Raw genomic sequence first — 114,870 nt, forward strand, 5'->3', positions numbered from 1 at the left:
GTCGACGCCGATGTCGTCGACGACGCTGCGGTACTGGGCGCGGACCGCGTCGGGGGGCAGTTCCCAGGCACCCTGGACGCCGAGGGAGTTCTGCGCGGTGACGGCGGTGAGCACGCTCATCCCGTGCGTGCCGAGCGCGAGCATCGTCTTGAGGTCGGCCTGGATACCCGCACCGCCGCCGGAGTCGGATCCGGCGACGGTGAGCACGCGGGGCGGTACGGAGGTGATTATCGGCATGGGCCGCAATCTACTGGGCGTCCTCGATGTCGCCGAAGTGGTCCCAGCCGTTCTTGCTGGTCCAGGGGGCTCCGTCGACCGTCACCTGGGGCAGCGCCGAGGGGTTGAGGACCTCGCCGATCACCTTCCAGCGGGCCGGCAGCTTCACGTCGGGCGGGAAGGTCGCGACGATCGCGTGGTCCTCGCCGCCGGTCAGCACCCACTGGAGGGGGTCGACGCCGACGGCCTGCCCGATGTCCGACATCTGGGACGGTACGTCGATGAGCCCGGAGCGCAGGTCGATGCGGACCTTGCTGGCCTCGGCGATGTGCCCGAGGTCCGCGACGAGCCCGTCGCTGACGTCGGTCATGGCGGTGGCGCCGAGCCCGGCGGCGGCGGGGCCCGCGTGGTACGGCGGTTCGGGGCGGCGGTGGGCCTCGACGAAGGCCCGGGGAGAGCGGAACCCCCGGGAGAGCACGGCGTACCCGGCGGCGGACCAGCCGAGCCAGCCGGTGACGGCGACGACGTCACCGGGCTGGGCGCCCGCCCTGGTGACGGGCTCGTGGTTGCGCAGGTCGCCGAGCGCGGTGATCGCCACGGTGATGGTGTCACCGCGGACCACGTCACCGCCGACCACGGCCGCCCCCGCGACCTGGCACTCGTCGCGCAGGCCGTCCATCAGCTCCGCGGCCCAGGTGACCGGGAGTTCGGCGGGGACGACGAGGCCGAGGAGCAGTGCGGTGGGCACGGCGCCCATGGCGGCGATGTCGGCGAGGTTCTGCGCGGCGGCCTTGCGGCCCACGTCGTACGCCGTCGACCAGTCGCGCCGGAAGTGCCGTCCCTCCAGCAGGATGTCCGTGCTGGCCACGACCCTGCGGTCGGGGGCGGTCACGACCGCGGCGTCGTCGCCCGGGCCTAGCCGGACCGCCGGAGTGGTGGTGAGCCGGGACGTGAGCTCTCTGATGAGCCCGAACTCCCCCAACTCGCCCACGGTTGCCTTCACCGAGTGTCACCTCTCATCTGTCGGGCCGGACGCTCCGGCCTGTCCCCCGTGCGCGCCGCCCCACTCGCGGTCGCGTGCCGTCACTGCTGTCGGTACTGTCAAGAGATACGTCAACTTGTGCGTTCTGTACGCCACGCTGAGGACGTCATCCGCCCCGTGGGTCTCCCCGCCGCGCGTGGCGACGCGATAACGTGGCGTCCCTTTCCCCCACATGATCCTCGTGGCCGCTCTGGAGGTTCCGTGGTACAGGCGTACATCCTCATTCAGACCGAGGTGGGCAAGGCGTCGATCGTCGCCGAGACCATCGCAAAGCTCCCGGGAGTCATCCAGGCAGAAGACGTCACCGGCCCCTACGACGTGATCGTGCGCGCCCGGGCCGACACGGTCGACGAACTCGGACGCATGGTGGTGGCACGGGTCCAGCAAGTGGACGGCATCACCCGAACCCTGACCTGCCCGGTCGTTCACCTCTAGCCCCCGTCTACGCTGGGCCGGTGACGTCCTCCAGCCGCCGGCTCCCCCGCTCCGTGCTCCTCGGTCCATCCGCCGCCCTGCTGTTGCTGGCCGCGGTGGGCTGCTCCGCGGGCGACGGGACGGCGTCGGTCACGGTGCCTTCTCCGTCCCCGGAAGCCGCAGCCTACTGCCGCGCGCTGGACGGGGAACTGCCGGATACCGTGGCCGGTCTGGAGCGGAGTGATCCCGAACCCGGTTCGGCACTGACCGCCGGGTGGGGGGACGGGGCGATCGTACTGCGCTGCGGGGTCGAGCGCCCCGCGGAGATGGACGACGACCAGTCGAAGGGGATCACCGCGAACGGCGTCAACTGGATGCTGGAGCAGCGGGAGGACGATGGCCCCCGGCTGACGACCACCCTGCGCAAGGCGTACGTCGAGGTGTCGTTCTCAAAGGCGTACGCACACGACACGACCCCGCTCGCGGCGCTCGCCCCGGCGGTGAAGAAGACGGTGCCGAACCGGCTCTAGGGCGTGCGTCCCCTGCGGGGAGCGCACGCCCTTCGCCGTGCCCGGGGTGGATCAGCGCAGTCCGGTCGGCCGGGCCAGCGCCGCCTGGATGAGGCGGTCCACCAGCTGCGGGTAGCTGACGCCGCTCTCCTGCCACATGCGCGGGTACATGGAGATCGGGGTGAAGCCCGGCAGGGTGTTGATCTCGTTGATGACGAAGCGGCCGTCCTCGGTGAGGAAGAAGTCGGCGCGCACCAGGCCCTCGCAGGAGCACGCCTCGAAGGCGTCGACGGCGAGCCGCTGGACCTCGGCGGTCTGCTCGGCGGTGAGCGGCGCCGGCACGATCCCGGAGGCGGCGTCGATGTACTTGGCCTCGAAGTCGTAGAAGTCGTGCGCGGTGACCGGCGGGATCTCGGCCGGCACGCTGGCGCGCGGCCCCTCCTCGAACTCCAGGACCCCGCACTCGATCTCGCGTCCGCGCAGCAGCGACTCGACGAGGAACTTGGGGTCGTGGCGGCGGGCCTCCTCGATGGCCGCGTCCAGGCCGGAGGCGTCGTCGACCTTGGTGATGCCGATGGACGAGCCGGCCCGGGCGGGCTTGATGAAGAGCGGCCAGCCGTGCTCGGCGGCGAAGCCGGTGATGCGCTCGCGGGCGCCGGCCGGATCGTTGTCCCACTCGCGGGGCCGGACGACCAGGTACGGGCCGACGGCGAGGCCGAAGGAGGTGAAGACGCGCTTCATGTACTCCTTGTCCTGGCCGACGGCCGAGGCCAGGACGCCGGCGCCCACGTAGGGCACGCCGGACAGTTCCAGGAGGCCCTGAAGGGTGCCGTCCTCGCCGTACGGGCCGTGCAGGACGGGGAAGACGACGTCGACCTCGCCGAGCGCCTTGGGCACCGCGCCGGGCTCGGTGTAGACGACTTCGCGGCTGCCGGGGTCGACGGAGAGCACGACGCCGCCCTCGTCGGACTCGGCGAGCTGGTCCACGTCCGGCATCCGCCGGTCCGCGATGGCCATGCGTTCCGGTTCGTCGGCGGTGAGCGCCCAGCGGCCGTCCGTCGTGATGCCGATCGGCAGGACGTCGTACTTGGTCCGGTCGATGGCGTTCAGGACGGCGCCGGCCGTGACCACCGAAATGCCGTGTTCGGAACTGCGGCCGCCGAACACGACGGCCACACGCGGCTTGCGGAGCTGCTGCTCCGTGCTCTGGGGGAGGTTCTCGCTGCTCATATCGCGATGAGCGTACCTGCTGGTACCGGTCGCGTCAGCGTGGCACGGGCCGCCCGGGGCCGAACGGGGTCAGTGCCGTTCGGCCTTGGCGCTGCGCGACATCAGCTCCTTGACCGCGACCTTCGGCGGCTTGCCCTCGTGGACGATGCCGACGATGGTCTCGGTCAGCGGCATCTCGACGCCGTGCCTGCGGGCCAGGTCGAGCACCGACTGGCAGGACTTGACGCCCTCGGCGGTCTGCTTGGTGGCGGCGATGGTCTCCTGGAGCGTCATGCCCCGGCCTAGGTTGGTGCCGAAGGTGTGGTTGCGCGAGAGCGGCGAGGAGCAGGTGGCCACCAGGTCGCCGAGACCGGCGAGTCCGGAGAAGGTCAGCGGGTCGGCGCCCATGGCCGCGCCCAGACGGATCGTCTCGGCGAGGCCGCGGGTGATGAGCGAGCCCTTGGCGTTGTCGCCGAGCCCCATGCCGTCCGCGATGCCGACGGCGAGGCCGATGACGTTCTTGACGGCGCCGCCGAGTTCGCAGCCGACCACGTCGGTGCTGGTGTACGGGCGGAAGTACGGGGTGTGGCAGGCGGCCTGGAGGCGCTGGGCGACGGACTCGTCCCGGCAGGCGACGACGGCCGCGGCGGGGCGGCGTTCGGCGATCTCCTTGGCGAGGTTGGGCCCGGTGACGACGGCGACGCGGTCCGGGGACACCCCGGTGACGTCCTCGATCACCTCGCTCATCCGCTTGGCGGTGCCGAGTTCGACGCCCTTCATCAGAGAGACGAGCACCGTCTGCGGCTCCAGGTGCGGGGCCCAGTCGGCGAGGTTGGCGCGCAGCGTCTGGGAGGGCACGACGAGGACCGCGAAGTCGGCGCCGCGCAGCGCCTCGGCGGCGTCGGTGGTGGCCCGGACGGAGGCGGGCAGTTCGATGCCCGGCAGGTAGTCGGGGTTGGTACGGGTGGTGTTGACGGCCTCGGCGACCTCGGCCCGGCGGCCCCAGAGCGTCACCTCGCAGCCCGCGTCCGCGAGGACGATGGCGAAGGCCGTACCCCATGAGCCGGTACCGAAGACGGCGGCCTTCGCGGGGTGCGTCACGTGAGTCCCTCTCCTTGGGCCTTGCGCCGCTGTTCGGCGCGGGCCTTGCGGTGATCGTAGGGCTCGGCGGGTGCCTGCTGCCCCCGGACCTCCTCCAGTTGCGCGGTGACCGCCCGCATGATCACCTCGGTGACCTCGCGCAGCAGCTCGGGCGTCGGTTCCTTGTCGTAGAACCGGGCGAGGTCGACGGGCGGCCCCGCCTGGACCCGGAGGGTCTTGCGGGGCAGGAGGCGCACCTTGTTCTCCGTGGCGTACGGCGGCATCACCTCGTTCGCGCCCCACTGCGCGACGGGGATCACGGGGGCGCGGGTCATCAACGCGACGCGGGCGGCGCCGGTCTTGCCGGCCATCGGCCACATGTCGGGGTCACGGGTGAGGGTGCCCTCGGGGTAGAAGCAGACGCACTCGCCGCGCTCGATGGCGTTCACCGCGGCCCGGAAGGCGTCCAGGGCGTTGGTGGTCTCGCGGTAGACGGGGATCTGGCCGGTGCCGCGCAGCATCATGCCGACGAAGGGGGCCTTGAAGAGCCCGGCCTTGGCCAGGAACCGCGGCACGCGGCCGGTGTTGTACTGGAAGTGCCCGTACGAGAGCGGGTCCAGGTACGAGTTGTGGTTGACCGCCGTGATGAATCCGCCGTCGGCCGGAATGTGTTCCGTTCCCCGCCAGTCGCGCTTGAACAGAACGACCAGTGGCGGTTTCGCGATGACCGCCGCCAGGCGGTACCAGAAGCCGATTCTGCGGCGGGACACTCGGACAACCTTTCCTCTGCGAACGGGACCGTGGAGCTGATCGCTGCCTGACTACCGAGGGTCAAGTCTCGCCCCAGGCCCCTGCTCTGTCGAGAACACCGTACGCCTCGCCCCGGGGAGCGCCCCTCCGGGTCGGCGCACCGGCAGGCGAGAATAGGCGGCGATGCGTATCGAGTCAGGCACCGCCACGACCAGCGACCCGGCCGGCCGCTGGTCGCTGGTCGTCCCGTTGAAGCCACTGGCGCGGGCCAAGAGCAGGCTGGCGCCCGCCTCCGGCGCCCTGTTGCGGCCCCGGCTGGCCCTGGCCTTCGCCCGTGACACGGTGGCCGCCGCGCTGTCCTGTCCGGACGTGGCGGATGTGGTGGTCGTCACGGACGACACGGCGGCGGGGGCGGCGCTGGGCGCGCTCGGCGCCCGCGTCGTGCCGGACTCCCCGGCCGCGGGGCTCAACGCGGCCCTCGCGCACGGTGAGGGGGTGGCCCGGGCGGCCAGACCGGGCGCGCCGCTGGCCGCGCTCAACGCGGATCTGCCCGCGCTGCGGCCGGCGGAATTGTCCCGGGTCCTCGAATTCTCTGCCGCTTTTCCCCGCGCATTTGTTCCCGATGCGGCGGGAATCGGGACGACATTTCTGTCGGCGGGCCCGGGGGTGGAATTGCGGCCCGCTTTCGGCGGTCCGTCGCGGGCGCGCCACCTGGCGTCGGGCGCGGTGGAAATCACGCTGCCGGGGATCGATTCGGTGCGCCGGGACGTGGACACCGGGGAGGACCTGCGGGTGGCGCTGGCGCTGGGCGTCGGCCCGTTCACCGCGGGGCGCTGGGGCGCCGGGGCGTTCGCGCCGGACCGATAGTCTGCCCCCATGCAGGCGACCTCGTACACGTACGACCCCGTGACCCGCAGCGGCAGTGTGCTGCTCGACGACGGCACCCCGGTGGACTTCGACGCGGCGGCCTTCGACGCCGGCGGCCTGCGGCTGCTGCGTCCGGGGCAGCGGGTGCGGATCGAGGGCGAGGGCGAGGGGGCCGGGCTTCGGATCAGCCTGGTGACACTTCAGACGTTCTGAGCCGTCGCGGGGTGGGTGCTCCCCCCGGACAGCCCGCGGGCCGGGCTCCCCGAGGGGAGCCCGGCCCGGCGCGTGTGGGGGCCCTGTGGCCCGGTCTCACTTCTTGCGCGCGGTGGCCTTCTTGGCCGTGGTCGTGCGCGCGGTGGTCTTCTTCGCGGGCGCCTTCTTCGCCGTGGTCTTCTTGGCGGGCGCGGTCTTGGCGGCGGTGGTCTTCTTGGCCGCGGCCGACTTCGACGCCGCCGGGGTGGCCTTCTTCGCGGCCGCCGTCGTCTTCTTCGCGGGCGAGGTCTTCTTCGCGGTCGCGGTGGTCTTCTTGGCGGCGGCGGTGGTGGTCTTCTTCGCCGGGGTCGCCTTCTTGGCGGTGGCCTTCTTCGCCACGGCCTTCTTCGCGGTGGCCTTCTTGGCGGCGGCCTTGGCCGTCGTACGGGTGGAAGAACCGCCCGAGAGGCTGCCCTTGGGGGCCTTCTTCACGGCCACGTCGTTCTTGGGGAGCTTCTTGGAGCCGCTCACCAGGTCCTTGAAGCCCTGGCCCGCGCGGAAGCGGGGCACCGAGGTCTTCTTGACCCGTACGCGCTCACCCGTCTGCGGGTTGCGCGCGTAGCGGGCGGGGCGGTCGACCTTCTCGAACGAGCCGAAGCCGGTGACCGAGACCCGGTCCCCCGCTACAACCGCGCGGACGATCGCGTCGAGCACCGCGTCGACGGCGTCCGCGGCCTGCTGCCGGCCGCCGACCTTGTCGGCAATCGCTTCTACGAGCTGCGCCTTGTTCACGTCTTCCCCTTCGGAGACATTGCCGGAACGAATCTGTTCAGGCTTTTTCGCACGTTAGGCAGATATATACCGCAAATCAAACACGAAACGGGCTAATCACCCTAGTGCCGCAACGAAGTCGACCGCCGCGCAGTTCTGCGGAGTCAGTCACCTTCGGGGAATCGGCCCTCGTCGAGGTCCTTCATCAACCGGTCCAGACGCCTTGCCGCGCCCGGGAGATCGTGCTTCGCCGTGGCCGTCACGACCATCAGCTTCCGGTTCAACGCCATCCTTACGCCGTCCGGGACTTGCAGTGCGCGCACCCGTGAGTGCGCTTCCTTCAATTGGTCGGCGACTTGGCCGTAAAGCTTGAGTTGGCTGTCGCGTTCCATGCACCGATTGTGCCATCTGGGGCGAGTTGTCGCCCGACGGGGTCCCAACAAACGACTGCGCCCCCTACCAGAAGGCAGGGGGCGCAGTCCTGAAAACGCGCTGATCAGGCCTGAATTGTGCGGGGCTTGTAGGCCGGCCGGGCCGCCTCGTAAGCCGCGATGTCGGCTTCGTTCTGAAGGGTGAGGCTGATGTCGTCCAGCCCGTTCAGCAGCCGCCAGCGGGCGTTCTCGTCGAGCTCGAAGTCGGCCGTGATGCCCTCGGCACGGACCTGCCGGGCCTCCAGGTCGACGGTCACCTCGGCCGTCGGGTCGGCCTCCGTCAGCTCCCAGAGCGCGTCGACGGTCTTCTGGTCCAGGACCACGGTCAGCAGACCGTTCTTCAGCGAGTTGCCGCGGAAGATGTCGGCGAACCGGGACGAGATGACGGTCTTGAACCCGTAGTTCTGCAGGGCCCAGACGGCGTGTTCGCGGGAGGAGCCGGTGCCGAAGTCGGGGCCGGCCACCAGGACGGAGGCGCCCTGGCGCTCCGGGCGGTTGAGGACGAAGTTCTCGTCCTTGCGCCAGGCCTCGAAGAGCCCGTCCTCGAAGCCGTCCCGGGTGACCTTCTTCAGCCAGTGGGCGGGGATGATCTGGTCGGTGTCGACGTTGCTGCGGCGCAGCGGGACGGCCCGGCCGGTGTGTGCGGTGAAAGCTTCCATGATTCTCAGACTCCGGCGGGCGTACGGGCGTCGGACAGGTCGGCGGGCGAGGCCAGATGGCCCAGCACGGCGGTGGCGGCGGCGACCTGCGGCGAGACCAGGTGCGTGCGGCCGCCCTTGCCCTGCCGGCCCTCGAAGTTGCGGTTCGAGGTGGAGGCGGAGCGCTCGCCGGGGGCCAGCTGGTCGGGGTTCATGCCGAGGCACATCGAGCAGCCCGCGTGCCGCCATTCGGCGCCGGCCGCGGTGAAGACCTTGTCCAGGCCCTCGTCGACGGCCTGGAGGGCGACCCGGACGGAGCCCGGGACGACCAGCATCCGTACGCCGTCGGCGACTTTGCGGCCGTCCAGGATCGCGGCGGCGTTGCGCAGGTCCTCAATGCGGCCGTTGGTGCAGGAGCCTACGAAGACGGTGTCCACGTTGATCTCGCGCAGCGGCTGCCCCGCGGTCAACCCCATGTACTCCAGGGCCTTTTCGGCGGCGTTGCGCTCCGAGGCGTCCTCGTACGAAGCGGGATCGGGGACGTTGGCCGACAGCGGCGCGCCCTGGCCGGGGTTGGTGCCCCAGGTGACGAACGGCGCCAGCTCGGCGGCCTCGATGACCACCTCGGCGTCGAAGACCGCGTCCTCGTCGGTGCGCAGCGTCTTCCAGTACGCGACGGCGGCGTCCCAGTCCTCGCCCTGTGGGGCGTGGTCGCGGCCCTTGAGGTAGTCGAAGGTGGTCTCGTCGGGGGCGATCATGCCCGCCCGCGCGCCGGCCTCGATCGACATGTTGCAGATGGTCATCCGGGCCTCCATCGAGAGCTTCTCGATGGCGGAGCCGCGGTATTCGAGGATGTAGCCCTGGCCGCCGCCGGTGCCGATCCGGGCGATGATCGCGAGGATCAGGTCCTTGGCGGTGACGCCGTCGGGCAGTTCGCCGTCGATGGTGATCGCCATGGTCTTCGGGCGGGCCATCGGCAGCGTCTGGGTGGCCAGCACGTGCTCGACCTGGCTGGTGCCGATGCCGAACGCGAGGGCGCCGAACGCACCGTGCGTGGAGGTGTGGGAGTCGCCGCAGACCACGGTGGTGCCGGGCTGGGTCAGGCCCAGCTGCGGGCCGACCACGTGCACGACGCCCTGCTCGACGTCGCCCAGCGGGTGCAGCCGGACGCCGAACTCCGCGCAGTTCTTTCGCAGCGTCTCCAGCTGGGCGCGGGAGACGGGGTCGGCGATCGGCTTGTCGATGTCGAGGGTCGGGGTGTTGTGGTCCTCGGTGGCGATGGTGAGGTCGAGGCGCCGCACCGGGCGTCCGGCCTGCCGCAGCCCGTCGAAGGCCTGCGGGCTGGTCACCTCGTGCAGCAGGTGCAGATCGATGAAGAGGAGGTCGGGCTCGCCCTCGGCGCGCCGGACGACGTGGTCGTCCCAAACCTTCTCCGCGAGTGTCCTACCCATCGCTTTCCCTCCGGCCGGCGTCATCGCCGGCCCAACTAGAGATTCGGTGCGCCCCCGTCCGGACCCCCGAGCGGGGCGGTGGCTACGGGCCGTTGTGGGGCCGCCGGTACAGGTTCGCAACTTCCGGGGAAAATTGAACTTGCGTTTCACAGAGTGAGACGCGAGTATCGTCGTATGGACAACTCTAGCGGCGTCGGCGTTCTCGACAAGGCGGCTCTGGTATTGAGCGCCCTGGAGTCCGGGCCGGCCACCCTCGCCGGGCTGGTCGCGGCGACCGGGCTCGCACGACCCACGGCCCACAGGCTGGCCGTGGCACTGGAACACCACCGGATGGTGGCGAGGGACATGCAGGGCCGGTTCATTCTCGGCCCCCGGCTCTCCGAGCTGGCCGCGGCGGCCGGCGAGGACCGCCTGCTGGCCACGGCCGGGCCGGTGCTCACGCATCTGCGCGACATCACCGGCGAGAGCGCGCAGCTCTATCGCCGGCAGGGCGACATGCGGATCTGCGTGGCGGCGGCGGAGCGGCTGTCCGGACTGCGGGACACCGTGCCGGTCGGCTCCACGCTGACCATGAAGGCGGGCTCCTCCGCGCAGATCCTGATGGCCTGGGAGGAGCCGGAGCGCCTGCACCGCGGCCTCCAGGGCGCCCGCTTCACGGCGACGGCGCTCTCGGGCGTGCGTCGGCGCGGCTGGGCCCAGTCGATCGGTGAGCGCGAGCCGGGCGTGGCCTCGGTCTCCGCCCCGGTGCGCGGCCCGTCGAACCGGGTGGTCGCCGCCGTCTCGGTCTCCGGACCGATCGAGCGGCTGACCCGGCACCCGGGCCGGATGCACGCCCAGGCCGTCATCGACTCGGCCGCCCGGCTGAGCGAGGCGCTGCGCCGCAACGGCTGAGCCCCGGGCCGCGCCCCCCTCTCCCCCCGTGGCCGCCCCAGCGTCGTGGCGGCCCTCTTCCAGCCCCTCCCCGTGTTACTTCGCGCCGGATCGATGCGCGAGCCGGTCCGCCGCGCGGCGGCCCCGTCCCTCGATCGGCAGCGACCCCGTCGCAGCGGCCAGTCCGTACGCCGGCATGTCGGCGTAGATGGACTCGTAGCCGCCCTCGGGCACGATGTAGGTCTCGTGCCACAGCCCCACGTGCTGCCGGGAGTTCTTCTCCTTGCGGTTGAGCATCGCCCACGCCTTGCGGTGGAACATGTCGGGCGCCGAGGCGTACGCGTACAGCTTCTCCTTCGACTCCCAGTACTGGACGACGTAGTACGTCCGTGGCGAGCCGGACAGCAGGATGTGGCCCAGCAGCCCCCTGGCCCTGTCCGCCTTCAACTCCCGCAGCATGCGCAGCATCGCCAACATGACCGGCAGCCAGTGGTGCACGCCCCTGAAGTGGTTGATGCGCATGCCGATCAGCAGGACGACGACATCGCCCTGCGCCGCGGCAGTCGTCCTTCCCGGCATGATTTTCGTGAACACACGAGCCCCCTGGGCCTGTTGGAGAGTGCCACTATCCAATGGTTGGATAGTGGCACTGCCCAAGGGCGGACGCAAGGGAAGGACGGCATGCGACTCTCGGAACTGAGCGAGCGCAGCGGCATCGCGACCGCGACGATCAAGTACTACCTGCGCGAGGGGCTGTTGCCGCCGGGCGAGCGGCTGAGCGCGACGCAGGCGGAGTACGACGAGAGCCATCTGCGCCGGCTGCGCCTGGTCCGGGCCCTGCTCCAGGTCGGCCGCCTGCCCGTCGCCACGGCCCGCGAGGTGCTGGCCCACGTCGACGACGACTCGCTGGGCCGTACGATCCGCCTGGGCGCCGCCCTCTGGGCGTTGCCGCACGGCCCCGAGCCGGACGAGGAGGCCCCGGAGACGGCGGCGGCGCGCGCGGAAGTCGACGCCCTGCTGGAGCGGTTGGAGTGGACGGGCGCCCGGGAGATCGGCGAGCTCTCCCCCGCCCACCGCTCGCTCGTCGCGGGCCTGGCCACCCTCGCCCGGCTCGGCTACCCGTACGAGAGCGCGCAGTTGGAGGAGCACGCCCGGCTGATGCACGAGGTGGCCGTGCGGGACCTGGACCTGCTGGAGACGTACCCGGACCGCGCCCAGCAGGTGGAGATGGCGGTGGCGTCGGCGGTGCTGTACGAGCCGCTGCTGACGTCGCTGCACCGGCTCGCCCAGGAGGAGGAATCGGCCCGGCGGTACGGGTATTGAGCGGGGCGGGCCGGGGCCGCGTACAAGCGGAAGGCCCCTCACCGGAGTGAGGGGCCTTCCGCTTGTTGCCTGTTGTACCCCCGACCGGATTCGAACCGGCGCTACTGCCGTGAGAGGGCAGCGTGCTAGGCCGCTACACAACGGGGGCTTGTCCTGCGATTTGCTCTGTACTGCGCTGGGCTACCAGGACTCGAACCTAGAATGACGGTACCAGAAACCGTAGTGTTGCCAATTACACCATAGCCCATGGTGTTGCAAGTACCCCCGACCGGATTCGAACCGGCGCTACTGCCGTGAGAGGGCAGCGTGCTAGGCCGCTACACAACGGGGGCCCTAGCGATCCTGCATCGAGACCGTGGGTGCGACCCAGATGATCTCGCGGGAAGGATCTGTACCCCCGACCGGATTCGAACCGGCGCTACTGCCGTGAGAGGGCAGCGTGCTAGGCCGCTACACAACGGGGGCTTGTCCTGCGATTTGCTCTGTACTGCGCTGGGCTACCAGGACTCGAACCTAGAATGACGGTACCAGAAACCGTAGTGTTGCCAATTACACCATAGCCCACTGAAACGCAACCCCTGGGGGTCTTGTTTCTGTCTGCGCTTCCCGGCCGGATCTTTCGGCCCGCTCGGGCGGCGCAGGAAGAACATTACCCGAAGGTGTCCGACGCTCCAAAACGGGTATTGCCCGCGAGCAGCCCGGGCAGCTGGTCCAGCCCCGTGATCCGCGTGAGCTCCGGCCGCCCGCCGAGGCCGCGCCGGTCCAGCCAGACGCCGGTGAGACCGGCGGCCGTCGCACCCGCCGCGTCGATGTCGGGTTCGTCCCCGACGTACAGCACCTCGTGCGTATCGAGCCCCAGCGCCTCGCAGGAGGCCAGGAACGCGCCGGCGGCGGGCTTGGAGACGCCCAGCTCCGCCGCGCAGAGCAGGGACTCGAACCGGTCGCGCACCCCGAGCACCGTGAGCTTCTGGTGCTGGGACTCCAGGGCCGAGTTGGACAGCACGGCGTGCCGGTACGTCCCCGCCAGGGCGTCGAGCGCGGGTACGGCGTCCGGGAAGAGGGCCCATGCGGACTCGTAGTGGGAGACATGGCGATCGAACCAGGCGTCGGCCTCGTCGTCGTCCATCACCCGCCCCAGGAATTCCCTGGCCCGGTCCCGCCGCTGCCCCTGCCAGTCGGTCTCCCCGGCGGAGAACCGCGCCCAGTGCCGCTGCGAGACCCGCTGCCACGCCTCGACGGCCGCTTCGGCCGTGGTGTGCCCCGGGGGCAGCCCCTCCGCCGCGAGATGCCGGGCCATGCCGGTGGCGGCGGCCGTCGTGTGGTCGAAGATCGTGTCGTCGATGTCCCAGAGGACGGCTCTGATGGGCATGCGGCCACGCTATCGCGCTGTTCCCGCGCGGCGGGAGGTCAGAACTGCTGCTGGTCGACGCCGGGCGGCAGCAGGCACGGGGTGTTCACGACGAAGACGAGAAGGTCCTTGCCCACCGACGCCAAGGAGACGGACTGATGATCCTCCGGATGCCGTGCGTCCACGGCGTTCGCCGGCTCCTCGTCCCTGTTGACGGCGAAGCCCTGGATCTCGAAGCCCTTCTTCTTCAGAGCCTCCTTGACGGCGGTCACCGCTGCGGCGTGGCCCGCGCGGGGAAGAGTGCCGTGCACCGAGTAACTCAGGTCGAACCTGCCGTCGTCGGCTGTCTCACCGTTGCGACCGACGCAATCGGTGAAATCCGCGCTCGGGCGGGCCGTTTCGGGGACGAGGCGGGCCCGGGCCGTACCGACCAGGGAATCGGCCCAGTGCTTGGCCCACTTCTCGGCCTTCTCCTTGCTCATGCGGGGAAGCGGATCGTTGGCGCCTTCGTCGGACATGCAGCCTCCCAGAAGCAGAACCAGAGCCAGAGCAGCGGCACTCCGACGACTAGTGGATACGGGCGCGGACAAGCGGCGCGGCATCAGCTCGATCCTCCTCTGAGAGGAGTGAGCCCGCTGATGATGCGGCCCTGGTTCTCCAGGCTCGTGCTGCCGTCGTCCCAGTAGCCGCCGTGGCCGCCCGTGTCCACGTACATGCGCTGTGCCCCGAATCCCGGATCCTTGGGGTCCGCGCCGAGCGTCGTGTCACCGAAGGTGTCGGAGACCCAGTCGTCCTTCGCCGTACCCACGTACAGGTGCTCGGGATCGATGTGGAGCTGGTCGGCACGGTCGGCGGCCATGCCCGGGCTTCCCACGACCACCATGTCGTCGGCGTCGAGCCCGCCTCCGGCGGAATCGGCCGCACCGACGACCGTTGAACCGTAACTGTGGGACAACACCGTGAGGTGGCTGCGCTCCCCCTCGTGCGCGGCTCGCAGACCGTGCGTGAAGTCGCGCAGATCCTCTGCTCCGTCCTGTGCGCGGCCCTGAGTGGCGATGCCGAAGTTCAACTCCAGTTCCTTGACCGAGTCGAAGTTCGCTTCGGGGGCGTTGTAGTCCAGCCAGGAGACGACCGCCACATCCGCCGCCCCGCCGTCGCTCGAGTGTCCGGCGGCCCGCTGGAGCTTCGCGGCACGGTTGATCTGGCCGTTCACGCTGTTCAGTTGGTTGCCCGTGCCCGGTACGTTGACGGCCGTGTGGCGGGCCGTGTCCGGGTTGCCGACGGCGACGATCGCGCGGCCGTCCTTGGACGTGTCGAAGCCCAGCAGATACAGCCGCTTGTGCGCGGGGGCTGTGTCCTCTTGGTCCAGCCGGTCCTTGAGCGCGGCGAGCGAGCGGTAGCTGTCGCGGTCGTGGTACCCGAGATCGCCCTCCCGCAGGGAGTAGTCGTTGAGCGCCATGTCGAGAACCGTCCGGTTCGCCTGGTCCCGGACGGCCGTCGGGAGCCCGTCGATCCTGCCGACCTCGTCGGGGAAGGCGGCCGCGTAGAAGGCCCGCTGCTCGGCGGTGAGACCCGCCCACCAGTCGGCGGCCCGCTGCGGATGCTTCCCGTCCGGGATGTCGTCCCTGCTGAGACCGGCGAATTTCCCGACCCGCTCCGCGTCCTGGGCCGCCTGGGCGCCGCCGTACTGCTTGTCCAGGTCGAACGGGTCGATCTGATGCAGGAGTTCGGCCGCTTCGCTGCTGACTCGCCGGGCTTCCGCCACTGCCGCGTCGATGCGGGCCCTGAAGCCGCCGAGCCCGGCGTTGGCCCGCTGCTGAGCGTCCGCGTAGTCCGGGTCGTTGTGGTACGCCGGATCGACTGCCTGCCTCGGCTCGACCCAGCCGTCCTCGGTGACGGTGTGGCCGGCCGACTCGGCGTCGGACACGGCGTGGCGCAGCTTGCGCTGGGCGGCCTGCATCCGCGTGCTGAGCGTGCTCAGAACGGTACGGATGAGTTGTGCGTTCGTCTGGGCGGTCCGGAACTTGCTCTCGGTGGCTTCGAGGGCGGCGAAGCCGTAGTGGGCCGCGACGCCCGCCCACCCGGCCTTGTGCAGCGGCCCCGAGACGCGCTTGCCGCTGCCGGTCCGGGCGTCGTCCAGGGCCTCGGTCAGCTTCTGCCAGGAGCCGGTGGCGGCCTCCAGGTCCGAGAAGTCCTGGCGCAGGAGTTGCGCGAAGAGCTCCGGCACATCGCTCACCAGCCCTCGAAGCAGTCTCTGACGTCCGTATCGGTGATGCTGTGGCCGTCGGCCAGCAGGCGCAGCCCCTTCGCGTGTTCGGCGAGGTGGTCCTTCAGATCCGTCAGGGCGTCGCCCCAGCCCGTGCCGACGGCAGCGATACGGCCCTGGTCGTCCCAGGCGCGGAACGCGGAAGCCGCTGCGGCGATGTCGTCGATCGCGGTACGCAAAGGACCGTGCAAATCCTACGAGCGTGTCCGCGGCGCCCGCCGAGGCGTACAGCTCGGATGCCGAAATGTTGAGATAGTCGCCCATCTTCTCCCCCCGTCAGCCACACCGGACCCCCTCCGGGTGACACCCGACCGACAGTAGCCGAGGCGTGATTTCCCGCAAGCAAATTCCTGAAAGAGGCCGGATACCGCGCCGAGGCGGCCGGAATCCGGCGGGAGGCCGCGGGAAAAGGGCGGAGGCCGGGCCCCCGTACGGGGTCCGGCCTCCTGCTGTCCGGGGTGGTTACGCCGTCAGCTTGGCCAGCGCCGCGTCGATGCGGGCGATCGTCTTCTCTCTGCCCAGGATCTCCAGGGACTCGAAGAGCGGGAGGCCGATCGTGCGGCCGGTGACGGCCACGCGGACCGGGGCCTGGGCCTTGCCGAGCTTGAGGCCGTGCTGCTCGCCGGCGGAGAGGACGGCGGCCTTGAGGGCCTCGGCGTTCCAGTCGGCGGCGATCAGTTCGGCGCGGGCGGTGACGAGGAGTGCGTCGGAGCCCGCCTTCATCGCCTTGGCCCAGGACGCCTCGTCGTGCACCGGCTCGTCGAGGAACAGGAAGTCCACGTTGGCGGTGATCTCGGAGAGCACCGTGACCCGGGTCTGGGCGTGCGGGGCGATCTCGGCGAAGACCGCCGCGTCGAAGGACTCCGGGGCCCAGGGGGCGAACGGCGCCTGGAGCCACGGGCCGCACGCCTCGGTGAACGTCTTCACGTCGAGGCGGCGGATGTGCTCCGCGTTGACGTGCTCGCACTTCTTGAGGTCGAAGCGGGCCGGGTTGGCGTTGACGTCCTTGATGTCGAAGGCGGCGACCATCTCGTCGATGTCGAAGATGTCGCGGTCCTCGGCGATCGACCAGCCGAGCAGCGAGAGGTAGTTGAGCAGCCCCTCGCGGACGAAGCCGCGCTCGCGGTAGAGGTTGAGCGAGGCCTGCGGGTCGCGCTTGGAGAGCTTCTTGTTGCCCTCGCCCATGACGTACGGAAGGTGCCCGAAGGCGGGGGTGTCCTTGGCGACGCCCAGCTCGATGAGCGCCCGGTACAGGGCGATCTGGCGCGGCGTGGAGGAGAGCAGGTCCTCGCCGCGCAGGACGTGGGTGATCTCCATCAGCGCGTCGTCCACCGGGTTGACCAGCGTGTAGAGCGGGGCGCCGTTGGCGCGGACGATGCCGTAGTCAGGGACGTTCTCCGGCTGCACGGTGATGTCGCCGCGGACCAGGTCGGTGAAGGTGATCGCCTCGTCGGGCATCCGGAAGCGGACGATCGACGTGCGCCCCTCGGCCTCGTAGACGGCCTTCTGCGCGTCGGTCAGCTCGCGGCAGTGGCCGTCGTAGCCGGACGGGCGGCCGGCGGCGCGGGCGGCGTCGCGGCGGGTGTCCAGTTCCTCGGTGGTGCAGTAGCAGTGGTACGCGTAGCCGCCGGCGAGGAGCTTCTCGGCGACGTCCTTGTAGATGTCCATCCGCTGCGACTGGCGGTACGGGGCGTGCGGGCCGCCGGCCTCGGGGCCCTCGTCCCAGTCCAGGCCGAGCCAGCGCATCGCGTCGAGGAGCTGCTCGTACGACTCCTCGGAGTCGCGCGCCGCGTCGGTGTCCTCGATGCGGAAGACCAGGGTGCCCTGGTGGTGCCGGGCGAAGGCCCAGTTGAAGAGGGCCGTCCGGACCAGGCCGACGTGCGGGTTGCCGGTCGGGGAGGGACAGAAACGTACACGTACTGGTGCGTTAGCCACGCTTGATCACCCTGTTGGTGAGAGTGCCGATGCCTTCGATGGTGACGGCGACCTCGTCGCCGACGTGGAGGGGTCCGACCCCCGCGGGAGTGCCGGTGAGGATCACGTCGCCCGGAAGCAGTGTCATGGCTTCCGTGATGTGGACGACCAGGTCCTCGATGGACCGGATCATGTCGCTCGTCCGGCCGAGCTGGCGTTGCTCGCCGTTGACCGTGGCCTGGATGGCGAGGTCGCGGGGGTCGAGGTCGGTCTCCACCCAGGGGCCGAGCGGGCAGGAGGTGTCGAAGCCCTTGGCCCGGGCCCACTGCTTCTCTCGCTTCTGGGCGTCGCGGGCGGTGACGTCGTTGGCGCAGGTGTAGCCGAAGATGACGTCCTTGACCCGATCGCGCGGCACTTCGCGGCACATCCGGCCGATGACCACGGCCAGCTCGGCCTCGTGGTGGACCTCGTCGGAGAAGGAGGGGTACTCGATGGCGTCGCCGGAGCCGATCACCGAGGTGGTGGGCTTGAAGAAGGCGACGGGGACGTCGGGGACCTCGTTGCCGAGTTCGGCGGCGTGCTCCGCGTAGTTGCGGCCGATGGCCACGACCTTGTTGGGGAGCACGGGCGGCAGCAGCCGCACCTTGTTCAGCGGGACCTTGGTCCCGGAGAGTTCGAACTCGGAGTACGGAATGCCCTTGATGATGTCGAGGACGAGACCGTCGGGCCCGTCGCCCTCGACCGCGCCGAAGGCGACATTGCCGTCGATGGAGAACCTGGCGATGCGCACGGGTTGCTGTCGCCCCTCACTGCTTGCTGGGTGCCTGGAAAAGACTGACGCTCCAGGCTAGCGCGCATGAGGGGCGCTCCCGCGCGGGATTACTCCGCGGCGACGGGGGTCGCGGCGGGAGCCTTCATGAGGATCGTGCGGCGCGGGTTGGCGGTCTGCGTGGGCAGCTGGACGGCGTGCTGCCGGAGTTCCGCCGCGCGCAGCGCCTCGGCGTCCTTGAGGTGCGCCAGCGTGGTGCGCCGGGGGTTGGCGATGTTGCGGGACGTCGTCGTGTTCATCTGCCGTACGGGCCCTGTCGTCGGGGCGCCGCCCGTGCGAGGGGGCGCCGGCTGTCGGTTCTGCCATCCCAGTAAAGCGTCAGGCTAAACATGTGATTCCCGTCGGGCGCCCGGAAGAGACGGCGATCTTCATGTGAGTTTGCTCACGACCACCCGGACAATCGACCCAATACGGACGCATGGTCTGGACCTCAGAAACGGACATGTCACCCCTGAACCAGCCATTCCGCTCCTGATCATGGCGACTGGGACACCCACCACCGCGATCGGACTCGCACCGAATCGTCCGTTATGTCACTGAACGCGCCGCACCCCTTGTTACGCAGCCATCACACGGTGTCACGCAGGTCACAGCCCGGTACCTGGCCCTTGTTGGAGATCCGCCACTGTGCTGAAATTCCACGCACCGCCGCGGGTTTCAAGCCGGCGCGCAGGGGGCGCAACGCAGCGCCGAGTGGCGGCGGGAAGGGGAAGAGCGCCGGTCACTCACGACCACCATGGGGCGGGACAACGCCCCGCCACGCCGACACCGTTTCCTCCGTTCACGACGGAGGAGCGCCTGGTCCAGAGGTTGCGACGCTAGTGCAGGGACGTTTCAAGAGGGATGGCAGCGCTGCGGCGGAACAGGAGCCGCGCGGCGGGACCGACCGCGGTGCCTCGCCCCAGCACGCCCAGAACCCCGGGCCGGCCGCGGCCGGTGACCAAGGCGACCGCGAAGGGCGCCCCGGCGCCGCGTCGGCCGGTGGCGAGCCCGAGCAGACCGCCGCGCCCAGGTCGCGCGGCCCCGTCAACACCGGCTCGCGCATGGCGCTCCGCAACTGGCGCATCAGCACGCGCCTGGTGTCCCTGCTCGCCCTCCCCGTGGTCGCGGCGACCACCCTGGGTGGTCTGCGCATCAACGAGTCGATGAACGACATCCAGCAGCTGGAGCACATGCAGCTGCTGACGGAGATGACCAAGCAGGCGACCTCGCTGGCGCAGGCGCTCCAGGAGGAGCGCGACCAGACGGCCGGTCCGCTGTCCAACGGCGTGCCCGCGACCGACTTCAAGGTCACCACGCCCCGCGAGAAGACCGACCGCGCGCAGAAGGCGTTCCTCCGCGGTACCGACGACATCGGCGACACCACCGGCGACGAGACGCTGGAGAGCATCCACGCCAGCGTCCAGCAGATCGCCGCGCAGCTCAGCTCCATCCGCGACATCCGCAAGCAGGCGTACGTCAAGGGCAGCCCCAGTCTCCAGACGGTCGACGCCTACAGCCAGCTGATCACCTCGCTGCTGAGCCTCTCCCAGGACATGGCGCAGGCGACCAGCAGCCCCGAGATGATCAAGCGCACGCGTGCGCTGGCAGCGTTCTCCTCCTCGAAGGAGTACGCCTCGATCCAGCGCGCGATCATCGCCGCCGCGCTCCCGAACAGCGACGACGAGAAGCCGAAGCTGAACCGGAACGACCAGCAGTTCGGCCTGGCCGCGCAGCGCAAGGAGGACGCGGCCCGCAACTCCTTCGAGGCGATCTACACCACCACGGGCAAGAACGTCGGCGAGCTGACCTCGACGCTCGACGACGGGCATCCGGACATCAAGGCCGCGGACACGTACGCGAAGAAGATGCTGGAGAACCCCATCTCCATGAGCACCGAGTCCGCTCGGCGCTCGTACATGAACTGGTACGACCAGGACACCATCAAGATCCAGGCGATGAAGCGGGTCGAGGAGACCCTGCTGAGCGACATGGAGGGCAAGGCGCGCGAGCTGCGCGACCAGTCCCAGCGCGAGGCGATCATCTCCGGTGCGCTGATCCTGCTGGTGCTCGGCGTGTCCCTGGTCGGCGCCTTCGTCGTCGCCCGGTCCATGATCCGCTCGCTGCGCCGGCTCCAGGACACCGCGACGCGCGTCGCCCAGGACCGCCTGCCCGAGCTGGTCAAGCAGCTCTCCGAGTCCGACCCGCAGGACGTCGACACCTCGGTCGAGTCCGTCGGTGTGCACTCCCGCGACGAGATCGGCAAGGTGGCCGCGGCCTTCGACGACGTGCACCGCGAGGCGGTCCGTCTCGCCGCCGAGCAGGCCCTTCTGCGGGGCAACGTCAACGCGATGTTCACCAACCTCTCGCGCCGCTCGCAGGGCCTCATCCAGCGTCAGCTCTCGCTCATTTCCGAGCTGGAGTCGCGCGAGGCCGACCCGGACCAGCTGTCCTCGCTCTTCAAGCTCGACCACCTCGCGACCCGTATGCGCCGGAACGGCGAGAACCTCCTCGTCCTCGCCGGTGAGGAGCCGGGCCGCCGGTGGACCCGCCCCGTCCCGCTCGTCGACGTGCTCCGCGCCGCCGCGTCCGAGGTGGAGCAGTACGAGCGCATCGAACTGGCCGCGGTGCCCGCCACCGAGGTCGCCGGCCGCGTCGTCAACGACCTCGTGCACCTGCTCGCCGAGCTGCTGGAGAACGCCACGTCGTTCTCCTCGCCGCAGACGAAGGTCCGGGTCACCGGTCACGCGCTGCCCGACGGCCGGGTGCTCGTCGAAATCCACGACACCGGCATCGGCCTCTCCCCCGAGGACCTGGCGGCGATCAACGAGCGGCTCGCCTCGCCGCCCACCGTGGACGTCTCGGTCTCCCGCCGCATGGGCCTGTTCGTGGTCGGCCGGCTGTCCCTGCGTCACGGCATCCGCATCCAGCTGCGCCCCTCCGACTCGGGCGGCACGACCGCGCTGGTCATGCTCCCGGTCGACGTCGCGCACGGCGGCAAGCAGCCGGCCCCGAAGCAGGCGCCCGGCCAGCAGTCCCCCGGCGGCCTGCTCTCCGGCAACAGCGGCGCCCCGGCGCAGCGCGGCCAGGTCGGCGCGGGCCCCGGTGCCCCCCAGCGCGGCCAGGTCGGCGCGGGCTCCGGCCCCCGGGCGGCGCTGCCCGCCCGTGACGGCAACCGCCCGCAGAACCCGCAGGGCGGACCCGGCGGGCAGGACTCGGCGTTCCAGAACCCGCAGCGGCCGCAGGACGGCGCCCGTCCGGAGCAGCCGCGTCCCGGCGGCCAGGGCGGCGGCGGTCTCGCCGGTGCCTTCGGCGGTGCCCGGATGGGTGCCCGCGGCGGTCAGGGCGACGGCGGTACGGACGCCGGCCGGCCCAGCCTGTTCGACCAGCGGCGCCCCGAGCAGAACGGCCCCGCCCGGCAGGTCCCGCACCCCCAGCAGGCACGGCTCGACCAAGGCGGCCAGGGCGGTCAGGACGGCCGGGGCGCCTTCGAGGCGCCGCGCGGTCCCGGCCGGGGCGAGCGCCAGTTGCCGCCCGTCGGCGGTCCGCGTGCGGAGCTGCCCGGCGGCACTCCGGCCCCGGGCGCCCCGAACGGCGGTTTCCCCGCCCCGCAGCGTCCGCAGACGACGAGCTGGGGCACCGACGAGCCGTCCGCGCCCCGGCGTACGCCGCTGGACGCGCCGCGCGGTCACGAGGAGTCCGAGACCACCGGCCGCTTCCAGCAGCCCCAGGCCCCGCACTTCCCGGCCGACGACCGTCAGGGTCCGGGTTCCACCGCGGAGTTCGCCCGCCCGGACTTCTCGGCCCCCGCGCCGGGTGCCCAGAACGGACCGCGCAACGCCGGCCCGTACAACAGCGGCCCCCAGAACAACGGACCGCAGAACAACGGCCCCCAGTACAACGGGCCTCAGCACGACGGCTCGTACGGCAACGGCCCGCAGAGCCCGGACGTGACGAGCACCTCGCAGTTCGCCCGGCCCGACTTCGGTGCTCCGCAGCAGCCGGCGCCCCGGCAGCGCGACAACCAGGACTTCGGCGCGCCGCGGCCGCCCATGGCGGGCCAGGCCCCGGAGGCCCCGTACCGCCCGGTCCTGCCGCAGCAGCCGCAGCAGCCCGAGGCGCTGCCGCCGGCCTCCGGGCCCGGCGACGGCCGTACCCCGCTGTACGACACGCTGGAGACCAACTGGTTCCGCGGTCCGCAGCCGGACGCGCCGCAGCAGCAGCCGCCCGCCGCTCCGGCGCCGGACTTCCCGCAGCAGCCCGTGCAGGAGCCGATGGCTCCCGCGCCGCAGCGGAGCCTCGGCGACACCGGTGCGACGAGCGCCTGGCGTGCCTCGCCGAATGACGAGATCGTCCGGCAGGCGGAGCGGGTGAAGAAGCCCGCGGCGGGCGGGATCACCACGTCCGGTCTGCCTCGCCGGGTCCCGCGTGCCAACCTGGTGCCGGGTACCGCCCAGCAGCAGGACAACCAGTCCGGTCCGCAGGTCTCCCGAGCCCCCGACGATGTGCGCGGGCGTCTGACCAACCTCCGCCGCGGCATCCAGCAGGGACGCCAGGCGGGCACCGGTCAGACCGGCAGTTTCCCCCTCGGCCCCACTCACCAGCAGGAGCGTTAGTTGAGCCCGATGAGTCAGGCCGCACAGAATCTGAACTGGCTGATCACCAACTTCGTGGACAACACCCCCGGGGTGTCCCACACGGTGGTGGTTTCGGCGGACGGGCTGCTGCTGGCGATGTCCGAAGGTTTCCCGCGCGACCGCGCCGACCAGCTGGCGGCCGTCGCGTCCGGACTGACGTCGCTGACGGCAGGTGCCTCCCGGATCTTCGAGGGCGGCGCCGTCAGCCAGACCGTGGTGGAGATGGAGCGGGGCTTCCTGTTCCTCATGTCCATCTCGGACGGCTCCTCGCTGGCCGTACTGGCCCACCCGGACGCCGACATCGGTCTGGTCGGCTACGAAATGGCCCTGCTGGTGGACCGGGCGGGCACCGTCCTGACCCCGGACCTCCGTGCCGAGCTGCAGGGCAGCCTGCTTCACTAGGCGGCTCGAACCAGTGACACAGACGATCAACCCAGGAACCGCACCCAACCCTCGCCCGTCCGGCCGCTTACAGCCCCCCACCGGCCCCTTCAGACGGCAAGCCGACACCCTGCTGTCACGCCCGGAGGACTCATGACCCCGCCACCCGCCTCACCCGATCCGTACGGCGCGTCCAGCCACGCGTCGTACGAAGGTGAGGGTGACCAGCCGCTGGTCCGTCCGTATGCCATGACCGGCGGACGCACCCGGCCGCGCTACCAGCTAGCGATAGAAGCACTGGTCAGCACCACGGCCGACCCCGCGCATCTGGGGACCCTGCTCCCCGAGCATCAGCGGATCTGCCACCTGTGCCGCGAGGTCAAGTCGGTGGCCGAGGTCTCGGCCCTGCTGTCGATGCCCCTCGGCGTGGCGCGGATCCTCGTAGCCGACCTGGCGGAAGCCGGCATGGTGGCCATCCACCAGCCGGGCAATGGAGAGGCCGGCGGCGCGCCGGATGTGACACTGCTCGAAAGGGTGCTCAGTGGACTTCGCAAGCTCTAACGGCGGTGCGGCGACCCGGGCCACCACCTCGGCGAAGATCGTCGTGGCCGGTGGGTTCGGCGTGGGTAAGACCACGTTCGTCGGTGCCGTCTCGGAGATCAATCCGCTGCGCACCGAAGCCGTGATGACGTCCGCCTCGGCGGGCATCGACGACCTGACGCACACCGGCGGCAAGACCACCACGACGGTGGCGATGGACTTCGGCCGCATCACGCTCGACCAGGACCTGATCCTGTACCTCTTCGGTACGCCGGGCCAGGACCGCTTCTGGTTCATGTGGGACGACCTGGTGCGCGGCGCGATCGGCGCCGTCGTCCTGGTCGACACCCGCCGTCTCGCGGACTGCTTCCCGGCGGTCGACTACTTCGAGAACAGCGGGCTGCCGTTCGTCATCGCCCTCAACGGCTTCGACGGACACCAGCCGTACACCCCCGACGAGGTGCGCGAAGCGCTCCAGATCGGCCCCGACACCCCGATCATCACCACGGACGCGCGGCACCGCGCGGACGCGAAGAGCGGCCTGATCACGCTGGTCGAGCACGCTCTGATGGCGCGGCTCAAGTAGCCACAAGTCGGAAGTGGCATACGGCAGTTACCGTAGTCACACGGGGGCGGGCTGTGTCCTTTGACACGATCCGCCCCCGTATTCATAACGTTTCGACAGAGAATTGAACCGCGATCGACACCGGATGCGCACGGGCGGTGTCGCTGCGCTCACATGAGCCTCGCCTTTTGGCGGGGCTCGCTCTTTATGCCCGATTTATCTGAGGCGTGAGCCACTCGGAATCACTCATTCCGACTGTTTGGAACGCGGCCTCCTGCCGTGCTGCAATTCGACCAACTCCTGAGTAGGTAGTACGGCCCTGAACTAAACCCGGCACAGCGTAGGTGCCGACGCCGAGAGGTTGTTGGTCGAGTGAGGCGTAACAACGAGGGCTCCACGGCGCAGGCGGAGCGGGGCAACTTCACCCCGCCGTCGCGAGCCGCGGCGCCGTCCGCCGACGTGTCCGAAGGGGTGCCGGCCGGTGGCAGCACCAGCCGGCTGTCCCCGCGCAACTGGCGGGTGCCCACCCGGCTGAACGCGATCCTCCTGATCCCCGTGCTGGTCGGCCTGGTCATGGGCGGCTTCCAGGTGAAGGGGTCGATCGACACCTGGCAGGAGGCCCAGGACGCGGAGAAGACCGCGCTCATCGTGCGCGCGGCCGCCGAGTACGGGCAGGCCCTGCTCAACGAGCGCGACCTCACCGCGCAGCCGCTGCTGTCGAACAAGCGGGACGACGAGGTCGTCACGCAGACCCGGGCCACCACCGACGCGGCCGCCGAGAAGTTCGACCGGGCCGTGCAGGACATGCCGGCCAAGGAGGGCCTCCAGCGCCGCCTCAAGCTGTTCAAGCTGGAGGAGCCCAAGCTTCCGCAGCTGCGCAAGGTGGCCTACACCGCGGCCTTGGACCCGGTGAAGACCGAGGAGGGCTACGTCCAGGTCCAGCACTCCCTGATGGAGTTCTGCAACGAACTGGGCCTCGGCACCGGCAACATCACCAGCTACGGCCGTACCGTCTACGCGATCGAGCTGGCCAAGGCCGCAGAATCGCTTCAGCGCTCGATCGGCATGCACCTCCTGGTCCGTCCCAGCAAGGAGGACGGCAAGTTCAACGACCAGGTCAAGGCCTTCGGCTCGTACAACTACCTGGAGCAGATCGCCCTCGGTGAGTTCACCTCCGGTGGTACGGAGGCCGACGCCGCCCGGCTGAAGAAGGTCATGGGCGCCAAGGCCGCCGAGGGGGCCGCCGAGCTCAAGGCCGCCAAGGAGAAGGCCACCGCGGCCGGTGTGCCCTTCGTGGCGCCGCCCTCCATCGACGGCTCGGTCTACGACGGCATGGCCAAGGAGATCGGTCTCGGCAAGGACCAGGACGAGCTGAAGGCGAAGGGCATCACGCCCGACACCTGGCTGGCCGCCGCGACCGCCAAGTTCGACGGCTACACCACGGTCGAGGACGAGCTCGTCGACAAGGCCGTGACCGAGGCGGCGGAGATCTCCTCCGACGCCCGCACCGACGCCATCGTCAACGCCACGATCGTGATCGTCGCCCTGCTCGCCGCGTTCATCCTGGCCGGGCTCATGGCCCGCCAGATGAGCCGCTCGATGCGCCGGCTGCGTACCGCAGCCTTCGGGATCGCCGAGCAGCGGCTGCCCTCGCTGGTCGACCAGCTCTCGCGCACCGACCCGGGCCGGGTCGACACCCGCGTGCAGCCGATCCCGATCACCTCGCAGGACGAGATCGGCGAGGTCGCCCGCGCCTTCGACCAGGTGCACCAGGAAGCGGTCCGGCTCGCGGCCGAGCAGGCCATGCTCCGGGGCAACGTCAACGCGATCTTCACCAACCTCTCGCGCCGCAACCAGTCGCTCATCGAGGGCCAGCTGACCCTGATCACCGACCTGGAGAACAACGAGGCCGACCCGGACCAGCTGGAGAGCCTGTTCCGGCTCGACCACCTGGCGACCCGTATGCGCCGCAACGGCGAGAACCTCCTCGTCCTCGCCGGCGAGGAGCCCGGCCGCCGCTGGAACCAGCCGGTGCCGCTGGTGGACGTGTTGCGCGCCGCCTCGTCCGAGGTGGAGTCCTACGAGCGCATCGAGCTCTCCGGCGTCCCGGAGACCGAGATCCACGGCCAGTCCGTCACCGACCTCGTGCACCTGCTGGCCGAGCTGCTGGAGAACGCCACGACGTTCTCCTCGCCGCAGACCAAGGTGCGGGTCACCGCGACCCGGCTGCCCGACGGCCGCGTGATGATCGAGATCCACGACAAGGGCATCGGCCTCACCGCCGAGGACTTCGCCGACATCAACCACAAGCTCGCCAACCCGCCGACGGTGGACGCCGCGGTCTCGCAGCGCATGGGCCTGTTCGTGGTCGGCCGGCTCGCCGACCGGCACGACATCCGGGTCCAGCTGCGCCCCTCGGGCGAGCAGGCCGGCACGACCTCGCTGGTCATGCTGCCGGACGCGATCACCCACGGTGGCGGCGGCGAGGCCCCGGACCAGGACGACTTCACCGTCTCCTCGATCATCCCGCAGCAGCAGGCGTTCGACGCGCTGCCGCAGCAGCAGCCGCAGTTGCGTACGGCGGCCGAACTCGGCTTCGACGACTCGCGTTACGAGGAGGCGTCCGCGGACGCCGCCCAGCTCGACCCGGTGGGCCGCTCGCTGATGCGCGAGGAGCGCCGCGCGGCGCTGGAGGCCCAGGCCGTCGGCGGCGAGCGCCAGGCGTTCCCGGAGCAGGCGCAGCAGGGACAGCCGGAACAGGCCTACGCCGAGGGCGCGTACGGGCAGGACGCCTACGCCGGCAACGGCGAGGGCGCCTACCCCGCGAACGGCCAGGACCCGTACGCCGGGAACGGCCAGGCCCCCTACGCCGCGAACCAGTACGAGGGCGGCTACGACCCGTACGCCGGTGCCGCCGGGTATGAGGGTCAGCCCGCCTACGACGGTGCCCAGAACGGCTATGCGGAGTCTGCGTACGCGGCTCCGGAGGCTCCCCAGCAGGGCTATGACGAGCAGTACGGCGTCCAGCCCCAGCAGGCGGAGTGGACAGCTCAGAATGCGTACCAGGGCGGCTTCGAGCCGGTCGCGCAGGCAGAAGCGGAATCTGTGGCGAGCGCTCCCGCCGAGCCGCAGGAGCGCGTAGGCTTCGACCGTTCGGGCCCCGTCCCGAACGCCGGCCACGAACTGACCGAAGCCGGTCTGCCGCGCCGGGGCGGCCAGCAGCACTGGCAGCCCACGGGCCGCGGGAACGGCCGGCCCGACGAAGCGCAGGAGCGTCCGCAGCAGCACGAACTGCCGCAGCGGCCTTCACCGGCGCGACAGGAGCCCGACGGAGACGCCGGGAACGACGGACCCGAGGACTGGCGCTCGTCCAACGACGAGCGCTGGGAGCGGGCCGAGAAGCTCCGGGAGCCGAAGGCGGGCGGGATAACCCCCTCCGGCCTTCCCCGGCGGGTGCCCAAGGCCAACCTGGTCGAGGGCACCGCCGAACAGACCCAGCAGGGCGGCCCCCAGGTCTCCCGCGCCCCGGAGGACGTGCGTGGCAGGCTGAGCAACCTGCGGCGCGGTGTCCTCAGGGGACGCAACGCGGGTTCGGACACAAGTAATACCTACAACCAGGAGCGTTAGTGTGAGCCCGATGAGCCAGGCGGCGCAGAATCTGAACTGGTTGATCACCAACTTCGTGGACAACACCCCCGGGGTGTCCCACACGGTGGTGGTCTCCGCCGACGGACTCCTGCTGGCGATGTCCGAGGGATTCCCCCGGGACCGTGCCGACCAGCTGGCGGCGGTCGCCTCCGGGCTGACCTCGCTGACGGCCGGCGCCTCGCGGATCTTCGAGGGGGGTGCGGTGAATCAGACGGTTGTGGAGATGGAGCGTGGATTCCTCTTCATCATGTCCGTCTCCGATGGATCCTCCTTGGCCGTTCTCGCACACCCGGACGCCGACATCGGCCTGGTCGGGTACGAAATGGCCCTTCTGGTGGACCGCGCGGGCAGCGTGCTGACGCCGGACCTCCGTGCCGAGCTCCAGGGAAGTCTTCTTAACTAGTCTTATCCAGTAACCAGACAGTGCGTTTCGCGTCACCGCGCCATAGGGTGCGGTGGCGCGGTCCCACTGGAACCGGGACCGGCAGGCGGAGGAGGAATCGTGGGTACACCCCCAGGCGGGCACCGGTACGACGGTGACCGGCACGTACCGGGTGAGCACGGGGACGAACGTTTCAACTTCCCCTCCACACCCGGGAGACAGGGCGCGCAGCAGCCCCAGCAGCCCTACCGGCCGTACGCGCAGCCGCAGTACGGCGGGGCGGTTCACGACGACTGGCCGCAGCAGGAGCCCCAGCAGCCCTCGCAGCAGCCGCCCCATCACCCGCGTCGCCCGCACCGCTTCGACGCGCCGCAGCAGCAGCCGCGCATCCAGCCGGTGCAGCCGCGGCGGGCTCCCGAGCCGGCGGCTCCGGCCGCGCACAATCCGCTGGTCCGTCCGTACGCCATGACAGGTGGCCGGACCCGACCGCGCTACCAACTCGCCATTGAGGCGTTGGTCAGTACGACGGCCGATCCGTCCCGGCTGCAAGGGCAGTTGCCCGAGCACCAGCGGATCTGCCGGCTGTGCTTCGAGATCAAGTCGGTGGCCGAGATCTCGGCCCTCCTCTCGATCCCCCTCGGCGTGGCCCGGATCCTCGTAGCCGACCTGGCAGAGGCGGGACTCGTCGCTATCCACCAGCCCGGCGGCGACGAGTCCGCCGGCGGCCAGCCAGATGTGACACTGCTCGAAAGGGTGCTCAGTGGACTTCGCAAGCTCTAGCGGCGGAGCGGCCCGCTCCACTACCTCGGCGAAGATCGTGGTGGCAGGGGGCTTCGGCGTGGGTAAGACCACGTTTGTCGGTGCCGTCTCGGAGATCAATCCGCTGCGCACCGAAGCCGTGATGACGTCCGCCTCGGCGGGCATCGACGACCTGACGCACACGGGGGACAAGACCACCACGACGGTGGCGATGGACTTCGGCCGCATCACGCTCGACCAGGACCTGATCCTGTACCTCTTCGGTACGCCGGGCCAGGACCGCTTCTGGTTCATGTGGGACGACCTGGTGCGCGGCGCGATCGGCGCCGTCGTCCTGGTCGACACCCGCCGTCTCGCGGACTGCTTCCCGGCGGTCGACTACTTCGAGAACAGCGGGCTGCCGTTCGTCATCGCCCTCAACGGCTTCGACGGACACCAGCCGTACACCCCCGACGAGGTGCGCGAAGCGCTCCAGATCGGGCCGGACACGCCGATTCTGACGACGGACGCGCGGCACCGGGCGGATGCGAAGAGTGCGTTGATCACGCTTGTGGAGCATGCGCTCATGGCGCGCCTGCGGTAGGTGTTCCCGGTACGCACGAGGGCCCCGCACTCCTGGGAGTGCGGGGCCCTCGTGCGTGTGCCGCTCGGCCTGGCGGCCTTGCTTGTCCTCAATCGCCGGACGGGCTTGATTTTGCCCGCGCGGCCTTGGATTGCGTGTGCGGGCCCGGGGTGCGCTTGATTGGCGCGCGCGGACGCCAAGAGGCCCGCGCGGGCCCGGGTGGGGCTGCGCGGGCCTCTTTCGGTGTGTGTCAGCCCTGCCAGCTGTGCGGGGCCCGGAAGCCGGGGGTGCGCTCCAGGCGGCGCCAGGCGGCCGTGTTGCGGACCCTGGTGGGGGCGGTGGTGGGCTGGGCGGCGGCGCGGGCGAGGAGGACTGCGGTGATGGCGGCCAGCTCCTCGGGGTCGGCGAGGCCCTTCTCGACGCGCAGCACGGACTCGGCGGTGGCAGTGGTCATGAGTGGTGTCTCCGTCTTCTACTGCGGGGGGTTGCCGTGCTTGCGGGCCGGCAGGTCGGCGTGCTTGGAGCGGAGCATCGCGAGCGAGGCGATCAGGACCTCGCGCGTCTCGGCCGGGTCGATGACGTCGTCGACCAGGCCGCGCTCCGCGGCGTAGTAGGGGTGCATCAGCTCGGTCTTGTACTCCTTGACCATGCGGGTCCGCATGGCCTCGGGGTCCTCGGCCTCCGCGATCTGCCGGCGGAAGATGACGTTGGCGGCACCTTCGGCGCCCATCACGGCGATCTCGTTGGTGGGCCAGGCGTAGGTGAGGTCCGCACCGATGGACTGGCTGTCCATGACGATGTAGGCGCCGCCGTAGGCCTTGCGCAGGATCAGCGAGATCCTCGGCACCGTCGCGTTGCAGTACGCGTAGAGCAGCTTCGCGCCGTGCCGGATGATCCCACCGTGCTCCTGATCCACGCCGGGCAGGAAGCCGGGTACGTCCAGAAGAGTGATGATGGGGATGTTGAAGGCGTCACACATCTGGACGAATCGCGCGGCCTTCTCGGACGCCTCGATGTCCAGCACACCGGCCAGGGCCTGCGGCTGGTTGGCCACGATGCCGACGACCTGGCCGTCCATCCGGGCCAGCGCGCAGATGATGTTGCGGGCCCAGCGCTCGTGGACCTCCAGGTAGTCGCCGTCGTCGACGAGCTCCTCGATGACCTTGTGCATGTCGTACGGGCGGTTGCCGTCGGCGGGCACCAGGTCCAGCAGGGCATCGCCGCGCCGGTCGGCCGGGTCGTCGCTCTCCGCGGTGGGCGGGTTCTCCCGGTTGTTGGAGGGGAGCATCCCGATGAGGTAGCGGACCTCGGCGATGCAGGTCTCCTCGTCGTCGTACGCGAAGTGCGCGACGCCCGAGGTCTCGGCGTGCACGTCGGCGCCGCCGAGGCCGTTCTGCGTGATCTCCTCGCCCGTGACCGCCTTGACGACGTCGGGGCCGGTGATGAACATCTGCGAGGTCTCACGGACCATGAAGACGAAGTCGGTGAGGGCGGGGCTGTAGGCCGCGCCGCCCGCGCACGGGCCGAGCATCACGCTGATCTGCGGGATGACACCGGAGGCACGGGTGTTGCGCTGGAAGATCCCGCCGTAGCCGGCGAGCGCCGAGACGCCCTCCTGGATACGGGCGCCCGCGCCGTCGTTGAGGGAGACCAGCGGGGCACCGGCCGAGATGGCCATGTCCATGATCTTGTGGATCTTCGTGGCGTGGGCCTCGCCCAGCGCCCCGCCGAAGATCCGGAAGTCGTGCGCGTACACGAAGACCGTCCGGCCCTCGACCGTCCCCCAGCCGGTGACGACTCCGTCGGTGTACGGCTTCTTCGCCTCCAGGCCGAAACCCGTCGCCCGGTGGCGGCGCAGCTGCTCGACCTCGTGGAAGGAGCCCGGGTCCAGGAGCAGCTCGATGCGCTCGTGCGCGGTCAGCTTGCCCTTGGCGTGCTGTGCCTCGGTCGCCCGGTCACTGGGGCCACGGCGGGCCTGCTCGCGCAGTGCCAGCAGTTCGGCCACGCGGCCGCGGGTGTCGCTCGGCTCGCCCTGGGTTTCGTCCACAACGGTCATGTATCGACCCTACGAACCCCGCCAAGAAAACCCTGCCGTCGACTCCGTACAGTCTCCTGCCCGGATTACTGGTGGAGCCTGACAGAAGCCCGGGCCCATGCAGGCGAAGTACCAGCCGGTACCGGGTTCCCCTTGTGGGGGTTCCACAAAGGGTTCACTGTGTCCTGCCGCACACCCCGGTGAGCCGGGGGACGCGGGCGAGCTGGGCGTCCTGCACCTTCTGGATGTCCTTCAGGCGCGGGAGCACCGGCTCGTCCGGGTGCGCCACGGTCAGCAGCACCGCCTCGTAGAACGCGTCCCGCACCGCCGCCGGCATGACGTCCGAGGCGTCCAGGCACAACGGCACCCGCTGGTCCGTGAGCCGGCGCCCGACCTCGCGCTCCACCTCGCCCTTCCGGGCCGGGACCGCGGCATTGGCCGAAAACACCCCGCCCTCGCGGCCCCATTCCTCCTGGGCCTTCTCGGAGGTGAGGCGCCGGATCATCGTCCGGGCCTGCTCGCCGTCCCCGAACAGCGCGGCGAAGTCCGCCGACACCTCGTGGGCCTTCACGGTATAGGAGCCGCCGGGCAGCAGCCGCGCCGAGTCCACGAAGGCGGCCCCGGCCCTGCGGTCTCCGTAGAACGAGCGGGCGAAGGAGCCCTGGTGTTCCAGGGAGCAGCCCCCGCCGCCGTCGAAGAGCAGCCCGTGTCCGCCGGCCGGGCCTCGGTGGTCCCTGGTCAGGATCGCCTGGCGCTCGTCGCGCGAGCCCTGGGCGAGCAGGTGCGCCCAGGTGGTCCAGGCGGTGACGACGTGCGGGGCGGTCCAGGGCAGGTCGCCGGTGGCCCAGCGCGCGTACAGCACCGGGCCCGCCTGCTGGAGGAGGAGGTCCTCGATCCAGTCGCTGCCGGGCCAGCCGGAGGAGCCGTCGTCGCCCATGGCGGCGCACCAGGCGGCCGGCGGGGCCGGGGCGGACGGAGGGGTCTCGCCCTTGCGGTACCAGACGATGGACTTGAGGTCGACCTTGAGCGGCACCCACAGGTCCTTCTCTATGCCCTCGGCCTCCGGCAGCCACGGGTTGCCGTACTCCCCGGGCTCGTAGAGGTCCGTGAGGGGCTTGAGCCGGTTGTCGGCGGCGTACTCGACGAGTTCGCCGACGCCGGGCAGGATCGCGATGTCCGGCGGGTTGCCGGCCTGCACCTCGGCGAGCAGGACCTCGCGGGTGGCCGCGGTGCCCTGGTAGGTGTACGGGATGCCGAAGCCGTCCAGGACCTCTTTGAACTGCCGTTCCTGCTCGTCGGTCCAGGGGCCGAGGATCGTCACCCTCGGTTCGACGTCGCTGCCGCCGGGGGCCGCGAGGCCGCATCCCGCGGCGGTCAGGAGCAGGGCGAGGACGAGCAGGAGCGCCCGGGACGGCCGTCTCATCCGGCCCTCCAGTAGTAGTCGGCGTTGAGCCTGCGACTGAGCCCGGCGGCCGGCAGCAGGAGGACCAGCGCGCCCGCGCCGAGCGCGCCGTAGTAGGTCCAGCTCTGCCAGCTCCGGGCGGCCAGTCCGCCGTGCAGCTCGGTGGAGGCGCGGGTGACGTACTGCTGGGCGTCGGCGAGCCGGTCCGGTTCGCGGGCCGTGTCCCCGGCCCGTACGAGGGGGTCGCGCGCGGTGTCCTCGATCCTGACCAGCTGCCGCCGCGCCGCGTCCAGCCGTTCCTGCGTGGCGGCGGTCGCCCACAGCGGTACGACGGCGAGGGCGACGGCCACCAGGAGCGTCGGCAGCAGCCAGGGGTCCAGGCTGCGCCCGCAGCGGCGGCGCAGCAGCCGCAGCGCGCTGAGCGTGGTCAGGGTGAGGACGAGGAGGCCCAGTTCGGCGACGGCCCAGCCGGTGACCTGGAGCGGGCCGAGGGTGCTGGTCCGGGTCATCCGGTCCATCTGGTGCTCCTGGAGGACGTCGAGGCGGGGCACGACCCCGGTGCCCGGGCGGTTCAGCTGGCGCTCGGCCTCGCTCATCTTCTGCCGCTGCATCAGCTCGTCGTCCACGTACTTCACGGTCCCGGGCGTGATGGAGCCGCTGTACGAGGTCAGCACCCCGGTGACGGTCTCCAGGACGCCCCGGCCGCGTTCGCCGTCGGTCTGGACGTCGGAGAGCCGGGACAGGCCCTGGCCGGCGGCGGAGAGCTGGGCCTCGTAGCGGGCGCCGGCCCCGACGACCTCGTCGATGCCGAAGCGCACGGAGACCTCGGCCTCCTGGTGCGCGCGGAGCAGGGCGAGCTGGGTCGCGGAGACGCCCTGGACGGCGGGGGCGGCGTGGGCGCGCATCTCGCCGGCCGCGTTCTGGACCTCGCGGTACGAGACGAGCAGCGCGGTCATCGAGACGAGCGCCGCCAACACGACGACCACCAGGTGGAGTTCGAGCAGCCGTCTGGTGCGGGAGCCGGTCGGGCGGCGGGCGCGGAAGGCGCGCGTCCAGTGGCTGGGCCGGGGCCTCACAGGCGCCTCCCGCAGGCGATGCAGTACCGGGCGCCCGGCCCGGCGGTGTGACGGCAGCCGGGGCACTTGCCGGGCGTCCCCTCGGCGTGCGCGGGCAGATCGAGCAGGGGGCCGGAGGCGACCTGGAGCCGCCCCTCGCGCACGGTCCCCCTGTCGACCGTGGGGCCGACGCGGACCAGGCCCCGCGCCCCGTCCACGATGTCGGCCACGGTGCGGACCTTGGTCAGGACCCAGTCGGCGCCGATCTCGTGGGCCAGCCGGACCGCGAGCCCGAACTGCCGCTCGGCCTCCTCGCGGCTCATCGGGTCCAGCGCCGCGTAGCCCCGTTCGAGCGCGGTCCGCATCCGGGTCGCGGCGTTCATCGCGTCGACCGTGCCTCCCCCGCCGGGGCCCGCGCCCACGGCGACGCCGGGCGGCAGCCAGCGGACCACGAGCGGGGCGGTGGCCTCGCCGACGGACACCGTGGCGAGCTGGAGCAGCACCCCGAGCGGGTCGGCGCCGGCGTCCGCCCGTACGGCGAGCAGGTAGTCCCGGGTGCCCGGCTCCCACTGGTGGGTGGCGAAGTCGTACCGGTGCGGGTGCTCGGGCACGGTCGCCGGCACGAGGGCGTGCTGCCGGGGCTGCCGCTCGCTGAGCGCGACCTCGGTGACCGCGGGGCGGCCGGTGACGGTGACGGTCAGTTCGGGGCTCCGGACCCGGCGCAGCCGCCGCAGCGCCCCGGTGACGGCGGGGGCGAACCGGTCGGGCGCGGTGTCGGCGGTGCCGTGCAGTCCCTCGGTGAGGGCGAGCAGCGGTGCCGGGTCCCAGTCCACGCCGAGCGCGAGCACGTCCGCGCTGAACTCCCCCCGGCATGCGGCGATCCCGGCCCCGAGGTCCGCCTCGCCCGCCGGGTCGTGCCCGGCGCCGTCGGTGACGAGGATCAGGTGCCGTACGGGCAGGGGGCGTTGTCCGAAGAGCGTCCGGGCGGCGGTGAGCCAGGCACCGTACCCGGGCGGCGGCCGGTCGTCCGGGGTCGGCGCGACGCGCCCGACGCTGAACGCGGCGCGCCGCTTCTCGTCGGTGTCCGCGAGCGCCCAGGGCCCGCGCAGCGGGTAGCACCGACGGGGCCCGTCGTCCCCGGCGCCGCCGAGCACCGCGAACGACAGCCCGTCGGGCAGTGCGCGCAGGGCCGCGGCGAGCGCGGCGGCGGCTTCGCGGCGGCGCGCCGGGGCGACGTCCAGCGCGAGGACGACGGCGAGTTCGGTGGCGGGCCGCTGGTCGCGGCGCCCGGTGCCGGTGGCCTCGACGCGCACATGGGCGTCGATCCGGGTGTCGTGGTGCGGCTGCTGGTCGCGCCGGACGTCGACGGACACGGCGAAGCTGAGCCCGGTCGGCGACGGGTCGGAAGCGGCCATGTACGGATCTCCAGGGGGACGGGGTCGGTGGCCGGCGGGCCGGGGGCGCCTCTCAGAACCGGGTCTGCGGGCGCACCGCGTGCGACAGGTCGATGAGCCGTTCGTACTCCGCCGGCCTCCGGCGCTGCCGGGCCAGCCAGCGGTAGCACTGCTCCAGTTCGGCGCGGACCGCCCGTTCGCCGGGGACGGGCGGGGGCGGGAGACCGCTGCGCGGCCATGTCCGTTGCCTGGGAGGGGGATCGGCCGTGGCGCGGACCGCGTCGAGTTTCCACTCGTACAGTTCCGTGCGGAGCAGCCAGGCCGCCTCGTCGCCCGCGACGACCGGGCCGGCCAGCGCGGCCAGCGCCGCGTCGATCTCCCCGGGGCCGGGCAGCGGGCGGTCGCCGGAGGCCAGTCGGGCGGCCCGGACGCGCAGGGCGGCGACGCGGGCCACGGTGTGGTCGCGGGACTCGTCGGGGACCAGGTCCAGGACCCGGACGGCTGCGGTCCGGTCGCCCCGGGCCAGGGCGAGCCGGGCGAGGCCGAGGGCGGCGCCGACGTGGGAGGGGTTGCGGGCGTGGACCGCGCGGAAGAGTTCGTACGCGGACGGGCCCGCGCCGGGCCCCACCTGCTCCGCGCAGTAGGCGAGGGCGAGCTTCGCCGCGTACTCGCCGGGCAGGGCGCGGTGCACGGCCGAGAAGTGGCCGTGGGCGGCCTCCAGCAGCGCCTGCCGCTCCTTTACCCGTACGTCCGCTTCGCGCAGCGCGACCAGACCGCGGTGCCAGCTGAGGCGCCACTGCCGCACCGGGCCCGGTCCGGGGATCGCGGCCGCCGCCTCGACCTGCTCATGGGCCGCCCTCGGCGCCTCGGGGCCCTCCTGGCCGAGCAGCAGCCGGGCGTTGTGCAGGCAGATCTCGACGGACCGCTCCCCCTCGGCGGGCTGGGCGAGCGGCTGGCCCGGGTCGTAGCTGCTGACCCCGAAGCGGGCGGCCTGCGGGTCGCCGGGGTAGGGCCGGGGCACCGGCAGGCGGCGGGCGATCTCGGTCGGGGTCGGGGTCCCCGGGTCGAGCGTGGGCGCCGGGGGCGCTTCGCGGCGGCTGTGCAGCGGGCGGCGCAGCCAGTGCGCGTAGTCCGGGACCGAGCCCAGGCGGGCGCCGAGGAGTTCGGTGGAGGGCGTGAAGTGCGCGGAGGGCTCGGGCTGGTCGCGCTTGCCGCGCAGGGCCCGGATCTCGCGGAGCACCCCGCGCAGCTGTCCGGCCATGTCGTCGGCGGTGCCGAAGCGTTCCTCGGGGTCGTCGGCGGTGGCGCGGGCCAGGACGAGCCGGAAGGAGCTGATGCCGAGGCCGGGGACGTCGTCGCCGACCGCCCAGCGGGCGAGTTCGCCGAGGGTGACGCCGACCGTGTGGATGTCGTGGGCGACGGTGAGGGGCTTGGTGCCGTCCGTCTCCGGGGCGGCGAAGTACGGGGTGATCACGGGGGGCGGGTCGACGCTGCCCGCCTTGCGGACGCCCCCGAGGTCGATGACCTTGATGCCGTCGAGGTGGTGGATCACGTTGGACGGCTTCATGTCCCCGTAGAGGAAGCCCATCCCGTGCAGATGGGACAGGGCCTCCAGGATCTGGCAGCCGTAGGTGGCGACGTGTTCGATGTCGAGGACGAAGGCGCCCCGCCGGACCGACTCGACCAGCGCGGACAGGGTGCGGTCGCCGACGTCCTCCATGACGATGTAGCCGCCGGAGACCGTGCCGTCGGCGTTGGCGGTGGAGACGAAGTCGCGGATCTGCACGATGCGTTCGTGCCGGATGGCGACCAGGCTGCGGCGCTCCTCACCGGCCTGGGCGGCGCCGCGCTCCGCGTAGCGGTTGAGGAGGCCCTTGACGGCGACGAAGTCCTCCAGGTGGGTGTCCTCGGCGAGGTAGACCCAGCCCTGTCCGCCGTGCGCGATGGGGCCCCGGATGACGTACTGGTCCTGGAGCGGCGGCCCGTCCTTGGTGAGTTCGGGGCGGTACGAGTAGCGCGCCCCGCACGCCGGGCAGTACCCCTCGTCCGGGGGCGGCGCGGCGGTGTGCGGCGGGACGAACGCGGTGTCGCAGGACTTGACGGAGCAGGTCATCACGATGCGCACGGGGTGCTCGGCGGCGGCCAGCCGTTCCGCCGGGCTGCCCGGGTCGAGCAGTGGGAGTTCGAGGAGTCCGGCGGGTCCGTGGTCCTCGGGTGCTGCGGGCAGCGGCGGGAGGCCTGGGGCGGACTCGTCGCGGCCGCAGGTGTCGCAGTAGCCGGTGGGCCGGACGGCGCCGGTGCAGGGGCCGCCGGTGAAGCGGCGGTGCGGGCAGGGAATCCTCATGGGCGGCCCACGGGGCCGGTGCGCTGCCCGGGCATGCGGCCCGGCGCCCCCGCGACGTCGGCGCGCAAATCCCGCAACAGCTGCTTCAGGCCCACCAGCCGGGCGTGCGGCTCGGACAGCCCGCGCAGCTCCCCCAGCCGTTGCCGGCGGGCCGCCGGGTCCGTGGCGGGGCGCGGGGGCGCCGAGGCGGAGTCGGTCAGACCGTCCAGGCGGGACCAGGTGCGCTCCATCCGTTCCGCCCGCCTCAGCAGCTCCTCGGCGCGCTCGTCCAGCGCCGGTAGGAGCAGGTCGCGTTCGACCGCGCCGGGCGCCGCGCCCTCCGTGCCGCGTACGACGATCAGCAGCCGGAAGCCGAGGGCGCGCACCCGGGCGAGGACGCGGACGAGCGCCGCCGGGTCCCGCTCCTCGTCCAGGCCGACCACCGCGAGGACCGGGCCCGCCGCCGGGCGTCCGGCGAGGGAGCGTTCGGGTTCGTCGCCGCCTTCGAGGAGCCAGTCGCGGTAGCGGTTGCGCTGGTGGAGCGGTGGGCGCAGCTGGGCGACCAGGGTGTCCACCAGTGCGTCGGGGGTGCCGCGGCCGCCCTGGTGGACGAGGTGGGCACGGTGCAGCTGGTGGCGCAGGGTGCGGTCGCGGCCGCCGCCCGCCGGGATGACGCTGAAGCGCACCGAGGCCTGGTCGGCGCCCGCGAACCAGCGCCGCAGCCGCGCGGCGAAGGCGTGGTCCCAGCCGTCCGGTCCACTCAACTCGGCGACCAGGGGCACGAGTTCCGCGATGCGGTCGACGGGGATCATGTACGAGAAGGCGAGGTCGTTCTCGGTGGGCAGCTCCATCTCCAGGTCGCCGCGCCAGCTGACGACGACGCCGACGACGCTCTCGGGGCGCTCGCCCTCGCGCCCGGTGTGGACGGCGGCGCCGCTGAAGCCGGGCCGCACCACCTCGGCGTTGGTGCGGGCGTCGAGCTGCACCCAGTCGCCGTGGAGGCCGCTGATCCGTGCGGCGAGCCACATGCCGTCGGCGTCGAAGGGTGCCGCGTAGCCGCCGAGCCACACCTCGGCGCCGCGTTCCAGGCGCCGGGACAGGGGCGCGGGTTCGGCCTGGGGGCGGGGGCTGTCCAGGGCGAGGACGGCGATGTCCTCGCGGCCCCGGAGCCAGCCGTCCGGTGCGACCCGGGCGGCGACGGGCGGGATGCCGGGGTTCTCGGCGAACTCGACCCACATCCGGGTGTCCGGTTCCCCGACGACGTGGGCGCAGGTCAGCACCCTGTCCTGGGTGATCAGCACCCCGGCCCCGCACACCGGCTCCTTCGGGTCGTCCCGGCGCAGTCGCAGCCGCCAGTCCGCTCTCAACTCCCCCATGGTCGAAGAGCGTACGCGCGCACGGGCTCCGCTTCCCAGTGTCCGGACACAATGGGAAGCGGAGCCCCGTGGGTGCTCACCCGCAGTGGAAGCGGGCGTTGCCCCAGTCGGCGTGGTCGTTGCCGTTGCCGTCGCCGCCGTCACCGGCGATCAGCTCGACGTACTTGGCGCCCGTGACGTCGGCCGTGAGCGACCAGGCGGCGTCGGGTGCCCGCAGGACCGGCGACTTCACCTTCTCGGTGCCGTCCGCCTTCACGGAGAACTGCACGCTGCCCGCGGTCTTCTGGACGTCGTCCACGCCGACCTCGGCGGTGAAGGAGGTGCACTGTCCGCCGAGGTAGTAGCGGATGGAGGCCGGGGCGTGGCTGCCGAGGCCCTTCTCGTAGACCGTGGAGCCGATGGTGAGGGCGGTGCCGTCGCCGGTACCGGTCTCGCCGTTGGACAGGTCGCGCTCGACCGGTCCCCAGCCGTTGGTGGTGGCCGTCCAGTCGAGGTCGCTGGCCCAGCTGTCCTGGGTGGGCGGCGGCGGCAGGGTGCGCACGGAGGTCTGCGCGCCCAGCTTCCGCTGCCCGTCGCCGGTGGTGTACGTGGCCTCGGAGGTGAGGGCGTACGCGCGGTACTCGGCGTCCACCGGCGGGGTGACCTGCCAGCTCGCGGTGGCCTTGGCGCCGGGTGCGACGGAGTCGAAGGTGACGGCGCCGGCGGGCTCGGCCTTCCAACCCTCGGGGAGGGCCAGGCTCACCGTGACACCGGTGGCGGCGGTGGACTCGTAGTTGGTGAAGCTCGCCTTCACGGTGTTGGCGGTGCCCGGCTCCAGGGTCTCGGCAGCGGCGGCGACCGTGAGCGTGCCGCAGGCCGCCCGCTCGCCGGCGGGAGCCGCGCCGAGGTCGGTCACGGTGAAGCCGTCGAGCACGAAGTCGGCGCCCTCGGGGGCGTCACCGCGCTTGCGCAGCCCGGTCCAGGTGTCGCCGCAGCCCGCCGTGACGGTCTCGGTGAAGTGGCCCGTGGTGTGCTGCGCGCCGATGGCGGTGGTCCGGGTCTCGACGGAGGCGGGCTTGCCGTCGGCGGTGATCCGGTCGTAGCCGTCGACCCACTCGTAGGCCCCGGCGTGGCTGGACTGGTAGTCGTACTCGACCTTGTAGCGGTGGCCGTCCGTCATCGGGACGGTCCAGGGGGCCGTGCGGTAGACGAGGCCGGTGTTCTCCTCGTGGGCCTTGAGGGACTCCTTGCCGCCGATCACGTCGTCGATCAGCTTCCCGTTCCAGCCGGCCTGGGTGTACGGGGCGTGCAGCTGGGAGATGACGGTGCGGGGGTCGGTGGAGCCGCCCGCGTCGCCCTTAAGGAAGGGGCCCCAGCCCTGGTCGACGTCCTCGAAGTCCTCGTGGACGACGGTGTTCCTCCGGGTGGCGGGGGCGTTGGCGACGAGGCGTACGTCGTCGGCGCGGACGGTGGCCGTGCTGCCCTTCGCGGCCTCGATGCGCAGGGTGGTGCGGCCGTTCGCGGGGGCCGTGAAGTTCACCTTGGCGCGCTGGAAGTAGGTGCCGTGCCAGTCGGACGCGGCGACGTAGTCCTCGGCGGTCGAGCGGTCCACGGCGACGGACTTCCCGCCGGCGGAGATCGTGGTGTGCCGGGTCCTTCCGGGCTCGACCTCGATGAGCGCGGATGCGGTGTAGCGGGCGCCGGGCTCCAGGCCGCCGATGCGCTGGGAGAGCGCGGCGGTGCCGGAGCCGGAGAGCTTCGCGCTGTTGCGGCCCTGGTCGTCGGTGTCGCGGACGGCGGTGCCGGTCCTCGACCAGTCGCCGAGGCGGCCGTCGTTGAAGCCGGGGTCGGCGACGAGGGTGTCCTCGCCCCACTTCGGGTCGGCGGCCTTCGGGGCCTGGTGCGGGTAGAGGACGTACGGCTGCCCGGCCTCGGCCTTCAGCGTGATCCGGCCGTCGAAGGGCCGGACCGTGCCCGTCTTCACACGGCCGTTGTCCGTGAGCTTGTAAACGGTGTAGGCGCCCTTCGAGGGCACCGCCCAGCTGCTCGTACCGCCCTTCCGGCTGTAGTGGTAGAGCTTCTTGCCGCCGTCCCACGGGAGCAGGTAGTCGGTGCCGCTGAGGACCTTGCGGCCGTGGTCGTAGAAGGTCCGTGCGCCGTCCTCGACCGTGCCGGTGATTCCGCCGGTGAAGGTGATGTCGTTGCCGTCCCAGCGGGTGATCTTCTGCTGCTGGAGGTACTTGGCGGGCAGGTCGCGCTGCCAGACGTTGTCGTAGAAGCTGTTCCAGTCGGTCTCGCCGGTCCAGCCCTCGAACTCGTCGATGGCGCTCTGGCCGAGGACCGGGTCGTTGTTCCAGACGTCCTTCTCGCTGTTGCGGATGAACCGGACGATCTTCGAGTTGAGGCCCTTGTTGGTGGCGCCGCCGTAGTCGAGGTCATTGGCCCAGTGCGACCAGAGCGAGGCCCGCTCGAACTTGTCGGCCCACTCGCTGGAGACGTTCCAGCCCTGCTTCTGGAGGGCCTGGACGGTCTTGTCGGCGATCCAGCCGTGCGTGTAGTACACGTCGATGTAGAGCATCGACAGGTTGGAGCCGGTCTCCTCGCGCAGCTGCTGGAAGCGCTTCGCGAGGTCACCGCTGTTGATGTCGCGGCGCTGGTCGATGTAGTAGCTCTGGCCCAGCCAGTTCCAGCCCGGCTTGGTCTTGTCGACGAGCTGCTCGTCGAACGCCTTCGCCTCCGGGTACGCCTCCGTGGCGTTGACGTGGACGCCGAAGGTGGCGCCCCACTTCTTGCCGTCCTTCAGCAGGGCGTTCAGGTCCTTCAGCCCGCCGGCGCGCTTGTTGTAGTCGCCGCCGTAGTCGGGGTGGGCGGAGTCGTGGCCCTCGGAGGCGTACCCCTTGAGGAGCGCGAGCTGCCCGAGGCCGTCCGTGGCGAGGGAGATCCGCTTGACGTCGTCCAGGGTGCGCAGGAAGGGGTGCGTGGCCTGGCTGGCGAAGTTGAACGGGATGTGGGTGATCACCCGGTCCGCGGTGTCCTCGCTGCCCGGCGCGACCACGCCGATCGAGCGGAACGCGACGGCGCCGTCCTGCCAGTCGACCGTGCGGTCGCCGTTGGCGTCGGGCGTGACGACGACCTTGGCCCAGGGCAGGGCGTCCCCGCTCTCCGGCTTCGGCGCGCCCTCGCCCCGGTAGGTCCACTGGCCGGACCAGACGGCGACCCGGGTCGAGCCGTCGTCCTCCTTGCGGGCCTGGTGCCAGAAGCGGGCGTCGTCGCCGCCGGTGGCGCCGGAGGGCTTGTCGTACGAGGAGTTGGACTCGACGGCGGCCGCGAGCGAACCGGTGTTGACGATCGCGTAGGTGGCGCCGGCGGGCGCGGACTCGGCGGGGGTGGCGCCGGTGACCGGTCCGAAGACGTCGGCGGTCTTCGTGGAGTCGGTGTCCAGCTTGGTGAAGGCGGTGGCCGCGCCGGCGTCGGTGCTCGCGACGGAGACCAGGTCGTGGCCGGGTATGTCGATCGTGGACACCCGGAACGCGGCGGTGTCGCGGACGGCGGTGACCTTGAAGGTGGTGGCGCGTCCGGACACCGAGAGCGTGGCGTCGATCTCGACCCCGGGCAGGTCGGTGAAGGCCAGCGTGTAGCGGGCGGACGAGCCGGTGACCTTCGGGGCGGCCTTGAGCTCCACCGGGTGCGCGGTGCCGTTCAGGGTGACGGCGGTGACCGGCCGGGTGGAGCCTGTCAGCCGCTTGCCGGAGGCGCGGTCGGTGTACGTGAGCACGCGCGGGAAGTCGGCCGCGACGGCGACCGCGAGCTGCGCGGAGGAGATGACGGGGCTGCCCGCGGGCACGGCCGTACCGGCGGCAGCGGTTGAGGGGGCGGCGGCCACGGCGGGGAGGGCGGTTCCCACCAGGGCCAGGACGGCTGCTGAGGCGGCGGCTGCGACGCCCACCGGAGTACATCGTGGTGACATGTGCACTGCGTAGTCGTCGGCTCCGCGCACCGTCAACGACGTACGGCCGCGACGGCCTCTCCAGTCCAACAACCGCCCTCCGTTAGTCCAAGAGGGGCGGAGCCGGGACATCCCGGACGCCGTGTTCAGTTTCTGATCACGCGGTGCGCGAGGGGCGGACGTCCACCCGGCAAGTGGCGCCCACCAGCGTCGAGTTGTGAAGAGTTCTTCTTTTTGAGAGCGCTCTCAGTCACAAGTCTTGACGCCCGTGCAGCGCGTCGCGAAAGTGGTGCGCACCGCGGACGCCCCCGCTCCACCTCCCCCCGCACGGTCCACCCGTCCGCGCCCCCCACGCACCCCGGAGTCGCCTCATGATTTCGCGCCGGAAGTTCCTGACGGGCACAGCCGCCGCCACCGCCACCGCGCTGAGCTACCCGCTCTGGGGCAGCGCGCTGAGCCCGAGCGCCTCGGCCTCCGCCGCCACCTGCGAACTGGCTCTGGTCAACAAGTCGCTGCCCGGCCGCGTCAACGCCTACGTCACCGGCCACGAGCAGGGCACCGACCGCTGGGTCCTGCTCCGCGCAGACGGCAGCGTCTACCACCCCGACTCCCCCTCGGCCCCGCAGACCCCGCTGCCGGTCGACTGCGCGATCCCGCTGAACGGGGCGGGCGGCGCGCCCGTCGTGCTGACGCTGCCGCAGATGTACGGCGCCCGGGTCTACTTCGTCCGCGACGACACCCTGACCTTCTACCTCAACCCGGGCCCCGCCCTGGTCGAGCCGGCGTTCGCCACGTCCACGGACCCGAACTACGGGCGCACCTGGTCGTTCTGCGAGTTCACGTTCAACCCGCAGCAGCTGTACGCCAACATCAGCTACGTCGACCTGGTGACCGCGCTGCCGATCGGCCTGACCCTGGAGGGCGACTCCACGCACACCGTCGCCCCGCTCCCCGACGGCGCCGTGAACCGGATCGCCGACGGCCTCATCGCCCAGGCGGCCGCCGACGGCCAGCCCTGGGACCAGTTGGTGACCCGCGGCGCGGACGGCAGCGTGCTGCGGGTCATCTCCCCGCAGAACCTGATGGCGCCCTACTTCGACCGCCCGGACCAGATGCCGTTCCGCGACCTGTTCACGGCGCAGATCGACGAGGTCTGGGAGAAGTACCGCTCGACGGACCTGCGCATCGACCTCCAAGGCGGGCGCGGGGTGCGCACCGGGCGGGTCAGCGGGGACACCCTGACCTTCGACGGCGGGCACACCTTCGTCAAGCCGGTCTCGAAGGACATCTTCACCTGCAACCACGGGCCGTTCACCAACAACCCGGCGGACAACGACGACAAGAAGGCCCTGCTGGCGCGGCTGGCGGCGGGCTTCAACCGCTCGATCATGCTCAGCCACCCGGACCAGCCCAACGGCACCTCGGTCGCCGACTACTACCAGGGCGCGGTGACCAACCACTGGTCCCGGATCGTCCACGCCAACAGCCCCATCGGCTACGCCTTCCCGTACGACGACGTTCGTCCGGACGGCGAGCCGGATGTCTCGGGCGCCGCGAACGACGGCAACCCGCGGCGGTTCACGGTGAGCGTCGGTTCCTGAGCCCACCCCCCACACCGGGAGGACCCCCGTCCGGGCGGGACGGGGGTCCTCTCTTCTTCATGCCGGGTGCCGGCGGGCCGCCGCGCGGGGTTCAGGCCGGTGAGCCCACCGCGAGTTCCCGCCGCGCGCGTGCGGCGGCGCCGACCGGTACCGCGTCGGAGCCCAGGCCGGACCTGACCAGCCGTACGGGGTGCCCGCTGACCGGGGGTTCGGCGGCCAGCGCGGCGAGGACGACCGGGCTCAGCAGCGGCCAGGCACGGCTGACCCCGCCGCCGACCACCACGGTCGTGATGTCGACGACGCCCGCCGTCATCACGATCGCCCGTGCGATGCCGTCACCGGCGGCCCGGAACACCGCGAGGGCGTCCTCGTCGCCGCCGCCCGCCGCCTCCGCGACCTCCCGGGCGGTCAGCCGCCGGCCGGTGCGCTCCGCGTAACGGGCGCCGATGGACCGGCCGGAGGCCAGGGTCTCCAGATGGCCCCGCCCGCCGCACGAGCAGAGCAGGTCGCCGAAGCCCGGAATGTGCCCGATCTCGCCGGCCGCGCCGTGCGGGCCGGTGAACAGCGCGCCGTCGCTCCACAGCGCGCCGCCGACGCCGGTGCCCAGGGTGATCCCGAGGACGTCTCGCTCGTCGCGGACCGCGCCGCCCGAGGTCTCCCCGTACAGGAAGGCGTTGACGTCGTTGTCCAGGAAGGCCGGGACTCCGAGCGCCTCCTCCAGTGCGTCCGTCACCCCGAAACCGGCCCAGCCGGTGAAGGAGTCGCTGGCGACCAGGATGCGTCCGGTGACGGAGTCCACGACACCGGCCGCACCGGTCCCGCAGGCGGTGAGCCGGCCGGGGGTGCGCTCCAGGAGCGGGGCCAGGGCGCCCAGGGCCGCGTCGGTCATGGCGCGGCCGCCCCGGTCCGCCGGGGTCGCGGTCTCGGCCCGGTCCAGGACGGTCAGGTCGTCGTCGCAGAGGACCACCTGTGTGGTGGTGCCGCCGATGTCCACGCCCGCGAAGAGCCTGCGGTCGTACGTGTTCACGCCTGGACCTCCGTCCGGCCGGCCGCGAGGGCGGCCAGGCGCTCGGCCCTTCGGCCGCGCTGGACCACCGGGTCCGGCACCGGTACGGCGGCCAGCAGGCCGCGGGTGTAGTCGGTCTCCGGGTGCAGCAGGGTCTCCCCGGTGGGGCCCTGCTCCTGGATGCGTCCGCCCCGCAGCACCACGACACGCTGCGCGAAGTGCTGGACGACGGCCAGGTCGTGGGAGACGAAGAGGCAGGCGAAGCCCAGCTCGTCCTGGAGCTCGGAGATCACTTCGAGCACGGCCTGCTGCACGCTGACGTCCAGCGCGCTGGTGGGTTCGTCGGCGACCAGCAGCCGGGGTTCCAGGACCAGCGCACGGGCCAGGCTGACTCGCTGGCGCTGCCCGCCGGACAGCTCCCGGGGGGCCCGGTCGGCGAGTTCGCGCGGCAGCCGGACGCGGTCGAGGATGGCGGCCACCTTGCTCCGCCGGTCCTTCGCGCTCAGGCCCTTTTGGTGGACCCTGAGCGGTTCGGCCACGCACTCGCCGACCGTCATCCGGGCGTCCAGCGAGGCGACCGGGTCCTGGAGGACCACGCCGATCCCCGCCCGCAGGGCCCGGCGGGCCCGGGACCTGGCGCGTCCCAGGTCGGTGCCGAACAGGGAGACCGTGCCGGAGGTCGGTGCGATCAGGCCGAGCGCGACCCTGGAGGCGGTGGACTTGCCGGAGCCCGACTCGCCCACCAGGCCCAGGGTCTGGCCGGGGTGCACGGCGAGGGAGACGCCGTCCAGGGCCCGTACGGCGTTCTTGCCGCGGCCGAAGACCACGGAGACGTCGCGGAGTTCGGCGACCGGCTCGGTGTCCGGGGCCTCGGCGGCGGCGGCCGGAGCGGCCTTGTCCGCCTCGGCCACCGACAGCCGGGGCACGGCTCCCAGCAGGCGGCGGGTGTAGTCGTGGGACGGGCGCAGGAGCACGTCCTCGACCGGTCCGGTCTCCACGATCTCCCCGTGGTACATCACGGCGACCCGGTCGGCGAAGTCGGCGACGACGCCCATGTTGTGGGTGACCAGCAGGACGCCGGTGCCGGTCTCGGCGGCGAGCCGGCGCAGCAGGTCGAGGATCTCGGCCTGGACCGTGACGTCGAGCGCGGTGGTCGGCTCGTCGGCGATCAGCAGGGCGGGGTCGTTGGCGATCGCCATGGCGATGACGACGCGCTGGCGCTGTCCGCCGGAGAGCTGGAAGGGGTAGGCCGCGGCCCGCTTCTCCGGTTCGGGGATGCCGACCTTGCGCAGGAGCGCGACGGCCTCGGTGGCGGCCTCCTTGGCGGACACGTCCCGGTGGTTGCGGATCACCTCGGCGATCTGCCTGCCGACCCGGGTGAGCGGGTCCAGGGCGGTGGCCGGTTCCTGGAAGACCATGGAGGCGGTCCGGCCGCGCAGCGCGGCGAGGTCGCTCTCGCGGGCGCCGACGACCTGGGTGCCGGCGATGACGGCGCTGCCGGTGGCCCGGGCGTTGCCGGTGAGCAGGCCCATCGCGGCGAGCGCGATGGTGGACTTGCCGGAGCCCGACTCGCCGACGAGGGCGAGCGTCTCGCCGGGTGCGACGTGGAGGGAGACGCCCCGGACGGCCGGTACCTCTCCGCTCTCGGTGGTGAAGACGACGCCGAGGCCGTCGAGTTCGAGGATCGGCCCGGCCTGCGGTGCGGCGGGGCGCTGGGTGGCGGTCATCCGCGTCCCCTCACGTCGAATGCGTCGCGGAGCCCGTCCCCGATCGCGTTGAACGCCCACACCACCAGGATGATGGCCAGGCCGGGCGGGATGATGAGCCACCAGTAGCCGGAGTAGGCGGCGGTGAGGCCGGCCGACAACATGCCGCCCCAGTCGGTGGACGGCGGCTGGACGCCCAGGCCCAGGTAGGAGACGTAGGCGACGAGCAGGATGGCATCGGCGATCTGGAAGGTGGCGGCGACGATGATGGTCGACACCGAGTTCGGCAGGATGTGCCGGATGATCGCCCGGCCGTGCGTACCGCCGATGGCCCGGAGCGTCAGCACGTAGTCGCGGTTCTTCAGGCTCAGCGTCTCGGCCCTGATCAGCCGGGACGGCACGAGCCAGGACACGAAGCCCAGGATCACGATCAGCCCGGTGAGGTCCGGGGTGGTGATGGCCGAGACGACCAGCAGGATGAAGAGGGCGGGGATGGCGATGCCCGCGTCGACGACGCGCATCATGACCGCGTCGATCCAGCCGCCCGCGTAGCCGGCGACGGCGCCCCACAGGGTGCCGATGACGGTGGCGAGGACGCCCGCGGCGAGGCCGACGATCAGCGACACCTTGCCGCCGTACATGAGCCGGCCCAGTACGTCGTGGCCGACGGCGTCGGTGCCCAGCCAGTGCGAGCCGCTGGGGGCGAGGTTGACCTGGTCGAGCAGCGTGTGGGTCTGGTCGGTGGAGTACACCAACGGGCCCACGAAGCAGAACAGGAAGAAGAAGGCGACGACACCGAGCCCGACGACCGCGAGCCGGTTGCGGCGGAAGCGCCGGACGGCGAGCCGGGTGCCGGACGCCGTGACGGGGGCGGTGGCCTTGCCGGGCACCCGGCCCGGCTGGATGACGGCGCTCATGCCCGGCCTGCCTTCACTCGGGGGTCGATGACCCGCTGGACGATGTCGGCGAGGAGGGTGCCGGTCACCGTGGCGATCGCGATGACGAGGACGCAGCCCAGGAGCACCGGGTAGTCGGAGGACTGCGCGGCGGTCCAGAAGAGCAGGCCCATACCCGGGTAGTTGAAGAGCTGCTCGACCACCAGCGCACCGCCGAACAACACGGGCACGTAGTACCCGAGCATGGCGACCACGGGTGTCAGCGAGTTGCGGAACACGTGCCGCCACAGGATGGCGCGGGAGCGGGAACCGCCGGCCCGCGCGGTCCTGACGTAGTCCTCGGAAAGGTTCTCCAGGGTGGCCGCCCGCATGTAGCGGCTGAACACCGCGATCATCGAGGCGGCGCCCGCGACCACCGGCAGCACGAGCGCCTGCGGTTCGGCGAAGACCTGGGCGAGCGTGTCGCCCTGGGGCGCCTGGGAGGGGAACCACGACAGCGTCTGGCTGAACACCAGGACCAGGACAAGACCGAGGAAGTACACGGGCGTGGAGTAGGCGATGAAGCTCAGCGTGGTGATGACGTAGTCCGCCGGCTTGTTGCGCCGCATGGCCTGCCACATGCCGAGCGGGATCGCCAGCACCAGGCCGACGACGGCCGACAGAACGGTGAGGAGCAGGGTCTTCGGCAGCCGTTCGGTGATCAGCTGGGACACCGGCTCGTTGAGGGTGTACGAGGTCCCGAGGTCACCGTGGACCAGCTGGTTCAGGTAGTAGAAGTACTGGACGGGCAGGGGCTTGTCGAGGCCCTGGTCGTGGTTGAAGGCCGTGATCTGCTGCGCGGTGGCCTGCGGGCCGAGGATCCCGCGTGCGGGACCCCCGGGCAGGGCGTGCAGCAGACCGAAGACCACGATCGTCACGATGACGATCACCACGACGGCCTGGAGGACCCGCCTGAGGAGGTACGAGGAAGTGCTCATGTGTTTTCCGGTCGCTTCGGCTCAGTGATGCGCGTGGTCGGCGACCCGGCTCACTTCTTGGTCCACTTCCACATGGCCGGGTGGAAGTTGGCGAGCGAGTCCTGGGCGAAGCCGCCGAGGCCGCTCCTGACGACGGAGACCTGGTAGTCGGGCTCCGGCAGCCAGATCACCGGGAGGTCCTTGGCCAGGGCCTCGCTGTACTTCTGCATGGCGGCGTCGGAGGAGTCGGTGGTGGTCTTCTCGACCAGCTTGTCCACGTCGGGGTTGGAGTAGCTGCCGAAGTTGGAGCCGCCGCCGGTCGCGAAGAGCGAGTCACCGCTCGGGTAGGCGGGGAAGTACCAGCTGCCGGCGCTGCCGAAGAAGGACAGCTGCCACTTGCAGCCGGAGTCCCCGGCCTTGCACTGGCCGGCCTGCGAGAGGACGGAGTTGACCGGTGCGGTCTTGATGCCGAAGCCGATGCCGGACTTGGCGAAGGAGGACTGGAGCGCGCTCATCAGGTTGTCGGTGACGGTCGAGCCCGACTGCGACAGCACCTGCATCTTGAACTTGGTGCCCTTGTCGACCCCGGCGCCGCACTGGTCGTCGCCGCTGCCGGCGTCGGTGCAGACCATCGTGCCGTTCTGCTCGGTCCAGCCGTGGTCGGTGAGGAGCTTGCGCGCCTTGGCGGTGGAGAAGGGGTACGGGTTGTTCTTCTGCGCCTCGGAGACGAAGGAGGAGGTCTGGCCCTGCGGGACGGGGCCGTAGGTGGAGACGGCGGTGCCGTTGAAGATGACCTTGGACAGGGTCGCCTGGTCCACCGACATCTGGATCGCCTGGCGGGCGTAGAGCTGCTTGAAGACGGGGCCCATGGCGGGGTTGTTGAAGTTGTACGGCATGTACGTGATCGCCCAGCCGGCCCACGGCTTGAGGGTGTAGCCCTTGGCGGTGAAGGACGCTTCCTGGCTGAGGTTGGTGGCGTTGATGTAGCCGTAGTCGACCGTGCCGGCCCGCAGCGCGTTCTCCTCGGCGTCCGTGGTGGTGAACGGGAGCAGGTTCACGGTCTTGATGTTGGCCTTGCCGCCGCCGTCGTACTTGGCGTTGGCCAGCAGCTGCACCTTGCCCGCCGTGGAGAAGGACTTGATGGTGTACGGGCCGCTGACCGTCTTCCAGAGCGGGTCGGTGGCGTAACCGGAGATCTTCTTGGCGGCCGTGTTGAGGTACGTCCACACCTTCTTGGCGCCCTCGGGGGTGAGGTCGAGGTCCGAGACCTTGCCGGCGTCGCTGGTCTTGTCCCAGACGTGCTGCGGCATCGGGCGGATCATGCTCAGCTCGTTGGCGAGCATCCACTGGGTGTTGTAGGCCTTGTCGAAGGTGATCGTGAAGTGCGTGTCGTCCACGATCTTCAGCGCGGTCCAGTTGTCCGGCGCCTTGCCCGGGCTGTAGCTGGCCCAGTCCTCCTTGTTGGCCTTGACCAGGTTGAACCAGAACTGCACGTCGCGCGAGGTGATCTGCTCGCCGTCGCTCCAGTGCCGGTCGCCCAGGGTGATCTTGACGCTCTTGCCGTCCTCGGCGAAGTCGGCGGCGGTGGCCAGCGAGTTGTCCTTGTTCCAGCCGACCTTGCCGGTGGAGCCGTCGTACGCGATCAGCGGTTCCCAGAGGGACTGGGATATCGAGGAGTTGTTGGTGTTCAGGTGGGCGGCCGTGCCGACCGGGAGGATCCAGTTCGGCGTGAAGTTGGCCGGCAGCGCGTAGTTGATGCTGTCCGACGAGCCGGAGCCGGACGAGGTCGTGCCCCCGCCGGAACAGCCCGACAGCAGGACGGCCGCGGTGGTGGCGGCGCCCGCGGCGAGGGCCCAACGACGGCTGTTCACCGTGCGGGTAAGGATCATGACACTCCTCGGTTCGGTAGGGCCCGCAGCCGCTCGGGAAGGTCGGCGCTGCGTTCACGACAGCTAACGCCGCCGTCACCGAAGAAACAAACAAGAATTAGTAACAAGTAAGTTACTGCACATTCGACGAAAGTCTCCGCGCCCCATTTCTCCCGACCCCTTGGGATGTTCTGGGGTGATTTAGGAGCTTTTACGGATGAGTCACTTCCTTCGGCTCACTGTTCCCCTGTGCGAAGTGCGGGCGTATCGTCTGCGCCACCTACCCCGTTGCGGAAGTAACTTTGTACATGACTGGAATAAGTGCGTGGGACCGCAAGGCCACCAAAGGGACCCCGTCCCTCGCCGTGCGTGTTCTGGAACTCATCGCTTCGGGCCAGGCCACGTCACGCGCCGAGCTCGCGGAGCGTCTCGGGGCCGCCGCGTCCACCATCTCCCTCGCCGTGGGGCACTTGGTGGACCGCGGTCTGGTCGCCGAGGAGGGCATTCAGGCCTCCACGGGCGGACGCCCCCGCAAGGCACTGAGGGTCGGCAGCCGTGACGATTTCGCCGTCGCCGCCGACCTCGGGGGCCGGCACGCCAGGATCGGCGTGGTCCTTCCCGGCGGCGGCCTGACCGACGTCTCGACGGTCCCGTTCCTGATCGCCGACGGGCCGGAGGCGGCCCTGCCCCGACTGGCCGAGGCCCTCGAGGACCTGGCCGGCCGGCGCGAACCCGGCCGCCTGCGCGGGGTCGGTCTCTCGCTCCCCGGCCCGGTGGACACCGTGTCGGGTTCGGTCGTCCGGCCCTCGCGGATGCCGGGCTGGAACCGCTTCCCCGTCGCCGCCTGGCTCCAGGAGCGCTTCGGCGTCCCGGCGGTCGTGGACAACGACGCCAACTGCATGGCGGTCGGCGAGCACACCGTCCGGTCCGACGGGAACGCCCAGACGATCATGGTCAAGATCGGTTCCGCGATCGGCGCGGGCGTCATCGTCGAGGGGCGCCTGTTCCGGGGCGCCCGGGGCGCCGCCGGGGACATCACCCACATCCGGATCGACGCCGGTGCCGGCATCCCCTGCTCCTGCGGGAACACCGGCTGCCTGGAGACCGTGGCGTCGGGTGCCGCGCTGGTACGCATCCTGCGCGAGCGCGGGGCCGACGTGAACAGCACCGAGGACGTGGCCCGGCTCGCCCTCGACGGCGACCCACTGGCCACCCGCACGGTCCGCCGGGCCGGCGACTACCTGGGCCAGGTGCTCGCCGCCAACGTCAACTTCTTCAACCCGGACGCCGTCTACCTGGGCGGCATCCTCTCCACCCTGGAACAGTTCGTCGCCGCTGTGCGCAGCCGGCTCTACGAGAGCTGCCATCCGCTCGTCACCGAGCACCTCACCATCGAGCGGACCAGGCTCGGCGCCGACGCCGGGCTGGTCGGCGCCGGCCAGTTCGCCCTCCAGCACGCCCTGGCCCACGCGCTGCACGAGGTGGGCGGAACCGACCGCCCCGGCACGCTCGCCCCCCGTCTCCCCTGACGCCCGACCCCCTACGAGGAGCCATGTCGCAATCCCGCACCGCCGCATCCCGCCCGGTCATCGCCGTCGCAGGGCTCGGCATCGAGTCCTCCACCTTCTCCCCCGCCCGGACCGAGGCCGCCGCCTTCCACCCCTCGCGCGGCGCCGAGGTGCTGGACCGCTACCCCTTCCTGGCCCCCGGTGAGGAGCTGCGCGAGGCGGCCGACTGGCACGGCGCCCTGGTCGGCAAGTCGCTGCCGGGCGGCACCGTCACCGCCGCGGCGTGGCAGGAGCTGACCGACGAGCTGATCGAACGGCTCGCCGCGCTGCCCCGCCCGGACGGCCTCTGGTACGACATCCACGGCGCGATGACCGTCGAGGGCGTCGACGACGCGGAGGCCGTCCTGCTGGACCGCATCCGCGCCACCGTCGGCCCGGACGTGATCATCTCCACCTCGATGGACCTGCACGGCAACGTCTCCCGTGAACTCGTCCACGGGAGCGACCTGATCACCTGTTACCGGCTGGCCCCGCACGAGGACCACATGGAGACCAAGGAGCGGGCCGCCCGCAACCTGGTCGACCTGCTGGTCTCCGGCGCGCCCCGCCCGGTCAAGGCATGGGTGCCGGTCCCCGTGCTGCTGGCCGGCGAGCAGACCTCCACCCGGATCGAGCCGGCGAAGAGCGTGTACGCGGCGGTGGCCGAGGTCGAGGCCGTGGACGGCGTGACCGACGCCGCCATCTGGGTCGGGTACGCCTGGGCCGATGAACCCCGCAACCGCGCCGCCGTGGTGGTCACCGGCACCGACCGGGCCGCCGTTTCGGCCGGGGCCGAGCGCCTGGCCGAGGGCTTCTGGAAGGCCCGCGCCGACTTCGAGTTCGTCGCCCCGACCGGCACCTTCGACGGCATCCTGGACGAGGCCCTGGACTCCGACCAGCGCCCCTACTTCATCAGCGACACCGGGGACAACCCGACCGCGGGCGGCTCCGGCGACATGACCTGGGGCCTGACCCGGCTGCTGGCCCGCCCGGAGTTCCGGGAGGACGACGGCCCGACCGTCATCTACGCCTCGGTGCCGGGACCGGCCGCCGTCGCGACGGCCGTCGCCGCCGGAGTGGGCGCCACCGTCACGGTCACCGCCGGGGCCGAGGTGGACGACCGGCACGCCGGTCCGGTCACCCTGACCGGCACGGTGCACTCGGTGCGGCACGGAGACCGCGACGCCCGGACCGAGGTCGTGATCCGGGTGGGCAGCGTGTACGCGATCCTCACGGAGCTGCGCAAGCCGTACCACCACGAGCACGACTTCACCGACCTCGGCCTCGACCCGCGCGGCGCCGACATCGTGATCGTGAAGATCGGCTACCTGGAGCCCGAGCTCTTCGACATGTCGGTCGGCTGGAAGATGGCGCTCACCCCCGGCGGCGTGGACCAGGACCTGGTGCGCCTCGGCCACCACCGCATCCGCCGCCCGATGTTCCCCTTCGACCGCGAGATGGCCGACCCGGACCTGTCGGCCCGCATCATCCCCGCCTCCGACCAGCCGCTGACGGGGGACGACGAATGAGCCCCCGTCCCGCCCTGGAGATCGCCGTCACCTCACCGGCCGGCGCCCGCGCCGCCCGCGAGAACGGCGCCGACCGGGTCGAGCTGTGCACCGCGCTGGAGCTGGGCGGCCTGACCCCGTCGGCCGGCCTGGTCGAGGCCGTCGCCGCCGAGGGACTGCCGGTGCAGGTGCTGGTCCGGTGCCGCCCGGGCGACTTCGTCCACGACGCGGAGGAACTCGCCCTCATGGCCGCGGAGGTGCGGTCGGTCATCGCCTCCGGCGCCGCCGGGGTGGTCATCGGCGCCCTGACCGCCGACGGCGCGCTGGACACCGACGCGGTCGCCCGGCTCGCCGACGCGGCCCGCGCCTCGGGCCGCCCGGTGGAGGTGACCCTGCACCGGGCCGTCGACCAGTCCGCGGACCCGGTGGCCACCGCCGCGCTGCTGCCCTCCCTCGGCCTGACCCGGGTCCTCACGTCGGGCGGCGCCCCCGCTGCGGCCGAGGGGCTGGCGACGATCTCCGCGATGGCCGCGGCCGCCCCGGAGGTGGAGGTGATGGCCGGCGGCGGTGTGCGCCTCGCCGACATCCCGGCGCTGGTCTCGGCCGGTGTCGCCTCCGTCCACCTCTCCGCCAAGGCCCGTGCGCCGCGCCGGCCCGGCAGCGCCTGGGTCCCGCTCGGCGCGAGCGGTACGTCGGCCGAACAGGACACCCACTTCGTCACCGACCCCGGTGTCGTCGCCCGGGCGCGACGGGCCCTGGACCTGGCGGGCTGACCACCGGTCCCATGCGACTGCGCCCCCACCCGGGAACGGTGGGGGCGCAGTCGCATGGGGGCGCGAAAGCGGTCAGCAGCCGCCGCAGTTGTAGTAGGTCACGTCCCAGTGGTTGCCCTCGTCGGCGTAGACGTTGCCGGAGCCGGACTTGTACTGGGGCGCGCCGTCGCCGCGCAGGCCGATGTAACTGAACGCGCTCTTCACGTAGTTGGTGAGACAGGTGGTCTTGCCGAAGTCGAGCTTGTAGCCGTTCCAGTGCGAGTAGGTGCCACTGGCGTGGCCGGTCTCGGTGCCGCCGGTGATGTTCAGGGCGCAGCCGGTGGCGCTCTTGAGGGTCTGGGCGCCCTGCGCGGTCGGCAGGTTGAGCTGGTCGAACGAGGTGCAGGTGGAGACGTTGCGGTTGGAGCAGCCGCCCGAGGACGACCATGTGATGCCGGACGAGCTGAAGCGCGAGGTCGCCTGGCTGTGGGTGAGCTTGGTGACGGCGTACGCGTCGGTCGTGCCGGTCACGAGGCCGAAGCCGGGCGCGAAGAGGACGCCGAGTACGAGGGCGAGGGCGGTCAGGACGGGGCGCAGCGTCATCCGGGAGAGGTGGGGCGCGCGGAACTCCATGGGGGGACTCCTCCTGTGCATGACAAAGGGGCAGGAGTGATGGTGCCCGAGTTCTACGCGCGTCGCCAGAGGGCCTTTCGTAACGACCGCGTGAACAGATCGCAGAGTTCGCGACAGTCCGCGCCCTAGATGTTGAACTTTGAACAAGACGGGTCTACAGTGAATGTCGTTGAAGGTTAAACAAACGGCCGGGTCCGCTCGGCCACGTCCCCGAGGAGGAGCCATGGCTCTGTTCAACCGCAAGAACGACGCCGCCACCGCCGTGACCACGGCCGAGGTCGACCCCGCCCTGGCCGCCCTCACGGGTGACTACACGATCGACCCGGCGCACAGCAGCATCGGCTTCACCGTGCGTCACGCCATGGTCACCAACGTGCGCGGCTCCTTCGCCGAGCACGAGGGATCCCTGAAGCTGGACGGCAGCGACCCGGCCAACTCCACGGCCTCGATCGACGTGAGGATCGCCAGCGTGGACACCGGCATCAAGGACCGCGACGGCCACCTGGTGAGCGGCGACTTCTTCGACGCCGAGAAGTTCCCCCTGATGACGTTCCGCTCGACCTCCGCCGAGCAGCTCGGCGGTGACAAGTACCGCGTCACCGGCGACCTCACCATCAAGGACGTGACCCGCCCGCTCTCCATCGACCTGGAGTTCAACGGCTCCGCCAAGGACGTCTACGGCAACGAGCGCGTCGGCTTCGAGGGCGGCGCCGAGATCCTGCGCTCCGACTGGGGCCTGACCTGGAACGCGGCGCTGGAGACCGGCGGCGTGATGGTCAGCGACAAGGTGAAGCTGAACTTCGACATCTCCGCGATCAAGGCCGCCACCCCGCAGGCCTGATCCACCCCGAACGCCCGCGGCCCGCCCCCGTACAGGGGGCGGGCCGCGGGCGTTCGGCGCTTACCCGCTCAGCCCATGGACTTCGAGCCGTCCAGGGACTCCCGGATGATGTCCGCGTGGCCGGCGTGCTGCGCGGTCTCCGCGATGATGTGCATCAGCGTCCGGCGGGCCGACCACTTCGCGTCCCCGTCGAACCAGGGGGCCTTCGGCAGCGCGTGCGCGGCGCCCAGGTCCGGCAGCGAGGCGACCAGTTCGTCGGTCGCCGCCGCCACCTTCTCGTAGGCGTCGAGCACCCCGGCCAGCGTCTCGCCGGGCAGCATCTTGAAGTCGTCGGCTCGCTTCGCGAAGTCGGCCTCGGTCATCGCGGTGAAGTCCGGCATCGCGGCGGCACCCTCCACGATGAACCCGGCCCAGCCCCGCTCGACCGAGGTGACGTGCTTGATGAGGCCGCCGAGACACAGCTCGCTCTTCGTGGTCCGCTCCCCCGCCTGCTCGTCGGTCAGGTCGCGGGTGGTGAACCGCAGGAAGTGCCGCTGCTTGCCCAGCGCCTCCAGGAGGTCCGCGCGCTCGTCCGCGCCGGTGTTCGCGGTGGTCGTCTCGCTGGCGTTCATGATGTGCTGCCTTCCGTCGTTCCTGTTCCGCCGTCAGAACGACAGTACGAGCTCATTAGGTCAGGTCCGGTCCTGTACGCACGGTCGACGTCGCCTGACCTTCAGGGTGTTGTCCGTACGGGTGGTGGGGTTGCCGTCCGGGTCGTTCTGGACGCGCTCGTGCTCGTCGCTGAGCAGCACCTCCCACTCCCCCTCCGGCAGCTCCAGCGAGGCCAGCACCTCGTCGGGGGTCGGCAGCTCCATGTCCGCGTGGTGGTGGTCCCAGGCCGGGAAGCCCGCGTGTCCCACGATCAGCAGCACCCCGCCCGGGGCGACGGCGCGGGCCGCCCGGTGCAGGATCCGCTCGCGCGGCAGATCGCCCATCGAGTGCAGGAACTGCGCCGAGACGAGGTCGTACTCCCCTTCGGGGAAGGAGGCGCCCAGGTCGTGGAACTGCCAGTCCACCCGGTCGGCGACCCCGGCCTCGTCCGCGTGCTCGGCGGCCCGTTCGAGCGCCACGCGCGAGATGTCGGTCGCGGTGACCCGCCAGCCCCGGCGCGCCAGCCACACCGCGTCCGCGCCCTCCCCGCAGCCCAGGTCCAGCGCGCGACCCGGTTCCAGGTCCTCGACCTCGCGGACGAGCACGGTGTTGGGCCTGCCGCTCCAGATGCGGTCGCTCTCGCGGTACCGGTCGTCCCACATCTCGGCGTCCGAGGGCGCGTTGCGGGCCTCCACGGCGCGCTTGGTGTCCTCGGTGACGAGGTCCCCGTTGATGGCCGCGCCCGCCTTGAGCCCGGCCGCCGCCGCGCCGATCACCTGGTCCATGAGACCGGTGACGTTGCCGGCCACCCACACCCCTTGCGCCGCCGTGAGGCCCGTCGGGTCGGCCTCGATGTACGAACCGACGGTGTGTCCGCCCATCTCCAGCGGTACGGGCCGCAGCCCCAGGCTCTCCAGTACGCCGGAGCGCGCCGTGAACCCCGGCTGCACGACCACGGCCGACCGCTCGACCACCCGGCCGCCCGCGAGCCGTACGCCGGTCAGCCGGTCGCCGCCCACCTCCAGCCCTGCCACTTCACCGTCCACGACCGCGATGCCGCGCGCCGCCAGCTGCTCGTACTCCTCGTCGGAGGGCTCGGGCCCCTGGTGCAGGAAGAGGGTGACGTCGTCGCTCCACTGCCGCCACAGCAGCGCCTGGTGCACTGCCATGGGGCTGAGAGCGATGACGCCGATCGCCGAGTCCTTCACCTCCCAGCCGTGGCAGTACGGGCAGTGCAGCACCTCGTGGCCCCACCGTTCGGCCAGGCCCGGGATCGGCGGCAGCTCGTCGGCCAGCCCCGTCGTGACCAGCAGTCGGCGCGCGGTGACGGCCGTCCCGTCCCCGCGTACGACCCGGAACCCGGCGTCCTCCGGCAGCCGCTCGGCCACCGTCACCTCGCCCGTCACGACCTCCACCCCGTACCCGGCCACCTCCTCCCGGCCGATCGCCAGGAGCTCCGCGGGCGGGGTGCCCTCGCGGCCCAGGTAGTTGTGGACGTGCGACGCGGGCGCGTTGCGCGGGCTGCCCGAGTCGATCACCAGCACCGAGCGCCGGGCCCGGCCCAGTGCCAGCGCCCCGCTCAGCCCGGCGGCCCCGCCGCCGACCACCACTACGTCGTACATCTGCGTCATGTCGCTCATGCGCACACCTCCATCTACGGGAGATGGTGCGCGCCGCCCGGCGCCTCGGCAAACATCCTTGCCGGTGCGGCAAAATCCACCCTCAGGACAGCGTGAGGACCCGGCACACATCCGGGTCCCCGAGCCGGGCGAAGAGCACGGTGCGCCCGTCCTCCTCACCCACCCGCAGTTCGGTGACGGTCGCACCCCGGGCACTCGTGTCGAGTCCGTCGAAGGCCAGCCCGACCTCGCCGTCCTCGCCCGGTGCGTTCAGCAGCTTCCAGACCCCGGCCCCGTCGAACGTAGGTACCTTCTGCGTGAGGATGGCGGGGCCTTCCTCCTTGGGCCAGTTCTTCACGGAGAACGTGACCGAGGTGCCGCCGACGGCGGTGAAATCGAGGCGTGCCCCGTGCGGACCGGAGTAGCTCCGGTACAGATCGGCCCGGCTGACGTCCGCGGACGGCGCCGGTCCGCACCCGGTCGTATCGCTGCCGCTGTCGCAACCGGTCAGCAGTGAGCCGGCGACGGCGGCGAGCGCGAGGGCCACGGCGACCGGCATTGCCCCGAAGCCGCCCTCGTCGGCCAGATCGTCGCTCATGCGGTACTGCTCCTTCGTCGATGAGGTGCCGGCCGGGTCAGCAGGCATCCGGGTCGGAGTTCCCCACCAGGACCACAGGGCGGCCGGACTCGTCGCAGTCGATCACACCACCAGGCTAGAAATCCCGACCGGCCGCGGACTTGGACAGTGCCGCTGTCGGGGGCCCATCGCGATGCGGACGGCACAGCCCGTGGAGCACCACCATCGGTACGAGATCGTCAGAGGAAAGCATTTAGCGTACCAAATCCCGTACACTTGTGGTACCGTTTTAGGTACTCTTGACCGGGTCGGCGACACACAGGAGGAACCCGTGACCATCAACGCGAGCGAAGCACGGAAGGACTTCTTCGGCCTGATCCGCCGCGTCACCGAAGACCACGCGCCCGAGCGTGTCACGTCGAAGGCGGGCACCGTCGTGATCATGTCCGAGGAGGACTACAACGCCTGGGAGGAGACGATGTATCTGATGCGCTCCCCCCGCAACGCCGCCCGCCTCATGCGCTCCATCGAGCAGATGGATGCCGGACACGGCACCGTACGAGACCTGATCGACACGGAGGACGCGTGAAGACGTCGTTCTCGGACGACGGGTGGGAGGACTACACCCACTGGGCCGACACCGACCGCAAGACGCTCCGCAGGGTCAATGACCTCATCAAGGAGATCAAGCGGACCCCTTTCGAAGGCAGGGGTAAGCCCGAGCCGCTGAAAGGGAACCTGTCGGGCTGGTGGTCCCGCCGCATCACGCAGGAACACCGGCTGGTCTACCGGGTTACCGACTCCGCGGGCCTGGAGATCATCCAGGCCCGCGACCACTACTGACTCCTCATGCGGTCTGTCAGAAATACTCCGGTGCATCAAGATTCAGCGCGGTGAGTGAGCCCGCATGAGGAGGCCCTCGCCGCAGTCGAAGCCCACACCCTGAAGACTGGCCGCGCGCCGGACCTCGATGAAGCCGAGCGCCTCATGCAGGCTGCGGGAAGCCCGGTTCTGTGCGGACACGAAGCACCACACCTCGCGAGAACGACCGTGCCGTGGTCGTCCTCGATGGCCCGTGAGATCCGACCGCTCCAATGCGACGCCTCCCCACCCCGGGCATGGGCCTGGAGGCAGGCGAGGTGGGGGACATCCTCCTGCTTCGCCTCTGTGAGTTCGGGCAGGGCCGGAACGGGGTGAGGCGTCACGCGCGGTCGGTATACGGCGAAACGGGGAGTGCGCTCTGGCATGGGGCAAGCGTAGGCGCGGGGTTCCGGGCCTGCGCCCCCTCCGCTCGATCAGCGTCGATGCCGCTTTCGACCGTCAGGCGGGGGCGGTGGACGCGATCAGGAACTCGGCGCCGGACTGCGCGACCTCGACGCGCGGGGCGTCCCCGTCCGCCTCGTCGGCGGCGAACCACTGGATCGTCTCGGCCCGCCCCTCCCCCCACCGAGTTCGCCCCCCGCACCACCGGCTCGACCGCCAGCATGCTCGCCGTCGGCTACGCCCCCCTGCCGGCCGGTGTGTCCAGGACCCTCGAGCGCCAGACCAGGCGCACCCACTCGCCGCTCAGCGCGGGATCTCGGCGGACAGCCTCGCCGGGGCGGCGAACTCGCACCAGACGATCTTGCCGGGGTTGCGTTCGCCGACGCCCCACTTGGCCGCCAGGTAGGCGACCGGCATCAGGACTCGGCCGCGTTCCGCCGCCGAGTCCGGGGACGGGGCCGTTTCCGGGACCTCGCCGTCGCCGCTGACCCGCACCGGCCTCAACTGGTTCAAGTCAAGCTACAGCGGTAGACAGGGCGGCGACTGCGTCGAGGTCGCCGCGCATCCCGCCGCCGTGCACATCCGGGACTCCAAGGTGACCGACGGTCCCGTCCTCACCGTCCCGCCCACCGCCCGGGACGCCTTCCTCCGGGCGAACGCCTGGCGCCTCGTGGCCGTGAGGTAGACGCGGCGGGCCGGGATCTCGTTCTCGTACGCCTCACGGACCGTGCAGTCGTCGACGTGGAAACCCGCGCCCCGGACCGCCTCGCGCAGCTCGTCCGCCGTGAATTCCGCCCAGTACACGCGGAGATCGCCGCCCAGCGGGTCGTCGATGACGCCGTCCCCCATTCCCTCCTTCGCCACGATCAGCAGCTGCCCGCCCGGCCGGATCGCCGCTGCCCAGGCCGCCAGGGTCGCGGGCAGCAGGCGCTTGGGCCGGTCGTGCAGCGAGTAGTACGCGACGAGGCCGTCGAGCGGGCCGCCCGTGATCGCGGTCTGGTCCATGACGGCGAACCGCACACCCGGCTGCTCCCGGCGCGCCAGCTCCACGCAGCGGGGCGAGAGGTCGATGCCGAGCACATCGAGGCCGTGGGACGCGAGCAGGGCCGTCACATGGCCGCAGGGTCCGCAACCGGCGTCGTACACCGTGCCGCCCGCCCGGACCCGGTCGGCGAACGCGTGCAGGACCTCCAGGTCGAACGGCTTGCCGTCCGGCTCGTGGCGGAAGAGCCGGAGGTAGTGGTCCGCGCGCGTCCCACGTACGGACGACGTCGGCGGCGCTGCCGGGGACGGGCGCGGACACGGGCGCCGCTACCAGCGGTCGCGGTGGACCACGTCGGCCACCGGGCGGCGGCGGACCGGGCCGAAGTTGCCCTGCGGCCGGCCCACCGGGATGGCGGCGAAGGTGTGCATGTCCGAAGGAATCCCGAGGGCGTCCTTCCACTCCTGCTCCAGCATCAGGTGCCAGATGGTGATGTTGGCCGCGAGGCCCAGCGCCCGCGCCGCGAGCAGGATGTTCTGGACGCCGGGGTAGACGCAGGAGCCCTCCGCGAGGGCCTGGAAGCGGGTCTGGGTGTTCGTCATGTGTTCCAGGCCGGCCGGGCCGAGCGACGCGGCGTAGACCCCGAGGCCCTCCTCGTCGAACCGCGGCTCGGGGAACTTGTAGCAGGGGATGATCAGCGCCGGGGTGTCCGCGAAGTGGTCGCGCTGGTACTCGATCGCCGCCACCATCCGGCCGTACGCCGCGTCGTCCATGCCCTTCGGGGCGTGCTTGCCGGTCGTCGCGAGGTAGGCGTCCACGCACCGCTTCCAGAGCGGGGCCAGCTCCGCCATCACCGCGCGGTCGGTGACGACCACGTATTCGTAGCACTGCATGTTGCCGCCGCTCGGCCCCCACACGGCGGCCTGTATGAGCTGGTCGATGGTCTCGTCCGGGACGGCGTCCGGCTTCAGGCGGCGCATGGCGCGCATGGTGGACATGGTCGGGAAGAGCGCGGGCCCGTCGGGGGAGGGCGCGTCGGCGTACACCGTTTCGAAAGTCATGATCGCGGAGTCTATGACGCAACTCCGGCCCCCGATAAGACCCCTTGATCGACTCTGCCGCACCGTCCGGCGCTCCCTCTTCCGCCGGACGGCGCGGCATCGTCCCCGGCCCGTCACCCAGCCGGGCCCCGCCCCCTCACAGCCCCGCCCGCAGGGCGTTCACCCGCGCGGCCGCGGCGTCGAAGGCTGCCGGGTCGAGCGTGGAGCCCAGGGCCTCGCTCAGGGCGGTCACCGCCTCGGCCCCCTGGGCGGCGTCGCGCGCCGAACACAGCAGCAGGTCCATGCCCGCGGCCGCGGCCTTGACGGCGCGCTGGGACGTACTGCCGTAGGACGCGAGGGCGCCGGCCTCCAGGGCGTCGGTGACCGTGACGCCCTTGAAGCCGAGCCGGTTGCGCAGCTCGCCGACGACCGTCGGGGAGAGACCGGCGGGGCGGCCGGAGTCCAGGGCGGTGTAGACGGCCCAGGAGAGCATGACCAGCTTGACGCCGGCGGCTATCGCGTCCCGGTACGGGGCCTCGTCCACGCTGCGCAGGGTCGAGGCGGACGTGCTGATCGTGACGGCGCGCAGGTCGGTGTTCTGGCTCGCCGTCGCCGGGCCCAGGCCCGGGAAGTGCTTGGCGGTGGCGGCCACGCCCTCGGCCTGCTGAGCGGTGATGAAGGTGGAGCCGCAACTGGCCACGGCGGCGGCCGACTTGCTGTACGAGCGCTCGTACTGGTCGGTGAAGTCGCCGTCCTTGCGGTAGACGTCCAGGACCGGGGCGAGGTTGACGTTCATGCCGATGCCGGCGAGGTTCATCCCCGCGCCGCTGCCCGTGAAGTCTGCCCAGTAGTGCGGATCGGCCGAGGCGCCGACGTCCTTGGCCGACTTGACGGGCTCGCCGGGCAGCCTGCGGACGACGCCGCCCTCCTGGTCGGTCATCAGGAGCAGCGGGGCCTTGACGGGCGACGAGGCGTGGGCCGCCTTCATCGAGTTGATGACGCTCTCGATCTGGCTCAGGTTCTGGATGTTGTCGCCGAAGAAGATGACGCCGGCCGTGTGGCCCTGCTTGATGGCGTTCATCAGGGACGTGGGCGGTGTCAGCCCGGGGTACGAGTGGATGACGCGCTGTCCGGCGCGTTGCAGCGGGGTCAGGGCGGAGAGGCGGGGGGCCGCGGGCGCGCGGAGGGCCGCCTGCGCACCGGCGGCCGGTGCGATGCCGCCGGCCAGGGCGGCGGCCCCGGCGATCAGGGCGCCGCGCCTGCTGAGGGGTGGTGTCATGGGGTGCTCCTTCCTGTGGCCTCCGTTGTCACGGGGTGTTGTTGGCCAGGGCCAGCAGGCGGGAGCGGTCGCCGCCGAAGCGGTCCCGGTCGACGTTGCCGGAGACACCGCTCACAGCGCCGGTGGAGCTGTACTGCCAGACCGTCCAGAAGGGGAAGCCCGACGGGATGCTGGGGCTGCCGGCGGAGGTCCAGTGCGCGACCCACAGCGGGCTGAGCGCGGACATGCCGTTCCAGCCGCCGGTGCACGTGTTCCACCAGCTCGGGCTGGTGTAGATCACGACGTCACGCCCAGTGCGGGCCTTGTACTTGTTGTAGAAGTCGAGGACCCACTGCCGCATCCCGGCCTGGGAGTAGCCGTAGCAGGTGCCCTCGATGTCCAGCACGCCGGGGAGCGTGAGGTTGTCGCGGGACCAGGCGCCGCCGTTGCTCGCGAAGAAGTCGGCCTGGGCCGCGCCGCCGGAGACGTCCGGCCGGGCGTAGTGGTAGGCGCCGCGGATGACGCCCGCGTTGTAGGCGTTCAGGTAGTTGGCACTGAACGTCGGGTCCTTGTACGTGAGTCCCTCGGTGGCCTTCATCCAGGCGAATTCGATGCCCGCGCCGCGTACCGAGCTCCAGTTGATGCCGCCCTGCCAGCTGGAGACGTCGATGCCGACCGGGTTCGCCTTGAGGTTCGCGTCCGGCTCGGCGTCGAGGGCGAGTTGCCGGGTGTCCGGCTTGAAGTCCTTGCTGTCCTGGACGTAGCCGACGCCCATGTACCCCTTGCCGAGCGGGACGGGGTTGCCGTGCCGGGGGGCCGACGAGGCGGTGCCGGACATCAGGCCGAGCAGCAGTGCCGCGCTCGTGCCGAGGACGCCGGCCGCGGTGAGTCTGGTGCGAGTGGTCATGAGGAGCCTCCTGCTGGTGGGGGAAGCGGCCTGCGGTGGCCGCTCGGGCAGCACGGTTCACGCATGGTCTACGCGCGTCGCTTGTCGCGAACACGACATAGTGAGCCACAGGAGCCCGGCCCTGGTAAATAGTTTCCGGCTCCCGTTAGTTGTCTAGACCTATTCCCGTCGGCTTGAGCTGCGCGAACGGCCGTCGCGCGTCAGAACTTTCCGAAGGGCGCCCCCACTCGTTCGGGTGGACGTTCCCTCGCAAAGGCATGATTCGGGGGCAAATGACGTTGGCGAGCGCGATCATGCGTCGGTGATCATTACCCCTCGGACGGCACGCCGTCCCAAGTCCTCACTCCTGGCCGGGTTCGGCGGGGTGCTCGCCCTTCTGGCCGTACTCCCGGCACTCCCGGCGACCGCCGCAGCCCCCGCGCAGGACGGTGCCGCGCGCGCCGCCGCCCCCGCGTCGCCGCGCGCGGTGACCCCGGCGGAGCGCCGCACCGCCGCGTACATGGACTCGCTGCGGGACCGGCCCGCCCGGCTGCGGGCCTTCTTCGAGGAGCTGCCCAAGGGCGGCGACCTGCACAACCACCTGTCCGGCGCGGTGACCACCGAGTACCTGCTGCGGCTCGCGATCGAGCAGGGGCTGTGCATCGACGCGACGACGACCGCGGTGGCGTGCGCCCCGGGCACCCGGCCGGCCTCCGACGCACGGACCGACGAGGCGTTCCGGCAGCGGATCATCCGGGCCTGGTCGATGCAGGACTTCCCGGCCGACGAGTCCGGGCACGACCACTTCTTCGACACGTTCGGCAAGTTCGGCATGGCGACCTGGTACGCCCGGGGCAAGATGCTCGCCAATGTCGCGAACACCGCGGTGAGGCAGAACCAGTTCTACCTGGAGACCATGGTCAGCCCGGCCTCCGACAGCGCCAAGTCGCTTGCCGACGCGGTGGGTTACGACGCCGACCTGGCCGCGCTGCACCGCAAGCTGCTGGCCGGCGGGAAGCTCGACAAGGTCATCGACGAGGCGGTCAAGGAGGCCGACGACAGCGACGCGCAGTTCCGCGAGGCCGCGCACTGCGACACCCCGCACCCGGCGCCCGGCTGCCGGCTGCCCGTCCGCTGGATCTCCCAGGTGTCCCGCGGCAGTTCCCCGGTCCGCGTCTTCACGCAGATGGCGGTCGGCATGCGGCTGGCCGAGCGCGACCCGCGGTTCGTCGCGGTCAACCTCGTCCAGCCGGAGGACTGGGACAGCTCGCTGGAGAACTACAGCCTCCAGATGCGGATGCTGAAGTACCTGCGCGGGCAGTACCCGGGCGCCCACCTCACCCTGCACGCCGGTGAGCTGGCCCCCGGCCTGGTCAAGCCGGAGGACCTGACCTTCCACATCAACGAGGCGGTGCGGGTCGCCGGTGCCGAGCGGATCGGGCACGGCGTGGACCTGGTCCACGAGGACGACTGGCGCCGGCTGGCCCGGACGATGGCGCGGCGCCACGTCGCCGTCGAGGTGCCGTTCTCCAGCAACAAGCAGATCCTCGGCATCGCGGGCGACGACCACCCGTTCAACGCGTACCGCCGCTACGGCGTGCCGATCGTGCTGTCCACGGACGACCCGGGCGTGTCCCGGATCGACATCAGCCACGAGTACCAGTACGCCGCGAAGACGTACAGCCTCTCGTACACCGAGCTGAAGGACCTGGCCCGCGCCTCGCTGGAGTACGCCTTCCGCGACGGCCGCAGCCTGTGGACGGCCGGCAGCGCACCCTCCGGCTACCGCGTGGTCGCGGCCTGCCGGGCCGACCGCCCCGGTGACGGCCGCCCGGGCGCGCGCTGCGCGGACTACCTGGCGGGCAGCCCGAAGGCGGCGACCGAGTGGCGCCAGGAGGCGGCGTTCGCCTCCTTCGAGCGCGCCCACGGGGGCCGCTGATCCGGTCGGACCATGCCGACAGGGGGTACGGGGCGAACCGTCCCGTACCCCCTCCTCATGCCGTCAGAACCCGCCCCCGAAGTCCCCTCCCCCGCCGAACCCGCCGCCGTCGCCGAAGCCCCCGCCGTCCCCGAAGCCGCCGCCGCCGAAGCCGGACGAGTCGAAATCGGAGCCGGAGAAGTCACCGCCCGAGTAGTCGCCGCCCATGTCGCCGCCGTAGTCGCCGCCCCCGTAGTCCGCCGCGTACGCCGGGGTGGCCAGCATCGAGCCGAGCATGGTGCCGACCAGGAGCCCGGGCAGCAGGCCGCCGCCGAAGTAGCCGCCCGCCCAGGGTCCGTAGGCCGGGCCCGCCTCCCAGTACGGGCGGCGCCTGCCGTCGCCCACGTCGACCGTCCGGCTCATCGGGTCCTCACCCCCGCGCAGCCGGACCCGGTCCGCCGCGCACACCGGGACCTCGCGGGCGCTGCCGCCCGCCGGGGACCAGCGGACGTCGGCGACCGAGGGGCCGTGGCGCGGGTCGAAGAAGCAGGGCGGGCGGCGGACCGGGAGTTCCCGGCCGGTGCGGCGGGCGTCGAGCACCGCGAGCGAGTAGCGCCCGTCCTCCAGGGCCTGGGTCACCCCGCGCACGTCCGAGGGGTGTTCCGCGTGCGCCATACGGGACTTGGCGCTCTCGTAGGAGTCGAGAGCGCGTTCGTAGTCGGCGCGCATCGCGTCGTCGGCGCCGGACTCCGCCGGGTGGAAGTCGAGCCGCTCCAGGGTCTCCCCGTACGCCGTGATGTCCTCGTCCACGACGACCCGCAGCTTGTCGAGCGCGGCCCGCTCCTCGGCCTCCTTGGCCCTGCGGCTGCGGCGTACGACCGTGTACGCGGCGGCGCCGCCGAGGACGACCACGGCCCCGGTGACGGCCAGGCCGACGGCGGCCGAGCCGCCGGTGGACGCGGAGTGCTCGCCGCCGCTCCAGGAGGCGGGGGCGCTGCCCCGGGCCTGTTCGAGGGCGCGGTCCACGAAGGCGTTGAGCTGGGTGGCCGCGTCGGTGTCGGCGCCGGGTGTCTTCACGGCAGCGGTGAGGTTGATGACGGCGTTCCGGGACATCACCCGCGGGTCGGCGCCCGCGCTGAAGCCGTCGCCGAGGCGTATGGCGTAGACGCCGGTGATCCCGGTCTCGGTGCGCAGGGTGCGCAGCACGGTGTCCTCGGGGAAGGCGGCGGTGTTCGGCAGCACGGCCACGAACACCGGTTTGTCCGCGTCCTCGATCTTCTTGCTCAGCGCCGCGGCCTGGCTCCGGGAGAGCTGGTCGGCGGCGGCCGGGTCGACGTAGACGGGTCCCTTGCGCAGGGCCTGGGCGACGTCCTCGGTGGTGGAAGCGCTGGTCACAGCCGGTGCGGCCGGCGCCAGGAAGAGGGCGAGGGCGGACAGCAGAGCGAGGAGCCCCGCCAGGAATGCCGGGGCCGGGAAGCTGTGGAACGGCCTGTTCCGCATACTCCCAAGCTAACGCACACACGTACGAAACGGGCTGGGCATGCGAAACGGGCGGGCGGCCTCCTGAAAGCCGCCCGCTCGTCCCGCGTCGGTCAGGCGGCCCGGTAGGCCGTCCTGAGCTTCGCCACCGCACCGGTCAGGTCACCGGTGAGCAGCAGGTGGTCGGCGTCCGCGAACGGCTTGGAGACCTTCTCGGTCAGCTTGCCGCCGGTCTTCTGCTGGACCAGCAGGCGTGCCTGGCCGACGATCTCCCGGCCCACGTCGGTGCGGCCGAGACCGGTGTGCTCCGCGACCTGGGCGGCCAGCGCGAGTGCGGTGAGCGTCAGCTCGCCGCCCGCCGGGGGCTTCTTCAGCGTGGTGAGGCCCCAGCCGTACGGGAACTGCGGGTCGTACGCCTTGTCGCCCACGTTGATCGGCAGCTGCGCCTCGGACTTCGGCCAGGTCACCGGGAGCTGCCCGGTGAAGGCCCGCTTGCCGAAGAGCACGTCGGCCACGCCGTCGCCCTCGGTACCCGGCAGCCAGGACGCCACCAGCGCGTCGATGTCGCCCAGCCGGTCCCCGATGAGCTGGGGGCGGCCCGAGACGATCAGGACGGCGCACTTCATCGCGGCGCAGACCTTGTCGACGGCGGCCTTGTCGGCGTCGGACAGCTCCAGGTCGTGTCCATTGCCGACGTCGCCGATGCCCTCCGCGTACGGGGTCTCACCGACGACCACCACACCGACGTCGTAGCCGGCCGTGTCGGCGGAGGCGTCCTTGGAGTACGTGACGGACGCGGCGTCCTTCTTCATGGCGGACAGGATCGTGGTGCCCGGGGTGATCGCGCCGGACGAGCCCTGCCAGCTGACGGTCCAGCCGCCGGCCTGGTTGCCGATGTCGTCGGCGTTGGAGCCGGCCACGTACACCTTCTGCGAGGACTTCAGCGGCAGCACACCGCCGTCGTTCTTCAGCAGCACCTGAGACTTCGCGGCGGCCTCGCGGGCCACGGCCCGGTGCTCGGCGGAGCCGATCTTCTCCAGGTTGGAGGTGTCCGCGTACGGCTTCTCGAAGAGGCCCAGTTCGAACTTCTGGGTCAGGATGCGCGAGACCGCGTCGTCGATCCGGGACTGCGGGATGCGGCCCGCGGCGACCTCGTCCTGGAGCGTCTTGGTGAAGTCCTTGTACTCCGTCGGGACCATGATCATGTCGAGCCCGGCGTTGATCGAGGTGCGCACGTCGCTCGCGTAGTCACCGGGGATCTGGTCGATCGCCTTGTAGTCGCTGATGACGAAGCCCTTGAAGCCCATGCGGTCCTTCAGGACACCGTTGATCATCTCGGCGTCGGCGTGCATCTTCACGGGGCCCTCGTCGTCCCCGATGATGTCGAGCGAGGAGTAGGACGGCATGACCGTGCCGACGCCGCGCTTCACCGCATCGGCGAAGGGCGCGAGGTGGACGGCCTCCAGCTCCTGCCGGGTGACCTTGGTGACGCCCTGGTCGGTCGTGTACGAACCGGTGGTCGACGAGCCGTACTCCGTACCGCCGTCCCCGACGTAGTGCTTGGCGGTGGCCAGCACCTTGTCGTTGCGGTCCAGGTCCTTGCCGGAGGCCGCGCCCTGCATGCCCTGGATCACGGTCTCCAGCGACTGCACGAGCGCCGGGTCCTCACCGTAGGACTCGTAGGAGCGGCCCCAGCGCTCGTCGCGCGAGACGCAGAGGCAGGGCGCGAAGTCCCACGGGACACCGGTGGCGCGGACCTCGCTCGCGGTGACGGCGCCCGTCTTCTCGGCGAGCTTCGGGTCACGGGTGGCGCCGAGGCCGACGTTGTGCGGCATGATCGTCGAGCCGACCAGGTTGTTGTGGCCGTGCACCGCGTCCACGCCGTAGATCAGCGGGATCTGGAAGCGGGTGGCCTGAGCGCGCAGCTGGTAGCCGTCGATCATCTTCGCCCACGCCTCGGGGGTGTTGGGCGAGGGGACCGAGCCGCCGCCGGAGAGCAGCGAGCCGAGGTCGTAGGCGGCGATGTCGCCCTGGGAGGAGAGTGCGTTGCGCTCGGCCTGGGTCATCTGGCCGGCCTTCTCGGCGGGCGACATCCGTGAGAGCAGGTCCGCGACGCGCTGTTTCACCGGCAGCTTCGCGTTCTGGTACGGCAGCCCGTGGGCGTCGATGACGGCCTGCGGGTTCTCCTTGGGCGGCCGGGCGCCGGTGACGGTCACCTCCAGCGGGATCGTCTTCGCGGAGGCGGCGCCGGAGACCTTCTTCGTCGCGACGGCCACCCGGTGGGTGGTGCCGGACGCGGTGCCCGCGGGGAAGGTGTACGTGCCGCTGACCGGCGTGAAGTCGGTGCCCGCCTTCGCGGTGCCGCCCTTCGTCTCGTACGTGACGGTGACGGGCTCGTCCAGCGGGACGGAGCCGGTCGTGGTGACCGTGAGCCCGAGGGCCGCGGAGGCGCCCTGCTCGACCGGGACCACCGCCGCGTCGGTGACGACGCTCGCCTTCAGGGCCGCGTCGGCCTTGCCGTAGAGCTCCACGCCGTCCATGGCGAACGTGCCGGGGGCGCCGGGCGGCAGGGTGAGGGCGTAGCCCCACATCTCGTTCAGGCCGAGGACCTGGTCGATGCCGCCGACGGGCTGGTAGTCGCCCCGGTAGGCGAAGTCGGCGAACGGGATCTCGACGAGGTGCCAGCCCTCCCAGTCGTCGGTGAAGGAGGTGGTCCAGAGCTCGGAGGCCTCGCCGTTGGCGCCGCCGTCCTTGATCTCGAAGGCGATCCGCTTGCCCGAACCTGGCGGCAGGGGCGCGGTGTTCTGGCCGTACCACCAGAAGCGGATGCCCTTGTGGGCGGACCAGTCGTGGGCGGGCCGGTCGGCGGCGTAGTCGTGGCTGAAGCCGCCGTAGCCGCTGATGTCGTAGGTGCCTTCGAGGACCTTGGCGCCCTCGGGGGCGTCGGCCCGGTCCTTCAGCGCCAGGGTGGGCGGGTCGTCGGCGTCGCCGCCCCAGGTGAAGATGCCCTCGGCCGGCTGGTTGGCGAAGGGCACCTCCCCCTCGAAGCGGTCCACGGCGACCGGTGCCGGTTCGTCGGCGGCCGGTGCCGCCGTGGACGGGACGGCCCCGGCGAGCAGGCCGGCCACCACGGTGGCTGCGGCCAGCACGGCGGTCGCGGGTCTCGCCCTGCGGCGGGTGCGGGGTGGCATGTGTGCGGCTCCTTCGTACGGTGCCCGCGCGCGGCTCGGCGGGGGCCGTGCCGCGCGCGGGGTGCGGGTGGTACCGGGAGATGACGTGCCTGGGGGGGTGTGGTGCGTGGGGGGTGCTTCGGGGGGCCGGGTGCGGCTACTTCTTCTGCTCCACCCGCACCCAGTCGATCTCCGCCCTGACGCCGCCCTGGGCGACGCGGTCGACGCTGGACTGCGGGAGGCCCCAGTAGGGGCTGGTGACCTTGTTCCAGCCGGCCGGGTAGGCGCCGCCGAGGGCCAGGTTGAGGATCACGTACTGGTTGTGGTCGAAGACCCACTTGCCGCGGGTGGACTCCAGCTTGGAGCGGGAGGTCGTCTGCACGACGCGGTCGTCGACGGTGAACGTCATGCCCTCGGGCGCCCACTCGACGCCGTAGGTGTGCCACTGGTCGGCGCGGCCGCCGTTCGCGTACGTCTGCTGCTTGCCGATGTTGCCGTCGGCGGAGTAACCGGGGCCGTGCAGGGCGGAGCTGGTCCAGTCGCCGTAGCCGATGTTCTCCATGATGTCGGTCTCGCCCGAGCCGGGCCAGGAGACGTCCGGGTTGTCGACGTCGCTGCCGAGCATCCAGAAGGCGGGCCAGAAGCCGTCACCGACGGGCAGCTTCATTCGGGCGCTGACCTTGCCGTAGGTGAAGTCGAACCTGGTGTTGGTGTCGATGCGCCCGGAGGTGAAGTCGAAAGTGCCCGCGGGCGTCCGGGTGCAGCCCTTGCAGTACTTCGACTGGAGGATCAGGGCGCCGTTCTCGGTACGGATGTTGTCCGCCGAGTCGACGTACGCCTGGGACTCGCCGTTGACGGGGTTCATCTCCGTGCCGGTGCGCACGACCCGCCACTTGCCGCGGTCGAGGCCGGAGCCGGTGAAGTCGTCGAAGAACGTGGTGGTGTAGGCGCCGGCCGGGTTCTTGGGCAGGGCCGGGTAGGCGGCGTCGGCGCTGCCGCCGGTGCCCCAGACCTGGAACTCGTAGAGGGAGTAGCCGAACTGGGCGGTCGCCGGGGCCGGGTTGTAGAAGGAGCGGCGCTCGACACCCAGCATCCGGACGTAGCGGCCGGTCGCCGGGGTGGGCAGCTGGACGGTGTCGTGCCGTCCCACGGCGTCGCCGGGCGACTTGACGTCGGCGCGGCGGGCGGCGACCTCGGAGGCGGAGGGCTGGTAGACGGTGCGCCAGGTGCGGTTGTCGTCGGAGACCTGGACGCGGTAGTCGACGGCGTACGCCGCCTCCCAGTACAGGTCCACGGTCTCGATCCGCGAGGTGGCCCCGAGGTCGACGCCCACCCAGCGGCTGGCGTTCCAGTCGCTGGACCAGCGGGACCGGTCGGCCTTCAGGTCGGCGGGCCATCCGCCGTCGGTGACGAAGGCCGGGGAGTTGCCGGCGTGCTGGTAGAAGTCGCCGTACGCCGGGTGGTTGAGGGCGAGGTTGGTGCGGATGGTGGAGGCCGGGGCGGGCTCTCCCCCGTACACCTTGAAGGAGTAGAGGGAGTAGCCCCAGGGGGTGGCGCGCTGGATGCCGCGCATCCGGACGTAGCGGCCGGTGACCTCCTGCGGGTAGGTGTGCGCGGTGACGCTGCCGCCGGTGCCGTCGTCCTCGGTGTAGAAGGTGGTCCAGTCGGTGCCGTTCCTCGACACCTCCAGGACGTACTTCTTGCCGTACGCGGCCTCCCAGTCCAGGGTGACGCTGCTGACGCGGACGACGGAGCCGAGGTCCACGCGGATCCAGGCGTTGTCCGTGAAGTCGCTGGACCAGCGGGTGGTGCCGTTGCCGTCGGCCGCGGCCCCGGGTCCGGAGGCGGCGTTCTCGCTGCCGGAGGCGGTGACGGCGCCCGGGTTCGCCGTGTACGCGGCGGCGGCCCGGTCGGTGTCCCAGGCCGCGGCCTGCGCCGCCGCCGGCTTGGGGACCGGGGCGGCGAAGGCCATGGGAGCGGCGAGGGCGATCAGAGCGGCGGTGGTGGCTGCCAGGGTCGTACGAGAGGGCATGGTGGGGTGTCCCGTTCGTATCGGTGAGGGTGAGCGGCCACCCGCGGCAGTGGGGCTATGACGCGTCGCGGGTGAGCCGGATGGTGTCGCGGTACCACTTGGCGCTGTCCTTGAGCGTCCGCACCTGCGTGTCGTAGTCGACGCGAACAATGCCGAACCGCTTGTCGTAGCCGTAGGACCACTCGAAGTTGTCCATCAGCGACCAGGCGAAGTAGCCCCGCACGTCCGCCCCTTGGGCGCGGGCGTCGGCGACGGCGGCGATGTGGTCGGCGAGATAGGTGGTGCGGTCGGCGTCGTGGATCTCGCCGTCCTCGGAGAGGGTGTCGTCGAACGCGGCGCCGTTCTCCGTGATGACCGTCGGGAGGCCGTAGTCCTTCTCCAGACGGACGAGCAGGTCGGTGAGGGCGGAGGGGGTGATCTCCCAGTCCATGGCGGTACGCGGCAGCTCGCGCTCCACCTGCCGGGTGACGGGCAGCCCGTCCGCGTCGGTGGTCGCGCCGTCCTCCGTGACGCCGGAGAACAGCGCACCGCGGTAGAAGTTGACGCCGAGGACGTCCAGCGGCGTCGAGATGGCGGCCAGGTCGCCGTCCCGGACGGGCAGTTCGATGCCCTGGGCGGCGAGGTCGGCGACGACGTCCTCGGGGTAGGCGCCCTTGACGACCGGGTCCAGGTAGAGCCGGGTGCCCATGCCGTCGGCGCGGCGGCACGCCTCGGCGTCCTCGTGGCTGCCGGTCTCCGGGGTGGCGGTGCCCAGGTTGAGGGTGATGCCGAGTTCGAGCTCGTTGCTACGGGCCGCGGCCTGCTCGCGCATGTACTGCGAGGCGAGGCCGTGGCCGAGGAGCAGGTGGTGCACGGCGTGGACGGCCTCACCGAAGTTCTGCCGGCCGGGTGCCTGGTTGCCGTACGCGTAACCGAGCATCGCCGAGCACCAGGGCTCGTTGAGCGTGGTCCAGTGCTCGACCCGGTCGCCCAGCGCGTCGTAGGCGAGCGCGGCGTACTCGGCGAAGCGGTACGCGGTGTCGCGCGCCGGCCAGCCGCCCGCGTCCTCCAGCTCCTGCGGCAGGTCCCAGTGGTAGAGGGTGATCCAGGGGGTGACGCCCTTGGCGTCCAGCTCGTCGACCAGGCGCTTGTAGAAGTCGAGGCCCTTGGCATTGGCGGGGCCCCGGCCACCCGGCTGGATGCGCGGCCAGGCCAGCGAGAAGCGGTACGTGTCGACGCCCAGGTCCGCGATGAGCCGCACGTCCTCGGGCATCCGGTGGTAGTGGTCGCACGCCACGTCACCGTTCTCACCGCGGACGACCATGCCCGGCACCCGGCAGTACGTGTCCCAGATGGACGGCGTCCTGCCGTCCTCGGCGGCCGCGCCCTCGATCTGGTACGCGGCTGTGGCGACGCCCCAGCGGAAGCCGGCGGGCAGACCGGGTACGGCCTGGGCGGCGATCTCGCGGGCGTATGCCTGGGGGGTGACGAGGTTCATGGTTCTCCTGTGGTGTGCGTTGCTCGTGGGCGGCGACCAGGGCGCTACGCGCGGGCGGCGGGGGCGGGTGCCTCGTGGTGGAGCCAGCAGGCCACCGAGCGGGAGCCGTCCGCGTCCGGCGCCGCGAGCACCGGGACGTGGGTGTCGCAGCCCTCGACCTTCTTGGCGCAGCGGGGGTGGAAGGCGCAGCCGGACGGCATGGACGACAGGTGCGGGGGCGAGCCGGGGATGCCGCTGAGTTCCCGGCGGGGTCCGTGCAGCGCGGGGAAGGAGTGCAGCAGCCCGGCGCTGTACGGGTGGCGGGGGTCGCGGTAGATCTCGGAGGCGCCGGCCTGCTCCACGATCCGGCCGCCGTACATGATCGCGATCCGGTCGGAGAACTCGATCAGCAGCGAGATGTCGTGGGTGATGAAGACGACCGAGAAGCCCAGCTCCTCGCGGAGGCGGACCAGCTGGCGCAGGATCTGGCGCTGCATGACGACGTCGAGCGCGGTGGTCGGCTCGTCCATGATGACGATCTCGGGCTCCAGGGCGAGCGCCATCGCGATCATCACGCGCTGGCGCATGCCGCCGGAGAGCTGGTGCGGGTATGCGCCCAGCCGGTCCGGGGAGATCCCGACGAGGCTGAGCAGTTCGCGGGCCCGGGCGGTGCGGTCGGCCTTCTTCATCTCCGGGCGGTGCGCCTGGAGGACGTCGGTGAGCTGGTTGTGGACCGTGTACACGGGGTTCAGCGAGTTCATCGCACCCTGGAAGACGATCGACAGCTCCTGCCAGCGGAAGGCGCGCAGCTCGGCCGCCGACAGGGCGAGCAGGTCGAGCGCCCGGCCGTCGCGCTGGTGGTAGTGGACCTGGCCGCCGGTGATGACGCCGGGCGGGGAGAGGAGCCGGGTGACCGCGTAGGCCAGGGTGGACTTGCCGGAGCCCGACTCGCCGGCGAGGCCGAGGACCTCGCCGCGGTGCAGGGTGAGGTCGATGTCGCGCAGGGCGTACACGGCGTCGGCGCCGGTCCCGTAGTCGACGTTGAGGCCGCTGATGGTGAGGACGGGCTCGCTCATGAGCGGGTCTCCTTGTGCCGGGCGGTGCCGGTACGGGCCACCGGGGTGAAGCCGACGCGCATCTTGACCTTCCGGGACCCGCCGGTCTCGGTGCGCAGCCGCGGGTTGACGAACTCGTCGATGCCGAAGTTGATCAGGGCGAGGGACATGCCGAGCAGGGCGATGCAGAGCCCGGCCGGGACGAACCACCACCAGGCGCCCTGGGCGAGTGCCTGGCTGGACTGCGCCCAGAAGAGAACGGTCCCCCAGTTCCAGTTGGAGATGTCGGCGACGCCGATGAAGGCGAGGGTGATCTCGGACAGGATCGCGAAGATGACCGTGCCGACGAAGCCGGAGGCGATGACGGCGGTGAGGTTCGGCATGACCTCGAAGAGGATGATCCGCCAGGTCGGCTCGCCCGTGGCGCGGGCCGCCTCCACGTAGTCGCGGCGGCGCAGCGACAGGGTCTGGGCACGCAGCACGCGGGCGCCCCACGCCCAGGAGGTGAGGGCGATGACGAAGGCGATGAGCAGGTCGCCGGCGTCCGTGACGAAGCTGGCGATGATGATGATCAGCGGCAGTCCGGGGATGACCAGGAAGACGTTGGACAGCAGCGACAGCGCCTCGTCGGCCAGCCCGCCGAGGAAGCCGGCGGTGACGCCGATCAGCACGGACAGGGCGGTGGCGAGGATGCCCGCGACGAAGCCGACGAGGAGCACGCCCCGGGTGCCGACGAGGATCTGCGAGAGCACGTCCTGACCGGTCTGCGTGGTGCCGAACCAGTGCGAACCGGAGGGTGGCTGGAGCAGGTCCTGGCTCATCGCGCTGGGGTCGTACGGGGCGATCCACGGGCCGATGATCGCCATCAGCACGAAGAAGAGCAGGATGCCCAGTCCGACGACGGTCTTCCGGCCGCGCAGGAACCGGAATTTGCGCTTGCTCGCTGCCGGGGTCTCGGTGGCATCGAGTACGGCGACCTCGGATGCGGTGACGGCCATGAGCCCTACGCCTCCCTTCGGGTACGGGGGTCGAGGAGCATGTAGAGGATGTCGGCGAGGAGGTTCGCCGCGAGGACGGAGAGCGTGATGATGAGGAAGATGCCCTGCATGAGGGGGTAGTCCTTGGCTCCCACGCCCTGGAAGAGCTGGTAGCCGATGCCCGGGTAGGAGAAGACCATCTCCACCAGGAGCGTGCCGCCGACGATGAAGCCGAGCGAGAGGGCGAAGCCGGAGATGTTGGGCAGGATCGCGTTGCGTGCCGCGTATCCGAACATCACCCGGCGCTCGGAGAGGCCCTTGGCCTGGGCGACCATGACGTAGTCCTCGCTGGACACCGTCACCATCATGTTCCGCATGCCGAGGATCCAGCCGGCCACGGCGCTGAGGACGATCGTGAAGCCGGGCAGCACGCCGTGGTAGAGCGCGCTGGAGATGAACGGCCAGTCGAAGGCGGGCACCAGCGAGTTGTCGTAGCCGCCGTCGGCCGGGAAGAGCGGCCACTTCACGGCGAACAGCGAGATCGCGATGAGCCCGAGCCAGAAGTACGGGATGGACGAGATGAACGTGGTGACGGGCAGCAGGCTGTCCATCCAGGAGCCGCGCCGCCAGCCCGTGAAGACGCCGATGCCGGTGCCGAGCAGGAAGCTGATCAGCGTGGTGATGCCGACGAGCGCGAGCGTCCAGGGCAGTGACTGGGCGATGACCTCGCTGACCGGGGTCGGGAAGAAGGTGAACGACAGGCCGAGGTCGCCGTGGAACAGGTGCGCCCAGTAGTCGGTGTACTGCTGCCAGAGCGACTGCTTCTTGTCGAGGCCGAACAGGGCCTTCAGCGAGTCGATGGCGTTGGTGTCCAGCTGGCCCTGGAAGCGGGCGATGAGCGCCTGGACGGGGTCGCCCGGCATGAGGCGCGGGATGAGGAAGTTGATCGTGATGGCGGCCCAGGCCGTGACCAGGTAGAAGGCGAGCCGTTGGAGCAGGAACTTCACTTCGCAGCCTCCTTCTGGTGGTCGTCGGTGCGGGCGGTGCCGGTGCCGTCGTACAGCCAGCAGGCGGCCCACTGACCGTCGGCCAGGTCGAAGCGGGGCGGCAGTTCGGTGCGGCAGCGCTCCATCGCTTGGGGGCAGCGGGGGTGGAAGCGGCAGCCGGCCGGCGGGTCGATGAGCGACGGGGGCTCGCCGGTGCCGTTCTCCTCCGGCTCCTCCTCGGCGCCCGACCGGTCCGGGTGGGGCGCCGAGGCGATGAGCAGCTGGGTGTAGGGGTGTGCGGGGCGCTGGGTGACGGTCTCGCTGTCACCGCCCTCGACGATCCGGCCCGCGTACATCACCAGCGTGGTGTCCGCGAAGTAGCGGGCGGAGGCGATGTCGTGGGTGATGTAGAGGATCGCGAGGTGGAGCCGGTCCTTGAGGTCCTTGAGCAGGTTGAGCACCCCGAGCCGGATGGACACGTCCAGCATCGAGACCGGCTCGTCGGCCAGGAGGACCTGGGGGTCGGCGCCGAGCGCGCGGGCGATGGCCACGCGCTGGCGCTGACCGCCCGACAGCTCGTGCGGGAACTTGTCCAGGTACTGATGAGGAGGAGTCAGCTGGACGCGGTTCAGCAGAGCGGTCAGGTTCTGTTCCAGTTCCGCCTCGCCGTTGCCGGCCCGGTCGTGGATCTTGAGCGACCGGGTCAGGTGGTAGCGCACGGTGTGCACGGGGTTCAGCGAGGCGAACGGGTCCTGGAAGATGAGCTGGACCCGGCGTACGTAACTGCGGAAGGACCGGCCACGTCCGGCCTTCACCGGCTGCCCGTTCAGGTGGATCTCGCCCGAGGTGAGCGGATACAGCTGTGCGAGCAGTCTGGCGACGGTGGACTTTCCGGAGCCCGACTCCCCCACCAGTGCCGTGACGGTACCGCGCCGCAGTTCCAGCGAGGCGTCGTCGACGGCGTGGACGGTACGGCGCGTGCGCGCGACGAGGTCGCGGGCGTTGCGCCGCACGGCGAAGTGCTTGGTGACTCCGCGTGCTTCGAGCACGATGTGGTTGTTCTCTGACTCTTCAGACATGGCCGGTACCTGGAATCCCTGGTCCTACTTGGCGGGCTTGAGCTTCAGCACGATTTCCAGCGAGGAGCGCTGGGTGTGCTGCGGGTCGGCGTACGGGTCGTCCTCGGTGGGCCAGCCCACCCAGTTCTTCGTGGAGTACTCCGCCCCGATGGGCGCGGCCGCGGTCGGGACCATCGGCGCCTCCTCGACCATGATCTTCTGCAGGCTGTCCATCGCCGACTTGCGGGAGACGTCCGACTGGGCCTGGGCGAAGTCCTTCAGCGCCTCGGTGGCCTCGGCGCTCTTGAAGCGGCCGAAGTTGCCGGACTGGGAGGGCTTGCCGATGGGCTGGAGCAGGGCCCCGTCCATGATGTTCTGGTACATGTCGTACGGGGTGGCACCGCTGTTGGTCCAGTGCAGGGTGGCGTCGAAGTTGCCGTTGGCGACGTCCGCGTTCCAGGAGTCCGCGGTCTGCGTCTTGACCTTGGCGTCGATGCCGATCTTCTTGATGTTGTCCTTGATGATCGACAGGCCGGTGATGTAGTCGTTCCAGCCGGCCGGGTCGGTGAGGGTGAGCTTCACGGGCTTGCCGCTCGGGTCCTTGAGGACGCCGCCGCTGAGCGTGAAGCCGGCCTTCTCCAGGACCTTCTTGGCGCCCTCGACGTCCGGCTTCGTGGTGGCGTTCTTGAACTCGTCGGAGAGGAAGGACTTGCCGGCCGGCTGCGGGATGCCGGTGGGGTTGGTGATCTCCGGGTAGAGGGTCGCCTCGGCCTGGGTGTAGATGGCGTTGCGGTCGATGACCATCGCCATGGCCTTGCGGAGCGCCGGGTTGTCGAACGGCTTGCGGGTGGTGTTGAACCAGAGGCCGTGGATGCCGAGGCCGGAGGGGAACCACAGCTTGTGGTTCTTCGGGTCCTTGGCGATGAACAGCTTCTTGTAGTCCGGCATGAAGACGAAGGACCACTCCAGCTTGCCGCTGGCCAGCGCGGTGGTGGCCGCGTTGTTGTCGTTGTACGTGCTGTAGCGCAGCTCCTTGACCTTGGTCGACCCCTTCCAGTAGGTCGGCGTCGCGGTCAGGGTGGTGGTCTGCGGGGTGAAGGTCTTCAGCTTGTACGGGCCGGAGCCGACGGGGTTCCGGTTGGGCCAGGTCTCCGGGTTCTCGACCTTCTCCCAGATGTGCTTGGGCACGATGTACTGCTGGATGATCTTGTTCTGGTTGACGTACTGCGAGTCGTCGAAGGTGAGGACGACCTTCTTGCCCTCGACCTTGACCTCGCCCCACTTGATGCCGTCGGCGTTGAGCGCCGGGTGCTTCTTCAGCAGGTTGAAGGTGAAGGCCACGTCCTCGGCGGTGAGCGGCTTGCCGTCGGCCCACTTGGCCCGGTCGTCGAGGGTGAAGGTGACCTTGTGGAAGTTGAGGTCCCACTTCCAGTCGGTCGCCAGCCACGGGTCGGCCTTGTCGGCGGGCCGGATCTGGCTGGTCATCGCCAGCGGCTCGTAGATCATCCAGCGGTAGCCGAGGGTGGCACCGGCGGAGGTGTTGAGGAACGGGTTGCTGTTGTTCGTCTGCGGCCCGTCCGGCTTGCCGATGTTCAGGACGCCCGAAGCGGCGCTGCCGCCGTTCTTGTTGTGGTTCGAGTTGGCCGAGGAACAGCCTGCGGCGAGTGCGACCACCGCGGTGGCCAGCGCGGCGGCTCTCAGCGTGTGACGGCGTGCGGACATAACGACTCCAGGAGGGACTGGCGGGTCTGTGGGATCCGGAAACGGGCAGCGCTCGGCGCGCCTTGTACGGGCGTTGCCTTGCGGGCGGTGCGGGTGCGGTACGGGCCTGGGGGAACCCTCGCTAGGGCGCCGAGTGGCGCACGACCAATTCGGTGGGCAGCACGACCGGGGTGTCCGGTGCCGGTGTGCCGCCCAGGTGGGCGAGCAGCATCCGTGCGGCCGTCTCACCCATCTGCCGGGTGGGCTGGCGCACGGTGGTCAGGGGCGGTTCGGTGTGCTCGGACATCGGGATGTCGTCGAAGCCGACGACCGCGATGTCACCGGGCACGCTCTTCCCCGCGGCGCGCAACGCCCGCAGCACGCCTGCCGCGGTGATGTCGTTGTGCGCGAAGACCGAGTCGAACTCTGTTCCCGAGGAGAGGAGTTCTTCCACGGCCCGCCTTCCGGAGACCTCGGTGAAGTCACCCAGGACGACGAGGTCGGTGGGGAGGACCGACGTGAACCCGGCCAGCCGGTCGCGTACGCAGCCGAAGTGCTCCGGGCCGGTGATCACGACGGGCCTGGTGCGGCCGGCGTCCCGCAGATGGCGGGCGGCCGACGCGCCTCCTTCGTGGTTGGTGGTCACGACGGAGGGGAATTCGGGGTGATGGCCGCGATCGTCGATCAGCACGATCGGCAGGCCGTCGCGGTGCAGTTCCGTGAGGTGGTCCAGGGTGTTCTCGGGCTCCACCACGACCAGTCCGTCGAAGGCCCGCGCCGACACCTGGCTGGTGAAGCGCTCCACGGACTCGGACCCGCGGTTGCAGGTGAACAGCAGCAGCCCGTAGTCGGCGGCCTCGACGGTGTCGACGACGCCCTGGAGCACCTCGCCCATCCAGGGCCAGGTCAGCGAAGGCACCAGCATCCCGACCGTACGGCTGCTGCCGCGAGCCAGACCGACGGCGCCCGAACTGGGCACGTAACCGAGCTGCGCGATCACTTCACGAACGCGGGCGGCCGTCGAACCGTCCACCTCGCCCTTGGTGTTGATGACCCGGGACACGGTCGTCTTGCTGACGCCGGCCTCGCGGGCGACATCAGCGATGGTGACACGCATCGGGGCCTCCAGGGACACAACGGGACAGAGGGAACGGCCGTAGTGGCCGGCGATGGAACCGGTACCGCAACCGGTTCCGGAACCGGTACCGGCGTTGGTGGCTGGAGTTAACCCCGCTGGAACACACCCGTCAATACTTCACGTCGAGATTGGTCCGTACCCATCTGATAACGAGAAGAACACGGCCCATTCGTTCAACTCCTGAACGCACAGCACCCTTGACGCGGCCCCCGGAATCCCGTTCACTCTCTCCCCGTACGGGGCCGTGCACGCGAACGCCCCCGTCCGCCCCACCGGTTGCGGCGGGCGGACGGGGGCGGCGTGTCGTGCGGGCGTCAGTCCGTCGGTTCGAGGCCGGCGCGCAGCAGGCCGTAGGTGTACGCGTCCTCCAGCGCCTGCCAGGACGCGGAGATGATGTTCTCCGCGACCCCGACGGTCGACCAGTCGGCGGTGCCGTCGCCGGTGGTGATCAGGACGCGCGTGGTGGAGTCGGTGCCGGTGCGGCCCTCCAGGATGCGGACCTTGTAGTCCGTCAGCTCCAGCTTGGCGAGCTGCGGGTAGATCCGCTCCAGGGCCACCCGCAGCGCCCGGTCCAGGGCGTTGACCGGCCCGTTGCCCTCCGCGGTGGCGACGATCCGCTCGCCCTTGGCCCACAGCTTCACGGTCGCCTCGTTGGCGTGGGTGCCGTCGGGGCGGTCCTCGACGATCGCCCGCCAGGACTCCGTACGGAAGTAGCGCCGCACCCGGCCCTCGGCCTCGCCGCGCAGCAGCAGCTCGAAGGAGGCGTCGGCGGCCTCGTAGGTGTAGCCCTTGAGCTCGCGCTCCTTGACCCGTGCGACGACCCGGGAGACCAGCTCGCGGTCGCCGCCGAGGTCGATGCCCAGCTCGTCGCTCTTCAGCTCGATGGAGGCCCGTCCGGCCATGTCGGAGACCAGCATCCGCATGGTGTTGCCGACCAGGGCGGGGTCGATGTGCTGGTAGAGGTCCGGGTCCACCTTGATCGCGGAGGCGTGCAGCCCGGCCTTGTGCGCGAAGGCGGAGACGCCGACGTAGGGCTGGTGGGTGGACGGGGTGAGGTTGACGACCTCGGCGATGGCGTGCGAGACGCGGGTCATGTCGGCCAGCGCGCCGTCGGGCAGCACCCGCTTGCCGTACTTGAGCTCCAGCGCGGCGACGACCGGGAAGAGGTTGGCGTTGCCCACGCGCTCGCCGTAGCCGTTGGCGGTGCACTGGACGTGCGTGGCGCCCGCGTCGACGGCGGCGAGGGTGTTCGCGACGGCGCAGCCCGTGTCGTCCTGGGCGTGGATGCCGAGCCGGGCGCCGGTGTCGGCGATGACCGTGGAGACGACGGCCTGGATCTGGGCCGGGAGCATCCCGCCGTTGGTGTCGCAGAGGATGACGACGTCGGCGCCGGCGTCGGCGGCGGTCTTGACGACGGCCTTGGCGTACTCGGGGTTGGCGCGGTACCCGTCGAAGAAGTGCTCGCAGTCGACGAAGACCCGGCGTCCCTGTTCGCGGAGGTGGGAGACGGTGTCGCGGACCATCTCCAGGTTCTCCTCCAGCGTGGTGCGCAGCGCGAGTTCCACATGGCGGTCGTGGGACTTGGCGACCAGCGTGATGACCGGGGCACCCGACTCCAGCAGCGCCTTGACCTGGGGGTCGGTCTCCGCCGAGCCGCCCGCCCTGCGGGTCGCGCCGAAGGCGACCAGCTCGGCGTTCTTGAACTCGATCTCCTGGCGGGCGCGGGCGAAGAACTCGGTGTCGCGGGGGTTGGCGCCCGGCCAGCCGCCCTCGATGAAGCCGACGCCGAACTCGTCCAGGTGCCGGGCGATGGTGAGCTTGTCGGCGACCGTCAGGTTGATGCCTTCACGCTGCGAACCGTCACGCAGCGTGGTGTCGAAGACATGGAAGCTGTCGTCGGTGGGCTTGGCCTTGGTGGTCATGGCTGGTCTGACTCCTGTCGGATGAGTGGATCCGGACGGCTGGGCCGTGTCCGGCGGATCAGGGCCGGGGTCGCGACCCCGATCCGCCGGACACGGCCTGGCTCCACTTGCCCCCATCATCCCGCGCGCCTCGTGCACCGGCCGAGGTGAGGGCCGGAAAACGAAAAAACCCCTCGCGGGTGCGAGAGGTCTGCGCGCGGGTCTGGGGCACGGCGGCCGTGCCGTACGTGGTGGTACGGAACGGTCACTGCGGACCGGCGCGCCTGCTGCCAATAATCATGACGAACGAGGACACGGCAGCAGTCTGGCACAGGACCGCCGCCGCGACCCGCCCCGTCTCAGGATGCGGGCGTACGCGGAGCGCCCGGCGGGACACCGGGCGCTCCGCGTACCGCGCGCCTAGGCCAGGGAGTGCATCCAGCCGTGGGTGTCGTCGGCGATGCCGCGCTGGATGTCGAGCAGGCGCTCGCGCAGCTTGAGGGTGACCGGGCCGGGGGTGCCGTCGCCCTGGGTCCACTCGCCGCCCGCGCTCTTCACGGTGCCGACGGGGGTGATGACGGCGGCGGTGCCGCAGGCGAAGACCTCGGTGAGGGTGCCGGCGGCGGTGTCCTCGCGCCACTGGTCGATGGAGACGCGGGCCTCCTCGGAGGTGTGGCCGAGGTCACCGGCCAGCTTGAGGAGCGAGTCGCGGGTGATGCCCGCGAGCAGGGAGCCGGTGAGGGACGGGGTGACGATCCGGTCCCCGTACACGAAGTAGAGGTTCATGCCGCCCAGCTCCTCCACCCACTTGTGCTCGACGGCGTCGAGGTAGGCGACCTGGTCGCAGCCCTTGGCGGCGGCCTCGGCCTGGGCGAGGAGCGACGCGGCGTAGTTGCCGCCGGTCTTGGCGTCGCCCATGCCGCCGGGGACGGCGCGGACCCGGTCCTCGGAGAGCCAGATGGAGACGGGCTTCACCCCGCCGGGGAAGTAGGCGCCGGCGGGCGAGGCGATGACCAGGAAGAGGTACTCGTTGGCCGGCCGCACGCCCAGGCCGACCTCGGTCGCGATCATGAAGGGGCGCAGGTAGAGGGACTCCTCGCCGCCGTGCGCCGGGACCCAGGCGGCGTCCTGCTGGACGAGCGCGTCACAGGCCGCGACGAAGGTCTCGACGGGCAGCTCCGGCATGGCGAGGCGGCGGGCGGAGGACCGGAAGCGCTCGCCGTTGGCCTCGGGGCGGAAGGTGGCGACCGAGCCGTCGGGCTGGCGGTACGCCTTGAGACCCTCGAAGATCTCCTGGCCGTAGTGCAGCGTCATGTTGGCGGGGTCGATCGACAGCGGCGCGTACGGGACGAGCTGGGCGTCGTGCCAGCCGCGGCCTTCGGTCCACTTGATCGTCACCATGTGGTCGGTGAAGTAGCGGCCGAATCCGGGCTTGGCCAGGATCGCCTCGCGCTCCGCGTCGGACAGCGGGTTCGAGGAGGGCTTGAGCTCGATCGTGGTCGTCGTCATGAGTGCGTGTCCTTCACCGTTTTGTGTGTGTAGGACCGCGCACGCCGTTAAGTGCTAGGACGTCCGAGCTTCGCTGCGAGACACGGTCCCGTTCGATTATCGCTCGAAGGGTGCCGTGCACGAAATGGCGTGAATGCGGTCCAGGGTTCGATGGTGACACCCGGGGCCGCACAGGAGAAGCCGCCGGGTGCGTCTGCGACCCGGCGGCTTCTGTGGGAGTCGTCGGATCAGCCCGCTACGCGTACCGCGAGCGCGTCGCCGATCTCGTCGGTCGTACGGGCCGTCCCGTCGCGCTCCGCGAGGTCGGCGGAGACGGCGTCCTCGATGCGCACGGCCTCGGCCTCGTAGCCGAGGTGGCGCAGCAGGAGGGCGACAGAGAGGATCGTGGCGGTCGGGTCGGCCTTGCCCTGCCCCGCGATGTCGGGGGCGGAGCCGTGGACAGGCTCGAACATCGACGGGAAGGCACCCGTCGGGTTGATGTTGCCGGAGGCGGCCAGGCCGATGCCGCCGGAGACGGCCGCGGCGAGGTCGGTGAGGATGTCGCCGAAGAGGTTGTCGGTGACGATGACGTCGAAGCGCTCCGGCTGCGTGACGAAGAAGATCGTCGCGGCGTCGACGTGCAGGTAGTCGGTGGTGACCTGGGGGTACTCGGCCGCCACCTTGTCGAAGGTGTTCTTCCACAGGTGGCCCGCGTACACGAGGACGTTGTTCTTGTGGACCAGCGTCAGCTTCTTGCGCGGACGGGCGGCGGCGCGCTCGAAGGCGTCCCGGACGACCCGCTCGACGCCGAAGGCGGTGTTGAGGCTGACCTCGGTGGCGACCTCGTGCTCCGTGCCGGTGCGCAGCGAGCCGCCGTTGCCGGTGTACGGGCCCTCGGTGCCCTCGCGGACGACGACGAAGTCGATGTCCGGACGGCCGGCCAGCGGGGTGTCCGTGTTCGGGAAGAGCTTCGACGGCCGCAGGTTGATGAAGTGGTCGAAGGCGAAGCGCAGCTTCAGCAGCAGCCCGCGCTCCAGGACGCCGGAGGGCACGGACGGGTCGCCGATCGCGCCGAGCAGGATGGCGTCGTGGCCCTTGAGGGCTTCGAGCTCCGCGTCGGGGAGGGTCTCACCGGTACGGTGCCAGCGCCGGGCGCCAAGGTCGTACTCCTTGGTCTCCAGCTTCACATCCTGCGGGAGAACAGCGTTGAGGACCTTGAGGCCCTGGGCCACGACCTCCTGGCCGATACCGTCACCGGGGATCACTGCGAGATTGATGCTGCGAGACATGGTGGCACCCTACTGCTCGTCCCACCCCATGACACGTCACGTCCACCATGCGGACACATGAGCAGCTGTATGTGTAGCGTTCACCTATTCGACGGAAGGGCGTCAGCCGGGCGGTGGAGGTTGTCGCCCATGGACCTCCCCCGCTTCGGCATCCCCGAGAAGCTCGCCGGCCGCATGACCATGGCCGAGCAGCACGACTACCTCCGCACCCGGCTCACCCGCCGCGGGGCGCTGCGCACCGGCGTGGCGACCGCCGCCGTGGTGGGCACCGGGATCGGCCTCGCCTCCCCCTCCCCCGCGTACGCGGCCCCCACCGTACTCACCTCGCACAGCACCACCCGGGTCGACGGCGCGCTGGTCGCCCCCTTCGGCCGGCACCTGGCGTACGGGGCCGATCCGAAGACGCAGATGGCGGTCTCCTGGCAGGTGCCGTTCGCGGTGCGGCGCCCGTACATCCGGATCGGTCTCAAGCCGTGGGGGCTCAGCCGGAAGATCGACGCCGAGGTGCGCCACCTGACGACGCCGCAGCTGAACAACGGCAAGATCGCGGCGGCCGAGCAGTTCTACGTACACGCGTCCCTGGAGCGGCTGCGGCCCGGCACGACGTACTACTACGGCGTCGGCCACGACGGCTTCGACCCGGCCGACGCGCGCAACCTGGGCACGCTCGGCACCTTCACCACCGCGCCCGCGCGGGCCGAGAACTTCACCTTCACCGCCTTCGGCGACCAGGGCGTCAGCTACCACGCGCTCGGCAACGACCAGCTGATCCTCGGCCAGAACCCCGCCTTCCACCTGCACGCCGGCGACATCTGCTACGCGGACCCGTCGGGTTCCGGGCAGACCACCGACACCTATGACGCGCGCACCTGGGACCAGTTCCTGGCGCAGACCGAGACGGTCTCCAAGACCGTGCCGTGGATGGTGACGACCGGCAACCACGACATGGAGGCCTGGTACTCGCCGGACGGCTACGGCGGCCAGAACGCGCGCTGGACCCTGCCGGACAACGGCCCGGACCCGGTCGACCAGCCCGGCGCCTACTCCTTCGTCCACGGCAACGTGGGCGTGATCGCGCTCGACGCCAACGACGTCAGCTACGAGATCCCCGCCAACTTCGGCATCAGCGGCGGCCGGCAGACCCGCTGGCTCGACCGGCGCCTCGGCGAGCTGCGGGCGCGCCGGGACATCGACTTCCTGGTGGTCTTCTTCCACCACTGCGCCTTCTCCACTACGAACGCCCACGCCTCGGACGGCGGGGTGCGCGACGCCTGGGTGCCGCTCTTCGAGAAGCACCGGGTCGACCTGGTCATCAACGGGCACAACCACGTCTACGAGCGCACCGACGCGATCCTGAAGAACGCCGTCAAGCGCCCGGTGCCCATCGGCGAGCGCACCGACCCGAAGCGGGACGGCATCGTCTACGTCACGGCGGGCGGGGCGGGCAAGGCGCTCTACGACTTCCCGGTGCCCGACAGCTACGAGGGCCGTGTCGCGGACCTGGAGAGCGTGAACACGTACCACGTGGCCAAGGGCGGCGCGAAGGCCGCCGAGACCGTGGAGTGGTCGCGGGTGCGCTACACGGGCTTCTCGTTCCTCGCGGTGGAGGTGGAGACCGGGCGGCACGCCCGGATGAAGGTCACCGCGCTCGCCGAGTCGGGCGAGCGCATCGACCACTTCGAGATCAGCCGCGGCTGAGCGCGGCCGGCCGAAGGACGGACCGGTTCAGTGACCGGTGGAGCCGCCGTTGTCCCTGCGGTCGAGCGCGCGCTGCAGGGCCGCGGCGGCAGCCTGCCGCTCCGACTCGGTCGGACGGTGGGCGTGACGGACACGGCGGCGGGTGGTGGTCTCGGCCATGGTGGATCGACTCCTTGAGATCGTGAGGATTTCGAGATCGAACAGCGTGAAGTGATGTCGAGATCGGTGATTTCGAGGCGCCGGAAGGGGCGGGGAACGGGCACCGCAGGGGTTGCCTGCGCAAGGGCGCGCGCTCTCGACCGCCAGTCGCTTGATCTAGCGAGACGTTCGGCTCCTACAAAGCTAGAACAGCGGAGCCGGTCTGTCTCCACAATTACTCGGACTTCCTACTATCTGAGACGGGAGCCCCGGACCCGGGGCTCCCGGCCGCCCACGTACTCAGGCGTACTTGAGTACCCGGCCCGTGTCGAATGAACGCGCGTCGGACGAGAGTTGCGGTCATGAACGGCCTCTACGCTCTCAAGCCCTGGTACGCGGACCGGCTCTCCGGCGTCCGCGCCTCGCTGGTCCGCCGTGAGGTGTCGCCCGACACCCTCACCGCCGCCGGGGTGGCCGCCGCGGCCGGTGCCGCCGCCGCCCTGGCCTGGCTGCCCGCCCCGGTCGCCGCCCTGCCGGTCGCCGCCCTGCTGGCGGCGCGGCTCGCGTTCGCCAACCTGGACGGGGCGCTGGCCCGCGACACGGGGCGCACGACCAGGCGCGGCGCGGTCCTCAACGAGCTGGGCGACCGGGTCGCCGACCTGGTCGTGCTCGCCGGCTTCCTGGCGCTCGCCCCGCTCTGGCTGGTCGCGCTGGCCGGTCTCGCGGCGACGCTGCCCTCCTGGGTCTCGCTGGCCGGGGCCGCCGCCGGGGCGCCCCGCCGCAACGGGGGCCCGGTCGGCAAGACCGAGCGGTGCCTGCTGGTGGTGGTCGCCGCCGCGAGCGGCTGGGCCGTCCCGGTGCTGGCCGTGATCGCGGCCGGCTCCCTGCTCACCGCCGTGCTCCGGCTCGCCGGCCTCTGGCGGGAGCTGGCATGAGCGCCGTACTGATCGCCGAGGAGGCCGCCGTCCGCGCGGTGCCGCTGGTCGCGGGCGTGCTGGGCGCGGGCGGGGTCGCCGTCGCGGTGCTGCCCGCGAAGGTCCGGATGCGGGCGGAGCTGCGCAGACGGTGGCGGACCTGGGCCGTGGTCGCACCGGTCTTCCTGGGGGCGTACTTCCTGGGCGGCGGCGGCTCGTACGCGCTGGCCGCCGGGCTGGGCGTGGTCGCGGCCGGCGAGTACGCCCGGATGGCGGGGCTGCGCCGCGGCGACCTGGCCGTCCTCGCGGCGGCCTCGGCGGCCCTGCCCGCGCTGGCGTGGCTCGCCCCGCAGGTGCTGGACCTGCGGGTGGCGGCCCTGCTGCTCGTCGCGGCGGCGCTCCCCTCGGTGGTGGGCGGCGACGACCGCACGGGCTTCACCCGCACTGCCCGCACCGCCTTCGGGCTGCTGTGGATCCCGGTCGCGCTGACCGGCCTGGTCACGCTCGGGGACACGGCGGTCGCGGCGGGCCTGGCCGTGGCGCTGGGCGACGTCGGCGCCTGGTGCGGCGGTACGGCGCTGGGGCGGCGCGGTCCGCTCGCCCGGCCGCTGTCGCCGCTCTCGCCGAACAAGACGTGGGCCGGGGTGCTGGGCGCGGCCGCCGCCACCGCCGCCCTGCTGCTCGTGCTCGGCGCGTTCAGCCCTCCGCTGTGGGCGGCGGTCGTCGGCGGCTGCGTACTCGGCGACCTCGTCGAGTCGATGGTCAAGCGCGAGTCCGGTGTGAAGGACGCGGGCAACTGGCTGCCCGGCTTCGGCGGCCTGCTCGACCGGATCGACTCCCTGCTCGTGGCCCTTCTCCTGGCGATGGTGATGACGTGACGACTGCTGGAAGCACCCTCGTACGCACACCCGGTGTCCTCCCGGTCCGCTCCCGGGTCGCCTCCGCACTGCGGCGCGGCCTGTGGTGGGGCGTGCTCAGCCTCACCGGCGGGGTCGAGCGGCGCGGCCGGCTGCCGCGCGGCGGCTGCGTGGTGGTCGCCAACCACAGCTCGCACGCGGACACGGCGGCCCTCCTGGCCGCGCTCGACGCCCGGCACGGCCCGGCGATCGGGGCGGCGGCCGACTACTGGTTCGCGTCCCCGTGGCGCCGCCGGATCTGCCGCAGGCTGGCGGCCGGCTTCCCGGTGCGGCGGGCGGGCGGCGGGATGGCGGACCTGCTCTCGATGACCGGTGAGCTGCGCGAGGGCCGGGCGGTCGTGCTCTTCCCGGAGGGCACCCGCGCCGAGGACGGCAGCCTCGGCTCCTTCCACAGGGGCGCGCTGGTCCTGGCCGAGGAGGCGGGCGTGCCCGTCGTGCCGGTCGGGATCGCGGGCACCGGGCGGCTGCTGCCCAAGCACGGCCGGCTGCGCTCGTCACTGGTCCGGGTGACGATCGGTGAGCCGCTGCCCTCCGGGGTCTCCCCCGAGGCGGCCCGGGACGCGGTGCGCGCACTGCACGACCGCACGACCGCCGAACCGCTGTGCGACTCCGCGGTGCGCAGACGGGTGGCCTCCGTCGTCACCTCGCGGCTGGGACTGCCGCTGGCCTTCTGCTGGGCGTTCGCGGAGGCGCTGAGCTGGCCGCTGATGCCGGAGCTGCTGCTCGGAGCGGTCTGCGTGGCGGTGCCGCGCGCGGCGCTGAGGATGTCGCTGGGCGCGCTGGCCGGGAGCCTGGCCGGCGGGCTGCTCGCGCTGCACCTGGCGGCGGCGGGCGTGCACCTGCCGGCGCCGCTGACCACGGACCGGATGCGGGCGGAGGTCCGCGCGGAGCTGGTGGTGGAGGGGGCGTCGGCCGTGCGCCACCAGCCGTGGAACAGCATCCCGTTCAAGGTGTACGGCGCGGAGGCGGGCCGGGCCTCGGTGCCCGCGGCGGACTGGCTGGCCGCGTCGGCGGCGGCCCGGGGATCGCGGACGCTGACGGTGGGGCTCGCGTTCGCCGCGTTCGGGCTGCTGCTGCGCCGCCACCGCCGGCTGTACGGACGCTACCTGGCGCTGCTCGGCACCGGCTTCGCGGTAGGGCTCGGGCTGATCGTGCACGGGTGGGGCTGACCCGTACATGGAAACCGCCCCCCGTCCGGCAGGGGAACCGGGCGGGGGGCGGGACCCTGGGGGCGACGGGCGCCCTGGGCCGTCAGCCCTGGTGGGGGTAGGTGTACTCGGTCGGCGGGACCAGGGTCTCCTTGATGGCCCGGGTGAGGGTCCAGCGCTGGAGGTTCTGGGGGGCGCCGGCCTTGTCGTTCGTACCCGAGGCGCGGCCGCCGCCGAAGGGCTGCTGGCCGACGACGGCACCGGTCGACTTGTCGTTGATGTAGAAGTTGCCCGCGGCGTACCGCAGCTTCTCCATCGTGTACGCGGCCGCCGCGCGGTCGTTCGCGATGACGGAGCCGGTCAGGGCGTAGTCGGAGACCGACTCCATCTGCTCCAGCATCGCGTCGTACTGGTCGTCCTCGTAGACGTGCACGGCGAGGATCGGGCCGAAGTACTCGGTCGTGAAGACCTCGTTCTCCGCGTCGGTGCACTCGATGACGGTCGGGCGGACGAAGTAGCCCACCGAGTCGTCGTACGTGCCGCCCGCGACGATCGTGCATGCCGGGTCGGCGGCGGCGCGGTCGATGGCGGCCTTGTTCTTCGCGAACGAGCGGTCGTCGATGACGGCGCCCATGAAGTGCGACAGGTCGGTGACGTCGCCCATGGTGATCGAGTCGACCTCGGCCGCGAACGCCTCCTTGAAGCCGGCGTTCCAGATGGAGGCCGGGATGTAGGCGCGCGAGGTCGCCGAGCACTTCTGGCCCTGGTACTCGAAGGCACCGCGGGTCAGGGCGGTCTTCAGGATCGCGGGGTCGGCCGACGGGTGGGCGACGACGAAGTCCTTGCCACCGGTCTCGCCGACGAGCCGCGGGTAGGTGCGGTAGTTGGCGATGTTGTTGCCGACGGTCTTCCACAGGTGCTGGAAGGTCGGGGTCGAGCCGGTGAAGTGGATGCCGGCCAGGTCGCGGTGGTTCAGGGCCACCTCGGAGACGGCGATGCCGTCGCCGGTCACCAGGTTGATGACGCCCTTGGGCAGGCCGGCCTCCTCCAGGAGCTGCATGAGCAGCACGGCGGCGTGGGTCTGCGTCGGGGACGGCTTCCACACGACGACGTTGCCCATGAGGGCGGGCGCGGTCGGGAGGTTGGCGGCGATGGCCGAGAAGTTGAACGGGGTGATCGCGTAGACGAAGCCCTCCAGCGGGCGGTGGTCCATGCGGTTCCACACGCCCGGGGAGTTGGCCGGGGGCTGCTCGGCCAGGATCTGGCGCGCGTAGTGCACGTTGAAGCGCCAGAAGTCGACGAGCTCGCAGGGGCAGTCGATCTCGGCCTGCTGGGCGGTCTTGCCCTGGCCGAGCATCGTGGAGGCGGCCAGCGTCTCCCGCCACGGGCCGGAGAGCAGCTCGGCGGCGCGCAGGATGATCGCGGCGCGGTCGTCGAAGGACATCGCGCGCCAGGCCGGAGCGGCGGCCAGGGCGGCGTCGATCGCGTCCTGGGCGTCCTGCTCGGTGGCGCCGGCGAAGGTGCCGAGGACGGCCTTGTGGTTGTGGGGCTGCACGACGTCGACGCGCTCGCCGCCACCCATCCGCTTCTCGCCGCCGATGGTCATCGGCAGGTCCACCGGGTTCTGGCTGAGCTCCTTGAGCTTCGCCTCCAGGCGGGCGCGCTCCGGGGAGCCCGGGGCGTAGGAGTGGACCGGCTCGTTGACCGGCGCGGGGACCTGGGTCACAGCGTCCATGGTGTCCTTTGCTCCTTCAAGTAGAGGGGGGTGGAGGGGGGTTCAGCCCTTGGTGAGGACGGAGCGGCCGAAGAAGAGGAGGTTGGCCGGCTTCTCGGCGAGGCGGCGCATGAAGTACCCGTACCAGTCGGTGCCGTACGCGGTGTAGACACGCATGCGGTGGCCCTCGGCCGCGAGCCGGACGTGCTCGTCGCTGCGGATGCCGTACAGCATCTGGAACTCGTACTCGTCGAGCTTGCGGCCGGCCTTGCGGCCCAGCTCCTGGGCGATGGCGATCAGGCGGGGGTCGTGGGACCCGATCATCGGGTAGCCCTCGCCCTCCATCAGGGTCCTCAGGACGCGGACGTACGCCTTGTCGATCTCGGCCTTGTCCTGGTAGGCGACGGAGGCGGGCTCCTTGTAGGCGCCCTTCACGATGCGCACGCGGCTGCCGGCGGCGGCGAGACGGCGGGCGTCCTCCTCGGTGCGGAAGAGGTACGCCTGGATGACGCAGCCGGTCTGCGGGAAGTCCTTCCGCAGCTCCTCGTGGATGGCGAACATCGAGTCGAGGGTGGTGTGGTCCTCGGCGTCCAGGGTGACCGTGGTGCCGATCGCGGCGGCGGCCTCGACGACCGGGCGCACGTTGGCGAGGGCCAGCTCGTGGCCGCCGTCCAGGGACTGGCCGAACATCGAGAGCTTGACGGACATCTCGGCCCGGGCACCCAGGCCGAGGCCCTCCAGCCGGCCGATGAGCTCCAGGTAGGCGTCGCGCGCGGCGGCGGCCTGCTCGGGCGTGGTGATGTCCTCGCCGACGACGTCGAGGGTGACTTCGAGGCCCTTGCCGGTGGCGTCCTCGATGACCGGGACGACCTGGTCGACGGTCTCACCGGCGATGAAGCGGTCGACGACCTGCTTGGTGCCGGGCGCGGCCGAGATGAACCGGCGCATCCTGTCGCTGCGCGACGCGGCGAGAATCACGGGACCCAGCACGGGGCACCTCCACGGAAAGTACGAACGAAGCCACACCGCCGTACATGCCCTGTAACGAACATAAGCGGTACAGCACGGAGAACCACCGTGAAATCTAAGGATGCCGCACCCTCTCTGCCATCGACAGCTGCCACACATCCGTGGACTGGATCTCAGACATATGTCTGAAGGGGTGCGAGAATGGCCGGGTGAAGGGCGATTACCAGGAGCTGGTCGACGAGATCTCCGCGCTGCTCGGCGTCCCCGCGACGCTGGAGAACCGGGACTTCGGCCTGGTCGCCTTCGGGGCCCACGACAGCGACGACACCACGGCGATGGACCCGGTCCGCACCCGGTCGATCCTGACCCGCCGCTCCACCCCGGCGGTCCGCGCCTGGTTCGAGAACTTCGGCATCACCCGCGCCACCGGCCCCGTCCGTATCCCCGCCACCCCCGAGGCCGGCGTCTACCGAGACCGCATCTGCCTGCCGGTACGCCATCGGGGTGTGGTGCTCGGTTACGTGTGGCTGCTGGGCGCCGATCCCGGGCCGACCGACCGGCAGCTGGACGCGGCGATGGACGTGGCCGCCCGGATCGGCGCGCTGCTGGCCGACGAGGAACGGGCGGGCACCGACCTGTCCCGGGAGTTCGGCGCGGTCCTGGCCGCCGGGCGCGGCTGGCAGCGGGACATGGCGGTGGCCGCGCTGGCCGAGGCGCTCGGCCCCGACGCGGAGGGGCTGCACACCGTGGTCTGCGTGACCCCGTGGGCCGACGGCGCGCCCGCCGTGCGCACGGTCCCCTCGGCGGCGGCGCTGACCGGGGCCCCGCCGCCGGGCCGGTCCGGGCCGACCGCGCTGGCCGCGCTGATCCGGCTGCGCTCCCCCGAGGTGCTGGACCCCGCGCTGACCGCGGCCGGCCGGCTGCGCGCCGAGGCGGGGACGGCCGCCACCGCCGGGATCGCGGTCCCCCGCCGGGGCCTCGCGGAGCTGGCGGACGCCTGGCAGGAGGCGTCCGCGTCGGCCCGGGCCGCGGCGGCGGAGAGCCGGTACGGCCCGGTCGCGGACTGGTCGGCCATCGGGCCGTACCGGACGCTGACCGCGCTCGCCCCGGACACCCTGCCGGACCCGGCTGTGCGCGCCCTGCTGACCCCGGTGCAACGGGAGCTCGCCCGCACCGCGGAGGTGTTCCTGGACTGCGCGGGCCAGGCGTCCCGGACCGCCGCCGAGCTGGGCATCCACCGCCAGACGCTGTACTACCGGCTCTCCCGCGTCCAGCAGCTCACCGGACTCGACCTGAACGACGGCGAGGACCGGCTGCTGCTCCACATGGCCCTGAAGGCGGCCCGGCTCTGAGGGCCCCCGGGCTCAGCCCTCGGTGCCGCCCTCCGTCGGCCGGCCCTCCAGGGCCACCTTGAGCCCGTCCATCAGGTCCTGGGCGGACGGCGCGGAATCGGGGTCCATCATCCACTGGACCATGACCCCGGCGAGCAGCGCCTGGCAGAAGAGACCGGCCACCCGGGCCCGCTCGGGGTCGGTTTCGGGGTCGATACCGAGCATGTTCTCGGCGAGCCCGTCACGGCCCTCGCGCTGCGGGCCGACGAGGGCCTTCTGCAGTTCGGGGTCGGAGTGGATCCGGGAGACGACCTCCATCTGGAGCTGCCAGACCGCCCGGCTCTGTTCGAAGCTCCCGATCACACGCTCCCAGGCGACCCGGAACTGGTCGAGCGGCGCGGCGGCCTTCGACTCCGGCTCCCCCTCGGCTTCCTTGGTCGCGACATCGCCCCACTCCTCCGTCAGCCTGAGGAAGGCGAGGTTGAGCAGCGCCTCCTTGGAGCCGTAGTGGTAGCCGATGGAGGCGAGGTTGGTGCCCGACGCGGCCACGATGTCACGCGCCGTGGTGCGCGCGTACCCCTTCTCCAGCAGGCAGCGCTTGGCGCCTTCGAGCAGATCCTCACGATGTCCCATGACAGCAGCGTACCCGGCATGCAGACGTTTGTGTAAGACACATGTCTACATACCGGGTACGGACGGGACCCGTGGGACCCGTGAGGTTCGGCCGGTGAGGTCAGTCGGTGAGGTTCACCGTACGGGCCGAGGCGGCGCCGATCTCCGAGGAGATCTCGGCCAGCACGGCCACCGGGACGTCGTCGTCGACGGTGAGGACGACCAGCGCCTCGCCGCCCACGTCGGCGCGGGAGACCTGCATGCCCGCGATGTTCAGACCGGCCTCGCCGAGGATCCGGCCGACCGTGCCGACGACGCCGGGGCGGTCCTCGTAGCGCAGCACGATCATGTGGTCGGCGAGAGCCAGGTCCACGTCGTGCTCGCCGATCGCGACGATCTTCTGGAGGTGCTTGGGGCCGGCCAGCGTGCCGGAGACCGCGACCTCCTGGCCGTCGGAGAGCGTGCCCCGGACGGTGACCACGTTGCGGTGCTCGGGCGACTCGGAGCTGGTGGTGAGGCGTACCTCGACACCGCGCTCCTGCGCGAACAGCGGGGCGTTCACATAGGAGACCGTCTCGTCGACGACGTCCTCGAACACGCCCTTGAGTGCGGAGAGTTCGAGCACCTTGACGTCGTGCTGGGTGATCTCGCCGTACACCTCGACGTCGAGGCGGGCGGCGACCTCGCCGGCCAGCGCGGTGAAGATCCGGCCCAGCTTCTCGGCGAGCGGCAGCCCGGGGCGCACGTCCTCGGCGATGACGCCGCCCTGGACGTTGACCGCGTCGGGGACGAGCTCACCGGCGAGCGCGAGGCGCACGGACTTGGCGACCGCGATGCCCGCCTTCTCCTGGGCCTCGTCGGTGGAGGCGCCGAGGTGCGGGGTGCAGACGACCTGGTCGAACTGGAAGAGCGGGGAGTCCGTGCAGGGCTCCTTCGCGTACACGTCGAGGCCGGCGCCGGCGACGCGGCCCTCCTTGAGCGCGGAGGCGAGCGCCTCCTCGTCGACGATGCCGCCGCGCGCGGCGTTGACGATGCGCACGGTGGGCTTCACCTTGTGCAGTGCCTCGTCACCGATGAGGCCCAGCGTCTCCGGGGTCTTCGGGAGGTGCACGGTGATGAAGTCGGAGACCTCGAGCAGCTCGTCCAGCGAGAGGAGCTTGACGCCCATCTGCGCGGCACGCGCGGGCTGCACATAGGGGTCGTACGCGACGATCTTCATGCCGAAGGCGGACATCCGCTGGGCGACCAGGACGCCGATGCGGCCGAGGCCGACGACGCCGAGGGTCTTCTCGCTCAGCTCGACGCCGGTGTACTTCGAGCGCTTCCACTCGCCGTTCTTCAGCGCGGTGTTGGCCTGCGGGATGTGGCGCGCGGTGGCCACGAGCAGACCGCAGGCCAGCTCGGCGGCGGTGACGATGTTGGAGGTCGGGGCGTTCACGACCATCACGCCGGCCTTGGTGGCGGCGGAGACGTCGACGTTGTCCAGACCGACGCCCGCGCGGGCGACGACCTTCAGCTTCTTCGCGGCGGCGATGGCCTCGGCGTCGACCTTGGTGGCGGAGCGCACCAGGATGGCGTCGACATCGGCGATGGCGGGGAGGAGCTCGGCGCGGTCCGCGCCGTTGCAGTGCCGGATCTCGAAGTCCGGGCCCAGGGCGTCCACCGTGGCGGGCGACAGCTCTTCAGCGATGAGTACGACAGGTTTCGAGCTCACGTGAGTCCTCACAGATCCAGTGCGGACGGCCGTCCCGACGGCCGCAGGCGTGGAGGGGCTTGCCGCGTGGAAGACGCACGACACTGTGGGCCTGACGCGTGTATGTGGAGCAGTGTAGTCATGCGCGGGAGCACGTTCGGCGCCCCCGGGAAAGGATCACCCACACGAGGCCGGGCAGCTTGTACACACGTACGACGCCGCCTCTTCCAGCGGTGCGTGGATGCCGGGGGCGGGCCGTGACCCACCCCCGGCACCGGGGGTGTTACGCGTCCTCGTCGTTGACCCAGCTCATGAGCTTGCGCAGCTCACGGCCGGTGGTCTCCAGGAGGTGGTTCTCGTCGGCCTTCTTGTACTCGTTGTACTTGGGCAGGCCGTTGTGGTACTCGGCCATCCAGTTCTTGGCGAAGGTGCCGTCCTGGATCTCGGCGAGGACCTTCTTCATCTCGGCCTTGGTGGCGTCCGTGATGATGCGCGGGCCGGTGACGTAGTCGCCCCACTCGGCGGTCTCCGAGATGGACCAGCGCATCTTCTCCAGGCCGCCCTCGTACATGAGGTCCACGATGAGCTTCAGCTCGTGCAGGCACTCGAAGTACGCGATCTCCGGCTGGTAACCGGCCTCGGTCAGGGTCTCGAAACCGGCCTTGACCAGAGCGGCGGTGCCACCGCAGAGGACGGCCTGCTCGCCGAAGAGGTCGGTCTCGGTCTCCTCGGTGAAGGTCGTCTTGATGACGCCGGCGCGGGTGCCGCCGATGCCCTTGGCGTACGACAGGGCGAGCGCCAGGCCGTTGCCCGTGGCGTCCTGCTCGACGGCCACGATGCACGGAACGCCGCGGCCCTCCTCGTACTGGCGGCGGACCAGGTGGCCCGGACCCTTGGGGGCGACCATGCAGACGTCGACGTCGGCCGGCGGCTTGATGAAGTCGAAGCGGATGTTCAGGCCGTGACCGAAGAACAGCGCGTCGCCCTTCTTGAGGTTGTCCTTGATGGACTCCTCGTAGACCTGGGCCTGGATCGGGTCCGGAACGAGGATCATGATGACGTCGGCCTCGGCGGCGGCCTCGGACGGGGTCACCACGCGCAGGCCCTGCTCCTCGGCCTTGGCCTTGGACTTGGAGCCCTCGTGCAGACCGACACGGACGTCGACACCCGAGTCACGCAGCGACAGCGCGTGGGCGTGGCCCTGGCTGCCGTAGCCGATGACCGCGACCTTGCGGCCCTGGATGATGGACAGGTCGGCATCGTCGTCGTAGAACAGCTCGGCCACTGGGTCTTCTCCTTGGTGTGCAGGTGTTGCGTCCCACCGTACGGCGGGGTGCGTCAGATACGTTTTCGGGTCTCGCCATACGAGCGGCGCGGCGGGCCCCTGGTTGCTTACGCCGTGCGGTCGAGGGCGCGCAGGGACCGGTCGGTGATCGAGCGCGCGCCGCGTCCTATGGCGATGGTGCCGGACTGGACCAGCTCCTTGATGCCGTACTGCTCCAGCATCTTGAGCATCGCCTCCAGCTTGTCGGCGCCGCCGGTCGCCTCGATCGTGACGGCCTCGGGCGAGACGTCGACGGTCTTGGCGCGGAACAGCTGGACGATCTCGACGATCTGGGAGCGGGTCTCGTTGTCTGCGCGGACCTTCACCAGGACGAGCTCCCGCTGGATCGCAGCGGACGGCTCGAGTTCGACGATCTTCAGGACGTTGACCAGCTTGTTGAGCTGCTTGGTCACCTGCTCCAGGGGCAGGTCCTCGACATTCACGACGATGGTGATGCGGGAGATGTCGGGGTGTTCGGTGGTGCCGACCGCGAGCGAGTCGATGTTGAAGCCGCGGCGGGAGAACAGGGCGGTGATCCGGGCCAGGACACCGGGCTTGTTCTCGACCAGGACGGAGAGCGTGTGCTTGGTGGACATGGAAGTCGGTCTCTCTCTGTCTCTCAGTCGTCTTCGTTGTCGCCGAAGTCGGGGCGGACGCCCCGGGCGGCCATGACCTCGTCGTTGGAGGTGCCGGCGGCGACCATCGGCCACACCATGGCGTCCTCGTGGACGATGAAGTCGACGACGACCGGGCGGTCGTTGATCGCGTTGGCCTCGGCGATGACCTTGTCCAGGTCGGCCGGGTCCTCGCAGCGGATCGCGTGGCAGCCCATCGCCTCGGAGAGCTTCACGAAGTCCGGGATGCGGGTGCCCTTGTTGGGCGGGGTCTCCCCGTCCGGGCCCGCGTGCAGCACGGTGTTGGAGTACCGCTGGTTGTAGAAGAGGGTCTGCCACTGGCGGACCATCCCGAGCGCGCCGTTGTTGATGATGGCGATCTTGACCGGGATGTTGTTCAGGGCGCAGGTCGTGAGCTCCTGATTGGTCATCTGGAAGCAGCCGTCGCCGTCGATCGCCCAGACCGTGCGGTCGGGCATGCCGGCCTTGGCGCCCATCGCGGCGGGGACCGCGTAGCCCATAGTCCCGGCGCCGCCGGAGTTCAGCCAGGTGGCGGGCTGCTCGTACTGGATGAAGTGCGAGGCCCACATCTGGTGCTGGCCGACGCCCGCGGCGAAGATCGTGTCCGGCGGGGCGAGTTCGCCGATGCGCTGGATGACCTGCTGCGGCGAGAGGCTGCCGTCCTCCGGCAGGTCGTAGCCGAGCGGGTAGGTCTCGCGCCAGCGGTTCAGGTCCTTCCACCAGGCGCTGTAGTCACCGGCGTTGCCCTCGGTGTGCTCGGCCTGGACGGCCTGGACGAGGTCGGCGATGACCTCACGGGCGTCGCCCACGATCGGGACGTCGGCCGCGCGGTTCTTGCCGATCTCCGCCGGGTCGATGTCCGCGTGGACGATCTTGGCGTACGGGGCGAAGCTGTCCAGCTTGCCGGTGACGCGGTCGTCGAAGCGGGCGCCGAGCGCGACGATCAGGTCGGCCTTCTGCAGCGCGGTGACGGCGGTGACCGCGCCGTGCATGCCGGGCATTCCCACGTGCAGCGGGTGGCTGTCGGGGAAGGAGCCGAGCGCCATCAGGGTGGTGGTGACGGGCGCTCCGGTCAGCTCGGCCAGCACCTTGAGTTCGGCGGTGGCCCCGGCCTTGATGACGCCGCCGCCGACGTAGAGCACCGGGCGCTTGGCCTGGGTGATGAGCTTGGCGGCCTCGCGGATCTGCTTGGCGTGCGGCTTGGTCACCGGGCGGTAGCCGGGCAGGTCCATGACCGGCGGCCAGCTGAAGGTGGTCTTCGCCTGGAGCGCGTCCTTGGCGATGTCGACCAGGACCGGGCCGGGGCGGCCGGTGGAGGCGATGTGGAACGCCTCGGCGATCGTGTGGGCGATGTCCTCGGCGCGGGTGACCAGGAAGTTGTGCTTCGTGATCGGCATGGTGATGCCGCAGATGTCGGCTTCCTGGAAGGCGTCCGTACCGATGGCGCCGGAGGCCACCTGGCCGGTGATCGCGACCATCGGCACGGAGTCCATGGCCGCGTCGGCGATCGGGGTGACGAGGTTGGTGGCACCGGGACCCGAGGTGACCATGCAGACGCCGACCTTGCCCGTGGCCTGCGCGTAACCGGTGGCCGCGTGGCCCGCGCCCTGCTCGTGCCGGACCAGGATGTGGCGGACCCGGGTGGAGTCCATCAGCGGGTCGTAGGCCGGGAGAATGCAGCCGCCGGGGAGGCCGAATACCGTGTCGGCCCCGACTTCCTCGAGAGAACGAATGAGGGACTGCGCGCCCGTGAGGTGCTCAACGGAGGCGGCGGGCGATCCGCCGTTACGGGCCCGCGGCTGGGGATGGTGGGCCCCGGTGGCCTGCTCGGTCATCGGCATTCTCTTCTCGAAGCTGAGGTTTTTGCGAGTGTTTTACGACGTTTTGCCTGGTCCGGTGCAACAAAAAACCCCTCGTGCCGTGAGGCAAGCGAGGGGAGCGCGCCGGTGCGGTCCGCAGAGTGTCATGGAGTGACCCTGCTTCAGCCGACGCGCTTTCCAAGTACGAGAATTCGGGTGCGCATGGCATTGACCCTCTCTCCGACGCACGCGGGGTGTCAAGTGGGTGGGACGGGTGTCTCACCATGTGAACCCGTCAGCGACGGGATCGAGCCGCCCGCCAGGACGGGCTGTGCGGGCACCCCGCCGGGCACCGGAAACGTACCGCGGGCCAGGGCGCGGCGCAGGCGGTATTCGTCGAGAGGTCCGGAAAAGGCCGCGCCCTGGCCGTGCGTACACCCCATGGCGCGCAGGGCGAGGACCTGTTCCGGGACGTCGACGCCGTCCGCCACGGACTGCATGCCGAGGTCGCAGGCGATCCGCAGCAGCCCGCTGGTGATCTTGTGCAGCCGGGCCGACTCCACGACGCCCTCCACCAGGCCCCGGTCCAGCTTGAGCACGTCGATGGGGAGCCGGCGCAGGGCGTTGATCGCCGCATACCCGCTGCCGAAGCCGTCGAGGGCGATCCGCACCCCGAGGCGGCGCAGGGCGGCCAGGCGCTGTTCCAGCTCCTCGAAGGAGACCCGGGGATCGCTGTCCGCGACCTCGATCATCAGCGCCCCCGACGGCAGCCCGTACCGCGTGAGCAGCGCCTCGACGGAGCCGGCCGGGAAGCCCCGGTCGAGCAGCCTGCGGGCCGGGAGGCGGACCGCCACCGGGACGGGGTGGCCGGACCCGGCCCGGTCGGCGGCCTGCTCGACGGCCTCCTCCAGGAGCCAGCGGCCGAGCTCGGCGGTGCGGTCGCTGTCCTCGGCGATCCGGAGGAACTCGGCGGGCGTGAAGAGGATGCCCTGGGCGGATCGCCAGCGGGCCTGGGCGGCGACGGCCGCGACCGTGCCGGTGGCCAGGTGGACGACGGGCTGGTGGAGCAGCGTGAACTCGCCGTCGCGCAGGGCGCCGCGCAGCCGGGTCGCCAGCTCGGAGCGGCGCACCACGTCGGCCTGCATCTGGGGGGCGTACAGCTCGACGCGGTTCTTGCCGCCGGCCTTGGCGCGGTACATCGCGAGGTCCGCGTTGCGCATGAGGTCGTTGGGGCTGATGCCGGGTTCGGCGAAGGCGACGCCGATGGAGGCCGTGACGCGCACCTCGCCGGCGCCGATGCGGTACGGCTCGGAGAGCGTGAGGCGAAGCCGGTCGGCGATCTCGTGGACCTGGCACTCGCGGGCGTCCTGCTCGCGACCCGCGTCGCCGACGATGAGGGCGGCGAACTCGTCGCCCCCGAGGCGGGCGGCGGTGTCCCCGGCCCGGACGGACTCCTGGAGGCGGCGGGCGGCCTGGACGAGGAGCTCGTCGCCCGCCTGGTGGCCGAGCCGGTCGTTGGCCGCCTTGAAGCCGTCCAGGTCGATGAAGAGAACGGCGGTGCCGGCGTCCCCGGCCCGGCGGCCGCCGAGGGCCTGGCGGACCCGGGAGGTGAACAGGGCCCGGTTGGGCAGGTCGGTGAGCGGGTCGTGCTCGGCGTTGTGCTGCAACTGGGCCTGGAGGCGGACCCGTTCGGTGACGTCCCGGCTGTTGAGGATCAGGCCGCCCTGGTGGCGGTTGACGGTGGACTCGACGTTGAGCCAGTCGCCGGTGCCGGAGCGGAAGCGGCACTCGATGCGGGTGGCGGGCTCCTCGCCGGGCGGCGCTGCCAGGAAGCGGCGCACCTCGTGGACGACGCGGCCGAGGTCGTCGGGGTGGATGATCGAGGACAGCTCGGCGCCGACCAGCTCGTCCGCGTCGCGCCCGTAGACACCGGCGGCGGCGGGGCTGACGTAGCGCAGGACGCCGCTGGGGGCGGCGATCATGATGACGTCGCTGGAGCCCTGCACCAGGGACCGGAAGTGGTTCTCCTTCTGGGCCAGTTCCTGGGTGAGGGCGATGTTGTCGACGAGCATGATGCCCTGCCGGACGACGAGCGCGAGCACCACCGTGCACCCGGTGAAGACGACGACGCGGTCCACGCGGCGGCCCTCGATGACGTTGTACAGGATGCCCAGGGTGCAGACGGCGGCGGCGAGATACGGCGTCAGCGCGGCCAGTGAGCCGGCGATGGGGCGGCTGGTGGGGCGCGGGGCGTCCCGGTCGGCGTCCGCGACAGCGTTGTCCGCGTCCCGGGCGGCGCCCCAGGGGGCGTAAGCCAGGAGCAGCGAGCCGGCGAACCAGCCGGCGTCGAGCAACTGCCCGGAGTGGTAGGTCTGGCGCAGCAACGGCGAGGTGAACAGGGCGTCGCACAGGACGGTGAGGGCGAGCGCGGCGATGGCGGTGTTCACCGCGGCCCGGTTGACGCTGGAGCGCCGGAAGTGCAGTGCGAGGACCATCGAGACGAGCACGATGTCCAGCAGGGGGTAGGCCAGCGAGAGGGCCGCGCGAGCCACGCTGCCGCCCTCGGCGTCCGCCACGTGCGCGGTGTGGGCGAGGGCGAGGCTCCAGGACAGGGTGAGGAGCGAGCCGCCGATCAGCCAGGCGTCCAGGGCGAGGCAGACCCAGCCGGCGCGTGTGACGGGCCTCTTGGCGAGGACGAGGAGCCCGACGATGGCGGGCGGCGCGAAGCAGAGGAAGAAGAGGTCGGCGAGTGAGGGGCTCGGGACCTGGACGGCTCGCACGCACTCGTACCACCCCCAGACGGCGTTGCCGCACGAGGCCATCAGCGAGGAGAGCGCGAACAGCAGCCAGGCCGGCCGGAAGCGGATGTCGGCGGCGCGGGCGAAGAGGAAGCAGGAGACGGCGGCGGCGAGGGCGGCGGCGCTGAGGCCGAAGTCCCCCATGAACAGGGCGACCTGGGCCGATCCCCAGCCGGTGGCCGCACCCACCGCGTATCCCCCGCAGACGAGGCCGAGGGTGAGCTGCGGGAGCAGCGCGGAGGCGCGGCCCGTCCCGGACTCCCGGGCGAGGAGCGCTCCGCGGGTGCTCACCGGGGCGCTCACCGCGGCCCTCCCGCGGTCCCCGGCCGCCGGCGGCGCCGGATCACCGCACCCTCCGCCGGCCGCCGTTCGCCCTGCCGTGCCCGGTCGTTCGCCCATCGGCCGTCCATCGCCCGTCGCCCCCTCGCGTGTGGCTGGCTCCCCGGCGCCGTCCCTGCCACGGCGCAGCACCCCTTTCGGGACGATACACCAGACTCGTCACTCAGGGACATAGTTCCTCTACTCTCCGTGACGACCTGGGACGTTGTGGCCACAGAGGGGAGCCGGACGTGGCCGGTGCGTGGTCAGCCGGTGGTGCGTACGACGTTCTCCAGCGGCTGCCCCGCGGCGAAGCGGGTGAGCTGTCCGGCGATCAGCCGCCGGGCGCGCGGCAGGAACGCGGAGGTGCTGCCGCCCACGTGCGGGGTGATGAGGACGTTCGGAGCATGCCAGAGGGGGTGGCCGGACGGCAGCGGTTCGGGGTCGGTGACGTCGAGGGCGGCGCGCAGTCGGCCGGACTCGAGTTCGGAGAGCAGGGCCCCGGTGTCGACGACCGGGCCGCGCGCGACGTTGACCAGGAGTGCCCCGTCCCGCATCGCCGCGAGGAAGTCCGCGCCCGCCAGCCCCTGTGTGGAGGGGTTCAACGGGGTGGACAGGATGACCACATCGGCCTCGGGCAGCAGGGCGGGCAGGTCGTCGAGCGTGTGTACGGGGCCGCGTGCGGTTGTCCGCGCGGAGCGCGCGACGCGTGCGACCCGCGCGCACTCGAACGGCGCGAGCCGGTCCTCGATGGCCGAGCCGATCGACCCGTAGCCCACGATCAGCACGGACTTGTCGGCGAGCGCCGGGTAGAAGCCGGACCGCCACTCCTCCTCGTCCTGGCCGTGCACGAAGCCGGGGAACCCGCGCAGCGAGGCCAGGATCAGCGCGAGGGTCAGCTCGGCGGTGGACGCCTCATGGACGCCCTTGGCGTTGCACACCCGTACCCCGGCGGGCAGTCCCGCGAGGCCGGGTTCGACGTGGTCCGTGCCCGCCGACAGCGTCTGCACGACCTGGACCCGGCTCATCTCCCCGAGCGGCCGGACCGCGATCTCCATGCCCTTCATGTAGGGGACGACGTAGTAGGCGCAATCGGCCGGGTCGGCCGGGAAGTCCTCGGCACCGTCCCAGAAGTGGTATGTCAGCCCCTCGGGGAGCCCGTCGATCTCCTCGGCGGGGAGCGGCAGCCAGACCTCGGGGGCGGGGGCGGAATGCGTGGTGGAAGTCATGGTCAGGAGGCTATGCGAAGCCCGCCGGGGCGCAGAGGTTAGGTTGTTGGGCGGTGCGAGGCCGTGTCCGTGCGGTCCCGTCGTACGCCCGAAGGCCGTGGCCCGCGGCGTCTGGTGCATCCCCGAGTTCTCGGCTTCGCTCGAACAGGGGAGACCCCACTTCTCAGCGTGCCGGCCGCGATCCCCCGCACTGGACGTACTCGGGATCTCGGCCGGTGCGGCGAGAGTGCGTGCCAGGCGTCGCGGGCCAGACGGGAGTGCACGGACACGGCCTAGGGAGGGGTTCGGGAGTTGGAGCGCAGGAGTCTCGGTGCGGCGGCGCTCGCCGTGGGCGCGGTCGGTCTCGGCTGCATGCCGATGAGCTGGGCGTACAGCGCCTCCCGGCAGCGGGGCGACCGCGCGCTGCGGGCGGTGCACGCGGCGCTGGACGCGGGGGTCGATCTGCTCGACACCGCTGACATGTATGGGCCGTTCACCAACGAGCTGCTGGTGGGGCGCGCGCTGAAGGGGCGCCGGGCGCAGGCGTTCGTGTCCACCAAGTGCGGGCTGCTGGTGGGTGATCAGCACATCGTGGCCAACGGCAGGCCCGGTTATGTGCGGCGGGCCTGCGACGCCTCGCTGCGGCGGCTGCGGACCGATGTGATCGACCTGTACCAGCTGCACCGCGCCGACCCCGAGGTGCCCGTCGAGGAGACGTGGGGCGCGATGGCGGAGCTGGTCGGCGCGGGCAAGGTGCGGGCGCTGGGGCTGTGCGCGGTCGGTGCGCGGGCGTCGCGGCGGCCTGGTGCGCGGATGCATGACGGAACGATCCGGCAGCTGGAGCGCGTGCAGCAGGTCTTCCCGGTCAGCGCCGTCCAGGCCGAGCTGTCGGTGTGGTCGCCGCAGGCGCTGGAGTCGCTGCTGCCGTGGTGCGCGGACCGGGGCATCGGCTTCCTGGCCGCGATGCCGCTGGGCAACGGCTTCCTGACGGGCACGCTGACGCCGGGCCAGGGGTTCGAGCCGGAGGATCTGCGGGCCAGGCATCCCCGGTTCACGGCCGAGATGATGGCGGCGAACCAGCCGCTGGTGGTGGGGCTGCGCCGGGTCGCCGAGCGGCACGGGGCGACGCCCGCGCAGGTGGCCCTGGCCTGGGTGCTGCACCAGGGGCCGCAGGTGGTGCCGGTGCCGGGCACCAAGCGGGAGGACTGGGCCGTGGAGAACGCGGCAGCGGCCGGTCTCACCCTGACGGAACGGGACCTGGCCGAGATCGACCGGCTGCCGGCGGCGCGCGAGTCCTGGGACTAGCCGGTCCGGAAAGCGCCCCGGTCTGCGCCCGCTCGGTGTAAGAACAGGGGAAAGGCGGCAGTTGAAGGGACAGGGTGCGGTGTTCGGATCAGTGCAGGGCCCCGAGGGGCGTCAAACGGGGCACGGCCGGGGCGGCCCGGGGGCGCGACGGGGCACGGTGGCCGTGCTGGCGGCCGGCGCCCTGCTGCTGGCCGCGGGGTGCTCCTCGCAGGGGAGCGCGGAGAGTTCGGCGGGCCGGGGCGCGAGTTCTCCGGCGCACTCCCCCTCCGCCTCGCCCCGGAAGTCCGCCTCCCCGTCGCCGTCCGTCTCGCGCCCCCCGGCCGACCAGCCGCCGGCCAAGGGCTCGGCGAAGGTGGTGTCGACGCTCACCGACGGGCTGAAGTCGCCCTGGGGCCTGGCGGCGCTGCCCGGCGGCGACCTCCTGGTGGGCTCCCGGGACAAGGGGACGATCACCCGGATCGACGCGGAGACCGGCAAGAAGAAGCTCCTCGGCACGGTCCCCGGAGTCGCCCCGGCCGGCGAGGGCGGGCTGCTGGGCCTCGCCGTCTCCCCCGACTTCGGCTCGGACCACCTGGTCTACGCGTACTTCACCACCGCGTCGGACAACCGCATCGCCCGCATGATCTACGACGAGAACGGCTCGCCCGGCCAGTTGCTGGGGGCCCCCGACACGATCCTGCGGGGCATCCCCAAGGGGCAGATCCACAACGGCGGCCGGATCGCCTTCGGCCCGGACCACATGCTCTACGCGGGCACGGGCGAGACGGGCGACGACGGCCGCGCCCAGGACAAGGAGTCGCTCGCGGGCAAGATCCTGCGCATGACGCCCGACGGTGAGCCGCTGCACGGCAACCCGGAGGCCGACTCCGTGGTGTATTCGTACGGGCACCGCAATGTGCAGGGGCTCGCCTGGGACGCGGAGAAGCGGCTGTGGGCCTCCGAGTTCGGCCAGGACACCTGGGACGAGCTGAACCTGATCGAGCCGGGCGGCAACTACGGCTGGCCGGACGTCGAGGGAACCGCGCACAAGGAGGGCTTCCGGGACCCGGTGGCCCAGTGGAAGACCTCCGAGGCGTCGCCGAGCGGCGTCGCCTACGTCAGGGGCTCCATCTGGATGGCCGGCCTGCGGGGCGAACGGCTGTGGCGCATCCCGCTGTCCCGCGAGGACGGGGCGGCGAAGGAGCCGCTGGCGGACCCGCAGGCCTTCCTGGAGGGCGAGTACGGGCGGCTGCGGACCGTGCTGGCGGCGGGCGGCGACAAGCTCTGGCTCGTCACGAGCGAGACGGACGGCCGGGGAACGCCGAAACCGGGCGACGACAGGATCCTGCTGGTGCAGGTGAGGTAACGGCGCCCCGGCGGTCCCGGCTCACCGGTGCTCCGGCACCGGGTACAGCCGCAGCCGGTGGGCCAGTGCGGCGGCCTCGCCGCGGCCGGCGACGCCCAGCTTGGCCAGGATGTTGGAGACGTGGACGCTCGCGGTCTTCGGCGAGATGTACAGCTCCTCGGCGATGCGGCGGTTGGTGAGCCCGGCGGCGACCAGCCGGTGGACGTCCTGCTCGCGCGGGGTCAGCCCGAAGGACTCCACGGCGGCGGCCGCGGCCCGCAGCTGCTCCTCGGAGGGGTCCCGGACGGGCCCGCGCTCGTCCGGGACGACGACCGCGGCCGGTATCTCCTCCGCCTCGCCGCCCGCACCGGTCAGCGCGACGCGGGCGCGGCCGGCCAGCAGTTCGATGGTCCCGGTGAGCGGGCGGGCCCCGAGGCGCACCGCGGTGGCGTGCGCCTCGCGGAGCAGGCCCGTGGCGGCGGCCCGGTCCGTGGAGGCGACGAGCAGGGCCTCCGCCCAGCGGTGCCGGATCTGCGCCAGTTCGTACGGGCGGTTCAGCGGGTCGAACGCCCGGGCGGCACGCTCCCAGAGGTCCGGGGTGTCGGTGCCCTCGGCCCTGGCCAGCTCCGCCTCGACGAGCAGGACGTAGCCGGACCAGACCGGGACGAGGGCCGGCAGCCGCTTGAGGTGGCTGCGGACCAGGGCGAGGATCGCCGGCCGGCCCGGTTCGGTGGCGGGCAGGCCCCGGGCGTCGGCCTCGGCCGCCGCGACGGCGTGCAGCATCGGGAAGGCGTAGCGCTGGGTGCCGGTCGGGAAGCCCTCGGCGGCCTGGGCCTCGAAGGCGGCGCGTGCCTCGGGCAGGCGGCCCTGCTGCGCGGCGATCTGGATGGCGTGCCGTACGGGGTTGATGAAGTGCTGCGGCTGGGGGTCACTGGAGCCGAAGCAGCGGCGGGTCAGGGCCAGTTGCCGTTCGGCCTCGGCGAAGTCGCCGCGGGCCAGGGCGATCTCGGTGCGACGGGCGGCGACCAGGCCCTGGGACTTGCGGGACAGCGACTTGCGGGCGGCTGCCTCGGTGGTGGCCAGCGATTCGTCCCAGCGGCCCAGCGAGAACAGGGACATCGCCTGGTTGGTACGGACCCAGGCCTCGATGTCCGCGACGCCGTGCTCGTGGCAGACGCGGATGCCGTGGTCGGCGGCGGCCACCGCCTCCAGGGAGCGGCCCATCGCCTCCAGCGTGGAGGGGAGGTTGATGCCTGCCCGGCCCATGACGTCGATGAGGCCCAGCTCGTCGGCCCGGTCGCGGACGGCGTACATCTCGGCGATGCCCTCGTCCACGGCGCCCGCGTCCGCGTTGAGCCAGCCGCGGGTGAGCCGGGCGTGCAGCTCGATGTACTCGTCGCCGACGAGCTGGGCGTACTCCACGGCCCGCTCGGCGGCGGCCAGGGTGTCGGCGCCGGGGCGGTGCAGGGCGCCCCAGCCGGCGACCAGCATCAGGACGAACGCGTGCACCTTCGACGGGGGCAGACCCCGGACCAGGCTCTCGGCCGTGGCCAGTTCCTCCCAGCCGTCGCCGCGCGTGAGGTCCTGGACCAGGCGGGAGCGCTGGACCCAGAACCAGGCGGCGCGCAGCGCGTCGTCCTCGCCCTCCAGGATGCGCAGGGCCTTCTTGCAGATGGCGAAGGCCCGTTCGCGCTCGCCGCCGAGCCGGGCGGCGACGGTGGCCTCGGCCATCAGGTCGAGATAGGTCAGGGGTGCGGAGGCGTCCCGGCCGCAGGTGGGGTACACCTCGGCGTAGTCGATGGGGCGCAGCGTGCTCCGTACGTCCTCCGGGGCGTCGTCCCACAGCTCCAGCGCCCTTTCCAGCAGGCGCAGTTGCTCGGCGTAGGCGTTGCGGTGGCGGGCCCGTACGGATGCCTTGAGGACGGCGGGCAGCGCCTTGGCCGGGTCGTGCGCGCCGTACCAGTAGCTGGCGAGGCGGGTGGCGCGCTCCGCGTCGCAGACGAGGCCCGGGTCGGCCTCCAGGGCTTCCGCGTAACGGCGGTTGAGGCGGGAGCGCTCGCCGGGCAGCAGGTCGTCGCTGACGGCCTCGCGGACCAGGGAGTGGCGGAAGCGGTAGCCGTCGCCCTCCGGGGTGGTGAGCAGCAGATTGGCGCCGACGGCGGTGCGCAGGGCCTCGATGAGGTCGTCCTCGGCGAGTCCGGCGACGGCGGCCAGCAGCTCGTACTCGACGGCTGAGCCGCCCTCGGCGACGATCCTGGCGACCTTCTGGGCGTCGGCGGAGAGGGTCTCGACGCGGACGAGGAGCAGGTCGCGCAGCGAGTCGGGCAGGCCGTCACCGGCTCCGCTGCCGCACTCCAGGGTGCAGACGAGCTCCTCGACGAAGAAGGCGTTGCCGTCGGAGCGCTCGAATATCTCGTCCACCAGGGCGGGTTCGGGGGTGCCGGCGAGGATGCCGGCGAGCTGGCGGCGGACCTCGGAGCGGTTGAACCGGGCGAGTTCGATGCGGCGGACGGTGCGCAGCCGGTCGATCTCGGCGAGGAGGGGGCGCAGCGGGTGGCGGCGGTGGATGTCGTCGGCGCGGTAGGTGCCGACGACCACGAGGCGGCCGCTGCGCAGGGTGCGGAAGAGGTAGGCGAGGAGGTGGCGGGTGGAGGAGTCCGCCCAGTGCAGGTCCTCCAGGACGAGGACGACGGCCCGGTCGGCGGAGAGGCGCTCCAGGAGCCGGACGGTCAGTTCGAAGAGGCGGGCGGTGCCGAGCTCGTCGGAGCCGTCGCGGCCGGGCTCGCCCAGCTCGGGCAGGAGCCGGGCCAGTTCGCCCTCCTGGCCGGCGCAGGCGGCGGCCATCTCCTCCGGCAGGACGCGGCGCAGGGCGCGCAGGGCCGTGGAGAAGGGGGCGTACGGCAGTCCGTCGGCGCCGATCTCGACGCAGCCCCCGACGGCGACGACGGCGTCGCGGCGGGCGGCGACGGCGAGGAACTCCTCGACCAGCCTGGTCTTGCCGACCCCCGCCTCACCGCCGATGAGCAGGGCCTGCGGTTCGCCGCAGAACCCTCCGGCCGCACCGGAGGGTTCCGTGGTGGCGCGGGCGAGCGCGCCGGTGAGCGAGTTGAGTTCGCCGGTGCGGCCGACGAACACGGGGCTGACTGACCTGGTCTCCACCCGGCTGAGCATCGCACACAGGTCCGACAGTGAGGACGGAATTATCCGGGGGTCGAGAGGCCCCCGGCCCCGGTCCACGACGGGCCCTACGCGGCGTGCGTGAACCGGTCCCGTATCCCGCTGGTACTCACCGTCCTTCCGGACTCCTCGCGGGCGGTCCGGCGGGCGGCGCGGCGGCTGCGGTTAGCCTCACCGGCGAGGCGCTCGAGGGAGGCGCGGCGCAGGAGTTCGGCGTGCATGATCTTGTGGAGCTCGTACTCGAACATGGGGTGTCCCCTTGAGTGAGGGCCCTTCCGGGCCTCGGTGGCGGCAGTTCCTCTGCCGTGCCACCACTCTCGTCCCCCAGGGGGGTGCGCCACATCGGGCGTCTTCCGCATCTGTGGACCGCGGACGCCTTAGGCCCGGGGCCCCACCACCGCCCAGGACCGGTGAATACACCCGGACATGCCTTAGTACGTGGTTCCGGGGCCCCGGAACCGTCCTATCCGGCCGTGGTGGGCAGGGCCACGATGAGGTCGAAGTACATGGCCACGGAGATGAGTACGCCGAGCGCGCCGAGGGCGATGCCGCCGCGGGCCACCGCGCGGACCCAGCCGGCCTGCGGCTGCCGGGCCGGGGCGCCGAACGCGGGCCGGACCAGGACGTAGGTGCCGACGAGCAGGGCGAGCAGCCCGAAGAGGCCGTTGACCAGGGAGGTGGCGTGCCAGGCGTCGCCGTATATCTCGTTGATCTGCTGGGCGGCCGAGCCGCCGGAAGAGGTCTTGATCTGGCCGATCAGGGTCTCGCGCTCGGCGGCGACCCGGCCGCTCCAGGCGCCGGTGAGCGCGACGACGCCGAGCCCGGCGGAGACGACCGCGGCGGACGCGGCGGCGAGCCGCCCGGAGGACTCCTCGTCGGTGTCTTCGGCGTCGTCGTCATAGTTGCCGGCGGCAGCGGCGCCGGCGGCGGCCTCCGTGTCAGCGGTCTGTTCGTCCGGCGCGCCGGCCCCCGGCCCCCTCTCGTCCCGGTCCTGCTGTTCCGGATTCTCCGCGGTCACGCGGTCGGCCCCGGCGGCCGTCTTCTCGGTCGTGCTGTCGGTGGTCTTCTCGCCGTCGGCGACGGCTTCGGGCGTCGTGGGGTTCATGTGCCGCACGCTAGGTGCCGCAGATGAGAGGCCCCTTAACGAACCCCGTCACGTTGGAGCGCGGTCAGTGGACGCGCCGGGCCGGCTCCTCCTCGTACGTCCGCACCCCCGGCACCGGCGCCCGTGTCACCGGGCGGTCCGGCGGTTCGATGCTCAGGCGGGGCAGCCGGCGGTCCAGCCAGCCGGGCAGCCACCAGTTGGCGCCGCCCAGCAGGTGCATCAGGGCCGGGACGAGCAGGGTGCGCAGCACGAACGCGTCCAGGGCCACGGCCGCCGCCAGGGCGATGCCGAACATCGCGATGACGCGGTCGCCGCTGAGCACGAAGGCGAGGAACACCGAGATCATGATCACGGCCGCCGAGTTGATCACCCGGCTGGTCTCGGCGAGGCCCACCCGGACCGCGCGCCGGTTGTCGCGGGTCTCCAGCCACTCCTCGTACATCCGGCCGACCAGGAAGACCTGGTAGTCCATCGAGAGGCCGAAGAGCACGGAGACCATGATCACCGGCAGGAAGGGCTCGATGGGGCCCGCGCTGCCGAGGCCGAGCAGCTCGCTTCCCCAGCCCCACTGGAAGATCGCGACGACCACGCCGAACGACGAGGCGACCGCCGCGACGTTCATCGCCGCCGCCTTCAGCGGGATGCCGACGGACCGGAAGGCCATCAGCAGGAGCAGGCAGCCAAGCCCTATGACGACGCCGATGAACAGCGGCAGCTTGCCGATGATGATCTGCGCGAAGTCGTCGTAGCTGGCCGTCACCCCGCCCACATGGGTCTCCAGCGAGGTGTTGTCGGCGGCCTTCGGCAGGACGTCGGTGCGCAGCCGCTCGACGAGTTCGCTGGTCGCGCGGGACTGCGGGGAGGAGTCGGGGACGACGGTGACGTACGCGGTGTCGCCGGCCGCGTTGTACGTGACCGGGTGGGCCCACGCCACGCCGTCGACCGCGCGCAGGGTGGCCGGCAGGGCGTCCATCGCGAGCCGGTCGTCGGCGCCGTCCAGGTGCGCTGCGACGGTCAGCGGCCCGTTGACGCCGGGGCCGAAGCCGTCGGCGAGCAGGTCGTACGCCTGCCGGGTGGTGGCGGACTCCGCGTTGTTGCCCTGGTCCGAGCTGCCGAGGTGGAGCGAGAAGGTGGGCAGCGCGAGGACCAGCATCACCACGGCGGCGAGCGCGCCCAGCAGCTTGGGGTGCCGCTCGACGAACGCGGCCCAGCGGGCGGCGAAGCCGGTGGGGAGGTCGGGCCGCGGCCCGTGCTCGGCCAGCCGGGCCCGTTCGCGCCGGCTCAGCGCCCGCAGCCCGATGAGCGAGAGCAGGGCCGGCAGCAGGGTCACCGACGCGGCGACGGTCAGGACGACGGTGAGGGAGGCCGCGATGGCGACGCCGTTGAGGAAGCTCAGGCGCAGGATCAGCATGCCGAGCAGGGCGATGCAGACGGTGGCCCCGGCGAAGACGACGGCCCGCCCGGTCGTCGCGACCGCGTGCTGCGCGGCCTCGGGCACGGTCATGCCGCGCCGCAGCCCTCTGCGGTGCCGGGTGACGATGAACAGGGCGTAGTCGATGCCGACCCCGAGCCCTATCAGCATGCCGAGCATGGGCGCGAAGTCGGCGACGGTCATCACGTGCCCGAGCAGCATGATGCCCGCGTAGGCCGTGCCGACCGAGACGAGCGCGGTGGCGATGGGCAGCATGCTCGCGGCGAGCGAGCCGAAGGCGAGGAAGAGCACGACGGCCGCGACGACGACCCCGACGACCTCGCTGAGATGCGCGGCGTGCGCCTCGGTGAGCCCGACGGCCTGGCCGCCCAGCTCGACGCGCAGGTGCGGGCTCCCGGCGGCCTTCGCGGTGTCCACGACCGCCTGCACCTGCGCCACGGGGACGTCGTCGGCGCGCTTGTCGAAAGTGACGGTGGCGTACGCGGTGTGCCCGTCGGTGCTGATCTGCGCGCCGCCGGTGTCCGTGTACGGGCTCTCCACCGCCCCGACGCCCGGCAGCCGTTCGACGGCGTGCAGGGTGCGGGTCATCTTCTGCTCGACGTCGGTGGCCCGGACCGTGGAGTCCGCGGTGTGCCAGACGATGGTGTCGGTGTCGCCGCCGAGGTCGGTGAAGCCGCTCTTCAGCAGGTCGGCGGCGCGGCCGGACTCGGTTCCGGGCGCCTCGTAGTCGTTGGAGTAGGCGGGCCCCGCGAACCCCGCGGCGGCGGCCGTGCCGCCGAGGGCGAGCAGCCAGATGAGAACGGCGACGAGGCGGTGCGTGACGCACCAGCGGGCGATGGCTGCCAAGGGACGTGCTCCCTGCGGGTTCGTGGACCTTTACCCGCAGATAACACGATCTGCCCGCAAAAGTCGCATGACCTGAGAACGCCACTCTGACAGCAGAAGATGATCCTTTGTCCCTTTCGTGGCCATGGTCACAGGGCCCGGTCCCGGGTGAACCGGGGGGATGGG

At 71.5% G+C, this 114,870-nt stretch carries 96 protein-coding genes, 5 tRNA genes and 1 pseudogene (1 of these 102 only partly in view); 30 read left to right on the forward strand and 72 right to left on the reverse strand.

Going from position 1 to position 114,870, the window contains the following annotated elements:
• A protein-coding gene (thiD, locus tag BLW14_RS08250) for a bifunctional hydroxymethylpyrimidine kinase/phosphomethylpyrimidine kinase (RefSeq protein WP_093705812.1) crosses the window boundary here: on the reverse strand, positions 1-237 show its start. It extends 573 nt beyond the left edge of the window; only the first 237 of its 810 coding nucleotides appear in the window; it begins with the start codon at positions 235-237; its stop codon lies off the left edge, out of view.
• Between the two features lie 10 nt (positions 238-247).
• Positions 248-1,219 carry a thiamine-phosphate kinase gene (locus BLW14_RS08255; RefSeq protein ID WP_019520919.1) on the reverse strand — a complete coding sequence of 324 codons (972 nt, stop codon included), beginning with the start codon at positions 1,217-1,219 and terminating at the stop codon, positions 248-250.
• Positions 1,220-1,459: 240 nt separating this feature from the next.
• Between BLW14_RS08255 and BLW14_RS08260 the strand changes: the two genes are divergently transcribed.
• Positions 1,460-1,693: an Lrp/AsnC family transcriptional regulator gene (locus tag BLW14_RS08260; protein WP_093705814.1), complete on the forward strand. Its 234-nt coding sequence runs from the start codon at positions 1,460-1,462 to the stop codon at positions 1,691-1,693.
• Between the two features lie 20 nt (positions 1,694-1,713).
• Entirely contained in the window at positions 1,714-2,202 is a 489-nt protein-coding gene (locus tag BLW14_RS08265; protein WP_256332711.1) for a DUF3515 domain-containing protein, read from the forward strand.
• A 51-nt stretch (positions 2,203-2,253) separates the two neighbouring features.
• On the opposite strand, the gene BLW14_RS08270 is transcribed toward BLW14_RS08265, so the two are convergent.
• The 3 genes from BLW14_RS08270 to BLW14_RS08280 form a co-directional block, all read right to left on the reverse strand.
• Positions 2,254-3,411 (reverse strand): D-alanine--D-alanine ligase family protein, encoded by a 1,158-nt coding sequence (locus BLW14_RS08270; RefSeq protein ID WP_093705816.1) that lies wholly within the window; start codon positions 3,409-3,411, stop codon positions 2,254-2,256.
• 69 nt (positions 3,412-3,480) lie between these two features.
• Positions 3,481-4,491 (reverse strand): NAD(P)H-dependent glycerol-3-phosphate dehydrogenase, encoded by a 1,011-nt coding sequence (locus tag BLW14_RS08275; protein ID WP_093705818.1) that lies wholly within the window; start codon positions 4,489-4,491, stop codon positions 3,481-3,483.
• Positions 4,488-5,240 (reverse strand): lysophospholipid acyltransferase family protein, encoded by a 753-nt coding sequence (locus BLW14_RS08280; RefSeq protein WP_093705820.1) that lies wholly within the window; start codon positions 5,238-5,240, stop codon positions 4,488-4,490. The genes BLW14_RS08275 and BLW14_RS08280 overlap by 4 nt, the downstream gene beginning before the upstream one ends.
• 163 nt (positions 5,241-5,403) lie before the next feature.
• Here BLW14_RS08280 and cofC point away from each other — a divergent pair, with 163 nt between their 5' ends.
• Positions 5,404-6,087 (forward strand): 2-phospho-L-lactate guanylyltransferase, encoded by a 684-nt coding sequence (cofC, locus tag BLW14_RS08285; protein WP_093705822.1) that lies wholly within the window; start codon positions 5,404-5,406, stop codon positions 6,085-6,087.
• A gap of 9 nt (positions 6,088-6,096) precedes the next feature.
• Positions 6,097-6,300 carry a hypothetical protein gene (locus BLW14_RS08290; protein ID WP_093705824.1) on the forward strand — a complete coding sequence of 68 codons (204 nt, stop codon included), beginning with the start codon at positions 6,097-6,099 and terminating at the stop codon, positions 6,298-6,300.
• Positions 6,301-6,396: 96 nt separating this feature from the next.
• On the opposite strand, the gene BLW14_RS08295 is transcribed toward BLW14_RS08290, so the two are convergent.
• The 4 genes from BLW14_RS08295 to leuC form a co-directional block, all read right to left on the reverse strand.
• Entirely contained in the window at positions 6,397-7,071 is a 675-nt protein-coding gene (locus tag BLW14_RS08295) for an HU family DNA-binding protein (protein WP_093705826.1), read from the reverse strand.
• Between the two features lie 143 nt (positions 7,072-7,214).
• Entirely contained in the window at positions 7,215-7,442 is a 228-nt protein-coding gene (locus BLW14_RS08300; protein WP_026242491.1) for an SCO5555 family protein, read from the reverse strand.
• 104 nt (positions 7,443-7,546) lie between these two features.
• A complete protein-coding gene (leuD, locus tag BLW14_RS08305; protein WP_093705828.1) occupies positions 7,547-8,140 on the reverse strand; it encodes a 3-isopropylmalate dehydratase small subunit in 594 nt (197 codons plus the stop codon).
• A gap of 5 nt (positions 8,141-8,145) precedes the next feature.
• A complete protein-coding gene (gene leuC, locus BLW14_RS08310) occupies positions 8,146-9,570 on the reverse strand; it encodes a 3-isopropylmalate dehydratase large subunit (RefSeq protein WP_093705830.1) in 1,425 nt (474 codons plus the stop codon).
• Between the two features lie 174 nt (positions 9,571-9,744).
• Here leuC and ndgR point away from each other — a divergent pair, with 174 nt between their 5' ends.
• Positions 9,745-10,461: an IclR family transcriptional regulator NdgR gene (gene ndgR / locus BLW14_RS08315; RefSeq protein ID WP_018521358.1), complete on the forward strand. Its 717-nt coding sequence runs from the start codon at positions 9,745-9,747 to the stop codon at positions 10,459-10,461.
• A 75-nt stretch (positions 10,462-10,536) separates the two neighbouring features.
• On the opposite strand, the gene BLW14_RS08320 is transcribed toward ndgR, so the two are convergent.
• Positions 10,537-11,034 carry a DUF4188 domain-containing protein gene (locus BLW14_RS08320; protein ID WP_026242492.1) on the reverse strand — a complete coding sequence of 166 codons (498 nt, stop codon included), beginning with the start codon at positions 11,032-11,034 and terminating at the stop codon, positions 10,537-10,539.
• 87 nt (positions 11,035-11,121) lie between these two features.
• On the opposite strand from BLW14_RS08320, the gene BLW14_RS08325 reads away from it, so the two are divergent.
• Positions 11,122-11,763 carry a MerR family transcriptional regulator gene (locus tag BLW14_RS08325; protein ID WP_093705832.1) on the forward strand — a complete coding sequence of 214 codons (642 nt, stop codon included), beginning with the start codon at positions 11,122-11,124 and terminating at the stop codon, positions 11,761-11,763.
• Between the two features lie 75 nt (positions 11,764-11,838).
• Here BLW14_RS08325 and BLW14_RS08330 read toward each other — a convergent pair.
• The 12 genes from BLW14_RS08330 to BLW14_RS08385 form a co-directional block, all read right to left on the reverse strand.
• Positions 11,839-11,911 (reverse strand) — tRNA-Glu (locus BLW14_RS08330).
• A gap of 27 nt (positions 11,912-11,938) precedes the next feature.
• Positions 11,939-12,010: transfer RNA gene (locus BLW14_RS08335), tRNA-Gln, on the reverse strand.
• Between the two features lie 12 nt (positions 12,011-12,022).
• Positions 12,023-12,095: transfer RNA gene (locus tag BLW14_RS08340), tRNA-Glu, on the reverse strand.
• Between the two features lie 60 nt (positions 12,096-12,155).
• Positions 12,156-12,228: transfer RNA gene (locus BLW14_RS08345), tRNA-Glu, on the reverse strand.
• A gap of 27 nt (positions 12,229-12,255) precedes the next feature.
• Positions 12,256-12,327: transfer RNA gene (locus BLW14_RS08350), tRNA-Gln, on the reverse strand.
• Positions 12,328-12,412: 85 nt separating this feature from the next.
• Entirely contained in the window at positions 12,413-13,132 is a 720-nt protein-coding gene (locus BLW14_RS08355) for an HAD family hydrolase (protein ID WP_093705834.1), read from the reverse strand.
• Positions 13,133-13,170: 38 nt separating this feature from the next.
• Positions 13,171-13,629, reverse strand: coding sequence for a hypothetical protein (locus tag BLW14_RS08360; RefSeq protein ID WP_093705836.1), 459 nt, complete (start codon positions 13,627-13,629; stop codon positions 13,171-13,173).
• Positions 13,630-13,712: 83 nt separating this feature from the next.
• Positions 13,713-15,347, reverse strand: coding sequence for an alpha/beta hydrolase (locus tag BLW14_RS08365; RefSeq protein WP_093705838.1), 1,635 nt, complete (start codon positions 15,345-15,347; stop codon positions 13,713-13,715).
• A complete protein-coding gene (locus BLW14_RS08370) occupies positions 15,344-15,556 on the reverse strand; it encodes a hypothetical protein (protein WP_256332712.1) in 213 nt (70 codons plus the stop codon). Before BLW14_RS08370 ends, BLW14_RS08365 begins: the two co-directional genes overlap by 4 nt.
• Before the next feature lie 283 nt (positions 15,557-15,839).
• On the reverse strand, positions 15,840-17,312 hold the full coding sequence (gene gltX, locus BLW14_RS08375) for a glutamate--tRNA ligase (RefSeq protein ID WP_093705840.1): 1,473 nt from the start codon (positions 17,310-17,312) through the stop codon (positions 15,840-15,842).
• Positions 17,305-18,081, reverse strand: a complete 777-nt coding sequence (locus BLW14_RS08380; RefSeq protein WP_093705842.1) for a fumarylacetoacetate hydrolase family protein — start codon at positions 18,079-18,081, stop codon at positions 17,305-17,307. Before BLW14_RS08380 ends, gltX begins: the two co-directional genes overlap by 8 nt.
• Positions 18,082-18,170: 89 nt before the next feature.
• On the reverse strand, positions 18,171-18,359 hold the full coding sequence (locus tag BLW14_RS08385; protein ID WP_093705844.1) for a hypothetical protein: 189 nt from the start codon (positions 18,357-18,359) through the stop codon (positions 18,171-18,173).
• A gap of 582 nt (positions 18,360-18,941) precedes the next feature.
• On the opposite strand from BLW14_RS08385, the gene BLW14_RS08390 reads away from it, so the two are divergent.
• The 8 genes from BLW14_RS08390 (at position 18,942) to BLW14_RS08425 (ending at position 29,594) form a co-directional block, all read left to right on the forward strand.
• Positions 18,942-22,715, forward strand: a complete 3,774-nt coding sequence (locus tag BLW14_RS08390; protein ID WP_093705846.1) for a sensor histidine kinase — start codon at positions 18,942-18,944, stop codon at positions 22,713-22,715.
• A gap of 9 nt (positions 22,716-22,724) precedes the next feature.
• Positions 22,725-23,138: a roadblock/LC7 domain-containing protein gene (locus tag BLW14_RS08395; RefSeq protein WP_006127850.1), complete on the forward strand. Its 414-nt coding sequence runs from the start codon at positions 22,725-22,727 to the stop codon at positions 23,136-23,138.
• A gap of 132 nt (positions 23,139-23,270) precedes the next feature.
• Entirely contained in the window at positions 23,271-23,678 is a 408-nt protein-coding gene (locus BLW14_RS08400; RefSeq protein WP_018521347.1) for a DUF742 domain-containing protein, read from the forward strand.
• Positions 23,659-24,243 (forward strand): GTP-binding protein, encoded by a 585-nt coding sequence (locus BLW14_RS08405; RefSeq protein WP_028444348.1) that lies wholly within the window; start codon positions 23,659-23,661, stop codon positions 24,241-24,243. Before BLW14_RS08400 ends, BLW14_RS08405 begins: the two co-directional genes overlap by 20 nt.
• A 351-nt stretch (positions 24,244-24,594) precedes the next feature.
• Positions 24,595-27,849: a sensor histidine kinase gene (locus tag BLW14_RS08410; protein ID WP_093705848.1), complete on the forward strand. Its 3,255-nt coding sequence runs from the start codon at positions 24,595-24,597 to the stop codon at positions 27,847-27,849.
• Positions 27,850-27,859: 10 nt separating this feature from the next.
• Positions 27,860-28,273 (forward strand): roadblock/LC7 domain-containing protein, encoded by a 414-nt coding sequence (locus BLW14_RS08415; RefSeq protein WP_018551717.1) that lies wholly within the window; start codon positions 27,860-27,862, stop codon positions 28,271-28,273.
• A 99-nt stretch (positions 28,274-28,372) separates the two neighbouring features.
• Positions 28,373-29,032 (forward strand): DUF742 domain-containing protein, encoded by a 660-nt coding sequence (locus BLW14_RS08420; RefSeq protein WP_093705850.1) that lies wholly within the window; start codon positions 28,373-28,375, stop codon positions 29,030-29,032.
• On the forward strand, positions 29,013-29,594 hold the full coding sequence (locus BLW14_RS08425; RefSeq protein ID WP_014048542.1) for a GTP-binding protein: 582 nt from the start codon (positions 29,013-29,015) through the stop codon (positions 29,592-29,594). Before BLW14_RS08420 ends, BLW14_RS08425 begins: the two co-directional genes overlap by 20 nt.
• Before the next feature lie 229 nt (positions 29,595-29,823).
• On the opposite strand, the gene BLW14_RS08430 is transcribed toward BLW14_RS08425, so the two are convergent.
• The 8 genes from BLW14_RS08430 to BLW14_RS08465 all read right to left on the reverse strand — a co-directional run bounded on the left by BLW14_RS08430 (position 29,824) and on the right by BLW14_RS08465 (position 43,104).
• Positions 29,824-30,027, reverse strand: coding sequence for an acyl-CoA carboxylase subunit epsilon (locus BLW14_RS08430; RefSeq protein ID WP_018521342.1), 204 nt, complete (start codon positions 30,025-30,027; stop codon positions 29,824-29,826).
• An 18-nt stretch (positions 30,028-30,045) separates the two neighbouring features.
• Positions 30,046-31,629, reverse strand: coding sequence for an acyl-CoA carboxylase subunit beta (locus tag BLW14_RS08435; RefSeq protein WP_093705852.1), 1,584 nt, complete (start codon positions 31,627-31,629; stop codon positions 30,046-30,048).
• Between the two features lie 154 nt (positions 31,630-31,783).
• Positions 31,784-33,031 carry a hypothetical protein gene (locus BLW14_RS08440; protein ID WP_093705854.1) on the reverse strand — a complete coding sequence of 416 codons (1,248 nt, stop codon included), beginning with the start codon at positions 33,029-33,031 and terminating at the stop codon, positions 31,784-31,786.
• On the reverse strand, positions 33,028-34,086 hold the full coding sequence (locus tag BLW14_RS08445; RefSeq protein ID WP_093705856.1) for a hypothetical protein: 1,059 nt from the start codon (positions 34,084-34,086) through the stop codon (positions 33,028-33,030). The genes BLW14_RS08440 and BLW14_RS08445 overlap by 4 nt, the downstream gene beginning before the upstream one ends.
• Positions 34,083-35,480 carry a vWA domain-containing protein gene (locus BLW14_RS08450; protein WP_093705858.1) on the reverse strand — a complete coding sequence of 466 codons (1,398 nt, stop codon included), beginning with the start codon at positions 35,478-35,480 and terminating at the stop codon, positions 34,083-34,085. Before BLW14_RS08450 ends, BLW14_RS08445 begins: the two co-directional genes overlap by 4 nt.
• Positions 35,481-35,532: 52 nt before the next feature.
• Positions 35,533-37,803 (reverse strand): serine/threonine protein kinase, encoded by a 2,271-nt coding sequence (locus tag BLW14_RS08455; RefSeq protein WP_093705860.1) that lies wholly within the window; start codon positions 37,801-37,803, stop codon positions 35,533-35,535.
• Entirely contained in the window at positions 37,800-39,158 is a 1,359-nt protein-coding gene (locus BLW14_RS08460) for a S1 family peptidase (protein ID WP_177153923.1), read from the reverse strand. The genes BLW14_RS08455 and BLW14_RS08460 overlap by 4 nt, the downstream gene beginning before the upstream one ends.
• A gap of 76 nt (positions 39,159-39,234) precedes the next feature.
• Entirely contained in the window at positions 39,235-43,104 is a 3,870-nt protein-coding gene (locus BLW14_RS08465; RefSeq protein ID WP_093710680.1) for an endo-alpha-N-acetylgalactosaminidase family protein, read from the reverse strand.
• Between the two features lie 350 nt (positions 43,105-43,454).
• Between BLW14_RS08465 and BLW14_RS08470 the strand changes: the two genes are divergently transcribed.
• Entirely contained in the window at positions 43,455-44,684 is a 1,230-nt protein-coding gene (locus BLW14_RS08470) for a glycoside hydrolase family 64 protein (RefSeq protein ID WP_093705864.1), read from the forward strand.
• A 91-nt stretch (positions 44,685-44,775) separates the two neighbouring features.
• Here BLW14_RS08470 and BLW14_RS08475 read toward each other — a convergent pair whose 3' ends face one another.
• The 5 genes from BLW14_RS08475 to BLW14_RS08495 are packed head-to-tail and all read right to left on the reverse strand — an operon-like array spanning position 44,776 to position 51,137.
• On the reverse strand, positions 44,776-45,711 hold the full coding sequence (locus tag BLW14_RS08475; protein WP_093705866.1) for an ROK family protein: 936 nt from the start codon (positions 45,709-45,711) through the stop codon (positions 44,776-44,778).
• Positions 45,708-47,417: a dipeptide ABC transporter ATP-binding protein gene (locus BLW14_RS08480; protein ID WP_093705868.1), complete on the reverse strand. Its 1,710-nt coding sequence runs from the start codon at positions 47,415-47,417 to the stop codon at positions 45,708-45,710. The genes BLW14_RS08475 and BLW14_RS08480 overlap by 4 nt, the downstream gene beginning before the upstream one ends.
• Positions 47,414-48,313, reverse strand: a complete 900-nt coding sequence (locus tag BLW14_RS08485) for an ABC transporter permease (protein ID WP_018521330.1) — start codon at positions 48,311-48,313, stop codon at positions 47,414-47,416. Before BLW14_RS08485 ends, BLW14_RS08480 begins: the two co-directional genes overlap by 4 nt.
• On the reverse strand, positions 48,310-49,269 hold the full coding sequence (locus tag BLW14_RS08490) for an ABC transporter permease (RefSeq protein ID WP_093705870.1): 960 nt from the start codon (positions 49,267-49,269) through the stop codon (positions 48,310-48,312). Before BLW14_RS08490 ends, BLW14_RS08485 begins: the two co-directional genes overlap by 4 nt.
• Positions 49,270-49,319: 50 nt before the next feature.
• Positions 49,320-51,137 (reverse strand): peptide ABC transporter substrate-binding protein, encoded by a 1,818-nt coding sequence (locus BLW14_RS08495; RefSeq protein WP_093705872.1) that lies wholly within the window; start codon positions 51,135-51,137, stop codon positions 49,320-49,322.
• Between the two features lie 287 nt (positions 51,138-51,424).
• Between BLW14_RS08495 and BLW14_RS08500 the strand changes: the two genes are divergently transcribed.
• The 3 genes from BLW14_RS08500 to BLW14_RS08510 are packed head-to-tail and all read left to right on the forward strand — an operon-like array spanning position 51,425 to position 54,944.
• Complete coding sequence (locus tag BLW14_RS08500; RefSeq protein ID WP_256332713.1) at positions 51,425-52,645, forward strand: ROK family transcriptional regulator; 1,221 nt, start codon at positions 51,425-51,427, stop codon at positions 52,643-52,645.
• A gap of 23 nt (positions 52,646-52,668) precedes the next feature.
• A complete protein-coding gene (locus BLW14_RS08505; RefSeq protein WP_093705876.1) occupies positions 52,669-54,192 on the forward strand; it encodes a M81 family metallopeptidase in 1,524 nt (507 codons plus the stop codon).
• Positions 54,189-54,944 carry a copper homeostasis protein CutC gene (locus tag BLW14_RS08510; protein ID WP_093705878.1) on the forward strand — a complete coding sequence of 252 codons (756 nt, stop codon included), beginning with the start codon at positions 54,189-54,191 and terminating at the stop codon, positions 54,942-54,944. The genes BLW14_RS08505 and BLW14_RS08510 overlap by 4 nt, the downstream gene beginning before the upstream one ends.
• 72 nt (positions 54,945-55,016) lie before the next feature.
• Here BLW14_RS08510 and BLW14_RS08515 read toward each other — a convergent pair whose 3' ends face one another.
• The gene (locus BLW14_RS08515; RefSeq protein WP_093705880.1) at positions 55,017-55,556 is read right to left on the reverse strand and encodes a hypothetical protein; all 540 of its coding nucleotides are present in this window, start codon (positions 55,554-55,556) and stop codon (positions 55,017-55,019) included.
• 223 nt (positions 55,557-55,779) lie between these two features.
• On the opposite strand from BLW14_RS08515, the gene BLW14_RS08520 reads away from it, so the two are divergent.
• Positions 55,780-56,397 carry a YceI family protein gene (locus BLW14_RS08520; protein WP_093705882.1) on the forward strand — a complete coding sequence of 206 codons (618 nt, stop codon included), beginning with the start codon at positions 55,780-55,782 and terminating at the stop codon, positions 56,395-56,397.
• Between the two features lie 68 nt (positions 56,398-56,465).
• On the opposite strand, the gene BLW14_RS08525 is transcribed toward BLW14_RS08520, so the two are convergent.
• From BLW14_RS08525 to BLW14_RS08535, 3 genes are all read right to left on the reverse strand, one after another.
• The gene (locus tag BLW14_RS08525) at positions 56,466-57,008 is read right to left on the reverse strand and encodes a DinB family protein (RefSeq protein WP_093705884.1); all 543 of its coding nucleotides are present in this window, start codon (positions 57,006-57,008) and stop codon (positions 56,466-56,468) included.
• Between the two features lie 60 nt (positions 57,009-57,068).
• Entirely contained in the window at positions 57,069-58,667 is a 1,599-nt protein-coding gene (locus tag BLW14_RS08530; RefSeq protein WP_093705886.1) for a bifunctional NAD(P)/FAD-dependent oxidoreductase/class I SAM-dependent methyltransferase, read from the reverse strand.
• A gap of 82 nt (positions 58,668-58,749) precedes the next feature.
• Positions 58,750-59,244, reverse strand: a complete 495-nt coding sequence (locus BLW14_RS08535) for a hypothetical protein (protein WP_256332715.1) — start codon at positions 59,242-59,244, stop codon at positions 58,750-58,752.
• 310 nt (positions 59,245-59,554) lie between these two features.
• Between BLW14_RS08535 and BLW14_RS08540 the strand changes: the two genes are divergently transcribed.
• Positions 59,555-59,812 (forward strand): type II toxin-antitoxin system Phd/YefM family antitoxin, encoded by a 258-nt coding sequence (locus BLW14_RS08540; protein ID WP_093705888.1) that lies wholly within the window; start codon positions 59,555-59,557, stop codon positions 59,810-59,812.
• Positions 59,809-60,066, forward strand: coding sequence for a Txe/YoeB family addiction module toxin (locus BLW14_RS08545; RefSeq protein WP_093705890.1), 258 nt, complete (start codon positions 59,809-59,811; stop codon positions 60,064-60,066). The genes BLW14_RS08540 and BLW14_RS08545 overlap by 4 nt, the downstream gene beginning before the upstream one ends.
• A 42-nt stretch (positions 60,067-60,108) precedes the next feature.
• Here BLW14_RS08545 and BLW14_RS34435 read toward each other — a convergent pair whose 3' ends face one another.
• Both BLW14_RS34435 and BLW14_RS08550 read right to left on the reverse strand, forming a co-directional pair.
• On the reverse strand, positions 60,109-60,246 hold the full coding sequence (locus BLW14_RS34435; RefSeq protein ID WP_177153924.1) for a hypothetical protein: 138 nt from the start codon (positions 60,244-60,246) through the stop codon (positions 60,109-60,111).
• A 543-nt stretch (positions 60,247-60,789) separates the two neighbouring features.
• On the reverse strand, positions 60,790-60,999 hold the full coding sequence (locus BLW14_RS08550; RefSeq protein WP_371128057.1) for an ATP-binding protein: 210 nt from the start codon (positions 60,997-60,999) through the stop codon (positions 60,790-60,792).
• Between BLW14_RS08550 and BLW14_RS35040 the strand changes: the two genes are divergently transcribed.
• Positions 60,971-61,171 carry a DUF397 domain-containing protein gene (locus BLW14_RS35040; RefSeq protein ID WP_256332989.1) on the forward strand — a complete coding sequence of 67 codons (201 nt, stop codon included), beginning with the start codon at positions 60,971-60,973 and terminating at the stop codon, positions 61,169-61,171. The genes BLW14_RS08550 and BLW14_RS35040 overlap by 29 nt on opposite strands.
• A gap of 224 nt (positions 61,172-61,395) precedes the next feature.
• Here the strand turns inward: BLW14_RS35040 and BLW14_RS35045 are convergent.
• The 4 genes and pseudogenes from BLW14_RS35045 to BLW14_RS08570 form a co-directional block, all read right to left on the reverse strand.
• Positions 61,396-61,632: pseudogene (locus tag BLW14_RS35045) on the reverse strand (trans-aconitate 2-methyltransferase); the annotation flags it as partial.
• Positions 61,633-61,797: 165 nt separating this feature from the next.
• Positions 61,798-62,529 (reverse strand): nitroreductase family protein, encoded by a 732-nt coding sequence (locus BLW14_RS08560; RefSeq protein ID WP_093705892.1) that lies wholly within the window; start codon positions 62,527-62,529, stop codon positions 61,798-61,800.
• Positions 62,530-62,665: 136 nt separating this feature from the next.
• Entirely contained in the window at positions 62,666-63,787 is a 1,122-nt protein-coding gene (locus BLW14_RS08565) for a glycoside hydrolase family 3 N-terminal domain-containing protein (RefSeq protein WP_093705893.1), read from the reverse strand.
• 28 nt (positions 63,788-63,815) lie between these two features.
• Positions 63,816-64,673 carry a GH25 family lysozyme gene (locus BLW14_RS08570; protein ID WP_093705895.1) on the reverse strand — a complete coding sequence of 286 codons (858 nt, stop codon included), beginning with the start codon at positions 64,671-64,673 and terminating at the stop codon, positions 63,816-63,818.
• Between the two features lie 301 nt (positions 64,674-64,974).
• Between BLW14_RS08570 and BLW14_RS08575 the strand changes: the two genes are divergently transcribed.
• Positions 64,975-66,591 (forward strand): adenosine deaminase family protein, encoded by a 1,617-nt coding sequence (locus tag BLW14_RS08575; protein ID WP_093705897.1) that lies wholly within the window; start codon positions 64,975-64,977, stop codon positions 66,589-66,591.
• A gap of 63 nt (positions 66,592-66,654) precedes the next feature.
• Here BLW14_RS08575 and BLW14_RS08580 read toward each other — a convergent pair whose 3' ends face one another.
• From BLW14_RS08580 to BLW14_RS08640, 13 genes are all read right to left on the reverse strand, one after another.
• Positions 66,655-68,070 carry a hypothetical protein gene (locus BLW14_RS08580; RefSeq protein WP_093705899.1) on the reverse strand — a complete coding sequence of 472 codons (1,416 nt, stop codon included), beginning with the start codon at positions 68,068-68,070 and terminating at the stop codon, positions 66,655-66,657.
• Between the two features lie 92 nt (positions 68,071-68,162).
• Positions 68,163-71,240, reverse strand: a complete 3,078-nt coding sequence (locus BLW14_RS08585; RefSeq protein WP_093705901.1) for a glycoside hydrolase family 3 protein — start codon at positions 71,238-71,240, stop codon at positions 68,163-68,165.
• 136 nt (positions 71,241-71,376) lie between these two features.
• Positions 71,377-73,251, reverse strand: coding sequence for a discoidin domain-containing protein (locus tag BLW14_RS08590; protein ID WP_093705903.1), 1,875 nt, complete (start codon positions 73,249-73,251; stop codon positions 71,377-71,379).
• Positions 73,252-73,306: 55 nt separating this feature from the next.
• Positions 73,307-74,728, reverse strand: coding sequence for a GH1 family beta-glucosidase (locus BLW14_RS08595; protein WP_093705905.1), 1,422 nt, complete (start codon positions 74,726-74,728; stop codon positions 73,307-73,309).
• A gap of 44 nt (positions 74,729-74,772) precedes the next feature.
• Positions 74,773-75,783: an ABC transporter ATP-binding protein gene (locus BLW14_RS08600; RefSeq protein WP_093705907.1), complete on the reverse strand. Its 1,011-nt coding sequence runs from the start codon at positions 75,781-75,783 to the stop codon at positions 74,773-74,775.
• Positions 75,780-76,760 carry an ABC transporter permease gene (locus BLW14_RS08605; protein ID WP_093705909.1) on the reverse strand — a complete coding sequence of 327 codons (981 nt, stop codon included), beginning with the start codon at positions 76,758-76,760 and terminating at the stop codon, positions 75,780-75,782. The genes BLW14_RS08600 and BLW14_RS08605 overlap by 4 nt, the downstream gene beginning before the upstream one ends.
• A 5-nt stretch (positions 76,761-76,765) precedes the next feature.
• Positions 76,766-77,746 (reverse strand): ABC transporter permease, encoded by a 981-nt coding sequence (locus BLW14_RS08610; protein WP_093705911.1) that lies wholly within the window; start codon positions 77,744-77,746, stop codon positions 76,766-76,768.
• Positions 77,743-78,804, reverse strand: a complete 1,062-nt coding sequence (locus tag BLW14_RS08615; protein ID WP_093705913.1) for an ABC transporter ATP-binding protein — start codon at positions 78,802-78,804, stop codon at positions 77,743-77,745. The genes BLW14_RS08610 and BLW14_RS08615 overlap by 4 nt, the downstream gene beginning before the upstream one ends.
• A gap of 24 nt (positions 78,805-78,828) precedes the next feature.
• Positions 78,829-80,505, reverse strand: a complete 1,677-nt coding sequence (locus BLW14_RS08620) for an ABC transporter substrate-binding protein (protein WP_093705915.1) — start codon at positions 80,503-80,505, stop codon at positions 78,829-78,831.
• A gap of 121 nt (positions 80,506-80,626) precedes the next feature.
• Positions 80,627-81,601, reverse strand: a complete 975-nt coding sequence (locus BLW14_RS08625) for a LacI family DNA-binding transcriptional regulator (RefSeq protein WP_093705917.1) — start codon at positions 81,599-81,601, stop codon at positions 80,627-80,629.
• A 335-nt stretch (positions 81,602-81,936) separates the two neighbouring features.
• Positions 81,937-83,544 (reverse strand): citramalate synthase, encoded by a 1,608-nt coding sequence (gene cimA, locus BLW14_RS08630; RefSeq protein ID WP_093705919.1) that lies wholly within the window; start codon positions 83,542-83,544, stop codon positions 81,937-81,939.
• A 399-nt stretch (positions 83,545-83,943) separates the two neighbouring features.
• Positions 83,944-85,032, reverse strand: a complete 1,089-nt coding sequence (locus BLW14_RS08635; RefSeq protein WP_093705921.1) for a branched-chain amino acid aminotransferase — start codon at positions 85,030-85,032, stop codon at positions 83,944-83,946.
• Positions 85,033-85,259: 227 nt separating this feature from the next.
• Positions 85,260-86,300 (reverse strand): 3-isopropylmalate dehydrogenase, encoded by a 1,041-nt coding sequence (locus BLW14_RS08640; protein ID WP_093705923.1) that lies wholly within the window; start codon positions 86,298-86,300, stop codon positions 85,260-85,262.
• Between the two features lie 129 nt (positions 86,301-86,429).
• On the opposite strand from BLW14_RS08640, the gene BLW14_RS08645 reads away from it, so the two are divergent.
• The gene (locus BLW14_RS08645) at positions 86,430-87,998 is read left to right on the forward strand and encodes a purple acid phosphatase family protein (protein WP_093705925.1); all 1,569 of its coding nucleotides are present in this window, start codon (positions 86,430-86,432) and stop codon (positions 87,996-87,998) included.
• A gap of 27 nt (positions 87,999-88,025) precedes the next feature.
• On the opposite strand, the gene BLW14_RS35050 is transcribed toward BLW14_RS08645, so the two are convergent.
• Positions 88,026-88,157, reverse strand: a complete 132-nt coding sequence (locus BLW14_RS35050) for a hypothetical protein (protein WP_018102494.1) — start codon at positions 88,155-88,157, stop codon at positions 88,026-88,028.
• Between the two features lie 341 nt (positions 88,158-88,498).
• Here BLW14_RS35050 and BLW14_RS08655 point away from each other — a divergent pair, with 341 nt between their 5' ends.
• The 3 genes from BLW14_RS08655 to BLW14_RS08665 are packed head-to-tail and all read left to right on the forward strand — an operon-like array spanning position 88,499 to position 91,136.
• Positions 88,499-89,071: a CDP-alcohol phosphatidyltransferase family protein gene (locus BLW14_RS08655; RefSeq protein WP_093705927.1), complete on the forward strand. Its 573-nt coding sequence runs from the start codon at positions 88,499-88,501 to the stop codon at positions 89,069-89,071.
• A complete protein-coding gene (locus BLW14_RS08660) occupies positions 89,068-89,928 on the forward strand; it encodes a phosphatidate cytidylyltransferase (protein ID WP_093705929.1) in 861 nt (286 codons plus the stop codon). Before BLW14_RS08655 ends, BLW14_RS08660 begins: the two co-directional genes overlap by 4 nt.
• On the forward strand, positions 89,925-91,136 hold the full coding sequence (locus BLW14_RS08665; RefSeq protein ID WP_093705931.1) for a lysophospholipid acyltransferase family protein: 1,212 nt from the start codon (positions 89,925-89,927) through the stop codon (positions 91,134-91,136). Before BLW14_RS08660 ends, BLW14_RS08665 begins: the two co-directional genes overlap by 4 nt.
• Positions 91,137-91,218: 82 nt before the next feature.
• Here the strand turns inward: BLW14_RS08665 and pruA are convergent, their stop codons facing one another.
• Entirely contained in the window at positions 91,219-92,850 is a 1,632-nt protein-coding gene (pruA, locus tag BLW14_RS08670; RefSeq protein WP_093705933.1) for an L-glutamate gamma-semialdehyde dehydrogenase, read from the reverse strand.
• 42 nt (positions 92,851-92,892) lie between these two features.
• A complete protein-coding gene (locus BLW14_RS08675; RefSeq protein ID WP_093705935.1) occupies positions 92,893-93,819 on the reverse strand; it encodes a proline dehydrogenase family protein in 927 nt (308 codons plus the stop codon).
• A gap of 188 nt (positions 93,820-94,007) precedes the next feature.
• Here BLW14_RS08675 and BLW14_RS08680 point away from each other — a divergent pair, with 188 nt between their 5' ends.
• Positions 94,008-95,150, forward strand: coding sequence for a PucR family transcriptional regulator (locus BLW14_RS08680; RefSeq protein WP_093705937.1), 1,143 nt, complete (start codon positions 94,008-94,010; stop codon positions 95,148-95,150).
• A 12-nt stretch (positions 95,151-95,162) separates the two neighbouring features.
• Here BLW14_RS08680 and BLW14_RS08685 read toward each other — a convergent pair whose 3' ends face one another.
• From BLW14_RS08685 to BLW14_RS08715, 7 genes are all read right to left on the reverse strand, one after another.
• Positions 95,163-95,762 carry a TetR/AcrR family transcriptional regulator gene (locus BLW14_RS08685; RefSeq protein ID WP_093705939.1) on the reverse strand — a complete coding sequence of 200 codons (600 nt, stop codon included), beginning with the start codon at positions 95,760-95,762 and terminating at the stop codon, positions 95,163-95,165.
• A gap of 100 nt (positions 95,763-95,862) precedes the next feature.
• The gene (gene serA / locus BLW14_RS08690; protein WP_093705941.1) at positions 95,863-97,455 is read right to left on the reverse strand and encodes a phosphoglycerate dehydrogenase; all 1,593 of its coding nucleotides are present in this window, start codon (positions 97,453-97,455) and stop codon (positions 95,863-95,865) included.
• Between the two features lie 262 nt (positions 97,456-97,717).
• Positions 97,718-98,719 carry a ketol-acid reductoisomerase gene (gene ilvC / locus BLW14_RS08695; protein WP_093705943.1) on the reverse strand — a complete coding sequence of 334 codons (1,002 nt, stop codon included), beginning with the start codon at positions 98,717-98,719 and terminating at the stop codon, positions 97,718-97,720.
• Positions 98,720-98,826: 107 nt separating this feature from the next.
• The gene (ilvN, locus tag BLW14_RS08700; protein ID WP_018553223.1) at positions 98,827-99,354 is read right to left on the reverse strand and encodes an acetolactate synthase small subunit; all 528 of its coding nucleotides are present in this window, start codon (positions 99,352-99,354) and stop codon (positions 98,827-98,829) included.
• Positions 99,355-99,377: 23 nt separating this feature from the next.
• Complete coding sequence (locus tag BLW14_RS08705; protein ID WP_093705945.1) at positions 99,378-101,234, reverse strand: acetolactate synthase large subunit; 1,857 nt, start codon at positions 101,232-101,234, stop codon at positions 99,378-99,380.
• Between the two features lie 215 nt (positions 101,235-101,449).
• Positions 101,450-104,281, reverse strand: a complete 2,832-nt coding sequence (locus BLW14_RS08710) for a putative bifunctional diguanylate cyclase/phosphodiesterase (protein WP_177153925.1) — start codon at positions 104,279-104,281, stop codon at positions 101,450-101,452.
• Positions 104,282-104,574: 293 nt separating this feature from the next.
• Positions 104,575-105,537, reverse strand: a complete 963-nt coding sequence (locus tag BLW14_RS08715; RefSeq protein ID WP_093705949.1) for a 2-hydroxyacid dehydrogenase — start codon at positions 105,535-105,537, stop codon at positions 104,575-104,577.
• Positions 105,538-105,828: 291 nt separating this feature from the next.
• On the opposite strand from BLW14_RS08715, the gene BLW14_RS08720 reads away from it, so the two are divergent.
• Together BLW14_RS08720 and BLW14_RS08725 are read left to right on the forward strand one after the other, a co-directional pair.
• Entirely contained in the window at positions 105,829-106,821 is a 993-nt protein-coding gene (locus tag BLW14_RS08720; RefSeq protein WP_177153926.1) for an aldo/keto reductase, read from the forward strand.
• A gap of 157 nt (positions 106,822-106,978) precedes the next feature.
• A complete protein-coding gene (locus BLW14_RS08725; RefSeq protein ID WP_093705953.1) occupies positions 106,979-108,166 on the forward strand; it encodes a PQQ-dependent sugar dehydrogenase in 1,188 nt (395 codons plus the stop codon).
• Positions 108,167-108,187: 21 nt separating this feature from the next.
• On the opposite strand, the gene BLW14_RS08730 is transcribed toward BLW14_RS08725, so the two are convergent.
• The 4 genes from BLW14_RS08730 to BLW14_RS08745 form a co-directional block, all read right to left on the reverse strand.
• Positions 108,188-111,316 carry a helix-turn-helix transcriptional regulator gene (locus tag BLW14_RS08730; protein ID WP_256332717.1) on the reverse strand — a complete coding sequence of 1,043 codons (3,129 nt, stop codon included), beginning with the start codon at positions 111,314-111,316 and terminating at the stop codon, positions 108,188-108,190.
• Positions 111,317-111,390: 74 nt separating this feature from the next.
• Positions 111,391-111,570 carry a hypothetical protein gene (locus tag BLW14_RS08735; RefSeq protein WP_093705957.1) on the reverse strand — a complete coding sequence of 60 codons (180 nt, stop codon included), beginning with the start codon at positions 111,568-111,570 and terminating at the stop codon, positions 111,391-111,393.
• A 215-nt stretch (positions 111,571-111,785) separates the two neighbouring features.
• Positions 111,786-112,427 carry a hypothetical protein gene (locus BLW14_RS08740; RefSeq protein ID WP_093705959.1) on the reverse strand — a complete coding sequence of 214 codons (642 nt, stop codon included), beginning with the start codon at positions 112,425-112,427 and terminating at the stop codon, positions 111,786-111,788.
• A gap of 64 nt (positions 112,428-112,491) precedes the next feature.
• On the reverse strand, positions 112,492-114,705 hold the full coding sequence (locus BLW14_RS08745; protein WP_093705961.1) for an MMPL family transporter: 2,214 nt from the start codon (positions 114,703-114,705) through the stop codon (positions 112,492-112,494).
• Positions 114,706-114,870 lie beyond the last annotated feature (165 nt).

Source organism: Streptomyces sp. 2131.1 (assembly GCF_900105515.1).
Taxonomy (GTDB): domain Bacteria; phylum Actinomycetota; class Actinomycetes; order Streptomycetales; family Streptomycetaceae; genus Streptomyces; species Streptomyces drozdowiczii.

Coding starts and splice junctions, on each gene's coding strand:
- BLW14_RS08270 (WP_093705816.1), bottom strand. CDS start 3,411: ATGAGCAGCGAGAACCTCCCCCAGAGCACGGAGCAGCAGCTCCGCAAG.
- cofC (WP_093705822.1), top strand. CDS start 5,404: ATGCGTATCGAGTCAGGCACCGCCACGACCAGCGACCCGGCCGGCCGC.
- BLW14_RS08290 (WP_093705824.1), top strand. CDS start 6,097: ATGCAGGCGACCTCGTACACGTACGACCCCGTGACCCGCAGCGGCAGT.
- BLW14_RS08300 (WP_026242491.1), bottom strand. CDS start 7,442: ATGGAACGCGACAGCCAACTCAAGCTTTACGGCCAAGTCGCCGACCAA.
- leuD (WP_093705828.1), bottom strand. CDS start 8,140: ATGGAAGCTTTCACCGCACACACCGGCCGGGCCGTCCCGCTGCGCCGC.
- leuC (WP_093705830.1), bottom strand. CDS start 9,570: ATGGGTAGGACACTCGCGGAGAAGGTTTGGGACGACCACGTCGTCCGG.
- ndgR (WP_018521358.1), top strand. CDS start 9,745: ATGGACAACTCTAGCGGCGTCGGCGTTCTCGACAAGGCGGCTCTGGTA.
- BLW14_RS08325 (WP_093705832.1), top strand. CDS start 11,122: ATGCGACTCTCGGAACTGAGCGAGCGCAGCGGCATCGCGACCGCGACG.
- BLW14_RS08355 (WP_093705834.1), bottom strand. CDS start 13,132: ATGCCCATCAGAGCCGTCCTCTGGGACATCGACGACACGATCTTCGAC.
- BLW14_RS08360 (WP_093705836.1), bottom strand. CDS start 13,629: ATGTCCGACGAAGGCGCCAACGATCCGCTTCCCCGCATGAGCAAGGAG.
- BLW14_RS08385 (WP_093705844.1), bottom strand. CDS start 18,359: ATGAACACGACGACGTCCCGCAACATCGCCAACCCCCGGCGCACCACG.
- BLW14_RS08395 (WP_006127850.1), top strand. CDS start 22,725: ATGAGTCAGGCCGCACAGAATCTGAACTGGCTGATCACCAACTTCGTG.
- BLW14_RS08400 (WP_018521347.1), top strand. CDS start 23,271: ATGACCCCGCCACCCGCCTCACCCGATCCGTACGGCGCGTCCAGCCAC.
- BLW14_RS08415 (WP_018551717.1), top strand. CDS start 27,860: ATGAGCCAGGCGGCGCAGAATCTGAACTGGTTGATCACCAACTTCGTG.
- BLW14_RS08430 (WP_018521342.1), bottom strand. CDS start 30,027: ATGACCACTGCCACCGCCGAGTCCGTGCTGCGCGTCGAGAAGGGCCTC.
- BLW14_RS08435 (WP_093705852.1), bottom strand. CDS start 31,629: ATGACCGTTGTGGACGAAACCCAGGGCGAGCCGAGCGACACCCGCGGC.
- BLW14_RS08440 (WP_093705854.1), bottom strand. CDS start 33,031: ATGAGACGGCCGTCCCGGGCGCTCCTGCTCGTCCTCGCCCTGCTCCTG.
- BLW14_RS08450 (WP_093705858.1), bottom strand. CDS start 35,480: ATGGCCGCTTCCGACCCGTCGCCGACCGGGCTCAGCTTCGCCGTGTCC.
- BLW14_RS08455 (WP_093705860.1), bottom strand. CDS start 37,803: ATGAGGATTCCCTGCCCGCACCGCCGCTTCACCGGCGGCCCCTGCACC.
- BLW14_RS08460 (WP_177153923.1), bottom strand. CDS start 39,158: ATGGGGGAGTTGAGAGCGGACTGGCGGCTGCGACTGCGCCGGGACGAC.
- BLW14_RS08465 (WP_093710680.1), bottom strand. CDS start 43,104: ATGTCACCACGATGTACTCCGGTGGGCGTCGCAGCCGCCGCCTCAGCA.
- BLW14_RS08470 (WP_093705864.1), top strand. CDS start 43,455: ATGATTTCGCGCCGGAAGTTCCTGACGGGCACAGCCGCCGCCACCGCC.
- BLW14_RS08480 (WP_093705868.1), bottom strand. CDS start 47,417: ATGACCGCCACCCAGCGCCCCGCCGCACCGCAGGCCGGGCCGATCCTC.
- BLW14_RS08485 (WP_018521330.1), bottom strand. CDS start 48,313: ATGAGCGCCGTCATCCAGCCGGGCCGGGTGCCCGGCAAGGCCACCGCC.
- BLW14_RS08490 (WP_093705870.1), bottom strand. CDS start 49,269: ATGAGCACTTCCTCGTACCTCCTCAGGCGGGTCCTCCAGGCCGTCGTG.
- BLW14_RS08495 (WP_093705872.1), bottom strand. CDS start 51,137: ATGATCCTTACCCGCACGGTGAACAGCCGTCGTTGGGCCCTCGCCGCG.
- BLW14_RS08500 (WP_256332713.1), top strand. CDS start 51,425: ATGACTGGAATAAGTGCGTGGGACCGCAAGGCCACCAAAGGGACCCCG.
- BLW14_RS08505 (WP_093705876.1), top strand. CDS start 52,669: ATGTCGCAATCCCGCACCGCCGCATCCCGCCCGGTCATCGCCGTCGCA.
- BLW14_RS08510 (WP_093705878.1), top strand. CDS start 54,189: ATGAGCCCCCGTCCCGCCCTGGAGATCGCCGTCACCTCACCGGCCGGC.
- BLW14_RS08515 (WP_093705880.1), bottom strand. CDS start 55,556: ATGGAGTTCCGCGCGCCCCACCTCTCCCGGATGACGCTGCGCCCCGTC.
- BLW14_RS08520 (WP_093705882.1), top strand. CDS start 55,780: ATGGCTCTGTTCAACCGCAAGAACGACGCCGCCACCGCCGTGACCACG.
- BLW14_RS08525 (WP_093705884.1), bottom strand. CDS start 57,008: ATGAACGCCAGCGAGACGACCACCGCGAACACCGGCGCGGACGAGCGC.
- BLW14_RS08530 (WP_093705886.1), bottom strand. CDS start 58,667: ATGAGCGACATGACGCAGATGTACGACGTAGTGGTGGTCGGCGGCGGG.
- BLW14_RS08535 (WP_256332715.1), bottom strand. CDS start 59,244: ATGAGCGACGATCTGGCCGACGAGGGCGGCTTCGGGGCAATGCCGGTC.
- BLW14_RS08560 (WP_093705892.1), bottom strand. CDS start 62,529: ATGACTTTCGAAACGGTGTACGCCGACGCGCCCTCCCCCGACGGGCCC.
- BLW14_RS08565 (WP_093705893.1), bottom strand. CDS start 63,787: ATGACACCACCCCTCAGCAGGCGCGGCGCCCTGATCGCCGGGGCCGCC.
- BLW14_RS08570 (WP_093705895.1), bottom strand. CDS start 64,673: ATGACCACTCGCACCAGACTCACCGCGGCCGGCGTCCTCGGCACGAGC.
- BLW14_RS08580 (WP_093705899.1), bottom strand. CDS start 68,070: ATGCGGAACAGGCCGTTCCACAGCTTCCCGGCCCCGGCATTCCTGGCG.
- BLW14_RS08585 (WP_093705901.1), bottom strand. CDS start 71,240: ATGCCACCCCGCACCCGCCGCAGGGCGAGACCCGCGACCGCCGTGCTG.
- BLW14_RS08590 (WP_093705903.1), bottom strand. CDS start 73,251: ATGCCCTCTCGTACGACCCTGGCAGCCACCACCGCCGCTCTGATCGCC.
- BLW14_RS08595 (WP_093705905.1), bottom strand. CDS start 74,728: ATGAACCTCGTCACCCCCCAGGCATACGCCCGCGAGATCGCCGCCCAG.
- BLW14_RS08600 (WP_093705907.1), bottom strand. CDS start 75,783: ATGAGCGAGCCCGTCCTCACCATCAGCGGCCTCAACGTCGACTACGGG.
- BLW14_RS08605 (WP_093705909.1), bottom strand. CDS start 76,760: ATGGCCGTCACCGCATCCGAGGTCGCCGTACTCGATGCCACCGAGACC.
- BLW14_RS08615 (WP_093705913.1), bottom strand. CDS start 78,804: ATGTCTGAAGAGTCAGAGAACAACCACATCGTGCTCGAAGCACGCGGA.
- BLW14_RS08620 (WP_093705915.1), bottom strand. CDS start 80,505: ATGTCCGCACGCCGTCACACGCTGAGAGCCGCCGCGCTGGCCACCGCG.
- BLW14_RS08625 (WP_093705917.1), bottom strand. CDS start 81,601: ATGCGTGTCACCATCGCTGATGTCGCCCGCGAGGCCGGCGTCAGCAAG.
- cimA (WP_093705919.1), bottom strand. CDS start 83,544: ATGACCACCAAGGCCAAGCCCACCGACGACAGCTTCCATGTCTTCGAC.
- BLW14_RS08635 (WP_093705921.1), bottom strand. CDS start 85,032: ATGACGACGACCACGATCGAGCTCAAGCCCTCCTCGAACCCGCTGTCC.
- BLW14_RS08640 (WP_093705923.1), bottom strand. CDS start 86,300: ATGTCTCGCAGCATCAATCTCGCAGTGATCCCCGGTGACGGTATCGGC.
- BLW14_RS08645 (WP_093705925.1), top strand. CDS start 86,430: ATGGACCTCCCCCGCTTCGGCATCCCCGAGAAGCTCGCCGGCCGCATG.
- BLW14_RS35050 (WP_018102494.1), bottom strand. CDS start 88,157: ATGGCCGAGACCACCACCCGCCGCCGTGTCCGTCACGCCCACCGTCCG.
- BLW14_RS08655 (WP_093705927.1), top strand. CDS start 88,499: ATGAACGGCCTCTACGCTCTCAAGCCCTGGTACGCGGACCGGCTCTCC.
- BLW14_RS08660 (WP_093705929.1), top strand. CDS start 89,068: ATGAGCGCCGTACTGATCGCCGAGGAGGCCGCCGTCCGCGCGGTGCCG.
- pruA (WP_093705933.1), bottom strand. CDS start 92,850: ATGGACGCTGTGACCCAGGTCCCCGCGCCGGTCAACGAGCCGGTCCAC.
- BLW14_RS08685 (WP_093705939.1), bottom strand. CDS start 95,762: ATGGGACATCGTGAGGATCTGCTCGAAGGCGCCAAGCGCTGCCTGCTG.
- ilvN (WP_018553223.1), bottom strand. CDS start 99,354: ATGTCCACCAAGCACACGCTCTCCGTCCTGGTCGAGAACAAGCCCGGT.
- BLW14_RS08705 (WP_093705945.1), bottom strand. CDS start 101,234: ATGCCGATGACCGAGCAGGCCACCGGGGCCCACCATCCCCAGCCGCGG.
- BLW14_RS08715 (WP_093705949.1), bottom strand. CDS start 105,537: ATGACTTCCACCACGCATTCCGCCCCCGCCCCCGAGGTCTGGCTGCCG.
- BLW14_RS08730 (WP_256332717.1), bottom strand. CDS start 111,316: ATGCTCAGCCGGGTGGAGACCAGGTCAGTCAGCCCCGTGTTCGTCGGC.
- BLW14_RS08735 (WP_093705957.1), bottom strand. CDS start 111,570: ATGTTCGAGTACGAGCTCCACAAGATCATGCACGCCGAACTCCTGCGC.
- BLW14_RS08740 (WP_093705959.1), bottom strand. CDS start 112,427: ATGAACCCCACGACGCCCGAAGCCGTCGCCGACGGCGAGAAGACCACC.